The following is a 110218-nucleotide window of genomic DNA, read 5'->3' on the forward strand; positions in this document are numbered from 1 at the left end:
TCGAGCACGCCGCGGGCGATGGTTGCTTCCCCGCCCGCCCCGGCCGCGTCCGGCGGCAGCGGGAGTTCGGCGTCGAGGAACAGGGAGCGCTCCTCGCTCAGGTAATCGAACTCCCTCGGCACGTCCTTCTCGCGCCGCGCTTCGATCTGGAGACGGCCGCTCGTCACGTCGATGTCGATGGTCTCCTCGGTGACGCCGGGCATGTCGATGACGAGGAGGTACTCGTCGTCGCTCTCCAACAGGTCCGCGAACACGGCGTCCGGAAGCTCTCGCAACGCATCGCGCAGCGCTGACATGGGTGCGTGTTGGGGGGGAGGGCCGAAAAAGGGTGCGGTCCGTGTCGCGTCGACCCCCGCGTTCGAAAGCGATGCGAGCACTTTTCCCGCGCTCGGTGCTTAACCGACCCATGGCAGACGACCCGAGCTATCGCGTGCTCGCCGCCCGCGAGGCGGAGCGCCTGCGCCTGCTCGACCGGGAGACGTACGAACCGGTCGTCACCGCCGACGGCGGTCACGGCGCGCCGGTCGCCGACCTCCGACCCGGCTACCTCGTCGACGTCGACCTCGACTGGTCGACGACCGAGCCGACGGTTCGGTCGCTGTCGGTGCGCCGCCCGACGCTGTACGCCTTCGCGGACGGAATCGAACCGGTCTTCGAAGCAGCACGGGAGGCGTGGACCGACGCGCGCAGGGCGGGCGATTCCATGAACGCCCGCGTGACCCGCAACACCGACAACGAGGTCAACGGCGTCCTCTACGTCTTCGCCGAGGACGAGACGGGCGGCACGTTCGAAGCGTTCCGCGACGGCGCTCGCCCGCTCGAACCGCTGGTCGACCGGGTGAACGACCGCGAAGGGGACTCCCCCCGAGAGGTGTTCGTCCTCCGCCCCGCCGACGGGCGGTTCGTCATCGTCACCATCGCGCTCCGAAAGGGGGGTCGATTCGCCGAAACGCTCCGCGAAACCTACGACGTTCCGAAACCGTCGGAGCCCCTCGAGTAGGGCGATTCGGCACGCGGTTTCAATACGCTCCCGCTCCAAGACGAACGCATGTCGGAATCGTTCTCCGTCGAGGGGGTCGACCACGTGGAGCTCTACGTGAGCGACTGGGACGAAGCCGCGGAGTGGTACGAACGAGTACTGGGACTGTCTCCCGACGAGGAGTTCGAGCGGTGGTGGACGGCGGGCGACGGCCCGCTCGTCCTGTCGGCCGGCGGCGGAACCACGAAACTGGCCCTGTTCGAGCGCGAGACGGCCACGAGAGGGCGGTCGGTGAGTCCCCGTCGAGTCGCCTTCCGAACTGACGCCGACGGCTTCCTGTCGTTCGTCGACGAACTGGGGGCGCTCGACCTGACGAACCGCGAGGGCGAGTCGGTCACCGCCGAGGACGTGATAGACCACGACCTCTCGTACTCCGTCTACTTCACCGACGAGGACGGAAATCCCCTCGAACTGACGACCAACGACCACGAAACCGTCGCCGCCGAACTGGGATGACGGAGAGCGTCGGAGGCGGATAATCGCGGAAGTCGACGCCGCACGTCCGCGCTCCCGTGACAACTATTCCCCGCGTCCTTTTTGTCCGCGCTCCCGAATGTGCGCGTATGAGCGACCAGCAACCGGACAGGAAACGGTCCGGCTTCAAGGAGACGACGCGCGTGGCGGCGGCGCGCGACCGACTCCGAGACGCCGTCTCCGGACACGAACGAACCGAATCCATCCCGCTGAACGCGGCGGATGGTCGAGCGCTCGCGGAGGAGGTCGTCGCCCCGCGGAACGTCCCCGACTTCCCGCGGGCGGCGATGGACGGCTACGCGGTGCGAGCGCGGGACACCTTCGGGGCGAGCGGTCGGTCGCCCGAGGTTCTCCGACGGGCCGACGAGATGGCTCCCGGCGCGGCGGTTCGGGTACACACCGGGAGCGAAGTCCCCGAGGGTGCCGACGCCGTGGTGATGGTGGAGCACGCGGACGAGTTCGGCGGGGACGTCGAGGTGTTCGACGCCGTCGCGGAGGGCGAGAACGTCGCCCCGGTCGGCGAGGACGTCGATGCCGGACAGTCGCTCTACGACCCCGGCCACCGCCTGCGGCCGTCCGACCTCGGGATGCTGAAATCGGTGGGCGTCCGCGAGGTGACGGTGTACGACCGCCCGCGCGTCGCCGTGATTCCGACCGGCGAGGAACTGGTCGAGTCCGACCCGGACCCCGGGGAGGCGGTCGAGACGAACGGTTTGACCGTCTCGCGCTTCGTCGAACGCTGGGGCGGCGAGGCGACCTACCGCGACGCGGTGACCGACGACGAGGACGCGCTCCGCGAGGCGGTCGAATCGCACCTCGACCACGACGTCGTCGTCACGACCGGCGGTTCCTCGGTCGGCGAGCGGGACCTGCTCCCCGAGGTCGTCTCGGAGATGGGCGAGATTCTCGTCCACGGCGTCGCGCTGAAACCGGGCCACCCCGTCGCGCTCGGAATCGTCGACGGGACGCCCGTCGTGATGCTTCCCGGCTACCCGGTCGCCTGCATCGTCAACGCGGTGCAGTTCCTCCGTCCCGCGCTGAAGCGGGTCGGCCACCTCCCGCTCGAGGCGATGCCGACCGCGACCGCGCGACTCGGACGCAAGATTCGGAGCGAACCCGGCGTTCGCTCGTTCGTTCGGGTCGGGCTGACGGACGAGGGGGACGAGGAGCGCGTCGCGACGCCCACGCGCGCCAGCGGTTCCGGCGTCCTCTCCAGCGTCGCGCTGGCGGACGGCTGGGTCGAGGTCTCCGAGGAGCGCGAGGGGATTCCCGAAGGCGAGACCGTCGAGGTTGCGAACTGGGAGTGGTCGGCGTGACCGAACGAAAGGAGTTCCGCGACCTCGCGGAACCGGAGGAGGCGCGCGAGGCCATCGCGTCGCTCGACCTCGCCCCCGACGCGGAGCGCGTTCCGCTCTCGGACGCACGCGGTCGGGTGCTGGCCGAGCGACTGGACGCCGACCGCGACGTTCCCGGGTTCGACCGCGCGAGCATGGACGGCTACGCGGTGCGGGCGCGGGACACCTTCGGGGCGGACGAAGCGGACCCCGTCGTCCTCGACCTCGTCGGGACGGTGCACGCCGGCGAGAAACCCGGCGTCGAAGTCGGCGCGGGCGAAGCGGTCGAGATATCGACCGGCGCCGTGATGCCCCCCGGCGCGGACGCGGTGGTGATGGTGGAGCGGACGGACGAGCGCGAGTCGGGCGTCGAAATCCGCACCGGCGTCGCGCCCGGCGACCACGTCATGCTCGCGGGGGCGGACGTGGCGGCGGGCCAGCGCGCGCTCGGCCCCGGAACGCGGCTCACGCCGCGCGAAATCGGCCTGCTGTCCGCGCTCGGGGTCGAGGAGGTTCCCGTCCGCGGGAAACCTCGCGTCGGCATCGTTTCGACGGGCGACGAACTCGTCCGGCCCGGAAACCCCCTCTCCGACGGGGCGGGGCAGATTTACGACGTGAACAGCTACGCCATCGCCGCGGCGGTCGAGGAGGCGGGCGGCGAACCGGCGCTCTACCCCCACGCGGGCGACGACTACGACGAGATGGAGCGCCTGCTGTCGGAGGCCGCGGAGGAGTGCGACCTCGTGCTCTCGTCGGGTTCGACGAGCGCCAGCGCGGTGGACGTCATCTACCGCGTCATCGAATCGCGGGGGGAACTCCTGCTCCACGGCGTCGCCGTCAAACCCGGCAAACCGATGCTCGTCGGGCGGTTCCCCGAGTCGGCCTACGTCGGCCTGCCGGGCTACCCCGTCTCAGCGCTCACCATCTTTCGGACGTTCGTCGCGCCGGCCGTCCGCGACGCGGCGGGCGTGCCCGAACCGACCACGGCGACCGTCGACGCCCGGATGGCGGTCGAGGAACGCTACGGCGAGGGTCGGATGCGGCTCATGCCGACCGGGCTGGTCGAGGACGCGCAGGGGCGGACGCTGGCCTATCCGGTCGACAAGGGGAGCGGAGCCACGACCAGCCTCGTGGAAGCAGACGGCGTGGTGACCGTTCCGCCGGACACCGCCTACCTCGGCGCGGGCGAAGCGGTCGAGGTGCGGCTGTTCTCGCCCGACGTGCGCCCGCCGTCCGTCTTCGGCGTCGGCGAGGACGACCCCGCGTTCTCGCGCCTGCTCGACCGCATCGACTCGCCGCGCTATCTGGCGGTCGGCGGTCGGGAGGGGCTGCGCCGACTCCGAAACGGCGTGCCGGACTTCGCGGTCGCGACCCGCGCCGAACGACCGCCGGCGGACGAGGCGGACGAGGCGGGCGGCGGAGCGGCGGAAACCGACGCGAGCGACGCGACCGAGGGGACCGAACTCGCGTCCTACCGCCGCGAGTGGGGGCTCGTCGTCCCCGCCGGCAACCCCGAGGGAATCGAGGGGCTGGATTCCCTCGTCGACCGCGACCTGCGCTTCGTCAACCGGGGGACGGACTCCGGCCTGCGGACGACGCTGGGGAGCGCGCTCGCCGACCTCGCCGACGAGCGCGGGACGACGCGCCGGGAACTCGTCGAGTCCGTCTCCGGGTTCGAACTCGCGGCCAAGGCGCACGAGAGCCCGGCTCGGAAGGTCGCCGCGGGCGACGCCGACGCCGGACTCGGCCTGCGCTCGACCGCGGCGAAACTCGGCCTCGAATTCGTCTCGCTCGGCGAGGAGCGAGTGCGGGTGCTGGCGAATCCGGAGCGCGAGAGGAAGGAGGGCGTCGAGGAACTCGCGGACGCGCTCGATTCGGAGTTAGTCGGTGTACTCGAAGGCTTGCCCGGCGTTCGACCATAGCTCGTCGAACGTGCTCACGCGGTAGTCGCCGAGCACGCACTGGTTTCGGCGGTGAGGGTCGTGGCGTTCGACGTGGACCGCGTCGAGTCCGGCGTTCCACGCCGCGCCCACGTCGTTCGCTCCGTCGCCCGCGAGGATACCGCGGTCGTTCTTCCCGACGCCCAGTCCGGCCATCGCGTGCTCGACCGGCGCGGGGTCGGGTTTCCAGCCCAACTGCTCGTCGCAGCAGACGATCACGTCGAACCAGTCCCGGATGTCGAGCGTGTCGATGACCGGTTCGGTGAGGAACCGCTGGCAGTGGGTGACCAGTCCGACCGGACAGTCGAGGTCGGCGACGAAGGCGGCGTCGTCGTAGAGGAACGTGTTCTCGGCCCGCAGTTGCGGGTCTTCGATGGCGTGGAAGGCGCTCCAGAACGTCCGCGGGTCGATGCCCCACTCGCTCAGTTGCGCGTCTCGTCCGCCGCCTAATCCGTGCCAGATGACCTCGGCCTCGTAATCGGTGAACTCCCGGCCGAGGCGGTCGCTCACGCGGTCGAACACCGACCGAACGTACGACCGTTCGATGTCGATGAGCGTGCCGTCTAAGTCGAGGAGCCAGAAGTCGTACTCGCGGCCGACCATTAGGGTTCCTCTAGTACTGCTCCTTCGTTTATAAACCTTCGTCCGAAACGACGGTCGGAAGGACGGCGGTCAGTCCGCCGACGGTTCGAGTTCCCGCTCGGACTCCGCGTGAGGTTCCGGCTGGTCGTAGAGGTGGCACGCCGCCGGGTGCTCGCTGTCCTGTAAGACCGGCCGTTGGCGCTCGCAGACGCTCTCGAATCGGTCGCGCATCACCGCTATCGCACCTTCGCGGTCGCCGGAGACGAACCGGTCGAACGACTCCGCGACGGCGGCGCGGTTCTCGCCCGTCAACTCGCGGTCGAACAGCTCCGACCACAGCGCCTCTTTCACCGTCCCGTCGTCCAACTCGCGCGGGTCGTCGTCCGGTCCGGCGGCCATCTCGCGGATTCCGTCGAGGCTGAGTTCGTCCGCTTCGAGCCGTTCGCGGTAGTCCATCACCTCGCGGTAGGCGGGCTGGGCGATGTCCACGTCCGCCGGCGGGATGACCCTGGGACACCGCGTTCGGAAGCGACAGCCCGACGGCGGATTCCGAGGCGAGGGCACGTCGCCCGAGAGGGTGTGCACGTCCCGCTCTTGCTCGTCCGTGTCGGCGCGCGGGACGCTCTCCAGCAGGGCCCGCGTGTAGGGGTGTTTCGGCTCGTCGAATATCTCGTCCACCGGCCCGACCTCCGCGATTCCGCCGAGGTACATCACCGCGACGCGGTCGCAGATGTGGCGCACCACCGAGAGGTCGTGGGCGATGAACAGGTACGTCAGCCCGAACTCGTCCTGCAGGTCCTGCAGGAGGTTCAACACCTGCGCCTGCACGGACACGTCCAGCGCCGACACCGGTTCGTCCAGCACGATGAACTCCGGTTCGAGCGCGAGCGCCCGCGCGATGCCGATGCGCTGGCGCTGGCCGCCCGAGAACTCGTGGGGGTAGCGGTCGATTTGCCCCGCGGAGAGGCCGACGCGCTCCATGAGTTCCTGCGCGCGCTCGCGGCGTTCCGCCCGCGAGTCGACGTCGTGCACGTCCAGCGGTTCGCGGATTATCTCGCCCGCCGTCATCCGCGGGTCGAGGCTGGAGAAGGGGTCCTGGAAGACCACCTGCGCCCGCTTGCGGAACTCGGTCATGTCGTCCATCTCGTAGACGTTCCGCCCGTCGAACTCGACGCGCCCGCCGGTCGGGTCGCGGAGGCCGAGCAGGGTCTCGCCGGTCGTCGATTTTCCGCAGCCGGACTCGCCGACGAGGCCGAGCGTCTCGCCCGCCTCGATGTCGAAGCTCACGCCGTCGACCGCCTTCACGCTCTGCGGTTCGCGCCCGAGCAGGCGGTCGATCAGCGTGTCGTGTTCGAAGTAGTACTTCTCGAGGTTCGCGACCCGAACGAGCGGCTCAGTCATGTTTCACCTCCTGCTCGCGGCTCGCTTCGCTCGCCGCCCGCCCGTCGTCGGTCCGCGATTCGCCGTCGAAGTAGCCCTTCGGGAGCGAGCGCGACTCGTCGTACTCCGTCTCGGCGAGGACGCACCGAGCCTCGTGCTCGTCGCTCCCCCCGGCGTCGAACATCGGCGGGTGGTCGAGGCAGTCCTCCATCGCCTTCGGACAGCGGTCGGCGAAGTAACACCGGTCTTCCATCTCCGAATCGAGCAGGTCGGGGACGTTCCCCTCGATGGGTCGTAGTCGCGGCGCGGGGTCTTCCAGGTCGGGAATCGAACCGAGGAGTCCCCGCGTGTAGGGGTGTACCGGCGCGTCGAACACGTCTTCGAGCGTGCCGCGTTCGACCAACTCCCCGGCGTACATCACCCCGACCCGGTCGCACATCCGCGCGATGACGCCGAGGTTGTGCGTGATGAGCATCACGCTCATGCCCGTCTCCTCCTGCAGGTCGCGCAGGAGGTCGAGAATCTGTGCTTGGATGGTCACGTCGAGCGCGGTCGTCGGCTCGTCCGCGATGAGCAGATCGGGTTCGCCGGCGAGCGCCTGCGCTATCATCGCCCGCTGGAGCATCCCGCCGGAGAACTGGTGGGGGTACTCCTCGGCGCGCTCCGCCGGGTCGGGGATGCCGACCTGCTCCAGCAGTTCCACCGCCCTCGCGCGGCTCGCCTTGCTGACGTACTTCTGCGACGGCAGGACGGTGCTCGCGACGAACTTCGCCAACCCGTAGCCCTGCGTCCGCGAGCGCGTCGAGCGCGGGTTCGAACTCGCCCGGCGCTGGACTTCGACCGCTTCCGCGATCTGCTCGCCCACCGTGATGGAGGGGTTCAGGCTGCTCATCGGGTCTTGGAATATCATGCTGAACGACGGGCCGCGGAGCGCGCGGCGCTCGCGGGTCGTCAGTCGCTGGATGTCCACGAACTCGCCGTCGACCGCCTCGGGGCGGTCGTCTCTCGTCTCTTCCGCGAGCGAGGCGTTGCGGTACCAGACTTCGCCCGACGTGACCCTCCCGGGCGACTCCACGAGGTCGATGATGGAGAGCGCGGCGACGCTCTTTCCCGACCCCGACTCGCCGACCACGCCGAACACTTCCTCCTCCCGCACGTCGAAGCTGATGGACTCGCAGGCGTTGACCTGCCCTTTCTCCGTGAAAAAGCGGGTCGAGAGGTCGCGCACGCGAAGCAGGTCGCGGTCGCTCATACGCCACCTCCCTCGCCCTCGATGCCGGGGTCTAACGCGTCGCGCAGCCAGTCGCCGACGAGGTTGATGCCGATGACGGTCAGCACGATGGCGATTCCGGGAACCGTCGATATCCACCACGAGGTGGCGAGGTAGTTACGCCCCTGTGAGATGTCGAAGCCCCACGAGAGGTTCACCCCCGAGAAGCCGAGGTACGACAGCGCGCTTTCGAGCAGGATGATGGCGGCGATCTGGATGGTCGCCAGCACGATGATGGGCGTCATACTGTTCGGCAGGATGTGTTTCCGGAGGATGAACGGGTCGCTCGCGCCGACCGAACGGGACGCCTTGACGTACTCCTCGCCCCTCACGGAGAGGGCCTCGCCGCGGGCGACGCGGGCGAACCACACCCAGTTCACCAGCGCGACGACGACGACGATGGTGACGGGTATCGCCACCTTCCCCGGCATCCCGGGTTCGAACCCCATCGCCACGATGGGGTCGGGAAACCGGGTCACCTTCCGTCCGAACACGCCGACAAGCGCGATGGCCAACACGAGCGAGGGGAACGCGAGCATGATGTCCGCGCCCCGCATCAGCGTATCGTCCACCCGGTCGCCGAAGTAGCCCGCCGTCAACCCCACGGTCACGCCGATGAGCGCCGCCAGAGCCGTGCCGAAGAGTCCCACGAGCAACGAGGTGCGCGCCCCGTAAATGACCCGCGAGAGCATGTCGCGTCCGAGGTTGTCCGTCCCGAGCGGGTGCGACGGGTCGGCCCGAACGTACGTCGTCTTTTCGACCACCTTCACCGTGCCGTTGACGAGCTTCGAACTCGTCTGGGTCGTCTTCTCGCTGAAGCCCAGCGGCGGTAAGTTCGACCGGTTCAGGTTCTGCTTGTGGGGGTTGTACGGCGCCAGCACGGGCGCGAACACCGCCACGAGGACGATGGCGATGACGATGGCGACGCCGATCTTCGCCAGCAGGCTGTGACGGAACTCGCTTTTAAGGTTCCGCCACGTGCGCGGCGAGATCATTCGTACACCACCTGCGGGTTGACGTACGCGTACAGCGCGTCGACGACGATGTTCACGATGACGAACCCGGCGCCGATGACGATGAGCGACCCCTGAATGACCGGCCAGTCGCGGGCGTAAATCTTGGCGATGAGGAGCGTCCCGAGGCCGGGCCAGTTGAACACCGACTCGGTGATGACCGCACCGCCGATGAGCGTCCCCAACTGGAGGCCGAGGACGGTGATGACCGGGATGAGGGTGTTGCGGAGCGCGTGCTTGTACCGCACCAGCGTCTCCGGCAGTCCCTTCGCCCGCGAGGCGCGGATGTACGTCTTGCCGAGTTCGTCCAACATCCCGCTTCGGGTGAGCCGCGTGACGAGCGCCGTGAAGTACGTTCCCAGCGTCACCGCCGGGAGCGTTATGTGCCACAGCCAGTTCGACAGCCCGTTGAGGCTGCCGGACGCGATGAGCATCTCGAGGCCGGTGAGCAGGCTGATGGGTCGCCGACTCGTGGGGAACGGCCCGCCGACGGCGAGCACCAACACCAGCATGATGCCGAGCCAGAAGTTCGGCGTGCTGATTCCCCCCAGCGAGAACGTCGTCGCCACGTAGTCGGCCGGTTCGTGCCGACGCGTCGCGCTGATGACGCCCAGCGGAATCGAGAGGACGATGGCGACGATGGTCGCAGCGATGGCGAGTTCCAGCGTCGCCGGTAGCTTCGAGAAGACGAGCGAACTCGCCTGCGTTCCGGAGATGTACGAGTACCCCATGTCGCCGTGCAGGAGGTTCCAGATGTACTCGCCGTACTGGACGTACAGCGGCTTGTGGAGGCCGAGTTCTCGGGCTATCTGCCGTTTCAACTGCGGGCTAGCGTCGAGCGGGGCGATGACGGTTATCGGGCTGCCCGGCGTGATGAACCGGAGCAGGAAGACGACGGTCACGACGCCCCAGATGACGAATACTCCTTGGAGGCCCCGTTTCAGGAGGAATCGACCCATCGACATCTACGACGACCTCCGTGAGATCGCATGCATTGAGTTATTTCTTCGAGATGGCGTACGCCTCGATGCGTTCGTCTCTGCGCGCCTTCCACTGCAACTGGCTGTTGACGCCGTAAACGCTGTACTGCCGGTTGAGGTATATCCAGGGAGCCTGGTCGTGGAGAACCTTGTTCGCCTCCTTCAGTTTCGCGTTGCGCTTCTTACCGTCCGGCATGTTCTGGGCTTCCTTCATCAGCCTGTCAACCCGCTCGTTGCTGAAGGAGGTGAGCGCGCCGTCGGTCGTCAGGAGCGGAATGATGGTCTGGCTCGCGTCGAAGGTCGCGTTCCCCCAACCGATGAGGTAGAACTTCGGTCCGGTTTCGATTTTACCGTCGGTCAACTCCCCCGCGAGCGTGTTGAACTCGCGTTGCTTGACCGAGCAGTTGACGTTGCTCAACTCGTTTATCTGCTGGGAGACGGCCTGCGCGATTTCGAGGTCCTTCAGGTAGCGGCCGACGGGCGTGTGGAGCGTGATGTTCGCCCCGGCGTTGCCGCTCTCCTCGACCAGTCGTTCGGCTTTGCTCTTGTTCGTCGGGTACGGACCGACGTTGCCGTTGTACCCCGTGAACCCCTCGAGCGTCGGCTGTCCAGTCTGGTCGGCGAAGTTGGAGAGGACGTTGCTGATGATGCTCGGAAGGTCGATGGCGAGGTTCATCGCCTGTCTGAACTTCTGACTGTCGAACGGTTTCGCGTCGTAGCGCATCGCGTTGTAGATGATGCGCGTACTCGGCACGGCGGCCAAGCGCGACTTGTTCGACTGCTTGACCCGACCCGCGTCCTGCGGCGGGACGTTGACGATGATGTCCGTCTCGCCGTTCAGGAGCTGGTTCACTCTCGTGCTCGACTCTTGGGCCGCGTCGAAGGTGAGTTGTGAGACGGCGGCGGGGTCGCGCCAGTAGTTTTGGTTGCGCTCGAAGACGACCTGCACGCCCTCGTTGTAGTTCTTTAGCGTGAACGGACCGGTTCCGTTCATGTTCTTGGCGATGAAGTTCTTGTTGTGGTTCTGCACCCACTTCTTCTGCATGATGTCGCAGTAGGACGCGAACAGCGAGAACACGATGGGGTTGATGCCCTCCGAGTTGACGGTCACCGTCCGTCCGTCGCCGACCTCCGCGCCGGTGACGCCCGAGAGCTGGTCGCGCTGGGGACTTTCGAGGCCGCCGACGTTGGATTTCACGATGCGGTTGATGCTGAACGCCACGTCCTCGGGGGTCAGCGCGTCGCCGTTGTGGAACTTGACCCCCTCGCGGATGGTGAACCGCACCGTCCCCTTGTTGACGCGTTCGTACTTCGTCGCCAGTTTGTTGATTATCTTCCCTTCCGCGTCGCGGGCCAGCAGTCCCTCGTAGGCCTGCAGGACGACGTTGTCCGTCGTCGTCTCCCGGTGGTTGTGCGGGTCGAGCGTCGAGGGCATCTGGCCCTGCGTGATCGACACCGCGAAGTTTCCGGGCGTCTGTCCGCCACCGCCGTCGCCGCTCGTAGTCGTGCCAGTCTGGTTGTTCTGATTACCGTCACCGCCGGTACAGCCGGCGACGGTCGTCGTCGCCGCTGCTCCACCTGCGAATTTTAGAAACGTCCGCCGATTCATGCGCTCGCCGGGCATACCCTGATATGGCGGTGAGCCACATATATATCTGTGGTGGTAGTCAGCACGAATCACGTCTTAATTTATCGGGACACGCTTCGTACGGCATGTGTCACCGTGCGGTTCGGCCGCAGATTTAAGTAATCAGACACCGAACGATGAAACATGGCCGTTCACGGCCGTCATCCCTCGTTGCGGGACCTGTTCGACGAGTCGCCCACGCCGCACATCGCCCATCCGCCGCACACGCACCATCGTGATTTCTACGTCGCAACCGACGGTTCGTTCAGTCACGACACCCGCGAGGGCGGACTCGGCGTCATCATCGAGACGCGAGACGGCGAGCGCGTCGCCCGCCTCTCCGTCTCCGACGACGTTCCCGACAACAACGTCGCGGAGTACCGGGCGCTCCACCTCGGTCTCGACGTGCTGGCGGTTCGCGCCCCCGCGAACGCGCGAATCGGCGTGCTGGTGGACCACGACCAACTCGCCGCGAACGTCAACAACGCGGTGCTCGCTCACGACCGGACGGACTGGCGACCGCCGAAACCGTTCACGGTTCCCTCCGCCGGAAAGTACCACTGGCGGGGTATCCGCGCCAGAATCGCCGGGTTCGGCGAACTCCGCTCCGCCCGCATCCGGAGTGACCAGAACCCGGCCCATCCGCTGGCGAACGCCCCGGACGAGTACGCCCACGTGAACCGCGAACCCGCGCGATGTTTGCTCCCCGAGGTTCCGGGGTCGAGCGAGACGCAGATTCCGCCGCCGTCGCGGGCGGACAGACACGCCAGCGGGTAGCGGACCGCGGGTGGCGAGACGAGTCGCCCGACCGTTTCGTCCCGCAGCGACCGCTCTCCCGTCGTTATAACCACTTCTCGAAACTCCCGAACGACGCGTCGCGATTCGAAGGGAGGCGAACAACGAAACTACTACTACCCCGGCCTGTGAGCAGAGCATCCAAGGTGGCACGCGAATGGGCACGCGGATACGCGACACGCTGACGCGGTATTGGAAGCGCCGAACCGACCGACCGGATTACGTGCAGGCGTACGTCAAACTCCCCCTCGACACCGAACTCCCAGCGCTGGCGCACGAGTTCGAGGTCGTCTGCGGAGGGCGACTCGACCGCGTCCCCCGCCGAGACGCGGTGCTCGTGAACACCGATTACGTCCCCGCCGAGCGGTTCGATTCGGAGCGGTTCGAGGAGGTCGTCGGCGAACTTCGGGACGCCTGTCCCGACCGGTACGCCCTCCACGAGTCCACGAAGTGGCGACCGCACGGGGACGGCGTGGCGAAGACGCACACCCTCGTCCCCGTGCGCCCGCTGTTCTCGGCGTCCGAGTCGGAGGGGGAGGGCGACCCGGTTCGGGGGGCTCCGGTTCGAGAACGACCGCGATGAGGGCGGTTTCGGCGTCGGGCCGGACGCTCCCGCGTCGGTGAGCGGTTCGCGGTCGTACGCACCGCTCGGATGTCCTCGCGCTAACGCGCTGCGGGCACCCCTCGCGCAAAAAAAATCCGCGCCGAAAAAGGTCGCTCCCGCCGGTCGCTCGCGGCTATTCTTGCTGTGCGTCCACGACCGCCACGCCCGCCAGGTTCACGATGTCCTTGACCTCGTCGCCCCGCTGGAGGACGTGGACGGGTTTCTCCATGCCGACGAGCATCGGGCCGATGGCCTCCGCGCCGCCGAGGCGCTGGAGGAGTTTGTAGCCGATGTTGCCCGCCTCCAGGTTCGGGAAGACGAGGACGTTCGCGGGTTCCTCCAGGTCCGAGAACTCGTAGGTTCCGTTCAGAATCTCCTCCACGACCGCGGTGTCGGCCTGCATCTCGCCGTCCACCGGGAAGTCGACGGCCGAGTCCTCGCGGAGCATCTTGGCGGCGTCGCGCGGCTTTCGGGTGCCCTCGTTGTCCACGCTCCCGAAGTTGGAGTACGAGAGGAGCGCGGCCCGCGGTTCGACGTTGAACCGGCGGGCGAGTTTGGCCGTCTGCTTCGTCACCTCGGCCAGCACCTCCTCGTCGGGGGATTGGTTCACGGTCGCGTCGGCGATGAAGACGACGCGGTTCTTGAACGTGAGCAGGTAGACGCCCGCGGCGTAGTCCGCGTCCGGGGCGGTGCCGATGACCTGCAGCGGCGGGCGGAGCGCCGAGGGGTAGTGGTGGGTGAGGCCGGTGAGCATCGCGTCGGCGTCGCCCCGCTCGACCATCACGCTCCCGAAGTAGTTCGTGTCCTTCTTGATTCGCTCGCCCGCCTCGCTCCGGGTGAGACCCTTTCGCTTGCGCAGCTCGTACAGGCGGTCGGCGTACTCCTCGTAATCGCCGTTCTCGGGGTCGACGACATCGGGGTCGAAATCGAGTCCGAGGTCGTTCGCGGTCGCCTCTATCTCCTCGCGGTCGCCGATGAGCACGGGCTCCGCGATACCTTGCTCGCGGAGCTGGTAGGCCGCCCGAATCATCTTCTCGTCGGTGCCCTCCGCGAGCGCCACGCGCTTGGGGTCGTTTTTCGCCTTGTTCAACACGACGCGCATCATCTCGCGGGACTTGCCGAGGCGCGCTTCGAGCGTCTCGACGTACTCCTCGGTGTCGAGTTCGCTGCGAGCGACGCCTGTCTCCATCGCCGCCTCCGCGACCGCGGGCGCGACCTCGAACAGCACGCGGGGGTCGAGCGGTTTCGGGATGATGTACTCCGGGCCGAACTGGAGCGGTTGGTCGCCGTAGGCTTTGACCACGGCGTCCGGCACGTCCTTCTTGGCGAGGTCGGCGAGCGCACGCGCGGAGGCGACCTTCATCTCCTCGTTGATGTCGCTCGCCCGAACGTCGAGCGCCCCGCGGAAGATGAACGGGAAGCCGAGGACGTTGTTCACCATGTTCGGGTAGTCGGAGCGCCCGGTCGCCATGATGACCGTGTCGTCGCGGGCTCGCTTTGCCTCCTCGTACCCGATTTCGGGGTCGGGGTTCGCCATGGCGAAGATGATGGGGTCGGCGGCCATCGAGCGAACCATCTCCTGGCTGACGATGCCGCCCACCGAGAGACCGACGAACGCGTCAGCGCCTTCCATCGCGGTCGCGAGGTCGCCCTCCGGAATATCGCGGGCGAACTCGGTCTTGAACTCGTTCAGGTCGCCGTGCCGGGCGCGGTTCTCGGTGATGATGCCGGAGGAATCGCACATGACGATGTTCTCCTTGCGCGCCCCGAGCGAGACGTAGAACCGGGCGGTCGCGATGGCGCTCGCGCCCGCGCCGGAGAAGACGATCTTCATGTCCCCCAACTCCTTTCCGTTTATCTCGGCGGCGTTTAAGAGGGCGGCCCCGCTGATGATGGCGGTGCCGTGCTGGTCGTCGTGGAAGACGGGGATGTCCATCTCCTCGCGCAGTCGCTCCTCGATTTCGAAACACTCCGGCGCTTTGATGTCCTCGAGGTTGACGCCGCCGAAGGTCGGTTCCATCGCCCTGACGGTGCGGACGATGTCGTCCGGGTCGTGCTGGTCGAGTTCGATGTCGAAGACGTCGATGTCGGCGAATCGCTTGAACAGGACGCCCTTCCCTTCCATGACCGGCTTCGACGCCTGCGCGCCGATGTCGCCGAGACCGAGGACGGCGGTTCCGTTCGATACAACCCCGACGAGGTTCCCCTTCGCGGTGTAGGTGTAGGCTTTCCCTTGGTCCTCCGCGATGTCCTCGCACGGGGCGGCCACGCCGGGCGAGTACGCGAGGCTCAGGTCGCGCTGCGTGTTCGTCGGTTTCGTCGTGGATATCTCGATTTTCCCCGGAGGGTCGCTTCGGTGGTAATCGAGTGAATCCTCTTCGAGTCCCATACTCGATACGTTCCTGTCCTCCTGTAAAAAGGTATCCGAATACGTCGAATTTGCCTTCGACGTTCGTCGAAGTCAGCGTTCGAGTACGCCGGGGCGCGGAAGCGACCCCTCGAACCCGACCGCGCTCACCGCGTCCGTCGGCCACCGCCCGGTTTCCGTGAGCAGTTCCATCCCGTCCTCCGAGACGAGCACCGTCCCCTCGCTCTTCGCACCCCGCACCGTCGGGTTCCACGCGAACGCCATCGGAAGCCGAACGTCGTCGTCCGTCGTCGGCGTTGCGATCCACTCGCGCCCGGCGTAGCCCGCCGCGCCGCCCTGGTGGTGTCGCTGCCACTCGTCCGGGTGGCCGACCCCCTCGTAGGCGGACTGAATCTCGGCGAACACGTCCCCTCCGGTTCCGCCGTCGATGCCGACTTGCTGCGTCGCCGCCAGCGCGGTCGTTTCGACGCGCGCCGCCGCGCGGTGACGCGCTTCGAGCCACTCCGGCGGGTCGAACGCGACGGTCCGGGTGAGGCTGGCGTGGAGTCCCGCGCGCTCCGCGGTGACCGACACCAGCGCGTAGTCGCCCAGTTCGGCGTCCGTCGGCGTGTAGTGGCGGTACCGCTGCGCGCGGTCGCTCCCGCCCACGAGCGCGACCGGCGTCTCTATGCCGCGCGAATCGAGCGCGCCGCGGAGCGCCGACGCGACCTCGCGCTCCGTGTCGTCGGGCGTCAGTTCGCGGCAGATAGCTTCGACCGCGGCGGCGGTTTCGCCGCCGAGTTCGCGGTACGCCGCCGCGTCCTCGTCGGTGAGCGGTCGGCGCAGCGTCGAGGCGTCCACCGATTCGAAGCCGGGTACGTCGAAGTCCGCGGCGGCGGGCGTCGCCGCGCGCGCCGCGACGCCCTCGGCGAGCGACCCCTCGTACCACTCGTACTCGGCGACCGCGATATCGTCGGGCAGTTCCTCGTCACGGAGGCGCGGGGCTTCGATGTTGTCGGTGACGACGCGGAGCGCGTCGCCGTCGTACCCCACCGCCGCGACGCCGACGTCCCCCTCGCGGTCGACGACGTTGTTTCCGCCCGTGAGCCACGCGAAGGAGTTCGGGCGTGCGAACCAGACGGATTGGAGGTCGCGCGCGTCGAGGAGGGAGTCGAGGCGGCCCAGTTTCGTCATGGTTCGACCGTGGGCCGCGTCTCCCTTGAAGGGCGTGTTTCGGTCGATATCTGCCGACTGTCGCCCGCCGAACGACATTTCAATTCCGAAAAATTTATTATCCGATTACAAGTACTCGTAATCGTCCACTCAGCTCCGCCCGCTGGTGGTATCGCAGCGCTGCGCGGTCCCCGTTGTGCGGCTCCCCCCTGATCGTCCCTTCTCACGTCGCGGGAAAGTCGGACAGACCTAAATACGCCGCTTTCCAACCTCCGGAAAAGGGATTACCGTGACACGAAACCATGCAATCGAGGTGAGCGCCTGATGGGCGCGCGATTCCGGCGCTTCGCCGCATTCACGACCGGTCTGACGTTCGCACTCATCCTGCTCGGCGTCTACACCGCCGCGTCGGGAGCGGGGCTCTCGTGCGGTGCCGACTGGCCGTTCTGCAACGGCGGCTTCCTCTGGAAGACGGTTCCGGGGTTCATCGAGTGGTTCCACCGGCTCGTGGCGATGATAACCGGCTTTTTCATCCTCGGCACGACGGTCGGCGCGTGGAAGTACACCGACAGCACGCGAATCCGGGCCGCGGCGACCCTCGCTCTGGTCGTCCTGCCGGTCCAGATACTGCTCGGCGGCGCGACCGTCCTCATCTACGGTCCCGTCGTGCAGGTGGCCCACCACGCCGCCGCGCTGATCATCTTCGCGGCGCTGATGGCGACCACGCTGTGGCTCTACGAGGAACCCCGTCGCCCCGAGGCGGCGGCGACCGAATCGGCGAGCGGCTACCCGTCCGACGACTGACGCGAACCGACGAAAGTTTTAGCGACCCCCCGCGAGTAACCGACAGTAGCTTTCTATACGTTGATTGACCATGTAGGTAGCGGGGGAAAATCGAAATGCACAGACGAACCTTTCTCAGGGGGAGCGCCGGAGCTATCGCCGGCTTGACGGTCGCGGGAACGACGAGCGCACAGGACGGCGGGGTGGTTCGAATCGGCTCGGACATTCCGTACCGACCGTTCGAGTATCGGACGGCGACCGGGAATCTCGTCGGCTTCGACGTGGACATCGCCGAGGCCATCTTCCAGGGACAACTCGACCGCAACTACGAGTTCGTCCAGACGAGCTTCGACACTATCATCCCGAGTCTCAACAACGGGAACTTCCGCGTCATCATGAGTGCGATGACGATCACGAAAGAGCGGGCCCAACAGGTCGACTTCTCGAACCCGTACTTCACCGCCTACCAGACGGTGCTCATCCTGAAGAACAGCGGTATCAACGACCTGCAAGACCTTCGGGGGAAGACGGTCGCGGTGCAGAAGGGGACGACTGGCGAGGCCGCCGCACAGCAGTTGAAAAAGCGATTCAACGGTAACCTCACCATCGACAGCTACGACCAGATTCCCGACGCCTTCGCCGCGCTCGGCAACAATCAGGCCGCCGCGGTCATCAACGACAACACGGTCAACGCCGAGTTCGCGCAGCAGAACGACCAGGTCACCCTGCTCAAGGGACGGGGTGCGGCTGCGAGACGAGGGGACGAGAACGCCCCGCCGTACCTCACGCTCACCGTCGAGGAGTACGGTATCGCGTTCCGGAAGAACGACGACCAGTTCCGCCGGCAGGTGAACCAGGCACTGGCGACCATCCGGCAGAACGGAACGTACGACCGCATCTACTCGGAGTACTTCGGGTCGGCGGAAGGAACGACCGGGGGGACGACGACCAGTGGCTGAGTGCCACGGGGGACGCTGATGGCGGAAACGTACACCGAGCGGAGGGAGGTAGAGCGCCCGACGGAGGGCGAAGAGGGGTTCCTGACCGACCGGCGCGTCAAGTTGATCGGGATGGCGGCGGCGGGCCTCTTCACGGCCGGCGTCGTCTTCTTCCTGTTCCTCATCCTGACGCAGTTCGTCGACTACGACCTGTTGGTGACCATCATCCCGCAGTTCGTCGACGCGCTCCTCCTCGTCCTGGAGATAATCCTCATTTCGGGCGTTCTATCGCTCGTATTCGGCGTGCTCGTCGGACTGGGCCGAGTCTCCAAGACGGGATTCACGCAGTCCATCGCCACGCTGTACGTCGAGTTCTTCCGCGGGACGCCGCTCCTGTTCCAGTTGTTCGTCGTCTACATCGGAATCCCCGCGCTCTGGACGGGGGGCCAGTTCCCGATATCCAACTGGAGTTACGCGGCCGCCATCATCGGCCTGACGCTCAACCACACCGCCTACATCGGCGAGGCGGTCAAGGGGGGTATCAACTCCGTTCCGGAGGGCCAGACGGAGGCGGCGCGGTCGCTCGGGATGTCGTACATCGACTCGATGCGGTTCGTCATCCTGCCGCAGGCGTGGCGGAACGCGCTGGCGGCCATCGGGAACGACCTCGTCATCCTCGTCAAGGACACCTCCCTGTTGACGGTGCTGGCGATACCCGAACTCATCAGCGTCTTCCGCAGCGTCAACAGCGCGACGTTCGACGCGTGGACGCCCATCGTCGTGGTGTCGGTCGCGTACCTCGTCATCACCGTTCCGCTCGGCAAACTCGTCCGGACGATGGAGGAACGATCCATGTGGGGGACGGAGCGATGAACGTTCCCGAGGTCGAGTTCGACCGCGTGGACAAGTACTTCGGCGACACGCACGTCCTGAAGGAGGTCTCGTTGGCGGTCGAAGACGGCGAAGTGGTCGTCGTCGTCGGCCCGAGCGGGAGCGGGAAATCGACGCTCCTCCGGTGTACCAACCGACTCGAGGAGATACAGGGCGGCGACATCCGAATCGAGGGGGAGTCCATCGCCGACCCCGATGTAGACGTGAACCGACTTCGCCAGCGCATCGGGATGGTGTTCCAGAGCTTCAACCTCTTCCCGCACAAGACAGCCGTGGAGAACGTCGCGATCGGGCCGAAGGTCGTCAAAGGGTTCTCCGATTCGAAGGCGAAGAAGTGGGCGAGCGCGATGTTGGACCGTGTCGGACTCTCCGACCAGGCGAACAAGTATCCGAATCAGCTCTCGGGCGGCCAGCAACAGCGCGTCGCCATCGCCCGCGCGCTGGCGATGGACCCGAGCGTCATGCTGTTCGACGAGGTGACCAGCGCGCTCGACCCGGAACTCGTCGGCGAGGTGCTCGAAGTGATGCGCGACTTGGCGGACGAGGGCATGACGATGATCGTCGTCACCCACGAGATGGGGTTCGCCCGCGAGGTGGGCGACCGCGTCGTGCTGATGTCCGAGGGGCGCATCGTGGAGTCGGGGCCGCCGGCCGACTTCTTCGCCCACCCGGAGACGGAGCGTGCGAGGCAGTTCCTCGCACGAGTCCATTAACACATAAGTTTTTCATTTCAACCTGTTAGTTTCGTAACTTCCAAAATCCATTTATACATCTAGTTGGGAATCAGGGTATGGCACTCGAAGGTATCAGTGCGGGTTGGCTGTCCCTCATTCCGGCGCTGCTGGCGATCAGCCTCGCGTGGTACTCGCGCGACGCTATCATCGGTCTGTTCGTCGGCGTCGCCAGCGCGGGCGTCGTCTACGGCGCATTGAAGCCCGCCTCGGCGGGAGTACCGAAGGACATGATGGGCGGTATCTCCGGATACGTTCTCGGCGCGATATTCGGTTTGAAACACGTCCCGACCCTCATCGCAACGTCTCCCCTCTTCTCCGATTCGTGGTACGTCGAAAACGTCCTGCTCGCCATCTTCGCCATCGGCGGGATGATAGGGCTGATGATCCGCTCCGGCGCGATTCGGGGCGTGCTCGAAGCGCTCGCGGCGCGGGCCGACTCGCCCGCGGACGCGGAGAAGGCGGCCTTCCTCGCGGGAATCGCCATCCACATCGACGACTACTTCAACTGCCTCGTGGTCGGCTCGATGATGCGCCCGCTGACCGACCGGTTCGACGTCTCGCGGGCGAAACTCGCCTACTACGTGGACAGCGCCGGGAGTCCGGCGGCCCGCCTCGCGTTCTACTCGACGTGGGGCGTCGCGCTCATCGGCTTCATCGGCGGCGGTCTCGAACAGGCCGCGAAGCAGAACACGCTCCCGGCCGACATGGCCAACTACGTCAACACGGGCGGAAAGGGGGTGACGGCCGCGACCGACCAAATATGGCCGCTCTTCTTCAACAGTCTCGCGTTCGGCTTCTACTCGTGGACCGCGCTCATCATCGCGGCCCTCGTCGCGTGGCAGGTGTTCCCCAACATCTTCGGAATGGAGCGCGAGGAGACCCGTGCGCGCAACGGCGGCGGCGTCGTCGGCGACGACCACGACCCGATGATTTCCCGCGAGATGGACGAGTACGAGATGGCCGACGCCGCGAACCCCGATTGGCGCAACTTCGCAATCCCCATCGCCACGATGATTATCGTCGGCCTCGGCGCGATGTTCTGGCGCGGCAGTCCCGTCGTCTCCGCGCCGCAGATGAACACGCTGTTCTCGCTCGGCGGCTACCAGCTCGTGCTCCCGGCGGGCGGCAAGTGGTCGTTCAACATCGGCGGCATCAAACTCGGACTCGCCTCCTTCGCGGCGCTCGGCGTCGCGTTCGTGCTCTACCGCGCGAAGGGCGACATCCCGAGCAACAAGGACGCCACGGACGCGATGGTGCGCGGATTCAAGGGCATCCTCCTCGCCGCGGTCATCCTCATGTTCGCCAGTTCCATCCAGAACGCCGTGACCGTGCTCGGCATCTCGAACTTCGTCACCAACTGGTTCGACGGGATTCCGCCGTCGCTCATCCCGGTGTTACTGTTCCTCGTCACCAGCGGGGTGAGCTTCTCCGACGGCAGTTCGTGGGCGACCTACGGAATCATGTTCCCCATCGCCATCCCGGTGGCGTTCTCGACCGGCGCGAACCTCCCGCTCGTCCTCGGCGCGGTGTTCAGCGGCGGCATCTTCGGCGACCACAGTTCGCCCATCAGCGACACCACGGTGCTGGCGTCCTCGACCAGCGGGAGCGACCACCTCGTCCACGTCAGAACGCAAATTCCGTACGCGCTCATCTGCGCCACGGTCGCGGGAACGCTGTTCTTGCTCCTCGGTTTCGTCCTCCCGCAGGGCTTCCGCATCTTCCCGTACTGACCGCTTCCGACCCCTCAGTCGGAGGCTCGCCGTCGTTCCATCGGTTCGAGCGCGACGCTTCCGTCCTCTCGGACCGTGACCTCGAAGCCGCTGTACGCGAACACCACCCGACCTTCTCTTCGACCGGCGTTCGCGGTATCCTCGAAGAGGTTGTTCAGCGCCTCCGGGTCGACGGCGTCGTACAGCGGCGGCGTGATTCGCTCCGGGGACGTCCCCGTTTCCTCGGCGACCGCTTCGACAACCACTTCGCTGACAGGACGCCCGTCGTCCCAAGAATTTCCCGTGGTCTTCATCACGAACTAGTCGTCGTTCGCGACTCAAAAACGTGTCGTATAGTGTACATATACCGGATGAGTATTTAAAGGCGCGCCAAATCGTCCACGAAAACGGAATATTTCGGGCTTCGTTACGCGAATTCATCCCCGTCGTCCGCGAGCCCCGTTCCGAAGTGATCGAACGGCCGTTCGTGCTCCTCCCTCAGTAGGTCCGTTCGAACGACGGAGACGCCGCGGTCGTTCAGCGCTTCGACGCGCTCTTCGACCTCGGACTGCGTCGCCCCGACGATTTCGATGGAGACGTTCTCCTCGTCCGTCAGCACCGTGCGGATGTTCACGATGCCGGACACCTCGGCGAGTTCGTCGATTATCGAGTCGCGTCTCTCGGTCGGTACGGTCCCGACGACGATGAGGTGGCTATCGTATCCCGCCCGTTCGTAGTCGATCCTCGGCCGGTACCCGACGATGACGCCCGAACGCTCCAGCTTCTTTATGCGGCTCGCGACGGTGCTGGCGGCCACTCCCACCCTCTCGCCCATCTCTTTGGTCGTGTGATTGCGGGCGTCTCTCTGGAGCAGATAGAGGATGCCCTTATCCACCGAATCGAGTTCGCGCTTCCCCATACCCTCCCGTGGAGACGAACGGTAATAGCATCTTTTACCGGTGCGTGATAGTTGGTGTTATCGATACCTCTACTTGTTGTTTTCTAGAATTGCGCAGAATAACCGGATACGATCCGTCGTTCGCTCCGTTCGTCGCGGGCGATAGTCGGGCCTCACACGAAGTCGCCGAGGCCTGACTGGCCGTCGTTCGACCCTTCGTCCTCCGCGACCTCCGGCTCCGCCGGTTCTTCGGGCGCGGATTCTTCCGTCTCCGGCTCGTCGTCCGCGTCCTCGTCGCTCGGGTCCGACGCGAAACCGCCTTCGAAGGCTCCGCCCGAGTGCTCGACCGCGGCCTTCTCCTTCCGTTCCTCGGCGTCCTCGACGATCCGCTGGACCTTTTTCGTGTTCTTTCCGCTCCCGGTGATGAACGCGACGTGTTTTTCCTCCATGTCGTACCGCGCCGCCATCGCCACGGTCAGCTCCCGATTCTTGCAGTGATGGGTCATCTCCGCGAGGAAGGGGATGACGTCCCGACGCGCCGTGCTCATGCTGATGCCGCTCTCCTCGGCTATCTTCCGAGCGATGTAGTCGCGCGTGTTCCGTTTGCCCCGCGAACTGCCGAGTTTGCGCCAGTAGCTCGGCGGTCCGTAGCGAGTCCAACCGCCCTTCTTCTCCCGGCGGGACGCGGCGACCCCGGCTGTCATGTTGTCGCTCGCGTAGCGCCAGAAGCGGTAGTTCTGCGTGGCGCGCACCCGCCCGAGCCAGCGGTCGGCGTCCGCCATGTAGCCGTATGCGTCCGCCAGTTCGCCGCCCTCGTAGTCCTTCGGAACGTTGTCCTCGATCCAGTTGAGCAGGTTGTCCGGCGTCTCGTCCACGTCGTAGGACGCCTTCAGCGCGCCCTCCGCGTCCTCCTTCTTGATGAGGTCGTCGAGAAACTCGAAGATGCCGCTCGTCGTGTCTCGCTCGCCCGTCACCACGTCCGCCTCCGTGAGGCGGTCGTTCGACTCGGCGACCGCTTGGAGGTCGTTCACGGCGGAGCGCAGGTCGCCGCTGTCCTTCTCGGCGATGGCCTCCAGGGCGGCGGATTCGTACTCGATGCCCTCCTGTCGGCAGATATCCCGGAGGACGGGCTTGATGCTCCGAGCCGACACGTCCCGGAACTCGACGGTCTCGCAGGCGTTGCGCAGGGAGTTCGACATGTCGTAGAACTCGTTCGCGATGAGCACGAGCGGTTGGCTCGCCGACTTCACGACCTCGGTTATCGCCCGCGACCCGCCGCGGTCGGCGTTGTGCGTCAGGTTGTCCGCCTCGTCCAGGATCACGAGTCGCCTGCCCGCCGCGCCGCCGGTCAGGGTTCCGCTCTTCGCCGCCTCGCCCGCGATTCGTTTGATGACGCCCCCGGTGCGCTGGTCGCTGGCGTTCAACTCGATGGTCGGCCAGTCCATGTCGTTGGCCAGCGCGTGGGCCGCCGAGGTCTTCCCGACGCCGGGGCTCCCGTGGAGGATGACTGCGTCCCCGTGGTCGTCCCACGTCTCGGCCCACTCGAGCAGTTCGTCGCGGGCCGTGTTGTTCCCTCGCACCTCCGAGAGCGTGCTCGGACGATACTTCTCCGTCCAGTCTACCATGCGTTCGACACCCTACGTACGAGCGGCCGGAGTACTTCTGACGGCGGGAGATGCCGCGCGACGATTCCGAAGATGAGCATACGCCATCGTAGTAACCGAGGGGCAAAAAGCCCGCTGGACCGCGCACGTCGACGGAAATTCGAAGTACTAATCGACGGGTCGCGTTCCGCACCTCGGAGCTACCGCGCACGGAGACGAACATCGGTCGCCTTCCACCGCTCGGCGTCGGATCGATCAGTACGCGATTCGCCTGATAATCGCTTTAAAGAACGTCTGGCTCCGCGACTTCGGAGGATGGACGAGCAGAACGCTGCAGTCGACCTTATCGCTAATGTCCGTCGCGGGGTCGCCGAAGACCAGTTCGTGCGCTCGAGAGTGGGCAACCGTTCCGAGAATGGCCAAATCAGCCTTGGTCGTCGCTGCAACGAGCTCATCGACCGTCTCGGTCGTTTCGAGTACGGTACTCTCCGTCTCGACCGAACAGAGCCGTTCGAGTTCGTCCAGGAACTCGCGCGTCGCGTCGAGGAGTTCGTCCGACGCGTCTGCGTCGACCGCCGTCACGAACCGAATCTTCGCCCCGAACTCGGCGGCGATCGCGTTGGCGACGGCGACTTTCACCGGACCGTACGGCCCTCGTTGTGTGAGCACTGCGATGGTATCGATGTCGTCGAAGCCGCGATCGCGGAGGAACACGACGGCACACGGTGCGTGTTTCATGAACCAGTCGACGTCGCTGCCGAGCAGTTCGGCGTGCCAGTGTTCCGGGCGCCACTCGCCGAGAAGGAGTTCCGCTTCGATGTCGCGAGCGTAGTTGACGACCGCCCGCTTCGTGTCGTGACTGACGATTTCACGCGCTTCGATCGGCGCCGAAAACGACGCCGCTAACTCGCGCGTCTGCGTTTCGAACTCTCGGTCGTCCGGGCGCATGTCGGTCGCGGACGAGAGCGTCAACTGTTCGGGTACTTCCTCGAAGCGAACGGCGTGGACGGTGCCACCTCGTTGCTGCGCGACGTTCGCCGCGACCGTCAGCAGCGCGCGTTCACGCTCGGCGGACGTCTCCGCGTCCATCGCGACGAGGACGTGTCCGTCACCGCTCACACCGTCACCGTCGGCAACCGTCCGTTCCGTTTCCGCGAGCGTTTGCGAGCTGGTCGACCGTCGAACCGCGTCGAGCGCCGCACCTTCGCGTTCGGTCTTCTCCCGCCCGTAGAACCGGTACCACGCGATGCCCACGACGATGATGCCGGCGGCCCCCCCGAGCGCGATGAGACCCATCTGGGTCAGGAGAACGAGCCCGCCAGCGGCACCGAACGCCTGTACCCACGGATAGCCGGGGGCAGTGAACTCCGGCGCGTACCAGTCCAGTTCGCTCTCTCGGAACGCGATGAGCGCGCCGTTGATGAAGACGAAGACCAGGATTTGGAATGCGCTCGCCAGTTTGGCGAGATTGACGACGGGAACGAACGCGATGAGGACGAGGAGGATGGCTCCGGTAAATCCGATCGACCAGATCGGGGTTTTGAATCGCTCGCTCACCTCGCTGAACCTCGGTGGAGCGAGCGAATCTCGACTCATCGCGAGCGGATAGCGCGACGACGAGAGGATTCCCGCGTTCGCCATACTCGTCAGCGCGAACACGGCGACGACGGCGAGTCCGAGTTGTCCGGCTGACCCGGCGAACGCTCGGGCCGCCATCGCCATGGGCGTTAGGTTGTGTTTGTCTTGGAGCTCCGGTGCGGGAACGACGCCCACGATGACGAAGACGGTTAGCGTGTACACTAGCATCATCACGAGAACCGAGATGAGGATCGCGCGGGGGATGTTTCGCCCCGGATCTTCGACTTCTTCGGCGACGCTCGCGATTTTAGTGACGCCCGCGTAAGAGACGAACACGAATCCGGTCGCGGCGAGGAGGCCGCCGTTCCCGTGGGTCAAAAACGGATGGTAGTGAGACTGTTCGACGAACGTCATTCCGTCGGCGACGAAGCCGACCAACACGAGCAACACGAGGCTCACGATTCCCGCTTGGAGTCGTCCGGTCTGCTTGACGCCGACGACGTTGACGACGATGAGGAGCACACCGAGGGCCAGTCCGACGAACACGAGTAACCCTGACGGGACCTCGACGAAGATGAGGAGGTACGCGCCGAGGCCGACGAGCGCGAACGCGCTCTTAAAAACGAGCGAGAACCACGCGCCGATACCGGCGATAGTTCCCGGGAGCGGCCCCATCGCGCGGTCGATGAAGAGGTAGGTACCGCCGGCTTCGGGAATCGCGGTCGCCATCTCGGCCTTCGAAAGGGCGGCAGGAAGGACGATGAGCCCCGCCAGTAAATACGCGAGAATGACGCTCGGCCCCGTTTTTGCGGCGGCCAGTCCGGGAAGAACGAAGATGCCGCTGCCCACCATCGCGCCGATGCTGATGGTTATCGTCGCATACAAGCCGAGGTCGCGTTCGAGGTCTTTCGCCATATTGAAATCTGTTGGTACGTTTGCCGGTTACGGCCCGGTTTCGTCCCGCGGTGTCTCCTTGTGAAGACGGTGGGAACATAAGTGTATATCGACTTCGTTACGGATCCAACGGCGATGACGGTGGTGTGATCGTAGCCGAGCATCAGCGCGCGAACTCCTCACCGACCGTCGACGCGTTCGTCGCCCGTGAAGAGTTCCATGACGTCCGGAGCGAAGCCCCGCTTGGAGAACACCGTGACGAGGTCGCCCGTCCGGATTTCGGTCTCGCCGCGGGGGGTGATGACCGACTGACCACGTTGAATGGCGACGATGAGAACGTCGTCGCCTAACAGTCCCCTTTCGTCCGCCTCTCGAAGCGTCGTCCCGACGATTTCACTCCCCTTGGTGGCCGTGATCTCGAAGACTTCCGCGTTGTCACCCAAGTGCATGAAGTCTTTCACGGACGGACGCTGGACGGCGCGGTAGAGGTACTCCGCGATGAGGTGCTGCGGATTTTCGAGGACGTTCACGCCGATTTGGCGGAAGACCTGCATGTGCTCCGGATTGTGGACGACCGAGACGAGCGATGGAATGTCCAGTTCCTGGGCGAGCAACATCACCATGATGTTGATCGCGTCCTCGTCGGTGGTGCTGATAATCGCATCAGCCTGGTCACCTCCGGCTTCCTCGAGTGTCTCCATAATCGTCGCGTCCGCGTTGATGACGAGACAATCGTAGGTCGACGCCGCTCGCTCGGCGACGTTCGAATCCTTTTCGATGACGACCACGTCGTTGCTTTGTTCGGTCGCGAGTTTGATGAGTTGACTTCCGATGCTCCCAGCGCCGACGATGATGAGATACATCTCTCAGTGGTTCTCGTTGCTCATCGTATATAGGATTACTCAATCGGGTTTTTAATAGAGCGGGGCAATAATCAACTATGGGCCGCAAAAATGCGGATTCCGACATCGATGTGCCGGACCAGATTGCCGACGAATTATCCGCCCTCGACGATGGATCCCTTCGGGAAGCCATCAGCTACGCACAGACGTTGCTCGAGGAGCGAACGGAACCGACGACGCAGATCGAGGAAGGTCCCGGCGAAGAGATCATCAGCATCAAAGAACAGGACGGGTACACGCTCGTCACGAAGAAACAACCCTGTGCCGAAGGCTGCGATAACTGTCCTCACGGACCGTATCTGTACCGTGTACGAGTCGAACAATCGCCCGTCGATGGAAAACCGAAGCTCCACTGGTCGTTTCTCGGTCGCGTCGAAGCGGGAGACTAGCGGTAGCTCAGTCCCTTGTACAGGAGGTAGCCGAGGAAAAAGAGGACGTATCCGCCGGCGAGGGCGCTCGTAACTACCGTTCGCCCGACGAGGGCGATACTCACGATGAGCAGTGGCCCGACGAGTAGCATGATATCGAAGACGGCGTCTTGGCCGCCGAACCGCGTGAGTCGACGGAAGAGTGGGAAGGTACGAGGGCGGATCATTCACCGGTACACCTCCGTACCGCGAAAGAGACCGCGAAGTAGTACCAGTACGGGGATGATTTCGAGCCGACCGATCCACATATTGAAGACGAACGTCACCTTGATCACGAACGGCATCGCTGCCCCGGTAATCCCGCTCGAAAGACCGACGTTCCCTTGTGCGCTGGCGACCTCGAACACCACGTTTTGGAGGCTATACCCGTCCCCACCGACGGGAAGCGTGACGAGGAGGACGAACATTCCCAGCACCAGGAACACGACCCAGAGAAATGCGATGATGGCCGCTTCTTCGAACTCCCGGGCCGTCTCCGCGTCGGTCAAAACGCGCCCGTCTAGTTCGAACGGGCGAAGCGCAGAATCCGGATAGAACACGTTCGTAATCCGGTACCACGTTCCCTTCGTAAGCGTTGCGAACCGAATCAGTTTGATGCCGCCGACCGTCGAACCGGCGGCAGCACCGACGACCATGCCGAACGAGACGACGAGCTGCGCTTCCGCCGACCACGCGTTCCCGAGCGCGCCGGCGGTTTGAAACCCGGTGCACGACGCTGCCGAGACGAACTGAAACACACCGTATCGAAACGCTTGGAAATACGATTCGTACGTTTGATTGAAAAACAACATCCCGGTCAACGCGATCGTTCCAGCCCCGAAAAATCCGAACACCCATCTCGTCTGGAGGTCGGTGTACAGGTTCTTCAGCTCCCCTCGCAGAATCAGATAGTGAATCGGAAAGGCGATGCTGCCGAGAATCATCACGGGGATGAGCGCGAAGTCGATAGCCACGCTGTCGTACGTGCCGATGCTACTGTCGGTGATGCTGAACCCGCCCGTCGCCAGACCGGTCATCGCGTGGTTTATCGCGCCCCACATCGGCATTCCCGCGAACCAGAGGAGGAGGATCGAGAGGAACGTGAACAGCAGGAAGATCCACCAGATGGTCTGGACGGTCGAGACGATGCTCGGGTGAATCTTCTCGGAACGCGCTTCGCTCTCGTAGAGCGTGAGCGACCCGCTCCCGGGACGGGCGAGAATCGCGGTCGTGAGCACGATGACGCCGACGCCGCCCACCCATTCGATGAACGACCGCCACCACTGGAGCGTCCGGGGGAGGAGGTCCTCCCGGTTGGTCATCGTCAATCCCGTTCCGGTGAAGCCACTCATGCTCTCGAAGATGCCGTTTATCGGTCGTCTGAACGCAGCGAGCGTCTCGTATCCCTCCGGTCGCATCTGCGGAACGGCGAGAAATCCTGGGTCGAGCGCGACCGTCCACGCGATGAAGTAGAACGGCAGTGCGCCAAAGAGCGCGACTAAAAACCAACCCGACGCGGCGATCATCATCCCGTGGAGCTTCCCCGGTTCGGCGGCATCGCGGCAAAGTTTCGCCAGTCCACTGCCAACGCCGAACGTGATCAACCCGGAAAGCAGGAGTCCCGGAATCGCGTAGTACTCCCGCCACACGGTCGGGACGATCAGCGAGAGGAACAGCATCGCGGATAACGCCTGCAGCATTCGCCCGAGGTCGCGTCCGATCGTTCGTAGCCACGCCACCATCGTTGGGTGCTATCCCGAGATACCATTTATATTGATGGGTTTCAGGACGCCATTCCCGATATTCGAACTTAAATACGCTGCCGAATCCGAATCGTGGTCCGTGTGATTTCAGCTTTCGCCAGTACGTTCGGGATTTAGACGGGTAGTCGCCGACCGCTGTTCGCGAGAGAGGCGAAAAGCGGTGTAGTGCGTTCCGACCGAGCCCGCGATACCGCCTCGACGGGCTTCGGTGGCGTCGCTCCGCGGTCGTTACCGCACGAGACGGGCGACCAGTCCGTCTCGAATCGACTGCGGCTTTCGTTGACCGGCGCGAACCATCGCCACCGTCCCCGGCGCGTGTTCGCCGACGGTTTCGGGAAGCGAGCCGAAGAGCGCCCGCGAAACGGAGCCTGAGCGCGTCGCTCCGACGCAAACCGTGTCGTACGATTCGACGGCGTCGAGAATGGTCGGTTCGATGTCGTCGGTGACGATAACTCGGGGGTCGTAATCCATGAACTCGATGCCCGCCGCGCTCGCCACGGAGTCGATGATCTCTTCGCCTCGCTCCGATGGGTCTCCCTCGTTCGCTTCGGATTCGTGCTGGACGTTCAGCAGCGTTAGCCGCGCGTTCCCGCGGGTCGCGGCGACGAACTCGCCGGCACGTCGGGCGGCGACCGGGGCGTGGGGACCTTCCCCGGCGAGAACGACGATATCCTCGACGTCGTCGCGCGCGCGGTCAGTCTTCAGTTTCACCAGCGTCGCCTCGCAGGGTGCTCGCTCGATGATCGGATCGATGTTCGAGCCGAGGATGTGTTCGCGGGCGCTCCGCCGGCCTTTCCATCCGAGAAGCACGTGATCGGCGTTCTCCTCTTCGATCACGTCGAGGACGACGTCGCCGACGTTCCGCCCGACGATCGCCCGCGTTCGCAGTCCGACGTCGAGGTCGTCCGCGATATCCCGCGCTTCGTCGAGGAGTCGCTGTTGTTTACGGACGCGCTCCTCTTCGAACTCGAGGTCTTGCGAGAGCGACGTCTGTTGCGGGACTTCGATGACGTTCACCGCGACGAGTTCGGCCTGTTCGTCGTCGTGCGCGTGGGCGCTCGCAGCGGCGAGACGAAGGAGTTCGCGTTCGGTTTCCGGATTCGCGACGGGGACGACCACCCGGTACCGTCCGGTTCCGTCCGCGGAGAGCGTTGGCGACGGGGCGATCGCTTCCCCCAACAACCCTTCTCGCACCGCTCGGTCGCGCGCGTAGACGAAATACCACGCGATGCCGACGCCCACGATTCCCAGACCGAGTAACTGAACGAGGGTGCGCATCTGAACGAGCACCCAGACGCACGCGAGACAGCCGAGGACGGGCACGAGCGGAAAGAGGAAGAATCGGTCCGGGATTTCGAACGCCGGATCGTAATCGGCGGGGTCTGCTCGCCGCATGACGATGACGGCGACGTGAACGAGCGAGTAGGTGACCAGGTACGCGAAACTCGCGACCTCGGCGAGCGTCCCGATACCGATGCCGACGGTTATCAACAGCAGGATGATCGCACCCGTCGCCATAATCGCGCGGTACGGCGTTCGGAACTGGTCGTGTACTTCGTTGAGCCAGTTGGAGAGAATTTTGTCCCGGCCCATGGCGAAGTTCACCCGCGCGGCGGACAGTATCGATGCGTTCGCGCTCGATACCGTCGCGAGGACGGCCCCGACGACCATCGCGACCGCGCCGACGGTTCCGAGGACCCGCTGGGCGACGTCCGCCACCGGAATTCTCGACGTAGCGAGGGCCTCGATGCTGAGCGTTCCCGTGCTGACGAACATGACGAGTACGTACAGCAGCGTCGGCGTGACGACCGCCGCGATCATCGACAGCGGAAGGTTCCGACTCGGGTTCTTGATTTCCTCGGCGCTCGTCGCGATCACTTCGAACCCGATGAACGTCACGTACACCGTCCCGATGGTGGCGATAACCGCACCCCAACCGTTCGGATTGAATTCACCGAGCGTGTCGACGTGGAGGACGCCGAACGCGACGAACACTATGATGAGGCCGACGAGCGCGATGACGATAACGTTCTGCAGCGCACCTGTTTCTTTCACCCCGTAGTAGTTGACGCCGGTCAGAATAGCGGACATTACGAGCGCGGCGATCGCCACCCCCGTCGACCCCATGGGGAGGAAGTACGTCAGATACTGGCCGAATCCGAGCATATAAAACGCGCTCGCGAACATCAGTCCGGCCCACATTCCCCACCCGACGATGCTCCCGAAGAAGCTACCGAGCGCCCGATTGACGTAATAGTAACTCCCGCCCGCCTTCGGCATTCCGGTGGCGAGTTCGGACAGCGAGAGGGCGGCCAGCAACGACACGACACCGCCGAGGGCGAACGAAATCATACTGGCGGGACCCGCCGCCTCCGCGGCGATGCTGGGAAGCACGAAGATTCCGGCGCCGATCATCGTTCCGAGGCCGATCGTGTAGGCTTCGAGGAAGCCTAAATCCCGGGCGAGTTCCTGCTCATCCATGTGAGTCCTCCCCCGGGGGAAGCGTGATAACCGGACGGTCGGTGTCCGTCAACAGGGAGTACGCCACGTCACCGGTGAGGAGCCGCGCCCAGCGACTGCCGCCGCGGGGTGTGAAGACGATGGCCGACGCACCGTACTGACGCCCCGCTTCGATGATGGTGTCGGCGACGTCCGTCCCGTACTGCACCTCGGTTTCGAAATTCGTGAAATCGGCGTTCGTAAACCGTTCGATGACCCTGTCGAACATTTTCTCGGCTTCCTCCTGGAGTTGCTCGGGCGACGTTTTGTCGGGCGCTCCGTCCGCCTTCTCGATGACGTGGACGATTTTCGCCTCGCTCGCGTCTCGGTCGAGGTACGGTAGCAGCGCTCGACACGTCGTTTCTGCGTCAGACTCCGATGCGACCGGGATGAGTACCTTGCGGAATAACGTTTCTGGCATGGGAAGTAAATTATTTATCGATTTGCCGCGATTCGTCCTCGAAGTATCCGTCGCTCGCTGGAATCACGGCGCGATTGTCGGGTTCGCAAATTCATTATCCAACGTGTCGTATCTTCACATCCTTAATTCATTCGAGGATTTTCGTCCGGTCGGGACTGCGTTACGCGCAAATCAAGGACCTCATATTTCCGATTGCGTACTTTCACGCGCTTTCTCCGTCAGGAGAAGAAAGGGACCGAAAAAACGATCAATCCCGATAACTCGACGCGAAATTCGCCTACAGCGTTCGATATCCGCGTCCGTCGCCGAGCGAGGTCACAGCCACCGGCGAAGTCGCGAGGTGATGCCGAGGTGCCGTTTGGCCATTATCACCGTGTTCTGCGCCCGGCGGCCGATTTGTTCGGGAATCGCTCCGAAGACGAGTTGGTCCAGCAGTCCCTCCCGCGTCGCACCGACGACGATGAGATCGTACCCCGCCGACCGGTCGATAACCGTATCGACAACGTCCTGCCCTTCGAGAACCTCGCCGGATACCGTGATTCCCTCGCGGAAGCTGGCGACGGTATCGTCAACTATCGCTCGTCCCTCCGATCGATCGCTCTCATCGGTGCCTTGGTCCACCACGTAGATCACGTCCACTTCGGCGTCTTGCGTGTACGCGATGCTGTCCGCGATATCCGCGGCGAGTTCCGCGTGCGGGCCACCGGCGGTCGGGACGAGTATCCGATCGACCTCCCCGGTCGCGTCGGGGGCGACGCGCTCCACCATCACGTCGCACGGAGCCTCCTGCGCGACCTGATCGACGTTGCTTCCGAGTATGATGTCCCGCCGCTGCGATTTGTGCTGACCCTTCCACCCCATGAGCACCGCTTCGCTATCGTACTGCTCGACGGTGTTGAGGATCGCCTTCGCCACGTCGTGGCCGATTCGAATCGTGCCGCTGACCGGCACGTCGGCTTCCCGGGCGATGTCCATCGCGTCGTCGAGCATGTCCGGTTCGTCTTCCACGAACTCACGGCCCTCCGAGAGCGGCGTTTGCTGGGGCACCGTCACGACGCTCATCACGAGAATCTCCCCGTCCGGGTACGCCTCCTCGTCCTTCGCCAGATCGACGGCGGTTCGCATCAACTGCTCGGCGTTGTCGGGGTTTGAGATGGGAACGACGATCTGGTTCTCCCCGGACGAGGTCGGTTCGGGGGAGACCACGGTCGGGGTTTCTTCCTCGAGCTGTTCCGCCTCTTGCTGTTTCGAGTAGCCGTAGTAGATGCCGAGGCCGAGGAGCATCCACACCGCGGTCGTGACCAGCGCGACGAACCCGTGGGAGTTCTGTCCCGTCAAACCGGGCTGCAACCCGAGTTCGAGGAGCAAGAACGGCGTGAGCAGGAACTGGAGGACGATGCCGATGAGCGGCGGCCACGGCATGAACGGTACCGTGTACGTTCGAGGAAGGTCCGGATGGGTTTGGCGCATCCGGATGACCGTCCAGTTCACCTGCACGAACAGTAGGATGAACATGATGTCCGCGGAGGCGGCGACGCTCTCGATGGGGAGCGTGACCGCCATCGCGGCGATGAGAACCGCCGAGATGAGAATCGCCCAGTGGGGCGTTCGCTTGTCGGAGTGGATGCTGTCGAAGATACCGGGCAACGCGCGGTCGCGGCCCATCGCGAACGAGACGCGACTGGACGAGTACACGGTCGCGTTCAGCGCGCTCATCGTCGCCGCCAGTCCGGCGAACAACAGGAGCGGGACGCCGTAGGGAACGAACTGCCCCGCCGCGCTGATGATGCCGAGTTCGCCCATGTAACCGAGCGCTTCCCACGTCGGGAGCGACGGACTCGCGGTGTCCGGAATCGCGGTGGTGGTGATGAGTTGTTGGGTGACGTCGATGCCGCCGATGGCCGCGAACGCCACGAGCACGTAGATGGGGACGACGATGTACATCGAGTAGAACACCGCTTTCGGCACGTTCTTTCCGGGGTTAACGACCTCCTCTCCGGATTGAACGATGATCTCGTACCCCTCGAACGCGATGTAGGTGAACCCCATCGCGCCCACGATACCCATCCAGCCGCCGGGCGCGAAGCTCGGACTGTTGAGGAACTTCGTCGTCCAGTTCGGCTGCTGGAGGGTCGCCCAGATGCCGAAACCGACGAAGAGACCGAGGATGACGACCTTGATGGCGGTGACGACGACCCCCGCCTTCCCCGTCTCCTCCGCCCCGCGGAAGTTGATGTAGGCGAACGCCGCGATCATCAGGACGGCGAGGAGCTTCTCGAAGAATATCAAACCGAATCCGAACGCCGGGAAGTGGATGACCCCCACGTACTCGATGAGGTGGACGAAGAACGTCCCGAAGGTCACGGCGTACAGCGAACACGCGACCGCGTGGGCGAACCAACTCATCCACCCGGCGTAGAAGCCGTTCGGGTCGACGAGAGCTTCCTTCACCCAGAGGTAGCCGCCGCCCGCTTCGGGGAACGCCGCGCCGAGTTCCGCGTACGAAACCGCGGTGAACATCGCGACGAACCCGTTGAGGATGAACGCGGCGGTGAGCGCGGGACCGGCGATGCCCGCCGCGAAGCCGGTCAGCGCGAAGACGCCCGCGCCGATCATCGCGCCGACGCCGATGAACGTGATGTCGAACAGGCTCATATCCCGAGAGAGTTCCGTGTCGACGTCTCCTTCCCCGGCTGGCTCTTCTGCAACTACATCCTGTGCAGGGTCATCCGCCATACGCTCCCGTACTCACTCGCCCAGTAAAAAAGAACTGGCGCGTGCGCAAGAAACGATCTTTCGACACTAAACGAAAAAAGACGCCGAGAACGCCGGATACGGGCACTTCAATCTATTTACAGACGGCCATCTGTCTAAACATCCTTCTCTATTTTGAGCATCTCGAAAGGAAATAATCAGCCGAAATCCGTATCGAGTTCGTTCGCTACGTCGAGCCTTCGCGACCCACGACCGACGAGTCGTCGGCGACTTCGCGGACGATTTCGGGGGTCGCCCCCGCGCACCTCGAAGAACTCTGAGGACGCGTCCGTCCGGTGAATCGCCTCCTTTTCCACGAACTCACACCCCGCTCGCTCGGAAGCGGCGCGGACCGTTTAACTGTCAGAAAATTTTTGTCCCCGCGACGTGTCGTCCGTGCCATGTTCCCCGAGCGCATCGAGACGGAGCGCCTCGTACTGGAAGCGATCACGCACGAGAACGTCGATGTGTTCGACCTCTACCGGCACACGGCGCACGACGCGCCGGACATCGACGAGATAACCGAACACCTCTCGTGGGAACCGCACGCCACGCCGAAGGAGACGAAGGAGTTCGTCGACTGGGCGGCGAAGCGGCGCGACGAAGCGACGGGCGCGGAGTTCGTGATTCGTCCGAAAGACGGCGAGGACGGCGCGGGCGAAATCGCCGGAACGACCGGTCTCGGCGTCGACTGGGACCGCCGGACGGGCGCGCTCGGTCTCTGGCTCCGCAAACCGTTCTGGGGGCGGGGTTACTCCGGCGAGCGCGCCGCCGCGCTGATGGAACTGGCGTTCGACCGCCTCGACCTCGAACTGGTGGCGGTCGAGCACACCGACGGGAACGAGAAATCGCGTCGGGCCATCGAGAAGTACGTCGACGCCCACGGAGGGCAGTACGACGGTATCCTGCGCAACTGGCATCCGGACGGCGACGAGGTGCTCGACTCGCATCGCTTCACGGTGACGCGCGAGCAGTGGGAGGGAATTCGAGAGGGCGACCAGTCGTGACCGGCCTCTTCCCCGACCGCGTCGAGACCGAACGATTGGTGCTGGAGCGACTGTGCCGCGAAAACGTTTCCGTGAACGAACTCTACGACCTGTTCTCCGCCCCCGAGGCGAGCGAGGTGTTCGAACACGTCCCGCAGTCGCCGTATCGGTCGCTGCAAGGGCCCCGAGACCGCATCGAGAAGGCGGAATCCGGGTGGGAGGAAGGAACGAACGCGCAGTACGCGGTTCGTCCGACGGAGGGCGAACCGAACGTGGGCGAACTCGCCGGGATGACGCTGCTGTACCCCGAGTGGGAAAAACGGAGCGCGCGCCTCGGTCTCATCCTCGGCAGGCGGTTCTGGGACCGAGGGTATTCGGGCGAACGCGCGGCGGCCCTGCTGGAAGTCGCCTTCGACCGCCTCGATTTGGAACTCGTCGCGGTGAGCCACAACGCGGAAAACGAACGGTCGCGTCGGGCCATCGAGAAGTACGTCGAACGGTTCGGCGGTCGGCGCGACTGCCTGCTTCGCAATTGGATGCCGATGGACGACGAGGTCGCCGACGTCCACCGCTACGCCGTCTCCCGCGAGCGGTGGGCGGCGAATCGAGGGTCGGCGAGCCGCGAAGGTGTCCGGTCGTGACCGAGATGGACGTCCACGCGATTCGCCACCGCCTGAAGCTGAAGCGGGACGCCGGACACACCAGACTGTTCGAGAACCGCGATTCGGTCGCATGCCCGGCCTGCGACGAACCGTTCGCCGACCTGCTGGCGACGGAGAAGCGAGAATACAGCTTTCGCCCGACCGGATCGATGCGGCTCTGCGTCGTTCGGGAGGACGACCGACTGTTGGCGTTCACGCACGAGTGACGCCGAACCGTTTTCGTCGACGCAGAGGTCGTCGTTCACGACTCGCGGCGCGATTTGCGCCGCCACGGGCGGTTGCCGCGAACCCGGTCCTCGTAATCGCCCGTTACGACTTGTACGTCGCGATGAGCGACCAGAGACCGAATCCCATCCCGGTACCGACCGCGGAAAAGGTCAGCCCCATCGAGAGAAACGCCAGCGTCTGCACGAACAACACGACGACGGACGGAACGCTGGTTCGGAGCGGTACCTTCGCCTCCTCGTCGCGAATCGTCGGAACGAGCGAGATCATGATGACGATACTACCCGCTAGGAAGACGTACTCTTGCCACATGTTTTTCTCACCGCCGCGCCGTCGGAACCGCCGGAGAGTAATCGGCCCCGGACGGGCGTTATGAGAAGATTAACTCAGATACGAATAAACATCTCGATTTTCGTCCGTAATCCGGACGATTTATAATCAATACGGTTCGGTATCGAATACCGTGCAACTCAGGGGCACGATATTGAGCTCCTGTCGCACTCCCCTCACAGTTCTCGCGCGACCATCTCGCCCCAGTGCTCGAAGCCGTGTCGGTCGTAGAACGACCGCGCCCGGGCGTTCTCGCGGTCGACGTCCAGCACCAGCCTGCCGAGGGGGAGGGTCTGGTCGCGGGCGAAGTCGACGGCGGCGTCCATCAACTCGTCGGCGACGCCGGTTCCGCGGTGGTCGGGGCGGACGAAAATCTCGTTCAAGACGGCGGCGTCCCAGACGAACGCGAAGTCGTCGGGGAGGACGAACACGTACCCCGCGAGTTCGTCGCCCGCGTCCGCGACCGTGACGCAGCGCTCGTCGGCGCTCGCGCATCGCTCGACCCACTCCCGATACCGCTGGCGGTACTCGTCGGTCAGTTTTTCGGCGTACACCGCGGCCTTGTCGTCGCCGCCGGTTCCCTCGCCGAGGCCGAGTTCGAAACCGCGCTTTAGCTTCCAGAGTTCCTTCGCGTCATCCTCGTCGTTCGCGTCGTAGGGTCGAATCTCGACTCCGTCCGTCTCCATACTCCCAGTCGGTGCGACGGGGGCTTACTTCTTGTGCGATTCCCACACTCGGAATCCGAGGATGCCGAAGCTCATCGCACCGAGGAGGAGCTGTCGGCCGCTCTGAACGACGGGAAACACGCGCTCTTTTCGCTTCGGGTCGGGACCGCGCGCGAGGTCGAACCCGGTTCGGTAGTGCGTGGTCTCCGTCGACCCGCGGGCTTTCGTTTCGACGAACGTCTGGACGAGTCCGCGTTCGTTCGAGAAGCTGAGTTCGCCGGAGACGCTGTAGAACTGGTCGTGAAGCGGGTAGAGGGCGTTCACGCCGTTCGTGAACAGGTCGAGGCCGATGCCCGCGACGAGCAGCGAGACGAGGCTGACCCACGCGACTCGGACGCCGTAGTCCCCCCAGCGCCGACGTATCAGATTTCCCCGCGCCCGGTCGACGAGCAGAAGCGCGCCCATCCCCGCCGGTAGGAGGAGGGTGTGCAACACCGCCCTGTGCCCCCCCGGAACCCACAATCCCACCAGCGTGTCGAGGTCCGGAAGCGCGGCGGCGGCCATCACCACCAGCGCCGCGCGGGCGTCGAAGTGGTCGGCGAGCAGCGACGTGGCGAGTAAGCCGGCCACCGCGACGTGAACGACCGTCGATGGCATCAAGGGCTGGACGCTAGCTTCGAAGATATGGCTTTTCCCCTGACGAACGGCGTAAGGTCGGCGTACTTTCGAAGGGTCGCATTGACTCTGCGGACGGGGCTCGTGGGGTCGCGCTTACGGTGTTTATTCGGTCGTTGCTCGTCGACGTGGGCGGACGGAATCCGGTTCGACGAGTCGAATCGGACGACGCTCCGACGGGCGCGTCCTCGTCGCGCGGACTTCGACGTCCGTCGAAACCAAGTTTCGATACGCTTTTCCGTGCGACCATCACACGCGAAGGCATGACAGACGCGCGCCGGACGCTCGCCGAGCAAATCGCGGGCGAAATCACCCTGAGCGACGACCCCGGGGCGACCTTGCGCAAGTGGCGGACCGACTTCGACGTGTCCCAGACCGCGCTCGCCGACCACCTCGACGTCTCCTCGTCGGTCGTCTCCGACTACGAGAGCGGTCGGCGCGAGAACCCGGGCATCGGCGTCGTCCGCCGAACCGTCGAGGCCCTGCTCGACATCGACGAACGGCGCGGCGGCGGACGGATTCGCCAGTACGCGCGCGTGCTCTCGGCGGGATTCGACAGCGACATCGTCAGCGACCTGCGCGAGTACCCGACCGGCGTCCCGATATCGCGGTTCTACGACGCCATCGACGCCACCGAACTGGCGTCGGGGGCGCAGGCGCGCATCACCGGCCACACCGTCATCGACAGCATCGAAGCCATCACCCGCCTCTCCAGCGAGGAGTTCTACCGCCTCTACGGCCAGAGCACGAGCCGCGCGCTCGTCTTCACCAACGTCACGCGCGGGGAGTCCCCGCTGGTCGCCATGCGCGTCGTCAATCCCACGCCGAACGCCGTCGTCCTCCACGGACTCGGCCCGGACGACCTCTGGGAGCACGCGCCGAAACTCGCCCAACTCGACGGCTTCTCGCTGGCCGTCACCGACTGCGAGAAGGAGGCGATGTTGGAGGCGATGCGCGACCTCGCGCCGTGACTCCTCTCCGATTCGCGACACCTGCTAAAATATATTTTAGCTAACACTTTTCCGAACGGAACCCCTCTCCTCTCTCATGTCCGAGTCGATAACGAAGACCGGGACGACCACGGTCGCCCTGACGACCGACGAGAGCGTTCTGCTCGCCGCGGACCGCCGCGCCAGCGTCGGCGGCGGCCGATTCGTCACGAACAAGAACGTCCAGAAAATCCAGCGAGTCCACCCGACCGCCGCGATAACGCTCGCCGGCGGCGTCGGCGACCTCCAATCGTTCGTCCGAACGCTCAGGGCCGAAACGAGCCTCTACGAGACGCGCCGCGGCACGGACATCGACGTGGCCGCGCTCTCGACGCTCGCCGGAAACCTCCTCCGGAGCGGCCCGTACCGCGCCGCACAACCGACCCTCGGCGGCGTCGACGCGACCGGTCCGCACGTCTACGACCTCGACGCGGGCGGCGGCGTCGTGGAGGCCGACTACGTCGCGGCCGGGAGCGGGATGCAACTCGCGTACGGCGTCCTCGAACGCGAGTACGAACGGGGGCTCTCGACCGAGGCCGCACGACGCGTCGCGGCGAGGGCCGTGGAGAGCGCCGCCGAACGCGACACCGCGAGCGGAAACGGACTCACGACGGCGACCGTTTCGACCGACGGCGTCGAAATTCGGACCGGCGACGACCGGGAGGTGGCGGCATGAACGGACAGCGCCAGCAGGCCTACGACCGCGGGACGAACATCTTCTCGCCCGACGGTCGCCTCTACCAGGTCGAGTACGCCCGCGAGGCGGTTCGCCGCGGACAGGTCAGCGTGGGCGTCCGCGCCCGCGACGGCGTCGTGTTGGCCGCGAGCAAGCGCCTGCGCTCGCCCCTGCTCGAAGCCGAGGGCATCGAGAAACTCCACAAGATAGACGACCACATCGGCGTCGGCAGCGCGGGGCACGTCGCCGACGCGCGGCAACTCGTCGATTTCGGCCGCCGTCGCGCCCAGACGGACCGTCTGCGCTACGGCGAACCGATGGCGGTCGAACCGTTCACCAAGGCCGTGACCGACCACGTCCAGGAGTTCACGCAGCAGGGCGGCGCGCGTCCGTTCGGCGCGGCCCTCCTCGTGGGCGGCGTCGATTTACCGGGCGACGACTCCGCACCCCGCCCGCGCCTCTTCGAAACCGACCCGTCGGGTACGTCCTACGAGTGGCGGGCGACGGCCATCGGCGCCGACGACGACTCCGTGCGCGAGTACCTCGAAGGTAAGTACGACCCCGACTGTTCGGTCGATTCGGGCGTCGAACTCGCCCTCTCCGCGCTCGCCGAATCGCGGGGCGGCCCGCTCTCGCCCGAGGAAGTCGACGTCGCGGCTATCGACCCGACGTACCGCGAACTCGACGCGGACGCGCGGCGCTCCACGCTGGACTCGCTCGACCTGCTCGCCGACGGCGCGTCGTAACCCGCCGCGCCGTCTCACGACGCCGACGCGGAGGCGGTCGTCCGCCGTACCGTCACCACGTCGAGGTTCGCGGCGACGAACAGCGCCAGCACCTCGCCGTCGATCTTCGTCGAAACCCTCACGCACCACGGCTCTTCCGACACCACCCGCTCTCGCCACTCCTCGCCGACGTTCCACAGCGGGCGCTCTCGGACGTCGTCGCCGTGGTCGTGGTAGAACGAGATGACCGCGGGGTGTTCGAGCACCGCGAGCGTCACGGGCGAGCGGAGCCGACAACCGCACCGCTCGCAGTCGAACCGAACCTGCGGGCGACGCGTTTCGTCCGGCCCGTCGTCGGCGTCGCGATAATCGACGCGGGCCTCCGCCGGGGCGCTGCACTCGGGGCAGACGCCGTCGGCCATGAGCGAGAGGCGGTGGCGGTGGTGGCGGTCGAACGCCGTCAGCAGTCCCTCCGGGTCGTGCGCGCGGTGGCCGCCCGGCGGAAACGGGAGCGTCAGCGTCGGTCTGCCGCACGCCCCGCACTCGACGGCGACGTAGTTGTCCTCGCCGCGGGCCTCCAGTCGCTCCTCGCCGCAGAACGGGCAGGGGTCGTCCACCGCGATCGGGTCGAAGTCCACGCTGTCGGTGTAGGTTCCGGCGCGAATCGCTCGCGCTATTTCGCGCCCGGCGTACGTCAGGGCGTATCCTCCCTCGGTTTTCCGGACGAAGTGGTCGGTCAACTGGCGGAGGTGGTAGGAGAATCCGGCGGTGTCGCCGGCCGGCGTCGCCTCGAACAGGTCCGAGAACGCGAGGGAGTCGTCCCCCTCGGCCTCCGCGTCCACGAGCGCGCGGAGCGCGGCCATCCGAACTTCGTTGCCCAGCACGCCGAAGGCGTCGGCGGGGTCCGTCCGGTTTTCCTCCGGCGCGGGCGTCCACGGTCGCTCGTCTTCGGTCGATTCCGGCGGACTCTCGGTCGTCGCCTGCGGTTCGTTTCCGTCGGCCGACTGGGTCTCCGATTCGGATTCGGTCATGATGGTTCGCGTCCGCGCTCGGCGGCTTGTCGTTCGGGTACACGCAAGGGCGGTGCGCGGATAAATCGTTCGTCGAAGCGCGCGAACGCCTACTCTCCCGCCGGTTCGAGGTCGTCCCCGGAGTCGGAGCGACGCGTCGGCGAACCGAGGTGGTGGAACCCTCCTTTCGGTCGGCGATTCGAGTGCGAAAGTCGTTCGGCTGTCGGCGCTTACCGACCTCGCCCGGCGGCGAATCTGCCAACCGTCAGGGCGGTTCCGCCGACGAGAAGGAGACCGTTGACCTCCTCCGTAGCAGTCCCGAGACTTTCGGAGACGTAGCCGAGAAGCGACAACTGGATACCCAAAAGCATCCCCCTGATTCCTTCGAACGTATTCTCCACACTGATAGTACAAACATTTCTCACAAGTGGACTACGGTCCGCTACTTTTCGGGACCGTTCGCGGGAGCGCTGAATCGGTCCCCGACCGAGCGGCTCGGCGGTGTTACGTGACGAACTCGGAAAATCGGCCCGCAGGTTTACTCCACGTACTCGTAGGTTCGCTCGTCCATCTCGCCGCGGCCGGTAAAGACGAACTCGTTTTCGGGTTCGGTAAAGTCGTCGAGTTCGACGCGCTTGTCGTGGTTGTGGCGGTCGTGAACCAGTTCGTACTCCTCGTACGTCAGGTTGTGGCGGTTTCGAATCTGCTCGTCGATCGAGAGTTGGGTGATCTCCTCGTCCCAGCCGTCCTGAACGGTTTCGGCGTGGATTTCGGCCTGCGCGCCGCTTCCGTAGGATCCGACGAGGAGCTTCTTGCCGACCATCCCCATGTCGTTTTCGACGGCGTACTGGAGCGCCGAGGCGCGGGCGATGTGCACCGACCCCGTGTACCAGTTGCCGACTTCGCGCGAGATACCGAGCGTGGGTTCGATGGTGTTCGCGTACCACTCGCGGTACTGCTCGGTCGATTTGAGGTCGTCCATGTACGCGCGGATGGCCTCCTCGTAGGCCTCTCGGTCGTCGTACTCGTCCTCACGGGGTTGACGGCCGATTTTCGCGGCGAGCTCGTCTTCGATGTCCGTGTCCCGTATCGTGTGACGGAATGCGAACAGGCCCGCCTTCCGAACCATCCCCGGGAAGGGCGTGTGGTACGGGCCGAAGACGTAATCGTCGGGGTGGGTTTCACCGCCGGCGTTCTCGAAGTCCTCGAGCGCCTCGCGCATGCGGGCGAGGTACACCTGCATCGACCGTTTCCCGTCCACGCTCGGGAACTGCTGGTTCGGCTTCAGGAAGTCCGTCTCGTCGGCGCTGCCGTAGCCCTGTTCCGTCGAGAGTTCCACGATGCTCGGATCCTCGCTGATGAGCATGGCGACCGCGCCCGCGCCCTGCGTCGCCTCGCCGGGATCGCCGCGAGCGTACAGCGCGGTGTCGGTGGCGACGACGAGCGCGCTCCGCCCGCGGTTCCGTCCCGCCTTTATCCAGTTGTAGGCGTCGTCGAGGCTCTGCGTTCCGGCGATGCAGGCGAACTTGCGTTCGCCCTTGTTCGCGTGGTGGAAGTCCTCGTCGTACACCTGTTCGAGGCATCCCGCGATGTACGTAGAGACCGGCTTGGAGTTGTCGAACGCCGACTCGGTCGCCACGTCGATGCGCCCGATGTCGTCCGGCGTCAGCCCCTTGCGCTCCATCAGCCGATAGGCCGCGTTCGCGCCCATCGTCACGATGTCCTCGTGCGCGTCCGGGAAGGAACTGGCGTACAGTCCCAACCCCTTCGTGTAGTAGTCGGGGTCCTTGTCCTTTATCGGCGCGACCGTCTCCGGCAGGTCGAGTTTCAGTTTGCCGGTCCAGATTTCGACGGCGTCGATACCTACGGCTGTCATTCTTGCTCCCACATTACGTAACGTACTATAAGGGTTTGTCGATAGAGCTATCGACGAACGTCGAAATCACTCGGGCGAGACGGTGAACGTCACCGACCCGGTCGTTCCGTCTTCCAGTTCGTACTTGAGGGTCACGTCGATGGCGCTGTTCGACATCTCCGCTTGGACTCCCCCGTTCGTCCGGAACTGGTAGAGTGAGAACGTCGCGGTTCCGTCGCCGGAGAGCACCGGTTCGCCGTCGTAGTGGCCGTACCACCCGTCTCGGTCGATATCGATGGTCGCCGGAAGGTCGACGCCGTTCCCGACGTCGACGCCGCCGTTTCTTACGTCTGCGTCCACGTACACCTCGCTCTTCCACTCGCCGACGTCGGCGGTCGGGTCGCTCAATCGCTTGACGTTCTCCCGGGGGTCGATTCCGATATCCGTGATGGTGATCGACCGTTCCGCGTTTCCGGCGACGCTGAACCGAACTCCGGCCGCTTTTCCGCTGTCGTCGATGTCGACCGCCGTCCCGTCCCCTCGGTACTTCAGCTGTCCGCCGCCGCCGTCGCCCGGCGAGTCGTCCCCCCCGCCGTCGCCGCCGTTCCGACCGACCAAGGTGAGCGAGAACGCGAGGGTCTCCTTGCGTTGCACGTCGAACGCCCCCTCCGCAGGTGGCGTACCGTCGATACCGACCCGAACTTCGGCGTCGTCACCCTTCCCCTGGACGGAGTCGAGACGGTAGCTAACCGACGCTCGCCCGTCCGCGCCGGTCGTCGCCCGCACCGTCTCTCCGCCCGCCGTTCCGTTGTCGAGTTCGTGTTCCGTTTTCGACTTCGCCTCCGCGAGCGTGAAGTTCACCGTCGCGCCGGAGACGGGGTTGTTGTATCGGTCTCTGACCTCCACGACCAACCGACGGCGGCCGTTCTCGACGACGCTCGCACCGCCGCCGGAGACCTTCGTCACGTAGCGAGACTTCGCGTTCGACGCCCCCGACCCGACGCCGACCTTCGCCATCCGAAGGTCGTAGGTGACGGGGTCGCCGCTCGCGTCGGTTTCGCGCAACGTCAGTTCGAGAACGCCTCCCTCGACGCTGACGTTAGTCACGTAACCGTCCGGCGTCATCTGGTCTTCGAGCAACCGCTTCCACTCCCCCTCGCCGAGACCGGTCGGCACGCGAACCGTCACGTTCCCGGTCCCGTTCGACCGAATCGGAACCGTTCGAGTGACGGTGGTCGACGGGCTAATCGCGCGCGGGTCGAGGCTCGTCGTGCCGGACTGGGACCGCGATAGCTCACCGTCGAGCGCGACGAGCGTGATGCTCCGCCCCCGAACGAGTCCCTGCTCGGTCAGCGTCGCGCTCCCCTCGTCGGCGCGGTTGTAGACGACCGTGTTCTCGTACACCGTGTCGGGCGCGTTCCCGTACCGGTGGTAGTTCGGCGCGTACACAAGTTCCCGCGTCTCGAACGTGAGCGTGCCGCTCACGTAGTCCGCCGTCTCCGGCGCGCTCGCGGCGACGTTCTCGATACTGACGTTCCCCAGTTCGACGGTCCGGAGCGTCCCCGACGCGGGCGGCGGGTTGAGGAAGAACACGCGCTCCGGGTACCGCGTTCCGAGCGTCACCGACGTCGGCTGGTCCGTTCCGGTCGCACTCGCTCGGAGGATGGAGTTTCGAACGTCGTGCAACTGGCCCTGAACCCGTTCGCCGTGGCGGAACTCGACCTCGGCGTTCTGATTCGGAACGACGGTGGCCTGATACAGCGACATCGCGACGACGAGCGTGGCGAAGAGGAGTAGCGTCCCGACCTGCACGGTCACCCCGCGGTCGTCCGCTCGAAGCGTCATCGATGGGACAAAAACAGGTCGAGAACAAAAACCTTCGTACTCGATTACTCGTCTTCTTCCTCGACGACCTCGGGGTCGCTCATCGCGCTCTGGAGGCTATCGAGACCGTTCACCCACTCGGTGACCAGTCCGTACTCCAGTTCCTCGGTCACCGACATGTCGAGTTCGTCGCCCGCGATGATTCGCGTCCCGCCCGCCGCGACGAGGCCGAGCGCCGAATCCAGATCCTCGGCGTCCTCGGCTTTCGACGCTTCGCGAACGTACTCTTCGACGCTCGCGTCCTCCGCGGGGCCGCGGGCGACGTACTCTTCGGAGGCGTAGAACACGCAGAGGAGACTCGTCTGAACGCCGTCGATGAGCATCGCCTTCTCTTCGTCCTCGAACTCGACTTCCTCGAGAACCGTCTCGCGGATGTCGGCGAGTTCGGAGAGCGCCGACTCCTCGTCGAGGTCGCCGTCGTCGTACGCGGTGACGATTTTGGCGACGGCGATGGCCACGTCGTCCTGTAGGTTGAGGAGCAGGCGCGCCGAGTCCTCGTTCTCGGGGTCGATGTCCTCGTCCCTGATTCTGTCCAACCAGTTCTGCCAGCGTTCTTCCGAGTAGAACTCCTCTGGGGGTGCGCTCATATCTCTGTCGTGCATAGCACGATAAATAGGCCTTTCCTTCGGTCCCCGGTCATTCGGACAGCGTTTCTCGGGTATTCAGGCCGTACACTCGCTCTGGCGTCGATACGTGGGCCGTTCGAATCGCCTCGTCGTACCCCCGCTCCCGCATCCACTTGACCCGGCGCGGAACCGTCTTCGGCCCCAACACCGCCCCGGGCCGGTCGGGGTCGTCGACGAAGTCGGTCTCCATCAGAAACGGCTCGCCGCGCTCGGCGGCGACCTCCAGTCGGTCCTTCTCGCTCATCACGCTCGGCGTCACGCCCGCCAGTTCGCCGCCCGCGTAGTGTTTCACCACGCGCTCGGGCGGCAGTCCGGCGTCTTCGGCCCACTCGGCGACCTCCGTGAGGTCGTCGGTCGCCTCGGTGTGCAGTTGGACCGCGCAGTCCGCCTCGGCGCCGAGTTCGAGCGCGCGACGGAGAACGGCGTTCGAAGCGTCCCACACCTCGTCGGTCACGTCGTAGTGGGGGCGGCCAGACTTCAGGGCGACGGCGGGGCCGCCCTCCGCGCTCGGCCCCGCCGCGACGTACTCCGCGGCGACTTCGAGCCCCGCCTGCATCAAATCTCGCGCGCTCGCGGGCGAGTACCCGCGGTCGTCCACCAGTTTCGAGACGAGTCCGGGGTGGACGCCGAGGACGGGCCACGCGCGCCCCGGCAGAATCTCGTTCGCGCGCTCCACGACGTCGAGGGTCGTCTCGAACACCGGGCGGAAATCGTCGCCGGACTCGGCTTCGACGCCGAGCAACCACGAGGGTTTGTTGACGACGAGCAGGTGGGTGCCGCCGCTCCGCGCGAAGTCCTTGACCGCTTCGATTCCGCGTCCGTGCTCCGGGTCGAGGTGGAGGTGGTTGTCGAGCACCGGCGTGCCGAGATCGTCCATGTTCGACCCGTCGCGTTCCGAGGAAAAAACGCCTACTCTTCGATGACGAACGCCTCGTGGGCCGCGTTCCGGAGCGCGTCCGAACGCCCGTACTCGCCCGGCGCGATGGCGACCGTCCGGACGCCGTTCCGCGCCGCCTTCTCGAGCACGGGCTTGAAGTCCGTATCCCGGGACGAGATGGCGAGCACGTCCACGCGGTCGTCCAGCGCGAGTTCGGTGGCGTCGATGGCGAGTTTCACGTCCACGTCGCCGCTCGTCACGATCACCTCGAACCCGCGCGCCTCCGCCGCCTGGATCAGACCCGGCGTGGCGTGTTCGTCGAGGTAGAGTCGAGAGACGACCAGTTGGCCGAGCTGGACGCCCGCAGCGCGCACGTCGTCCAAATCGACGTCGAACTCGTCGCGGAGCACGTTCGGTCCGTCGACGAACAGCGCGACGGTTCGGCCGTCTTCGTCGCGGTCGCCGCCGAGCAACGACCGCAAGCCGCCGGTCATGGGGCGAACTACCCGACACCGGAACATAGCCGTGGCGATTTCTCCCGCTCCCGTCGGCCGCTCCCCTCGGTTCGGTCTCCGCCAGTTCTCCGTCGCACCTCGAATCGACCGATTGGTTCCTCGAACGTGTATATTCATTTATTTGTACCATCCTACATATTTACACCTCCGAATGAATAAAATTTATATATGTATAAGAGGTGGGTTAATCCGCTGCATGGCAGACGACAACACATCGCGGTTCGATCGACGTACATTCCTGAAAGCGACCGGCGCTGCCGGTGCTGCGGCGGCGCTCGGCGGGGTCACGGCGGCGACGCCCGGCCGGAACCCCGGCCCGAAAGAGGACGAGGTACTGGTCGGCGTCTCGGCCGGGAAAGGCGACATCGAGCGGACGGTCGCCCGGCACGTTCCCGGCAAGGCCGAGGTCGTTCACAAGAACGAGAACCTGCGCTACGTCGCGGTGAAGTTTCCCGGCAACGAGACCGCTCGCGAGAACTTCATCAGCGCTATCACGAAGAAAGACGGCATCAAGTACGCCGAGAAGAACGCCACGCACACGACGCAACTGACGCCGAACGACCCGCAGTTCGGCAGTCAGTACGCGCCCCAGCAGGTCAAGTCCGACCAGGCGTGGGACACGACGCTCGGCTCCTCGAACGTCACCATCGCCGTGGTCGACACGGGCGCGCAGTACGACCACCCCGACCTCGCGGCCAACTACAAGTCCAACCCCGGCAAGGACTTCGCGGACGACGACAGCGACCCGTATCCGGACGCGCCGCAGGACGAGTACCACGCGACGCACGTCTCCGGTTGCGCCGCGGCGGTCGTCGACAACGGCACCGGCGTCGCCGGCCAGGGCAACTCCTCGCTCATCAACGGCCGGGCGCTCGACGAGAGCGGCAGCGGTTCCACCTCCGACATCGCCGACGCGGTCCGGTGGGCGACCGACCAGGGCGCCGACATCATCAACATGTCCCTCGGCGGCGGCGGCTACACGAGCACGATGAAGAACGCCGTCTCGTACGCGCAGAACAACGGCAGCCTCGTCATCTGCGCCGCCGGTAACAACGGCAGCAGCAGCGTCTCCTACCCGGCGGCCTACAGCGAGTGCGTGGCGGTCTCCGCCGTGGACAGCAACGAGCAGCTCGCGTCGTTCTCGCAGTACGGGAGCAGCGTCGAACTCTGCGCGCCCGGCGTCGACGTGCTCTCGACCACCACCGAGATCCGCGGCTCCTACGAGAAGCTCTCGGGCACCTCGATGGCGACGCCCGTCGTCTCCGGCGTGGCCGGTCTGACCCTCGCTCAGTGGAGCAGCCTCACCAACTCCGAACTGCGGAGCCACCTCAAGAACACGGCGGAGGACATCGGTCTCTCCTCGGACAAGCAGGGGAGCGGTCAGGTCGACGCCTACGCCGCGGTCACGACGGAGCCCGGCAGCGGCGGTGGCGGCGGTGGCGGTGGCGGCGATTCCACTTCCCAGACGATTAGCGACTCGCTGTCGAGCTACGCGGACTACGACGATTACACGTGGTCGTGGGAGTACAGCAGTCCGAGCCAGATCGTCGTCGAACTCGCCGGCCCGAGCGACGCCGACTTCGACCTCTACGTCAACGAGGGCACGACGACCAACGCCTCTCCGAACAACTACGATTACGGCTCCTACAGCCCGGACAGCCAGGAATCGATAACCATCGACAGCCCCGACACCTCCACCGCGCTGCAGATCGACGTCGACTCCTACAGCGGGTCGGGTAGCTACGACCTGACCATCACGGAGTACCAGTAGTTCTCGTTCCATCGGTCCCCGTCCTCTCCCGTCCGACGCCGACGAGTGGCGACGCTTCCTTCGATTCTCGTCCCCCGAAAGTGGCCCGAACTATACGGCTTTATCCGTCGTCAGGACGAACCGTCGCCCATGGCTGCACCGACGGGAATCACGGCCGGACTCATCGACTTGCTCGCCGTCTTCATCATCGCCGGGGGAGTCGGTGTTTTCGTCGCCAAGGTGGGGCGCTTCCCGTACACCATCGCCCTCCTCCTCGCGGGGCTCGCCGTCTCCGTCCTCCACATCCACATCGACATCCAACTCTCGCACGACCTCATCCTGCTCGTGCTCCTGCCGCCGCTCCTGTTCGAGGGCGCGGCCACGACCGACTTGGAACGCTTCCGCGAGAACATCGTCCCCATCCTGGCGCTCGCCGTCCCCGGACTCATCGTCTCGATACTCATCCTCGGTTGGCTCGGCCACTACGCCTTCGGTTTCCCGCTCCTCATCGCCGCGCTCTTCGCGGCGATGATACTCCCGACCGACCCCGTCTCGGTGCTGGCGCTGTTCGAGGAACTCGGCGCACCCGACCGCCTCTCGGTGTTGGTCGAAGGGGAGAGCCTCATCAACGACGGCGTCGGCGTCGTCATCTTCTCGACGCTGTTCGCGCTGGTGATCGACTCGCAGGACACTCCGCTCTCCGAACTCATCTCGCTACAGACCGTCGCCAACGCGGGCGTCGAAATCGTCGTCGCCAGTCTGGGCGGCCTGTTCGTCGGGCTGGCCACGGGGTACGTCGTCTACCGCATCATGAGGAATCTGGACGAGCACATGACCGAAATCGTGCTCACGCTCATCCTCGCGTACGGGAGCTTCCTGCTCGCCGAACACTACCTCCACTTCAGCGGCGTCATCGCCACCGTCACCGCGGGACTGTTCATCGGCAACCGGGGCGCGGAGTACGCCATGAGCCCCCAGACGAAGATATCCGTGTTCAACACGTGGGACACCGCCGCGTTCCTCGTCAACACGCTCATCTTCGTGCTCATCGGCGCGAAGACGCCCATCGCGCAGATGCTCGCCCACTGGCAACTCATCGCCATCGCCATCGCTCTGACCCTGTTCGTCCGCGCGCTCGTCGTCTACCCCATCACGGGCATCGTCAACCGGTTCAGCAACCGAACCGTGCCGTTCTCGTACCAGCACGTGATGGTCTGGGGTGGGCTGCACGCCTCGATTCCCATCGCGCTCGTGCTCGGTCTGCCCGACGGTCCCGACGGTTTCCCGTACGTCGCGGAACTCCGCGCGATGGTGTTCGGCGTCGCCGCCTTCAGCCTCGTCGTTCAGGGGCTGACGATGGAGAACCTGCTCGACCGCCTCGGCGTCGTCACGCGCACGGAGACGGAGTCGCTCTACGAACTCCTCCTCGGGCGCGCGCGGGCGGTGGACTCCGCGCTCGACGCCGCGGAGCGACTCCACAACCGCGGTGACCTCCCGGGCGACGTGTACGACGACTTCCGCGGCGAGTACGAACGGGAGAAAAACGACCTGAACGCGGCCATCTCTCGCATTCTCCGCGAGAATCCCGACCTCCGCAGGGAGGAACTCCTCGTCGGCGAGCGCCGCGTCCTGAAACAGGAAAAGAGCGCCATCATGAGCGCGATGCGGTCGGGCGTCGTCAGCGACGACGTGGGCGAGCGACTGCTGGAGGAGGTCGACCTCAAACTCGACCGGGTGGACGCGGGCGAGAGCACCGTCCGAAGGGACCCCGGGACGGAAGGGTACGAGGAGTTCTGGCGCGCGCGCCTCGACGAGTACGGTATCGACCCCTCCGCCGGGGACGACTGACCCGAACGTTCAAGTACCGAACCGGAACCAGTCCGGGGTGACCGACGACGCGAACGCACCGGTCGGTCCGAACACCCATGACCTGCCAGAACTGCGGACACACGGATTCGTTCGTCTTGCTCCTCGACGTCGCCGCTCGGATTACGGAAACGGATATCGCGCCGCTCGACTGGTCGCTCGCCGTCCAGTGTCCCCGCTGCGAGAGCACCCACGTGGCCGCCGACCCGGGCGACCTGCTCGCCCGGATTCAGAACTCGACCACGCAGTCGTAGCTCGCGTCGTCCGCCGGCGTCGTCGCGCCCGTCCACGTCACCAGCGTCGCGTCGACCGTCCCCGCCGTTCGCGCGAGCCGAGCTTCGAGCGCGCCGACCGTGGCGGGACAGAGACAGTCGACGAGCCGCTCGTGGTGTCGAAGCCACACTCCGTCGGGCGCGTGCTCGCGGAGCATCCGCTCCGCGTGGTCGATAGCGTCGGCGAGCGCCGTGGACCCGAACCGCCGTCGCGTTCGTCCGTCCGCCGTCGGCGTCGTGACGTACAGCGGGAGGTGCCAGTAATCGCCGCGGCACACCGCGACGGTCCCCGCGTCGAACGTTACGACGTCGTCGACGGAACCGGCGGGTGCCGGCCGACCGCGAACGAGGACGCTCTCCGCGCCGCGGTCGTGTAACTCTCGTGCGAACTCCGTCGTCGAAGTAGTCATTTGTGACTATAGTGTCGAAATAGCTAAGAATCCATAACAGTACCGATTCCGATGGTGGGGGATAGATGTCTTCCGAGCAAATCCTCGGCACGACGACCGTGACCCAACGCTGGCGAATCAGCCTCATCAAAGCGGTGCGCGAAGAGTTCGCCGAAGCGGGCGACGCAGTCGAAGAGGGCGACCGACTCGTGTTCAAGAAGCGCGACGGACAGATCGTCGTCGAACCGGCCTGACCCCGCGAGAGAAAACAAAGCATTACTTCCCTCGCTTCGACGGGTCAGGTATGCCCCTTCGGAAACCGCCGTTGCGCGACCGACACGACGAGCGGGGCGCGACGTTCACCGAGTTCGGTGGGTGGGATATGCCCGTCGAGTTCGATTCGATCAAAGAAGAGCACCGGAGCGTTCGGGAGTCAGTCGGCGTCTTCGACGTGTCCCACATGGGAGAACTCGAAGTCGGCGGGCCGGACGCCGAACAGCTCATGCAACGACTGACGACGAACGACGTGACCCAACTCGAACCGGGCGACTCCCAGTACTCGATGATAACCGACGACGACGGCACCATCATCGACGACACCGTCGTCTACCGTCTCCCCGAGGACGACGAGGCGGACTACCTGTTCGTTCCGAACGCGGGTCACGACGAGCAGATGCACGACCGCTGGAAGCGGTTCCGGAACGAGTGGGAACTCGACGCGGAGATTCGAAACGCCACCGACGATTACGCCATGTACGCGGTACAGGGGCCGGACGCGGCCGACGCCGTGGCCGACGCGGCGGACGACTCCGTCGCGGACATCTCGAGGTTCGAGGCGAGGTACGTCGCCGTCTCGGGCGTTCGATGCTGGGTCGCGCGCACGGGGTACACGGGCGAGGACGGGTTCGAACTCGTCGTCCCGTGGAACGACGCGGAGACCGTCTGGGACGCCTTCGACTGCCAGCCCTGCGGGCTCGGCGCGCGCGACACGCTCCGCACCGAGATGGGTTTCCTCCTGTCCGGACAGGACTTCGACCCGGAGAACGACCCGCGAAACCCCTACGAGGCGAAGGTCGGGTTCACGGTGAAACTCGACACGGAGTTCGTCGGACGCGACGCCCTCGAACGAGTCAAGGAGGAGGGCGTCGAAGAGACGTTCGTCGGCTTCCGACTCGTCGACCGGGGCGTGCCGCGCCACGGCTACGACATCACCAACACGAACGACACCATCATCGGGACGGTCACCAGCGGGACGATGAGTCCCACGCTCGGCGAACCCATCGGGCTGGGCTACGTGCCGACCGACTACGCGGACCCCGGCACCGTCATCCGCGTGATGGTGCGCGGCCAGTCGAAGAAAGCAAAGATTGAGAGCACACCGTTTCTGAAAGACAAACAATGAGCTTCGAAGTACCCGAGAACCGGAAGTATCTTGAATCGCACGAGTGGGTCGAAGTGACCGACGGAACCGGCCGAATCGGCATCACCGACTTCGCGCAGGACGAACTGGGCGACATCGTCTTCGTCGAACTCCCCGACGAGGGCGACGAGCTAACGCAGGGCGACCAGTTCGGCGTGGTCGAGAGCATCAAAGCGGTTTCCGACCTCTACTCGCCCGTCTCCGGCACCGTCTCGGCGGTCAACGACGAACTGGAGAGCACGCCCGAACTCGTCAACGACGATCCGTTCGGCGACGGGTGGATGCTCGAAGTCGAACTGTCCGACGAGGACCTCGGAGACGACCTACTGTCCGCGGAGGAGTACCGCGACCAGATCGAATGAGCGGAGGAGACGCGAGTGCGGGAAGCCCGTACGCCCCGCACACGACGGACGAGACGCAAGCGATGCTGGACGCCGTGGGGGTCGAGAGCGTCGAAGATCTCTTCGACATCCCCGAGTCGGTTCGGTTCGACGGCGAGTTCGGCATCGAGAAGCGCTCCGAACAGGCGACCCGCCGCGAGTTACAGCGAACGCTCGGCAAGAACCGGAACCTCACCGAGTTTCTCGGACGGGGCCACTACAGCCACTACGTCCCGTCGCTGGTCGACCACATCGCGGACCGGTCGGAGTTTCTGACCTCGTACACGCAGTACCAGCCGGAGGTCACGCAGGGGTTCCTGCAGGCGTTGTTCGAGTACCAGTCGATGCTGGTCGAGTTGACCGGCCTCGAAATCGCCAACGCCTCGATGTACGACCACGCGACGGCGCTGGCGGAGGCGGCGCTGCTGGCCGCCCGCGTCCGGAAGACGAGCGGAAACCGCGTGCTCGTCCCGGACATCCTGCTGCCCGAGCGAAAGAGCGTCCTCGAAAACTACGTCGACGGCCCGGGACTCGTCGTGGAGGAGTACGCCACGGACGACGCGAACGCGGACGTGGCGGCACTCGAAGACGCGATGGACGACGACGTGGCGATGGTGTACGCCGAGAACCCGACGACGCGGGGAACCATCGAGGAGCACCTCGCCGAAATCGGCGACCTCGCGCACGACCGCGACGCGCTGTTCTGTCTCGGCTCCGACCCCGTCGCGCTCTCGCTGCTGCAGGAACCGGCGTCGGTGGGGGCCGACGTGGTCGTCGGCGACGCCGCGACGCTCGGCATGCCCGCGAGCTACGGGATGGGGCTCGGCCTGTTCGCCACGCGCGAGGAGTTCGTCCGGCAGGTGCCCGGCAGACTCGTCGGCGTCAGCGAGGAGAGCGTTGCGCCGGCGGCGCAGCGAGACGAGGGCGACGAAACCGCCGAAGCCGGCGGTAATCGAGCCTTCACCCTCACGCTCCAGACGCGTGAACAGCACATCCGTCGAGAGCGCGCGACGAGCAACATCTGCACGAATCAGGCGTGGGTCGCGCTGCGAACCGCGATACACGCCGCCTATCTCGGCTCGTCCGGGCTGGTCGAGTTGGCCGAAACCTGCGTGACGCGGGCCCGCGACCTCGCGGAGCGACTGGACGACATCAGCGGGGTGCAGGCTCCGGTTCACGACCGCCACCACTTCCGCGAGTTCGTCGCGCACACCGACCAACCCGCGCCGCCAATCGTCGCGGACCTGGAGGAACGCGGCTTCGCGGTGCACGAGGTCGGCGAGCACGAGGTGCAGATCTGCGTGACCGACGTGAACGAGCACATGACGGACGAGTTGGTCACGATGTTCGCGGAGGTGGCGCGATGATCTACACCCAAGCGAAGTGGGAGCGCGAGGACGAGAACCTGTACGAACCGCTGCTCTCGGAGAAGGACGGGAAGGAGGTCGAGGTCGACTCGTCGCTCCCCGACGAGTTGACCCGCGACTCGCTCGAACTGCCCGACCTCTCGGAACCCGAACTCGCGCGCCACTACACGCGACTCAGCCAGATGAACTACGGCATCGACAGCGGCCCCTACCCCCTCGGCTCCTGTACGATGAAGTACAACCCGAAGTTCACGGAGGACGTGGCCGCGCTCCCCAGCGCGAGCGTCCACCCCGACCGCTCCGAGGGGTCGGTGCAGGGGACGCTCGAACTCCTGCACGGCCTGCAGGACTACCTCGCCCGAATCGGCGGGATGGACGCGGTGAGCCTCCAACCCCCCGCGGGCGCGGCGGGCGAGTTCACCGGCATCCTCGTCGCCAAAGCCTTCCACGAGGCGAACGGCGAGGGCGAACGGCGAACCGAGATAATCGTCCCCGACAGCGCCCACGGCACCAACCCCGCCAGCGCGGCGCTCGGCGGGTACGACGTGGTCGAACTCCCGAGCGCGGAGGACGGGCGCGTCGAGGTCGACGCGCTCGAAGCCGCGGTCGGCGAGCGCACGGCGTTGTTCATGCTCACGAACCCGAACACGCTCGGACTGTTCGAGCGCGACATCGAGCGAATCGCCGAGATCGTCCACGATGCCGGCGGCCTGCTCTACTACGACGGCGCGAACCTGAACGCCCTGCTCGGCCGCGCCCGTCCCGGCGACATGGGCTTCGACATCATGCACTACAACGTCCACAAGACGTTCGCAACGCCCCACGGGGGCGGCGGTCCGGGCGCGGGGCCGGTCGGCGTGGCCGAGAAACTGGCCGAGTTCCTGCCCGCGCCGCGCGTGAGGAAGACGAACGGAACCTACGAGCGATTCGACCCCGAGCGAACCATCGGGAAGGTACACGGGTTCGCGGGTAACTGGTTCGTGCTGGTCAAGGCCTACGCCTACATCGCCCGCCTCGGCGACGAAGGGCTGTCGGACGCCAGCGCGAAGGCCGTGCTCAACGCGAACTACCTCGCCTCGCAGATCGAGTACGACGTACCGCACGAACCGTTCCACCACGAGTTCGTCGCCAGCGCGGGCGACCAGGACGCCGCGGACGTGGCGAAGCGGATGCTCGATTACGGCGTCCACCCGCCGACGACGAAGTGGCCCGAAATCGTCTCGGAGGCGCTGATGACCGAACCGACCGAGATAGAGAACCGCGAGACCCTCGACCACCTCGCCGAGGCATTCAACGCGGTGGCGGCCGAGGACGACGAGACGTTGGAAGCCGCGCCCGAGCGGACGACCGCCCGGCGCATCGACCAGGCGAGCGCCGCGCGGAACCTGCGGCTCTCGTGGCGGGCGCTGTCCGAGTAGTTTTTTCTCCGTCTCACCGTCGACCCGACGGTCGCCGCGGAAATCGGCCGAGACGACGATTCGGTGCTCTCAGCTCGGAACGCGAACGCGGAGGTCGATTCCGTCGGGGTCGCTCACGTCGAGCGCCCCGTCCGCCGCCGCGAACGCGACCCCTCGTTCGTCGAGTCTCCTCCCGAGCGCGTCGAGCGACTCCCGGTCCGGAACGACGAGTTCGAACCGCCGGAGTCCCCGTCCCCTCGGCGGTTCCGACCGGCCGTTCCACACGTTCAGCCCGACGTGATGGTGGTAATCGCCGGCGGCGACGAACAGCGCAGATTCGCCGTACCGCTGTCGCACGCCCATCCCGATCGCGTCGACGTAGAACGCCCGCGCGGCGGGCAGCGACGAGACCTCGAGGTGAACGTGGCCGACGGTCGTGCCGGCGGGAGCCGTCGGTTCCCCGCGGGCGATGTCGCGTATCTCGTCCACGTCGAGGGGTAGCGTCGCCATTCCCACGGTGCCGTCGTCCGCCGCGGGCCACTCCGCCCGCGGTCGGTCGCGGTACACCTCGATACCGTTGTCCTCCGGGTCGGTGAGGTAGAGGGCCTCGCTCACGAGGTGGTCGGACGCGCCGTCGAGTCGCCACCGCTCCCGGATTCGTTCGAGCGCGTCCCCCAACGCGGCGCGGGAGGGGACCCTGAACGCCGTGTGAAAGAGCCCCGTCTCGTCCCGTCCCCGTTTCGGCGCGTTCTCGTCCGCGATCAGTTCGAGCAGCGCCTCGTCGTCCGCCCCGAGGACCGCACGCTCGTGCTCGCGGTGTCGGGCGGTGAGGCCGACCACGTCTCGATAGAAGTCGACCATACGGGGAAGGTCGTTCACTCGAAGCGTGACGCGCCCGACGCGCGTCGCTGCGGGGAGCGTACCGTCGGAATCGGTCATACGAACGGTTACTCGGGCGTCGGCATAAGCGTGGTCTCGGCGGTTCCCGCGGAACCTCGTCGTTCGACGGTGCTCGGTCGAAAGTCAGAGCGGTTTCGACAGCGTTGCGGCTCGGAACCGCGGTTTCGGCGGGAGCGAGTCAGTTTTTCCGCTCGGTACCCGTCCGTCGTTCGACCGGTGTGGGAGCGTTTCGCGCCGTCGCCGCGACGGTTCGCGTCGGAAATCGTACGGTTCTCGATAACCGCTCCGTCGACGCTCGCGTTCGTCCACGTCGCGCTCCGAAGCGTCTCGTTCGCGACGGTGCCGACGGTCAGCGTCGTCGACGCGGGGTCGGCGCTGCTCTGGACGTTCGGATCCACTTCGACGGTGTACTCGCCCGCGCTCGTCGGGTTCGTCGCGTCGTCGAAGACCACGACGACGGAGTCCCCGGCGTGGAGTCCGTAGCTCCCGCCGAAGTTAAACAACAGCGTCTCGCCGACGTTCTTCGCCTCGACGCTCTCGAGGTCGTCCGCGACGCTGACTTCGATGTCGCCGTCGTCGTCGGTGTCGATGCCGACTCGTCGGACGTCGTCGACGCCGACGTCCTGGACCGAGCCGTCGTAACTCCCGTCCGCGTGGTAGTTGACTCGGACGCTACTCAGCGAATTCCCCACCTCGTCGGCGGACGCGCATACGGTAACCCGGTGGGTCGCGGTCGCCCCGGGTATCGCCGAGTCCGCTGCGACGGAGGCGTTCGCCGCGGCGACTGCCGGGCCCACGAGAACGCTGACTCCGGCCACCGCCGAGACCACGACCGCGACCGCGAACGCGGAGATGCGTAGCTTCGCGCTTAGCGCTGACATTGTTTTTTTCGATGATGGTTGGGTCGGTTAATCGAGTTGAGCTCGGTGGTAGAGAACATCGTTCTTACCAGCGATACGGCCGTAAACCGATTCGAAGTACCGTTCGCGCGCCGTCCGCCGTTCGATTTCGCGGCTCCGAACGGGTTTCGAGTCCGGCGGGCACCGAGAACGGTTTCGACCGGCCTGCGGTGACCGACTCCGACGGACGGTAGGGGACGCCCCCCTTCGCCCTCCGATACCCGGTACCGATTCGGTACAACTCGTTCTCGGACGATACGCTTCGAACGGTGTTCGGAGCGCTCCGAACCGTCGTCCGTTTCCGCATCGGGATCGAGTTCCCACAGACGCACATAGTCGGGCCCTCATTAAAAATCGTTCCTATAGTACTGAAAACAATGGTGTGCCGCGGAGGAACGTGCCGCTGACGAGGGAACGAGCGCTTCGAAGTACTCCCTTCGCACCGTGTTCCGCCGTCGAATTCGATATATCGAAATACGGTGCACGAAACTCACGCGGAATCCGACGAACGTGGTCACTGGCGGTCGAAAACCCCGAACACCGAGAAATCGCGTTTACGCCGCGGAGTCGATGTCGCCGTTGATGCGAACCAGCGCGTAGTCGCACTCGGAGCACTGCCACTTCGTTTTCAGGCCGAGGTGCAGGGTCGTGCTCGCGGTGCGCCAGAACGTCTCCGTGCCGCCACACTGGGGACAGTCGTGTTCGATTTCGAGGCTCATACTTCCACTCCGGGTCTGACGAATTTCAAGATACTGGTTTCGCCCGCGCCTACTCCCCGTCGCGTTCGAGGTGGAGCGCGTCGAAGAACCGGTGTAAGACCCGTCGGGACGCGAACTCGCCGAGTTCTTCGTCGTCCGCGTCGGCGTCGGCGAACAGTCCGAGCGGAATCTGCGCGCCGGCCATGTCGGCGTGTCCCCCCGCGCTTCCCACGTCGCTGAACGCCTCCTTGAGCAGGTTGCCCGCGTGAACCCGGGGGTCGATGGAGCGCGCGCTCATCTCCACCGAACCGTTGACGATTCCGAACACGAGCACCGTGTTCACGCCCTCGACGTTCAGGAGGTAATCGGCGGCCTGCGAGAGCGCGTCGCGCTCGCTCGTCCGACCCGCCGAGGTTGCGAGCGTGGCACCGCGCTGAACGCGGTTTCGAATCGCCTCGCCGATGGCGTCGACCGTCGCCGGGGAGAACGCGGCCCCGTACAGCTCTTCGAGCAGTTCGAGGTCGGCGTGGCGGCAGACGTACAGCGCGGCCGCGTACTCGTTGGGCGTCGGTTCGCGGATGAAGTCGATTCGCTCGCGGTGCAGGGCGAACAGCAGCGCGGAGCCGAGTTGGACGTTCACCTCGATGTCGAGTTCCCGGAGGTACTCCACGAGGATGGTCGCCGTCGCGCCGTAATCCTTCCGCAGATCGACGAACTCCCCCGTCGGCGTCTCCGTCGAGTGGTGGTCGATGACGATGTCGGGAACGACGTCGAGTTCCGTGTGGCCCGCCGGCGTCGCGTGGTCGACGAACGCCACCCGATCGAACTCGCTCGAGTCGAACGTATCCGTGTGCTCCAAGTTCAGGTGGAGGAGGTTGATGAACGCGCGATTCTGTTGGTGCGAAATCTCCCCCCCGTAGAACAGCTCCACGTGCCCCACGCCGTTCTCCCCGGCGATGACCGACAGCGCGAGCGCGCTGGCGATGCAGTCCGGGTCGGGGTTGTCGTGGCAGACGATCGCGAGCGATTCGACCCCCGCGAGGTACTCTACCAACTCCTGAGCGCGGGTCATGAAAGCTGTTCGACCCGAGGGAGTATCAACCCGCGGATGGAAATCGCCGTGCGGCGGCGATAAATAAATTCCATCCTGCTATATCGAATCCGTCCGGGCTCCACGGTCTCGATTCGCTTGGTCGGCTACTACTCGAAGGGGTAAGGAAAACCAACAGATTCGATTTGCTTCGGTGAACGGTTGGCGGAGTAAGTGACGCATCACTCGGCTAAACTTCGAACTTCGAATTTGACCAAGTCAACGCTACCTTTTAGGCTTCTCACGACGCCGATCAGACTCGATCGAACTCCCACCGCGTCGCGTCGGTCGGATAGTCGCTCCACGCGAACACCCGCTCGGGACGAACCGCGAAGAACGGCGTCCCGTGTTGGATGCCGTACTTTCCTTCGTAGGCCGCGTCGAGTCGCTCCACGAGAGTCGAGTCGACCGTCTCCGCGTCGATTCGCTCCGCGACGCCCTCGATGATGACGACCGTCTCGCCGCTTTCGCGGTGGACGGTGATCCCCGGTTCGACCGCGAGATTCCGCACCCAGCGCGTTTTCTCGCCGCCGCCGCAGTGGAAGGTGTCGTCGACCCAGACGCCCCACGTCGGTCGGGCGTGCGGGCGACCGTCGGGCCGCGTCGTCACGACCCAGTAGTTCTGCTCGTTCGCCATCTTCTCCCGCACGAACTCCCAGGAGAGCATCCCGTCCGCGCTCTCGGGGATGCCGTAGCTTCGCTCGGTCTCCGGTCGGCTTCGCCGCGCACCCTCATCGTTGTCGTCCCCCGCCATACCCGGTAGTAACACGCGACGGGACAAAAGGTGTGCTCCGGACTCCGAACGGTTCGTCGCGGACGGTGGCCGGGGGTCACCCGCGGGACGGAGCTCTCCCCCGTCGGGGACCGGGACGGTAGCTTACTTTACGCTCGCGTCCCTCTGTCCGACCATGCCTTCGATAACGCTGTACTCGCTCGACGGCTGTCCGTACTGCGAGAAAGCCCACGACGCGCTCGACGACGCGGGCGTGGAGTACGAAACCGAGTGGGTCGAAGCGCTGCACTCGAAGCGGGACGAGGTAAAGCGCGTCAGCGGTCAGCGCGCGGTTCCCGTGCTCGTGAACCGCGATTCGGGCGTCACGATGGCCGAGAGCGACAACATCGTCGAGTACGTGGAGCGGTCGCTCGCATGAAAATCTACACCGGGCGCGGCGACGCCGGGAAGACCGACCTGCGCGACATGTCGCGCGTCTCGAAGGCGAGTCCGCGCATCGAGGCGTACGGCACGGTGGACGAGTTGAACGCCCTCGTCGGGCGGTGCCGACCGACGGGTCACGACGACGTGGACGACCACCTCCGGGAGGTCCAGAACCACCTCCACGTCGTGCAGGCGGACTTCGCCAACCCGGAACCCGACGAGGACGACCCGCGGGTCGGCGCGGAACACGCCGACCTGCTCGAATCGTGGATGGATTCCTACGACGACGAACTCGACCCGCTCACCTCGTTCATCCTCCCCGGCGGGAGCGAGGCGGGCGCGAACCTCCACCACGCCCGAACCGTCTGCCGCCGGGCCGAGCGTCGGGCGGTCGCGCTGGAGAACGACGAGGACGTGAACGACGACGCCGTGACCTACCTGAATCGGCTGTCCGACGCCCTGTTCGTCTTCGCCCGCGTGGTGAACAAGCGCGACGGGGAGCGAGAAGAGAGTCCGACGTACTGAGCTTCTTTCTCGTTACAGACCCAGTTCCCGACCGATGACGAGGTGCTGAATCTCGCTCGTCCCCTCGCCGATCTCCATCAACTTCGCGTCCCGCAGGAACCGCTGCGGGGCGAAATCCTCGGTGTAGCCGTAGCCGCCGAGCACCTGCACGGCGTCCTCCGAAACCTCCCGGGCGGACTCGCTGGCGTCGAGTTTCGCCAGCGCGCTCTCGTGGGAGACGGAGTAGCCCTCGTCGTACTTGCAGGCCGCCTTGTGGGTGAGCAGGCGCGAGCGCTCTATCTTCCTGTCCATGTCCACGATCTTGTTGCGGATGGCGTCGAACTTGCAGATCGGCCGGCCGAACTGCTCGCGCTCCTTGCTGTACTCGTGGGCGGCCTCGAACGCGCCCTGCGCGATGCCGGTCGAGAGCGCGGCGATGCTGATTCGGCCCCCGTCGAGCGTCTTCTTCGTCTGCTCCCAGCCCTCGCCCTCCTCGCCGAGTAAGCGGTCTTCGGGGAGGCGCACGTCCGAGAGCTGAATCTCGCAGGTGGGCGAGGCGTTGAGCCCCATCTTGTCCCAGACGGTCGTGACCTCGAACCCGTCGTCCTCCTCGGGGTCGACGATGAACGTCGAGATGCCGCCGTAACCCGCATCGGGGTCGGTGACGGCCTTCACGAGCACGCTTCCGGCGACGTTGGCGTTCGTGATGAACTGCTTCGTTCCGTTCAGCACCCACTCGTCGCCGTCCCGTTCGGCGCGGGTGTCCATGTCGCTGGCGTCGGAACCGGAACCGGGTTCAGTGAGCGCCCACGAACCCAAGTACTCCCCCTCCGCGAGCGGGCGAAGCCAGCGTTCCTTCTGGTCGTCCGTGCCGAACAGTTCGATGGGTTTCGACGCGAGCGAGACGTGGGCCGCGTAGGAGAGACCGATGGAGCCGGAGACGCGACCTAACTCCTCGGTGACGAGGGCGTACATCAACTGGTCGCCGCCGAGACCGCCGTACTCCTCGCCGACCGGGACGCCCATCATGTCGAGGTCGGCGAGTTGGTCGAACACCTCCTCGGGGAAGCGGTGTTCGCTCTCGATCTCCTGTGCGATGGGCTCTATCTCCTCGTCGCAGAACTGCCGGACGGTGTCCCGCACCATCCTGTGCTCGTCGGGGAGGTTGAAATCCATGCGCAAAATTTGCGCGGGTTCCGCTATAAAGACAGCGAAGCCCTCTGCCGGCCGGGAACGATTTATGTGCTCTCGCCGTTTTAATACGGTGATGGGAATTCGCCGGCTGGTACGCGGCACCATCGAGTGGCCACGGCTCGAGACGGTTCTCCGCGAACTCGCAGAGCGGTACGACCGCGACGAGATTCGCGTCGAGTTCATCGACGCGGACAACTGGCTCTCGACGCCCTGCGTCGTGGACGACCGGTGGTTCGTCAAGATAACGTCGGCCCAGAACTCGCTCGTCCACGCCCTTTTCACCAGCGCGCGCAACTTGGGCGCCTTCTCCAGCGGCACGGAGGGATTTTTCGAACACTTCGCCGGACCGCGGGAGATGGCGGAGCACGAACTGGAAGCGACGCGCGAGATGCGCGAAATCGGGTTGAACGTCCCCACGCCCATCGAGGCGTTCGAGGCCGACGGTCTCGGCGTGCTGGTGTTGGAGTACCTGCCGGAGTTCGAGACGTTCGAGGAGCTACCGGAGGCGACCGTGCGCGAGCGCGCGCCGGAACTGTTCGAATCGCTCTCGCGCATGCACGACAATCACCTAGCTCACGGCGACCTGCGCGGGGAGAACGTCCTCGTCTCGGACGGTGAGATATACTTCATCGACGCGACGAGCGTCAACGAGGAGCGAATCGACGAGGCTCGGTCGTACGACCTCGCGTGCGCGCTGGCGTCGCTCGCGCCCCTCATCGGGGCCCGCGACGCGGTCATCGCCGCGCGCGAGCACTACTCCGCCGAGGAACTGCTCGGCGCACGGGAGTTCCTCGACTTCGTGAACATGCGCCCCGACCACGACTTCGACGCGGCGAGCGTGAAGGGGGAAATCGAGAAACTCGCCGACGCGGAAGAAGGGGAGACCGGTTGACGGGCGGCGGGACGAGAGGTGGGTAACGACGCGCGCCACCCGGCAAAATTGGGAGACTTTTTTAGCGTACCCGCCCGAGTTCCTATCGAAGATATGAGCCAACAAGCGAGCCAGCAGGTCTACGGTCACTACATCGGCGGCGAGTGGGTCGAGGGCGACGGCGACGACACGTTCGAGAGCGTCAACCCGGCGACGAAGGAGACGCTGGGCGAGTTCCGCCGCGGCACCCCCGCGGACGTCGACGCCGCGCTCTCGGCGGCAGAAGAAGCCGAGGACGAGTGGGCGAGCCTCTCGTACATCAACCGCGCGGAGTACCTCTGGGACATCTACCACGAACTGCGCGAGCGCACCGACGAACTCGGCGAGGTCATCACCAAAGAGTGCGGCAAGGAGATTAGCGAGGGGAAAGCCGACGTGGTCGAGGCGGCGCACATGGTCGAGTGGGCCGCGGGCAACGCCCGTCACCCCCACGGCGACGTGGTGCCGAGCGAGATTCCGAGCAAGGACGCCTACATGCGCCGGAAGCCGCGGGGCATCATCGGTTGCATCACGCCGTGGAACTTCCCGGTCGCCATCCCGTTCTGGCACATGGCCATCGCGCTCGTGGAGGGGAACACGGTCGTCTGGAAGCCCGCCGAGCAGACGCCCCACTGCGGCCAGATCATCGCGGAGATGATGGAGGACGCCGGCGTGCCGGACGGGGTGTTCAACATGGTACAGGGCTTCGGCGACGCCGGAAACGCCATCGTCGAGGACGAGCGCGTGGCGACCGTCCTCTTCACCGGTTCCTCTGAGGTCGGCCACAAAATCGCGGGCAAGGTCGGCGGCGAACCCGGTAAGCTCGCGGCCTGCGAGATGGGCGGAAAGAACGGCATCGTCATCACCGAGAACGCCGACCTCGACACCGCGGTTCACAGCGCCGTCATGTCCTCGTTCAAGACGACCGGTCAGCGCTGCGTCTCCAGCGAGCGTCTCATCGTCCACGAGGACGTGTACGACGAGTTCAAGGAGCGCTTCGTCGACCTCGCCGAGAACGTCTCGGTCGGCGACCCGCTGGACGAGAACACGTTCATGGGTCCGCTGGTCAACGAAGAGCAGGTCGAGAAGTTCGGCAAGTACAACCAACTCGCGAAGGACGAGGGCGCGACCGTGCTCGTCGACCGCGAGGAACTGGACGACGACGAGATTCCGGAGGGTCACGAGGACGGTTACTGGGTCGGCCCGTTCGTCTACGAGGTCGAGTACAGCCCCGACCTGCGCTGCATCCACGAGGAGGTCTTCGGCCCGCACGTCGCCCTGATGTCCTACTCGGGCGACATCGAGGACGCGGTCGAGATTCACAACGACACGCCCTACGGACTGGCCGGAGCCATCATCAGCGAGGACTACCGCCAGATAAACTACTTCCGCGACAACGCCGAAATCGGTCTCGCCTACGGTAACCTGCCGTGCATCGGCGCGGAGGTCCAACTCCCGTTCGGCGGCGTGAAGAAATCGGGCAACGGCTACCCGAGCGCCCGCGAAGCCATCGAGGCCGTCACGGAGCGCACGGCGTGGACGATAAACAACTCGAAGGACATCCAAATGGCGCAGGGACTCTCGGCGGACATCAAGACCGAGGACGAAAACTAAGGACGCCGAGTCCCGCGAGACGACCGTCCGTCGTCTCCGAACGACGTCGGGTGAGCGTATTTTTTTAGGAGACGGCGGCGACTACGGCCGCGAATCGGGACGATACCCTCGCGGTCGGTCTCGCACTTCTCGCGGTCAGCGGATTGCGGACGGGGGACGCCGCCTCGTTCGCGCTCGCGTTCGTCGTCTTCGGGGCACTCCTCGTCGTTACGTCGTTCGTCGGCGTGCTCTACGGGTGACGCAGTTCGTCGTGGAAGAAGACGGCGTCAAGACGAGGGGGTTGGGTGGTGGCTTCCGGAAGCCTGTGGGTTCCCGACCAAACCCACGCGACGAGGCGCACAGTCCCTATGCCGACACACGACGAGAAAAGCGTCGCACATCGGCGTTCGACCATTTTGCCTTCTCCCTGATAAAGCTGTGCAACGCGGCCAGCGTCGCGCGAAGCGCGGACGGCCTTCGCTTAAGGAGGTTGCCAATGCAACTCGTTCGTTTACTGAAATCGCGGTAGTCGTCTCGGGTGCTATGAGCGGAGATACGCTTACCGACCTGTTCCAAGAGGGGCTGAAGGAGATGTACTACGTCGAGAACCAGCTCGTCGACGTGCTCGAGGAACTCGGCGAGGAAGTCGACCACGACGGCATCGAGGACGCCTTCCGCGAGCACAAAGAGGAGACGGAAGAGCACGTGAACCGCCTCGAAGAGGTCTTCGATAAAATCGGCGAATCGCCGGAGAAAAAGCAGGTACACGCGCTGGACGGCCTCGTGCAAGACCACCACGAGTTCAGCGACGACGACCCCGAACAGAACGTGTTGAACCTGTTCGACACGGCCGCCGCCGAGAAGACCGAACACCTCGAAATCGCCGCGTACGGAAATCTGACGTTCATGGCCGACAAACTCGGCCACGACGAGGTGGCCGACCTCCTCGAAGCGAATCTGCGCGAGGAAGAGGAGGCGCTCGACAAACTCAAGTCGCTCACGGAAGAGTACGACGTGGAGTCCGTCCCCGCGTAGAACCGAGGCGATTCGCCGTCGGCGAGCTCGACGCTCTTTTTCGACGGGAACCGACGTCTTAGACGCGTTTGCTGACGTAGGGACCGTCCTGATGGTAGCCGAGTTTGTTCCGGTAGTACTCCCGCGCGCCGATGCCGGAGATGACGCTCACCTTGTCGTAGCCCGCGTCGGCGGCGATTTCTTCGGCTCTCTCCATCAGGCGTCGTCCGTAGCCGCGGTGCTGGTGTTGGCTTTCCTCGCTCGCCGCACCCACCGACACCTCGCTCCCGTAGACGTGGAGTTCGCGGACGAGCGCGGCGTTTTCGAGTTCGCGGCGCACGGGGTCGCCGGGGAACCGCAGTCGACAGAAGCCGACGAGCAGGTCGTTGTCCGGGTCTTCGAAGCTGATGAAGTGTTCCGTACCCCCGGCGGCGTCGTACGTCAGCACGTCGAGTTCGACCGATTCCGGTTCGCGGTCGTTCATACCGACCTCGCGACAGCGGATGCAGTCGCACGTCCAGCCGTGCTCGTCCATCTTCTGTCGCGCGAGTTGGCGGAGGTTCGACTTCCACACCCCGGCGTCGATGAAGTCGGCGGGGATGTCGCGCTGGACGCGCTGGAGGCGGACGTACTTCGGAATCATCGATTTCACCTCCGCGACGAGTTCGGCGGCCTCCTCGTTTCGCAGGGGTTCGTACTCGCCCTCGTACCACCAGTCGTAGGTCGCGGTGCCCCGAACCACGAGCGTCGGGTATATCTTGAGGTAGTCCGGCTTCCACTTCTCGTCCTCGAAGATGCGCCTGAAATCCTCCAGGCACATCTCCTTCGACATGCCGGGCTGGCCGGGCATCATGTGGAAACCGACCTTGAACGCCGAGTCTCGAAGGCGTTGGTTGGCTTCGATGGAGGCCTGCGCGCCGTGACCGCGGTGCATCTCCCGGTTGATCCGTTCGAAGGTGGTCTGGACGCCGACTTCGACCTTCGTCCCGCCCAAATCGAGCATCCGGTCTATCTGCTCGGGATCGCACCAGTCGGGTTTCGTCTCGAACGTCGTGCCGATGTTCCGCACGTCGCCCGTCTCGTTCTCGGCGATGACGTCCTCCAGGTAGCGGAACTCGTACTCCTCCGGGCTCTGGGCGAAACTCTCGCCCTCCGCCGGTTCCGGCTCCTTGTCCACGTCGTAGTCGTTCATCGCCTCCAGCGCGCGCTTGACGAACCACTCCTGGTAGTCGTGACTCCGGGCGGTCATCGTCCCGCCCATCAGGATGAGTTCGACCTTGTCGACGGGGTGGCCGATCTCCCGTAGCTGTTCCAGCCGAAGGGTGACCTGCCCGTAGGGGTCGTAGTCGTTCTGCACGCCCCGCGCCGCCGCCGGTTCGTGGCCCGTGTAGCTCTGCGAGGAGGAGAATTCGGAGCCCGGGCCGCCGGGGCAGTAGAGGCACTTCCCGTGCGGGCACCGGTGCGGGCTGGTCATGATGGCGACCGGCGAGACGCCCGAGGCGGTGCGAACCGGTTTGCGCCGGAGCACCGCTTCCAGCTCCTCGCGGCGCTCGCTCGGCGCGAAATCGAGAATCTCCGAGTTCTTCGGCACCTTCGGCGCCGAGTGCTCCGAACAGGCCTCGAGTTTCGCGCGCTCCACGTCGTCGCGCTCGACCTCGCCCGCCAAGATTCGGTCGACGAGCTCCTCGCAGACCTGCTCGAACGCCTCGGTCTCCGCGGCGTCCGGCGTCTCGGTGCTCATTGCTTCGTAGTCGTCGGTTCCGCCGGATAAGGGTGTCGTCTACGGATGGTTTCGGTTCCTCTCTCGGTTCGACCGACGAAACGACCGAAAATCGCGGACGACGGAAAAACGGCGAGACGAACGACCTCGTCCCCTAGTTCACGCGCTCGCTGACGGATTCGATGACCGCGTCCAGCGCGGCGTCGCGCTCGCCGCGGAGGAACTCGAGTTTCCCGTCGCGCGTGCCGACGGGGACGATTCCGGCCTCCGGGGCTCGCTCGCGTGCCGTGTCGGCGATGTCGCGGACGTTGACGCTCCCGTCGCTCCGGATGTGGAGTTCGTCGTCAGCGAGGCCGAGGGTGACGTTCGGGCCGCCCGGCCTGCCCGTGATGTCGCGGCGGTGGAGCGCGTCCAGGAGGACGTTCGTGGGCGGGAAATCGAAGCGGTGGGTGTAGGCGTCCGTGTCGAGGACGGTGAAGGTGACGCCGTTCGCGCCGCGGACCGAGAGGTTCGGCTCCGCGGTGTCGAGTTCGTCCTCGAGTTTCGTCCGGAACTGCTCGCTGATGTGCTCGGCGAGGTCGCGTTTCGCGTGCTCGAAGAGCAGGTCGGTGATGAGTTCGCGCTTGTCCTCGTAGGACTGGTAGTACGCCTCCAGCGCGACCGCCTCGCGCAGCGCCGTGACGTGTGCCTCGTCGTAGCCGGCCTCCTCGGCCAGTTCGACGTACTCCGCGGGGGCGTCCTCCCAGTAGCTGACGGCCGGGAGGTGGGCCACGTCCTCGCGCACGTCGGCGTTGACGTGGGCCGCGACGTTCGCGCCGAGGACGCCGACGGTCGCGCCCTCGTCCGAGTCGCCGAGGAAGGGGTTGACGACGACGTCCGCCGTCTCGGCGACGTCCTCGTCCGGGTAGTGCGTGTCGACGATGACGTGCGGTGCGCCGTAGATGTCGAGCAGGGAGAGACCGTCGCTCGATTCGACGGTGCTTCCGGCGTCGACGAGCACGAAGAGCGGGAGTTTCTCGTCGTGGCGCTCGCGGTTGTCGAGCATGGTGGTCGCGTCCTTCGTCGCGTCCTCCATGTCGTAGAAGCCGTCCTCGAGGGGACGGCGGTCGAAGAAGTGGTACTGCGCGTCGCTCCGGGCGTGCTCCTCGCGCACCAGCGGGAGGACGGCGCGCTCCAGCGCCGCGCCGGCCACGTAGCCCTCGGCGGTCGCGTTGTGTCGGACGATGACGGGTCGGGACTCGATGACCGCGCGGCGAATCGCGCTCGCGGCGTCCCGGATGTCGTCGTGAATCGCCTCGACCAGCGAGTCGTCGGCGAGCAGGTCGACGTCTTCGGGACGCGCCTCGTCCTCCAGCGCTTCGGCCAGTCGGTCGTGGACGGCGGCTTCCTCGTCGTCGGTGAGCGCGTCCAACTGCTCCGTCTCGACCTGCAGTTCGTTGTTTCTGAGTTCGACCTCGCCGACCAGTCGAACCACGTCGTCGGTGTCCACTTCGGGGTACGCGCGGACGCCGGCTTCCTTGAAGGCCGCGCAGTCGACGACGGCGGTTTCGTCGCGGAGTTCGAACACCGTCGGACCGCTCGTCTGGCTCGCGCCGACTATCTCGCCCTCGATTTGGACGCGCTCGCCGACGCGCTCGCCGAGCGATTCGATGGTGACGCGCTCCGGCGGCTCGTCGTGTTCGGGGAGCGTCGCGTCACCGACCGCGGTTCCGGAGCCGTCGGTCGTCGTTGGCGGCTCCGGTTGCTGTTCCGCGTTCGCCCCGTCGGCGGTCGACTGCTCGCTCTCGGTTTCCTCGTCGGGTTGGTGTGTCCCCTCGGCGTCCTGCACGAGTTTGCCGCGGAACTCGCGTTCCGCCTGGCGTATCGACCACCCGAGGTCCACGTTCCCGTTGTCGCGGACGCCGAGCACCTCGACGTACACCGTGTCGCCTTTTTCCCAGTCGAGGCTGTCGAGTCGCTGGTCCAGCTCGCTCTTGTGAAGCAGACCGGTCACGCTGTCGCCGATATCGATGAAGACGCCGAAGTCGGCGAAGCCGTCCACGCTACCGCTGTAGTATCGTCCTCGGGTGAGCTGTTCGGGGCGGTTACCTTCGAATTCGAAGAGGACGTCCTGTTCGTGACTGGCGCAAATTTCGCCGTCGACAGGCGTCCCGCAGATGACGCAGTTACCCATTTATACTGGCACAGAATAGTCCCGGCCTAAAACGGTTGTCGAAATCCCGACGCGGATATCGGTCTCGCCGAACCGCACGACCGAGCGCTAATAGTGGTAGAAGGAAAAATCGCTACCGCAGTGGCGACAGTCCACTCGTCTCCCTTTCAGCCGCGTTTCGTCGGGACGGCTCGCATCCCCGTTCGTGGTCACCATATCGACCGTCGAGGCCGTCCCGCAGTGGGGGCAACCGACGGTCATCGCCGATTGGGACATACGCCTCCCTCCGCCGAGAGAGAGCATAGTTATAGGCTCGCTAATGGAAGTCGTGCGTCGCGCGGTAACGGATAAGTAACGGCTTAGCGGCGGGTTACGCCCCCGTTCAGTGCCGGTGTCCCACCGCCAAGGCGATCACGTTCAGCGCCAAAAGCAGGACGAACGTCTGTCGTTGTCCGGTCGTTTCGAGGCCGGCCGTCAGCAGGGGGAGATAGAGGAACGGGAGGGCGATGGCCATCCAGAAACCGACGAGCCGAACCGGGGCCGAAAGCGAGAACGCGGTCGACTCGTTCTCCTCCTCGTTCGAGCGGTTTTCTCTCGTCTCGGGGTCAGTGATGGTGGACATGCTCCGCGGAATGTGCTACTACGTACCACGGTATTATTATTGGCCGCTTAACGAATCGAAAGAAGAGCGTGCGCGAGGCTCACCCGAGCGCCGAGAAAAATTCGAGTTTACTCGAAAACTGGGCTATCGTCCTCTAATCTTTCTATATCTGATGCTATTTTTCGGACCTTTTCCGGGAACAGTGCGACCTGCACTTCGTTACCCTCGTCGTCCTCGAACACCAGTTTCACGCGCTTGTCGCCGAACTCGCGTACCTCCGCCGACTCCACGTCGAACAGCTTCGCCGACCCCGTCTTGTTCGACGGGCCGACGTTTTTGATGGCACCATCCTTCAGCTCGACCATGAAATCGTCGATGCGCAAGTTGAGCATACTTTCGATACGGCGTCCCTGCCTTAATTACCACGGTACCGCTGCGGAGCGGGCGAGGATTTCCAGCGCCGCCTTACCGCCGAATCCGTAGCCGAACACGAGCGCCGCGGGGAGCGCCGCCGCGAGCGCCGCGCGAACGTAGGACGTGTGGTGGACTTCCTTGACGCCGACGACGAGCAGGAGCGCGCCGTACAGGGTGCAGACGACGCGCAGTTCGGGCGCGGGGAGGCCCGCGAACAGACAGGGTGCGACCGAGTAGCCGATGACCTGCACCGTCTCGCTGATGCCCGCCCGGTTGGGAACGAGAACCATCAGGATGACCGTCTGGAGCGCCGCCGTCAGGTGGAGAACGAGTGGCGCGACGAACAGCCCGACCAGCGCCAACGCGAGGAGTTTCGTGAGAAGCGGGCTCCCCGCGACGTCGCCGACGGTCAACTCGCCGAACGCCATCCGGGAGGCGACCGACGTCAGCGTCACGAGCACGCCGAACACCATCCCCGGCGCTTGGTCGCCGGGCGCGACCCCCGTGTTGAAGAACCGTCGAGGTCGCACCATCACTTCGACCCACGCGCGAAGCACGGCCTGCGGACCGCGGTCGCGCCCGCCCGTCGGATTCTCGACCCACTGTGTCACGGTTATCCCTACTCGGTGCGGAGGGTATGACAGTTCCGACAGCGCGCTTCGTAGGATTCCTGCGCGCCGACCAGAATCGTCGGGTCGTCGACGTGCGCCGGTTCGCCGTCGATGAGCCGCTGGTTCCGCGTCGCGGGTTCGCCGCACGTCGCGCAGATGGCCTGTAACTTCTCGACGTACTCCGACAGCGAGATGAGTTGCGGAAGCGGGTCGAACGGCTCGCCGCGGAACGTCTGGTCGGTGCCGCTGACGATGACGCGTCTTCCGTCCTCGGCGAGTCGCTCGCAGACGGCGACGAGTTCGGCGGAGAAGAAGTTCGCCTCGTCCACGGCGACGACCTGCTCGCCGTTCAGTCGTTCCCGAATCGCCCAGACCCCCTCGTCGCCGGGTTCGACCACGGTCGCCTCCCACGAGCCCCCGTCGTGCGAGCCGACCGTGTCCTCGCCGTAGCGGTCGTCGAGCGCCGGCTTGAACACGGCGACCTCCTGCCCTGCGATCTCCGCGCGACGAAGCCGACGCAGCAGTTCCTCCGTCTTCCCGGAGAACATACAGCCGGTGATGACCTCGACCCACCCGCTGTTCGTGATTTTGTGCATACCCGAACTGCGCTCAATCCGGCGTCAAAAGGGTTGCTTATTCGCGTGGCAGACTCGAATTCGGTGCGGCGCTCGGGCGACGAAAGATTACTCCACCGCGCCGACGTTCTCCTCGCTCTCGAAACTCGCCGGGCACGGTTCTATCTTCGAGTACCGCACCACCTGCCGTCCCAGCGTCACGACGCGGTCTTCCAGTTCCTCGTCCGTGAACGTCCCGTTCCGCACCGCGCCGTGCGACCGGGGTACGGCGGCCTGATACGGAAGCACCCACGCGTCGAGCGCCCGACAGACCGATCGGAGGTGGTCCATCGCCGTGACCGGAAATCGACCCCCCGACACCGCGAGCAGGCCGACTGTCTTCTGTTCGAACTCGTCGAATCCGCAGTAGTCGAGCGCCGTCTTCAGGGGGGAGGAGTACGATCCGTGGTACACCGGCGTGCCGAGGATGACCGTGTCCGCCTCGCGCACGCGGCGTTTGAGTTCCGGAGCGTCGCCCACCGCCCTGTCGTCCGCGTCGAACAGCGGCAGGTCGAACTCGCGCAGGTCGAGGAGTTCGCCGGTTCCGCCCGCCCGTTCGGCGCCCGTGAGCGCGCGCTGGAGCGCGACGCAGGTGACGCTCTCGTCTCGGAGACTGCCGCAGATGGCGACGACGTGTGGCTGGTTCACCATGGAGTGGTATGGAACCGGGAGGGCGAAATAAGGAGCGATGAAGTGTCACTCGGGGAAAGCGTTCACCGCGAGTACGCCGTCTCAGGCGCGTCGCTTCGCGTGAGTGGTGTCGGTTTCCGAACCCGCTGGTTGTACTGCCCGTCGAGTCTCGACGACGTGCGCGCGAACCGAAACACGATGACGCTCCCGCTCGACTGGCGCTCGATCCGATTCCGATCTTCGTCGGTCGGTTGCTGACGGGCGCGATGTCGCTCGTCTATAATCCGCCGGTTGCGATTCGAGGACGAAGCGACGTTTCGAGAAGCGGAGTCGGTTCTGCGCGAATTCCTCGAAAGACGCGGCGTTACCGCCTGAGCCGCGCGAACGACTCACCGCTCTCGTCGCCCTCTCCGTTCTCCAGTTCCACCAACCCGTCGTCTTCCAAATCCGAACACAACTCGTGGAGCCACTCCTCGCCGTGGTCGCCGCCGTAATCCACCCTGACGCGCGGCCCGAGTTTCGAGAGGGGAAGTTCGTCGTACTCTTTGAGCACCGAGACCACGCGCCCGCGGAACTGCCTGCGCGACCCCTCGAATTTCGGTTGCGTGGGAACGTCGGGGGCGGTGAAGTCGCCGACCTCGTAGGCGTGGCACCACTCGCGCCACGGGCACCCCGCCTCGTCGCAAGCGGGCGTCTTCTCGCAGGCGACGCCGCCGAGTTCCATGATCGCGTTGTTCCAGACGCGCGATTCGCCTTCGGGCATGAGTTCGCTCGCGACCGCCTCGAAGGCGGTGTCGTCGTCCGGTACGTCGAACGCGCGGTAGAGGACGCGCTTGACGTTGGTGTCCACGACGGCGTTCCCCTCGTTGAACGCGAAGGAGGCGACCGCGTTCGCGGTGTACGGACCGACGCCCTGCAGGTTCTCGAGTTCCTTCGGCGTCTCGGGGAACTCGCCGCCGTACTCCGCGGTGACTTGCTCTGCGGCCTCGTGGAGGTACTTCGCGCGGTTGTTGTAGCCGAGGCTGTGGCCCGTCCAGAAGCCGACCACGTCCGAGCGGTCCGCCTCCGCGAGCGCCTCGACGGTCGGCCAGCGGTCGAGGAACGCGTCCCACGCTTCGACGACGCGTCCGAGTTGCGTCTGCTGGCTCATCACCTCGGAGACGAGGATGGCGTAGGGGTCGTCCGTCTCGCGCCACGGAAACGTCCGGTGGTCGTCCTCGTACCACGAGACGAGGGCGTCGCGTACCGCGTCGGTGTCGTCCGGGAGCGACCGCGCCGTGTCGGTCATCGCCCACGCTTCGGCCCGATTCGGTTTACCGATAGCGGTTCGCGGACGACGGAAAAGCTTATCCTCGGCGGAGCGACTCCCCCGGTATGCGTCCGAAAACCCTCGCCGCCCTCGGGGTGGCCCTCGCGCTGGGGCCGTACGCCGTCTCCGCGTACTTTCGGGCGGGACCGTGGCTGTGGTTCGTCCTCGGCGCGTGCTGCCTCGGTTCCGCGTTGGTGCTGAAACTCGCCGAACGAAACGCCCCTCAATTCGAGGCCGTCGAATGACCGATTTCGACGGCCGAAATGCGCTTCGCCACCGCGTGGCATCCGGAATTCGATAACCTGAAGGCTTATTGCTCGCTCGTCGTAATCCTCCGAGGATGCACGTACGGCCCTCCACGCTGTTCCTCGTCGGCGTCGTTATCATCGTCGCCCCGGTTGCGCCCCTCGTCTTCGCGCGCAATCCCGCGGCGTGGTTCGCGCTAGGGGGTGCGTTCGTCCTCGCCGGAATCGGTATGTCGCTCCGCCGACGTCGGGGCGGCCGGTCGGCTCGCGAATCGAGTCCGGAGTCCCAGCACTTCATCGTCTGTCCGAACTGCAGCGCGCGTAACTTCGCCAGCCGAGACGTCTGTCGGTACTGCGACGAGGAGTTCTAGAGCGAAAGCGGTATGCCGTCCCCGCTCCACCACCCGTCCATGAGTCTCGACGACCTGACGGACGACGTCGAAGCCGCCTACTCCGCGCTCGACGAGGAACTCTCCGTGAGTCTCGACCGGGAGTCGCGAAACGAACTCGCCATGCTCCGCGCCGCGTTCGACCCCGACGACTCGGACGAACTCGTCCGCCGCGCTATCCACTTGCTGTTCCAGTCCGCGGTCGAGACGGGGAACCTCGACTTCCACCTCAGGGGGACGTACGACGTGACCTACGACGAGTATCTCTCCGGCATGACGTTCGAGGAGATGACGGGTGCGAACCAGTTCCCCCAGCGCGACGACGAGCGCCGGTATCAGTTCTGACGCGGTCGTTCCTAGAGTAACGCGGTGACCACGTCGTCCCGTCGATCCCACGCCACCAGTCCGCCGCCGGAAAGCTTCGGGAGGTGGACGTGGTGGAGCGCGGTTCGCGCTCGCCGCTCGTCGCGTTCGACGTCGGTCGCGACGAGGTGGTCGGCCAACTCGGCGACGGTCGCCCGCCCGTCCGTCTCGTGGAGCCGTGCGAGAACGGCCTGTCGCTGCTCGGAAGCGAGCAAGCCGTGGAGTTCCGGCGGCACGCCGAGGAGGGTCGGCAGTCCGAACGTCTCTACCGCGTCTTGAAGCGTCGATAGAGACGGATCAGACGGAGTTTCGCTGGCATCGAGCGGTGAATCGTCCCCCCTGTTGGCCATCGTTCACGAAAAACGGCGTGTCCGGATTAGTGGTGGTGCTTGTTATAACAGGCCGTTTTATGGGCGCGCCCCTACTCGTCGGCGTCGAGGAGGGCCACTTGGAGGACGTTTCCCGCGGCGCGACGAACGCGCTCCGAGAGCGCCTGCTGTGAGATGCCGATCTCTTCGGCGAGGTCGCCGAGCGTCACACCCCGAGGCACGTCGAAGTACCCGCGCTCGACGGCGAGAACCAGCGCCTCCCGCTGTTCGGCCGTCAGTCCGAACTCCCGTTGATCCACGTTCATGTCGGTCATCACTCGGTCGAGGCGGTACTCGATTCCGTGTTCGGCGCAGTAGTCGTGAAACTCGGACAGCTGGTTGTGATCGTCGAACCGGAGACGAAAGCGCCACTCGCTGTCCCCCGACGCTTCGAGGATGGTCGCGCCGACCGCCGCGATACCGTAGACGAAACTCTCCACCTCCTCGCTCCACTCGACGCGGTAGAGCGCTCGATCGTCCACTCGGTCGAGCGCGACGAGATTTTCGACGTACGGATTCGACCGGACGGCGGCTTCGAAACTCTCGAACTCGGTGCCGACGGCCCAGAAGAACGGAAGCACCTGCGGGGAGGCGGGGACGACGCGCTCCAACTCGACGTGGACGTTCGTGTCGGTGAACAGGGCCCGACCGAGCAGAAACTGTTCACCGGAGATCCTCAAGTCCGCTGTAACGCTCATACGGACTACAGGTCGCGGACGGTTATAGCGACTACGCCGTCTCCTCGATGGATTCGAGCAGGAGGTCGATGCCGATACCTATCTCGCGCTCGGTCACGTCCAGCGGCGGAAGGATGCGGAGCGTCTTGTAGCCGCAGCCGAGCGTGAGCAACCCGCGCGAGAGCGCCGCGTCGACGACGGCCTCGCGTCGGTCCTTCGTGTCGAACTCGACGGCGAGCATCAGACCCCTGCCCCGCACGTCGACGACGGTTTCGGGTGCGGCGTCCTCGATGAGTTCTCGGGCCTGCCGCCCGCGCTCGGTCGCGTTCGCGAGCAGGTCGTGTTCGCGGATGGCGTCGATGGTGAGCGCACCTTGCAGCGAGGCGATGACGTCGCCGGCACCCCACGTCGAGGAGAGTCGCCCCGTCTCCTCGGGGAAGACGTCGGCGCGCGAGATGGTCGCGCCGACGCGGAGCGCCTTCGCGCTGGTGATGACGTCGGGTTCGAGGTCCAGGTGGTCGACGGCCCACATCTCCCCCGTCCGACCCATCCCGGACTGAATCTCGTCGGCGACGACCTTCACGCCGAACCGCTCTCGAATCTCCGCGATGTCGGCGATGAACTCGTCGTTCGGGATGCGATAGCCGCCCTCGCCCTGCACGGGTTCGAGGATGAGGTAGGCGACCTCCTCGGGCGAGATGACGCCTCGGTCGGGGTCGAGGTAGTCGGCGATGGCGTTGCCGCCCGGACCGTCGGTCTTCCAACCGCAGTCGCACTCCCCTTCGCAGGCGCAGTAGGGGACGCTCACCACGCCCGGAATCTCGGGGTAGGCTTTTCGGTGTGCGACCTTCGAGCGGTTGAGCGAGAGCGCGCCGAGGGTGCGACCGTGGAACGCGCCGTCGAAGGTGAACGCGCGGTGACCGCCGCGGTTGTAGCAGATTTTGATGGCGTTCTCGACCGCTTCCGCGCCGGAGTTCGAGAGGAAGACGGTGTCCATGTCGTAGTGGCCGGTGATGTCGACGAGTCGTTCCATCAGCTGGGTCGGCCCGGGGAACTCGGGGTCCTCCGGCGGCCAGCCGCCCGACGCGTAGAAGTCCTGTCCCGCTATCTTCGTCGGGTCTGGAACGTCCAACTCGCGGAGTTTGCCCGCGATTTTGGGGTTGTTGTATCCCAGCGGGGCGGCGGCGACGTGGCTGGTGAAATCGAGGAGGACGTTCCCGTCCACGTCGGTACAGAAGGGACCGACCGAGTCCTCGGTGATGTCCCAGACGAAATCGTATACGTACGTCGTCGGCGCGGCGAACCGGTGGTGGTAGTCCGCCCATCGTCGCGCTTTCTCGCCGGGCATCTCCCGAACCCGCGGTTCGGCCGTATCTCGGTTCATGCACCCGGTTACGGAAAGCGGTGCTTTAAAAAATTCGTTGTGCGGTCTCAGATGGCGGCGACGATGGCGGTGAGGCCCGACCCCGCGAGCAACACCGTGCTCCAGATGGCGACTCGCCGGGCGAACGCCCGATTCGGGGCGGAGACGGTCAACGCCGCTTTGACGACGATGCTCGACGCGGTGGCGAGCAGGATGCCGAAGACGGCGGTCTGCTGGCTCAGATTACCGCCGCTGTAGAGCGTCACCGCGGAGGCGGTGACCCCGGCGCTCGACACCAGTCCCGACAGCAGGGCCGTGATGTAGAAGCCGGTTTGGCCGAACTGACTCTTCGCCACCGCGCCGCCGACCACGACGAGCAGGAAGATGACGCCGAATCCGAGCACGTTCCGCAGCGAGAACGGGCTTTTCAGGTCGATGTCCATCTGCTGCGACCAGTCCGCCGAGTACGCCGCGATGGCGACGCTCCCGACGATGATCGTTCCGAGGGGGATGATGGCTCCGTACAGGGTCTTGCCCGGCGTGCCGAGCGTGAACGCCAGCGCGATGACGAGGTTGCGGAGCGCCATCGCGGCGTCGGCGAGCAGGATGGCCGCCACGCCGTAGGAGGCCGCTTCCGGGCGCTGGCGGACGTGGTCGAGCATGGTGCCGACCACCGCGGTCGAGGAGGCGAGCCCGCCGAAGAAACCGGTCACCGCGATTCCTCGCCCGCCGTAGCTCTCGACGACGGCGTAGTTGGCGATGCCGATACCCGCGACGGTGACGACCATCAACCAGATGAGGCGGGGGCTGACGGTGACGCTTCCGAACGAGACCTCGCCCGGCGGTAAGAGCGGGTAGATGACGAACGCGAGGATGGCAAACTCCGTCGCCGAGCGCAGCTCCTCCCGCGACAGACCCCACGCGAAACTGTGGAGTTCCCGCTTCAACACGAGCAGCAGCGACGAGACGACGGCGACGGTGACGCCGACGAGGATGAACCCCTCCGCGACCAGCACGCCGACGCCGAACGTCACGAGCATCGAGACGGACGTGGTGAGCGACAGTCCGGTGTCCTCGTCGTCGTCCATCAGCCCCTGTATCGCGAGCAGAACGCCTTGCACGATGACGAGGAGGCCCCCAAGGGCGAGCAGCACGTCCTTGTCGATGATGGTGAACGCCGCTCCGAGGAGGCTGATGAGCGTGAACGTCCGGATACCGGCCGACTTCTGCGACCACTCGCGCTCCAGTCCGAGGAAGAGACCGAGCGCTCCGGCGATGGCGATTCTGACGACGTCGCTTTCCAACGTGGCCGCCGCGAACACCTCTTCGAATCCGGGCACTGCCCGAACTACGCGACCACTCGATTAAAAGAATTGTTGCTACCTCGACGCGGTGCGCGAAATCTTTATATCCTGCGACCAAACTTCTGCCGTATGGTCAGCGGATGGAGTATTGACAAATCACGCGCCGCCTGGTGGGTCGCGGGCGGGGTACTGGGCCTAGCGGCGTTGTTCGTCATCTACTCCTTCATCGGGACGTTCGTCTTCGGCCTCTTCCTCTACTACGCGACGCGTCCGGTGTACCGGCGGCTGCGGCGGGTCGTCCGCCCGCCGAGCCTCGCCGCCGCCATCGCGCTGCTGGCGCTCGCGCTTCCCGCTATCTTGCTCGTCACGTACACCCTCGCTATCGGCGTGCAGGAACTGACGGCCGTGGCGACGATGGCCGACATCACGACGCTTCCGCAGGTCGTACAGCAGTACGCCGACGTCTCCAGAATCGCCCAACACCCCGAGGAGTTCCTCACCGACGGGAACAACGCGAAGGTCATCCAAGACGCGCTCCGCACCACGCTCAAGTACCTCGGATTCGTCGGCACCGCGGCCCTGCACCTGTTCGTGATGATCGCCATCGCGTTCTACCTGCTCCGCGACGACCACAAGCTCTCGCGGTGGTTTCGGCGGACGTTCGGGGACAGCGAGGGCGTCCTCGAATCTTACGTCCAGCGCGTCGACACCGACTTCAACAGCATCTTCTTCGGGAACATCCTGAACGCCTTTCTGACGGGTACCATCGGCGCGATCTCCTACAACGTGCTCAACACGGTCGCACCCCCCGGACTGGCCATCCCCTATCCGACCGTCGTGGGGCTGTTGACCGGCGTCGCCAGCCTCATCCCCGTCGTGGGAATGAAACTCGTCTACTTCCCGGTGACCGCGGTCGTCGGCGTCGACGCGCTGATGGCGCGCGACCCCGGTCTGCTGTGGTTTCCGGTGACCTTCTTCCTCGTCTCGTTCGTCATCGTCGACACCATCCCGGACCTCGTCCTGCGACCGTACGTTTCGGGCCGAAATCTCCACGTCGGGATGGTGATGTTCGCGTACATCTTCGGACCGCTGTTGTTCGGCTGGTACGGTATCTTCCTCGGCCCGATGATACTCGTCCTCGTCGTCCACTTCGTGGAAGTCGTCCTGCCGGAACTCATCGCGGGCAAGCCGATCCAGCCGTGGGCCGTCGACCCCACCTACTTACAGGGTGAGGGAGGTCCCCCACAGCCACCGCGCGACCCGGCCGAGTCGGCGGCCGCGGGAGGCGCGGAGACGGACGCCGACGACGCGGGAACCGGCGTCTCGGAGACGGCGACCGAAAGACCGGCGGAGGTGACGCCGACGGAGGGCGACGACTCGGGCGATTAATCGAGGGGCGTTCCGTCGCGCGGACAGTGGGTGAACTCCGGATTTCGCGTCCGAAAGCCGCACTCGGGACAGGTTCGACTCTCGGGTCGTCGGCTCCGTCCGAAGAGAATCGGGAGGAACGGGAGGAAGACGAACACGAACGGCGTGCCGAAATACTGCCAGAGGACGACGGTGAGTACGATGCTCAACGCGAGACCGGCGAGCGCAGTCGCGGTGCGGGACCCGACCATGGTGGCCGAAGGGCGCGCTGACGGAAAGTTCGTTCGTCTCAGTCGACGAACTGCCGCTCCCACTTCCGACGCGCTTCTATCTCCCGTTCCCCGTCGTCGGTGAGCACGTAGTAGTTCGTCCGCTGGTCGCGCTCGCCTTTCTCGACCAGCCCCGCCTCGACCAGCGTGTCGAGATTCGGATACAACCGGCCGTGGTGCACGTTCGCGTCGTAGTACTCCTCCAAGTCCTCTTTGATAGCCAGTCCGTGCGGCTCGCCGTGACCAGCGATGACGTACAGAATATCGCGCTGGAATCCCGTCAACTCGTCCATCGTCGATATCGCCGATATGTGTATGAATAAAATAAATATAACGGTTCTCTCAGTTTCGCCCCGGTTCTTCGGCGATGGGACGGCCTTTATCTTCGTGCGCGTCGTTCGAAGGTGTATGCCGGAAGAAGTCCTGTTCGAAACGGAGAACACGCAGAGCCGAACCGACATCGCCGCGTACCTTCGAACCGTCGCGGACAAACTCGAAAGCGGCGAACCGATCACCCTGAGCGCGGGGAGCCAGTCCGTCACGCTCGAACCCCCGGCCCGCCCGGTGTTCGAGGTGAAAGCGGAGCGCGAAACGTCCGCGACCGACCGAACCGAGACGAGCGTCGAGTTCGAACTCGAGTGGAAGGAGGGAGAAGACGGTGACGACGGGTCGCTGGCGATAGAGTAACGGACGACGAGCGTCTCTCTCGAATTTCGTATTGTCGGCGGTCCGAGTTGTACCGTGGACGGCGAGTATCGGTCGGACCGGGTGAGCGTCACCTTCGAACGGAGCAGACGCTCGGTGAGTTTGGCGTGAGTATCGTACGTAGGCTGCTAAGCGCTATCGCTCCCGAGTTAGCTTCGAAAGGAAAGCGGAACACGCGGGGGCGAAAAGACCCCGCGAACCGCTTGCCGCCCTGAATTGGTCCCCGCTGACGCTTCGGCCCTCCAAAGCGAAGCGTCAACTGGAACAATACGGCGTAATACCTTAAAGGTAACGATTTCGATAACTGAGAGTCGTCTGTCGAAAGAAAGTCAGATGTACTCCTCCTCGAGCACCCACCCCAGCGCCCGCTTGTAGTACGTGAACATCTGCCTGACGCTTTCGTGGTTCATCTCCTCGCTGTCGAGGTGTTCTTTGAGGAACTCGTACTGCTCGCGGATTTCCTCTTCGTCTCTCATACGACGTATGTTTTCGTTTCTCCGGGAAATCAGTGTCGGCGTCGCCGAGGGGTGGTTTTTGTGCGGTCGCCAGGCAGTCCTTCCCCCGACGCTGAGTTTATCGCTCTCGGCGTCGCTCTGTAGGGTGTGACCGACCAGCGTATCGGTATTCTGGGTAGCGGAGACGTGGCGAAGGCGCTCGGACGCGGCTTCGCGAAGCACGGCCGGGAGGTCAAACTGGGAACGCGCACCCCCGAGAAACTCCGAACGTGGTCGGCGGAGACGGAGGGAACCGTGTCGGTCGGCTCGTTTTCCGACGCCGCCTCGTTCGGCGACGTCGTCGTCCTGGCCGTTCTTGGTGCCGCGGCGGAGGACGTCTTGGAACTGGCCGGGTCCGAAAACGTCGCCGGAAAACTCGTCCTCGACACCACGAATCCGCTCGACTTCTCCGGGGACGGACCGCCCGGTCTGCTGTTCGGCGGGACGGATTCCTCGGGCGAACGAGTGCAAGCCGCGCTCCCGGACGCGCACGTCGTGAAGTGTTTCAACACGGTTTCGAACGCGCAGATGGTCGACCCCGAGTTCGAGGGCGAAACCCCACCGATGATGATATGCGGCGACGACGACGACGCCAAAGCGCGGACGGAGGCTATTCTGACCGAGTTCGGGTGGCCCGGTGCGCTCGACGTGGGTCCCATCGAATCGTCCCGCTATCTGGAGGCGCTCGTCCCGCTCTGGGTTCGTATCGGTGCGAACCTCGACACCTGGAAGCACGCGTTCGCCGTGGCTCGATGATTCGTTCGCCGATTCGAATCGCGGCCGAACGGAGCATCACGCGGCGGTGGCTGTAACCCGATCGGAGCGGTACACCGAATCGTTACTAACCGCGTTCTCGACTGCTTCGAGATTCACCTCCGTGAGAAACGTGCGGTAATCGGAGCGTCGTCCGCCCCCGTTTACCGGAACTGCCGAAAGAACTCCCGGAGGTCGCCGACGAGTGGCTCGGGAACTTCCATCGCCGGGAAGTGACCGCCGCGGTCGAACTCGCTCCAATGATCGATTTCCCGGTCGGGATCCATCACTGCGCGCACGAACGGTTGGGCGGCAAACTGCGCCCATCCTTGCGGTGCCGTGCCCGGCTCCCCCCATTCGGTCGAGTGCGCGGTCTCGTAGAGGAACCGAGCCGCCGAAGCCCCGGTACGCGTGAACCAGAAGACGGAGACGTTGGTCAGCAACTGGTCGAGGTCGACGGCGTCCTCGGGGAACTCGGCCGCCGGATCGGTCCACTCCTTGAAGTTCTCGACGATCCAGGCCAGTTGACCGACCGGCGAGTCGGTGAGGGAGTAGGCGATGGTTTGGGGACGGTTCGACTGGAGTTTGAGGTACCCCGAACCCTCCTCGCTGATCGACTTCATCCGCTCGACGGCCGCGCGGTCGTCTTCGGAGAGATCGGTGAGCCGCGCCGCTCCCTCGGGCAGGTAGTCGAGCGATCCGATCACCGCGAGCGGGTCGGAGTTCGTGTGTACCGCGGCCACGCGTTCGCTGTCGAAGCCGGCGAGCATTCCGAGAATCCCCGCACCGACGTCCCCCCCTTGGACGACGTAGCGTTCGTATCCTAGGCGATTCATCAGTTCAGCGTAGGCCCGGGCGGTGCGGGCCATCTCCCACCCCGGTTCGGAAACCGGGGTGGAGAACCCGAACCCCGGAATCGACGGAGCTACGACGTGGAAGGCGTCCGCGGCGTCGCCTCCGTGGGAGACCGGATCGGTGAGCGGTCCGATGATATCCGAGAACTCCACGAACGTACTGGGATAGCCGTGGCTGACGATCAGCGGCAGGGCGTCCGGTTCGGGGGACCGGACGTGCAGGAAGTGGACGGTCTGCCCGTCGATCGTGGTCTCGAACTGGGGAAACTCGTTGAGTTTCGTCTCCCACTCTCGCCAATCGTAGTCGTTCTGCCAGCGCTGAACCAGATCTTTCAGGTACTCCAACGGGACGCCGCGGGTCCACCCGACTTCGGGCAGTTCGTCCGGCCAACGAGTGCGCTCTAGGCGTTCATTTAGGTCGTCGAGGTCCTCCTGCGGAATCTCGATGGTGAACGGTTGGATGTCAGTGCCCCCCATAGTGGTTCACCGTATGCCAGTCACCGTAATAAACAGTGAAGCGAATTCTCGCGAAGGGCCCGATCCGAGAAGTGAAGACGGCGATAAAAGTAACCGTACGATTGGTCGGGGAGTACTCCCGTGCCGGGAATACCGCGATGAGGAAGCGTACCGTGAGACCTACGCGGGTGTAGTCAACGACGGAATTCGGCTGCACGAAGTCTTCCGGATACGCGCACAGTATGCAACGACGACGCCCGAAACCCGTCGTTCGGGGATTGCAACGGGGCCGTCTCGAAGTGTACGTAAAATGTCGCCCGGAACACTAACAGCCAGCCTCATCCCGGGGCGGCGTGCCGCGTCGGCCGGCAAACCCTCGTGCCGGGCGGGTCACGCGGAGCGTGACCGAACCTTTCGCCGGCGCGAACCGGCGGAGCGAGTCGCATCAGTGGGTGCGACCGACTCCTAACTGTCGCGCACTCGGGTTCTCCGCGCGGTCATCGCTCCCGAAACGGGACTGCTCCGGCGGGGACTGAAGTGCGCGCTAGTGGGTAGGCCGGGCGCGAGGTAAGGCCTTTCGGGTCGTCTCGCGAACCGGACGGTCGCGGGCGTCGTATCGGCCGAGACGGGGCGGACGGCTCCGGCGCATCCGCGCAGACGGTCGAAAATCGTCGATCCGACCCGTGAGCCGCCCGCAGAAGACTCTTCGACCGAACCCGCCGGATTTCAGACGACGTACTCCGACTCCTTCAACTGGACGTAGCCGCCGTTCCGGTAGCCGAACTTCACCCGCTTGTACTGCGCGGCGAGTTTCGCGCCGCTCACCCCGGAGCCGACTTTCGATTTGATGAGTCCGCTTCCGTCGTCGTCGGTGATGTTGTGTATCACCGAGAAGGCGTGGTCCCAGTCGTCCGGGCCGTAGTCCGCGACGATGTCCGCGAAGGAGACGTTTCGCAGTATCTCCTCGCCGATGGCCGCTTTCCACTCGTCGTTGTACGACTCGATGGCGTCGGTGGCGGCGAGCCTTCCGGCTATCTTCCCCGACCGAACCGCGACGTGGTAGCCGCCCTCGTGGAACGCGCTGGTCGTGCCCATCGCGCCGCCCGCGACGGCGATTCCGGCCTTCGTCGGCGACTCGATGGGTCGCGTCGAGGAGATGGGGTAGGTCTCCGTCCCCTTCGATTTGCCGCGGTCTTCCGCGAGCGGGAAGTCGGCGTCCACGTCGTACTCGTCGCCGTACTCGTACTCGAGCAGCCTGCGGACGTACTCCCCGCCGCGCGGGATACCCTCGTCGTCGGGGCGCAGGAGCGCGTAGGCGTCGGGATTCTCCACGTCCGCCAAATCCATCCCGATGGGCATCGTCAGGCCGACGCGGGCGACCGTGCCGTCGTTGGGGAACACCCACGGGTACGCCGTCTCGCCGGGCATGACGCCCCACCAGAACTTGAGCGCGCTCGGTTCGAACAGTTCCTCGGGGAACTCGCGGTACTCCTGATAGGCGATGTGGTTCGCCGTCGGCGGACTGAGGTGGTCGGCGACGGAGCGACCCCCGGGCATGAACTGGTCCAAGACGCCGAGCGTCACCCGGCGCTGCGGACCGTCCGCGAGGACGAGGTACTTCGCTTCGACGTCCTCGCCGTCGGCGAGCCGGAGGGTGTGTCGGTACGCCGCGTCCAAATCGGTCTCGGCGCGCTTCACGCCGACCCCGACGCGGTACTCCGCCCCGGCGTCCTCGGCGCGCTCCCTGAGCCAGTCGTCCATCCGGGCGCGGTGGAAGGTGAAGCCCATCTTCGGGTACGACGCCTCGATGCCGGTCTTCCGGAGGGTCGCAGTCTCGTTCGGGCCGACGAAATCCACCCGGTCGAGTTCTCGGAGGACGACCTCGTCGGGGATCTCCCGGTAGTCCTCGTCCATGATGTCCACCCAATAGTCGAGCATCCCGGCGGCGTCCGTCGAGTCGGGGCCGAGGAAGTCCCGGTCGGCGCGCGGAACGCCCTGTTCCAGCACGACGGCGCTCGCGCCGTGACTCGCGGCCTGTTCCCCGGCCGACATACCGGCGGGACCCCCACCCACGATAGCAACGTCGAATCGCTCCATACGCCTACGCTACACAACATGGGGTACTAAATTCTTGACCTTCCGTTCGACGTATCGTTCTCGCTAGCCAAACGGTGACGGTACGGTTTTGACGCTCCCGTCCGCACGAACCCGTATGGCAGCGTTCGAACACCTCACCGTCGAGCGCGCGGACGACGTCGCCCGCGTGACGATGGACCGCCCGGAAACGCACAACGCGATGCACCGCGCGATGGCCGCCGAACTGCGAACCGTCACGGCGGACCTGCACGAGGACGATTCGCGGTGTATCGTCCTCACGGGTACCGACGGCGCGTTCAACACCGGCGCGGACCTCTCCGTCCTCTCGGGGGACGCGGACGACGCGCGCACCCTCCGGAAGATAGCGTCGAGCCTCCACCGCGCCATCGAGAACCTCGTCCGCGCGCCGAAACCCGTCGTGACGGGGGTCAACGGCGTCGCTGCGGGGGGCGGATTCGGCCTCGCGCTGGCGGGCGACGTCGTCCTCCTCGCGGACGACGCCCGATTTGAGTTCGCCTATCCTCGGGTCGGCCTGTCGGCCGACGGCGGTTCGACGTTCTTCCTGCCGCACCTCGTCGGTCTGCGGCGGGCGAAGGAGATAGCCTTGCTCGACGAACCCATCGCCCCGGACGACGCGGTCGAGATGGGACTGGCCACGGAGGTCGCGGACGATTTCGACGCCCGCCTCGCCGAACTCGCCGCCGAACTCGCGGACGGACCGACCCGCGCGTACGGCGCGACGAAGCGCCTCTTGAATCGGAGTTCGGGGCGGGACCTCTCGGCGCAGATGGCCGCCGAAACCGACGCCATCGCGCGGATGACCAAGACGGCGGATTACGGGCGCGGACTGGCCGGCTTCTTCGGGGAAGACGCTCCCGAGTTCGAAGGGGAGTGATCTCTTCGAGGACGCCGCCACGCCGCTTCCGAGACCGCCGTCCCCCGATTCTTGTTTCGAACCGAAACACTAATCGCTCCCTCTGTGGGACCCTGTGTCATGCGCGCGATTGTCAACGGCGAACTCCGCACCGCGTCCGACGCAGGCACCGTCGAGGGCGGGACGATTCTGTTCGAGGACGGAAAGATTTCGGCGGTCGGGGCCGACGTGGACGTCCCCGACGACGCCGCGGTCGTCGACGCCGGCGGGAAACCGGTCACGCCGGGACTCGTGGAGGCCCACAGCCACGCCGGGATGGGCGAGTGGGGGGAACCGGAGGACGGCGACGTGAACGAACTCACCGACCCGGTGACGCCGCACGTCACCGCGCTGGACGGGTTTCACCCCCGCGACGAGGAACTGCGGCACGCCTATCAGGGCGGCGTGACGACCGTCAGCGCCCGAATGGGGAGCGCGAACGTCGTCGGCGGCATCATCTGTTCGATGAAGACCTACGGCGACATCGCCGACGAGATGCTGATACAGGAAGACGGGATGAAAGCCGCGATGGGCGAGAATCCGAAGCGCGTCCACGGCGACCAGAACGGGCGCGAACCCGCGACGCGACCGGGAATCGCCGCCAAACTCCGGCAGGCGCTCATGGAGGCCGAAGATTACGTCGCCCGGCGCGCGAAAGCCCGCGAGGACGGCGAACCGTTCGACCGCGACTTGGGGATGGAGAACCTCTCGCGCGTCGTGGAGGGCGACCTCCCGCTCCGCGTCCACGCCCACCGCGCGGACGACATCGCCACGGTGTTCCGCATCGCGGACGAGTTCGGCATCGAAGACCTCTCCATCGAGCACGCGACGGAGGGCCACGTCCTCGCCGACGAGTTCGCGAAGCGCGACGTGCCCGCCGTCGTCGGCCCGTCGCTGTACTCCGGGGCGAAGTACGAACTCTCGAACATCACCTTCGAGACGGCCGGCATCCTCCACGAGGCGGGCGTGAAAGTCGCCATCCAGACCGACGCCCCGGTCCTCCCGCAGGAGCACCTCGACGTGTGCGTCGGACTGGCGATTCGGGAGGGCCTCCCCGAGGACGTCGCGCTTCGAACCGTCACGCGCAACCCCGCCGAAATCCTCGGTATCGAGGACCGCGTCGGGACGCTGGAGGAGGGGACGGACGCCGACGTCGTGATTTGGGACGGAGAGCCGTTCGACATCCGGTCCGACGCCCGGCACGTCTTCGTGGACGGAAAACACGCCTACGACTCCGAGCGCGACGACCGCGACCCGCGCGAGGAGTACGCTTGGTGAGCGGACGCTTCCGACGAACGGACGGCTTCGAGAACGAAATCGACGGCGACCCCGGGCGAGGCGACGCGCTTCGCGCCGGCGCGAAGCGCGTACCGGTCGAGTCTCTCGCGCGATTCCGACCGTGCTCCGGAGGCGGACGATTCTTGCATCTGTTTGGTGTTAGTGTATTTTAACCATAGTTTATTTAGAACGCCCGCGCAATAGGGAGCATGGCTTCGGACGAAACCTACGTCGGTTCCATCGACCAAGGCACGACCGGTACCCGGTTCATGGTGTTCGACCACGCGGGGACGGTCGTGGCGAACGCCTACGAGAAGCACGAACAGATCTACCCGGAACCGGGGTGGGTGGAACACGACCCCCTCGAAATCTGGGAGAATACGAAGTCGGTCATCCGGTCCGCGCTCGACGACGCGGGGATCGACGCCGAGCAACTGGAGGCGCTCGGCGTCACCAACCAGCGCGAGACGACCCTACTCTGGGATAGGGACACCGGTAAACCGGTGCACAACGCCATCGTCTGGCAGGACCGCCGGACGACCGACCGCGTCGAACGATTGGAAGAAGACGGCAAGACGGACGAGATTCGGTCGAAGACGGGGCTCGAACCGGACGCGTACTTCTCGGCGACGAAGGCCGAGTGGCTGCTCGACAACGCCGACCCCATCAAAACCCAGCGAGCGCGTCCCGCCGACCTGCGCGACCGGGCGGATGACGGCGAAATCCTCTTCGGCACGGTCGATTCGTGGCTCGTCTACAATCTGACCGGCGAGCACATCACGGACGTGACGAACGCCTCCCGGACGATGCTGTTCGACATCCGCGAGATGGAGTGGGACGACGACCTCTGCGCGGAATTCGATGTCCCGCAGGCGATGCTTCCGGAAGTGCGGCCGTCGAGCGACGACGAGACCTACGGTTCGACCGATTCCGACGGTTTCCTCGGCGCGGAAGTGCCCGTGGCGGGCGCGCTGGGCGACCAGCAAGCCGCCCTGTTCGGCCAAACCTGCTTCGACGCGGGCGACGCGAAAAACACCTACGGAACCGGGAGCTTCTTCCTGCTCAACACCGGCAACGAGGCGGTCGATAGCGAACACGGCTTGCTGACGACGGTGGGGTTCCAGCGCTCGGGCGAACCGGTCCAGTACGCCCTCGAGGGAGCCATCTTCGTCACGGGTGCCGCCATCGAGTGGCTCTCGGACATGGACCTCATCGAGGACGCCGGGGAGACCGAGACCCTCGCGCGGAGCGTCGATTCGACGGACGGCGTCTACGTCGTGCCCGCGTTCACGGGGCTCGGTGCGCCCCACTGGAACCAGCGCGCACGGGGCACCATCGTCGGGATGACCCGCGGCACGCGGAAGGAGCACGTCGTGCGGGCGACGCTCGAATCCATCGCCTACCAGACGCGCGACGTGGCCGAGGCGATGGAGGCCGACAGCGGCATCGAGGTCGAATCGCTCCGCGTGGACGGCGGGGCGGTGAAGAACAACTTCCTCTGCCAACTCCAAGCCGACATCCTCGGCACGGACATCGTCCGTCCCGTCGTCGACGAGACGACCGCGCTCGGGTCGGCGTACGCCGCCGGTCTGGCGGTCGGCTACTGGGAGACCGTCGACGAACTGCGGGACAACTGGCAGGTGGACCGCGAGTTCGAGACGGCGGGCGACGGCGCGCTGGACGCGAAGTACGACCGCTGGCAGGACGCGGTCGAGCGCTCCCTCGACTGGGCGCAGGAAGGGGGGGACTGAGATGGTGAACTTCTCCTCGCTCTGGGCCATCGAGATGCTCATCGCCGCCTTCGCCGGCGGGGCGTTCGGCGCGGCGGTCGGCGCGCTTCCGGCGTTCATCTTCACCGGATTCATGGTCATCGCCGGGGAGACCGCGAACGTCACGGGACGGTACCTCGCGGACGCCCTCACGGACGCCGGAGTCGGAAACGTCGCCGAACTGAGCGCGCTCGGAATCACCGGCTCCATCGCCTTCGGTCCGGTGTTCTCGCCCGCCATAAGCTTCGCCGGCGGTGCTGCGGCGGCCGCCTACGCCGCGAAGCGGGGCTACATGGAGTCCGGATTCGACTACCACAACGCGAAGGACATCGCCTTCGCATTGGGGACGAAACCGGACGTGCTCGTGGTGGGCGGCGTGTTCGGCGTCCTCGGCTACTGGTTCACCGAGCTGTCGGCCATCTTCGCCATGCCCTACGACCCCATCGCCATGGGCGTCGTGCTCTCCGCCGTCGCGCACAGGCTCGTCTTCGGCTACGACCTCATCGGCGACACCAGCGGCGGCGTCTTCAACATGAAGCCGTTCGAGGACGGCGAGCGCCGCGTCATCGGCGAAGCCGCCACGGAGGGCGGCGAGACGGCGCCCGACGAACGGGTGGCGGACGGCGGTGCGACCGCGGAGGGACGGTTCGTCGTCGAACCGTGGCTCCCCCACCAGTACGAGTGGGCGAACGTGGCGACCCTCGGCATCGTCGTCGGCATCCTCGGGGCGTACACGGCGTACATCACGGGCAGTCCGTTCCTCGCGTTCGGTATCAGCGCCGCGAGCCTCGTCTTCCTGAACTGCGGCGTCGAGAAGATTCCCGTCACGCACCACATCACCCTGCCCGCGAGCACCGCCGCGCTCGCGCTGGCACCCGCGGGGATGAACATCCTGCAGGCTTCGCCCGCCGCGATTCAGGCCGAAATCTCCGTCCTCACCGCCCTCGCGGTCGGCGCGCTGTTCGGACTGGTCTGCGCCCTGTTCGGCGAAGCGTTCCAGCGCGTCTTCTACGCGCACGCCGACACGCACATGGACCCGCCGGCCGCGGCAATCGTCTTCGGCACCTTCCTCGTCGCGGTGCTCGCCATCCTCGGCGTCTTCCCGCAGAGCGCGTGGGTGACGACGCTCGGGATGTAACGAACGCCTCGGTTCGCGATTCGATTTTTCGAAACCTACATCGGACTCGGCGAGAATCGCCACTCGATGAGCGACACCCCTCGCCCCGTCCCCCGTATCGCTTTCGTCTGCGTTCAGAACGCCGGACGGAGTCAGATGGCGACCGCGTTCGCCGAGCGAGAGCGGGACGCGCGCGATTTCGACGTGGAAATCGTGACGGGCGGAACCGACCCCGCCGACCGCGTTCACGAGGAAGTCGCGGGCGCGATGGCGGAACTGGACTTCGACCTCGCCGAACGCACGCCGCGGGAGATCACGGCCGAGGAGCTACGGAACTGCCGGTACGTCGTCACGATGGGCTGTTCGGCGGCGGACGCGTGCCCGGCGACGTGGTCCGGCGAGAACCGCGACTGGGGGCTGGACGACCCCGACGGAAGAGCGCCGGAGGAAGTGCGCCGGATTCGCGACGAAATCGCCGCGCGCGTCCGCGAACTGTTCGACGAGGTTGAGGCCGAACACCGAAACTAAGTGCCGGACGCCCGAAGTTCGAGCATGGTTCCGCCGCTCGTTCTCGACATCGACGGCACGATGACTCGCCCCGACGTCTCCATCGACCCGCGGTTCTTCGACCTGCTTCCCGACTGGGACGCGCCGGTCGTCGTCGCCACCGGGAAGGCGTTCCCCTACCCCGTCTCGCTCTGTCACTTCCTCCAGATTCCGCAACGCGTCATCGCCGAGAACGGCGGCGTCGTCCTCGTTGACGACGAGGTGACGAAAAACGGGGACGGCGAGGCCGCCCGCCGGGTCGCCGAGGAGTACGAGGCGGCGGGCTACGAGTTGGGGTGGGGGGAGACCGACCTCATCAATCGCTGGCGCGAGACGGAGATCGCCGTCCAGCGCGACCAACCGCTCGGTCCGCTGGAGGAACTCGCCAGCGAGCACGGTCAGCAGGTCGTGGACACGGGCTACGCCTACCACGTGAAATCGTCGGGGATGAGCAAGGGACAGGGGATGAAGTCGGTCGCCAAACTGCTGGGCCGCGACCCCGAGGAGTTCGTCGCCATCGGCGATTCCGAGAACGACGTTTCGACCTTCGGCGTCGTCGGCGAGAGCTACGCGCTGGCGAACGCCGACGAGAAGGCGAAACAGGCCGCGGAGACGGTCGTCGACGGGTCGTACTCCGAGGGGACGATAGCGATACTGAACGAGATCCGCGGACGGGACGACTGACCCACCCCGACTCGCCGAACCGCGCGCCGAGAGGGGACCGCGGAAACCGGCGGTAGCGTCTCGGAGCCGGCACCATCCTCTATTTGCTTCGGCGAGAAATCGGTATTCATGACCGAACAGTCCACCGACGAGGACGCGCCCACGACCGACTCGCCCACGGTTCTCGTCCTGCGCCGAGAAACCCACGGAATGCCCATCGCCGAGTACGTCGCGGAACTCCGCGAACGCCTGCCGGAGCACGAGGTTCGCCTCGCCCGCACGCCCGAGGAGGAGCGCGAGCGAATCGTCGACGCGGACGTCGTGACCGGCATGTCCATCGACGAGGCGCTGCTCGACCGCGCCGAGAACCTCCGGCTGTTCGCCTGCGCGTACGCCGGAACCGGCCACCTCCCGCTCGACGCCCTCGGATCGCGGGGCGCGGCGGTGACGAACGCCTCGGGCGTTCACGGGCCGAACGTCGGCGAACACGTCCTCGGGGCGATTCTGACGTTCACCCGCGGGTTCCTCCGCGCGCGACGCCAGCAGTCGCGCCGGGAGTGGCGGCACTTCCGGGCGGGGGAGTTGCGGGGGAGCACGGTGACGGTGATCGGGATGGGTGCCATCGGACGCGCCGTGGTCGCGCGACTGGAGGGCTTCGACGTCGAGACTCTCGGCGTGCGCCACTCGCCCGAGAAGGGCGGCCCGACCGACGAGGTGTTCGGCTTCGACGACGTTCACGACGCCCTCGCCCGGACGGACTACCTCGTGTTGGCCTGCCCGTTGACCGACGAGACGCGGGGACTGCTCGACGCCGCGGCGTTCGACACCCTCCCCCCGGACGCCGTGCTGGTGAACGTCGCCCGCGGAAAGGTCGTCGAGACGGACGCCCTCGTGTCGGCGCTCCGCGGGAACGGGATTCGGGGCGCGGCGCTGGACGTGACCGACCCGGAACCCCTGCCGGAAGACCACCCGCTCTGGAACTTCGAGAACGTGCTCGTCACGCCGCACAACGCGGGACACACGCCCGAGTACTACGCTCGGCTGGCCGACATCGTGGCCGAGAACGTTCGGCGCATCTCGGAGTCGGGCGGGGAAGCCGAACTGGCAAACCGGGTCGTCTGACGGTCGTTTAGCCGTAGTACGCGGCGACGAGAAAGACCAGTCCCATCGCCGCCAGCGGTCCGAGGAGGGCGAGTCGCGCCCACGGCGAGGCGATTACCGACCGACCGGCGACCATCAGAAACGCGCCGACCCCGAAAAACAGCAGGGAAAACGCGACGAGGACGCCTTGCACGAGTCGGTTCGGTTCGGTCGCCGACCCCTGCGCGACGGCCGTCTCGACCGTCCGCTCCACGACCGGGGCGACCGACGCGGGCACGACGACCCACTGGTTGCCGCCGGGCGCGCGGACCGCGGAGGTCAGTCGGAAGACGACGGCGGTTCCGAGCGAAACCCGTCGATAGCCGTCGAAGTCGTCGAGGTCGCACTCGAAGTTCGGCCCGGCACCCGGAAATTCGACTCGGAGCGTCCGCCGTTCGACATCGAGTTCACCGTTGGACGCGAACGCCCCGGCGGTCACCGCCATCACCGCCAGCAGCCAGAACAGGGGTACGAGCAAGCCGACTTCGACCATCGCTACGAGAACGACGACGCACGCGCCGACGACCGAGGCCGAGACGAACGGGAGGGGGCGGAGACGGTCGGCGAGGCCGAATATCGACGGGCGCTGGTCGTCGTCCGCGAGCATCGGTAGCAGATAGAGCAGGGAGACGGGGCCGCCGACGAGTCCCAACAGGACGACGAGGCCGACGACGTGGAGCCGGTTCTCCAGCGCCGCACTCGCGCCGACCCACCCGATTCCGAGGATGCCTACCAACGCCATCCCGCCGGGAACGCCGTACGTCCCGTACAGACAGGCGAGCGCGAGGCGACTATCGGTCGGATCGAGCGACCATCGCACCGTCTCCGCTTCGGACACGACCGACGGTCGGCGCGCTGTCGGCGTAAGTTTTCCCTCTCCGAAAAATCGTGTCGGATTACCAGAGCTGTGCGGCGGGCGTCTCGCAGCTATCGCAGACGACCGCTTCGTTTCCTTTGTAAGTGCCGCGTTTCAGTCGTCCGTCGCGGCACCACTGACACTCTCGTCCTTCGAGGCGTCCGATGACGCTCGACTCGGTCGTCGAACTCATATCTCGTTCTGAAAATCCCCGCCGCTCGCTATGAACTTGCTGGCCCACCTTGCAGGCAGCTTATCCTTCCTCGGACGCTAGGCGGAGGTATGACCGAACAGTCTACCACCGACCTCCCCGAGAGCGACGACGAGTGGCGCGAGCGCCTGAGCGACGAGGAGTACCGCGTCCTCCGCGAGCGGGGGACCGAACGACCCTACACCGGCGAGCACCTCGAGCGAGCGGACGACGGAACGTACGTCTGCGCCGGTTGCGGGGCGGAGCTGTTCGACTCCGACACGAAGTACGACTCCCACTGCGGCTGGCCGAGCTTCTACGACGTGCCGGAGGGGAACGTCGAGACGCGGGAGGACAGGAGCCACGGCATGGTGCGAACGGAAGTCGTCTGCGCGAACTGCGGCGGACACTTGGGCCACGTCTTCGAGGACGGTCCGGAGCCGACCGGGAAGCGCTACTGCATCAACAGCGTGGCGCTCGACTTCGACGAGGAGTAGGTCGGCAGACTCGTCTGTCGAACCGATTTCGTCTTTATCCGACAGGTGGAGGGTCCGCTATGGACGTGACGCTGCTCGGTTCGGGCGGGAACTTCCCGATTCCGATGCCGACCTGCGACTGTCGGATTTGCGTCGAAGCGCGCGAAAGAGGGCTCCCCTTCTCGCGTGAAGGTAACGCGACGTTCGTCCACGACGCGAAGGCGCTCGTGGACGCTCCCGAGGCCATCTGGCGGATGTTGAACCGCGAGCGAATCGCGGACGTGGAGTACGTCTTCGTCTCGCACCACCACAGCGACCACGTCCGCGGTCTCCGGGTCGTGCAGGCGCTCGGTCGAGAGGGGTTCCCGATGAGCGACTGGGAAAAAGAAAATCCGCCGACCATCGTCGTCAGCGAGAACACCTACCAGTTGCTTCGAAGAGCGCACGGCATCGTGGCCGACTACGAGGACTGGGGCTTCGCGGAGTTCGCCTTCCTGAACGACGGCGAGACGATGGACTGCAACGGTGTGGAGGTTACCTGCTGCGGGTGGGAGATGGAACCCGGCGGCGAGAACCTCATCTTCGGATTCCAGTTCGACGACGGGGAGTCCAAAACGCTCGTCACGCCCGACGAGACGAAGTTCCTCGACACCGACCGACTGCCGAGCGACCTCGACCTCTGGGTTCGAGAGTGCGGCCTCTTCCGGACCGGCCCGGACGGGAATCCCGTCTTCGGCGACGACCTCTGGGAAGCGGAGACGGAACTGGAGATCACGTTCGAGGAGACGGTCGAACAGGTGCGCGACGTTCGTCCGGCGCGCACCGTGCTCACCGAAATCGACGAACTGTTCCGACGAAGCTACGACGACTTCCGCGAACTGGAAGGCGAGTACGACGAGTTGAACCTTCGGTTCGGCCACGACGGAATGGAGATATCTAATCGCGTCGATGCCCTCGAGTGAGGGTCGGTTCTGGCGGTCGTGGGGAATACAGGACACGCACACGCTAGTTCCCTCACGAGCGTTCTACCCGTTTGAGTACCTGTGTCGGAGCGCTGGTCGAACGATTCAATCGATGGAGTAAACCGTCACTCGGGGGCGACGACCTCGACCTTTATTCCCTCTGGACCTTCGCAGTAGAGCGCGTAGTAGCCACCAGCAAAGGGATGGCGATCCTCGTAAAGTAGGGTTACGTTTTCGCGCTCGCGAATTCCCGCCGTGAGTTCGTCGACCTGCTCGCGAGAGGCGGCGTGGAACGCAAGGTGGTTCAGACCGGAACTCTGTCGGTCGAAAGGACGGTCCGAGTTGTCGGCCCGTACGAGTACGATATACGTTGGCCCGTTTATCCACGAGCGACCGTCGTCCCAGTCGTTTTTCAACTCGTAGCCGAGCTCGGTCAGCAGCCATCCCCAAAAGGCGGCCGATGTTTCGAGGTCGGACGCGTACAGTTCGACGTGATGGAGTTGTCCAGCGTGCTCGGGGTCGGCGTGATCGTAGCTCATAGCGCGCGGTGCACAGACCAGTCACAAAGAGTATCCGATCGCTGGCGTCGAGGCGAATCAGGATGCGGACACCGCGCGTCTGTGTCAGCGTATCTCTGCTAAACGTTCGATGCGCGCCACGTGTTCGACACCCCGCGCTCGCCACGTTCGTCCGCCGAACCACCTTCCCGCCGCACCCGTCGAACGACACGCCTTTCCCACCGCCCGAGAAATTCCGAACATGGACAGAAAGCGAGAGCTTTCGAGCATCGACCTCGCCGCCGTCGTCCGCGAACTCGGCGCTTACGAGGGCGCGAAGGTCGACAAAGCGTACCTCTACGGCGACGACCTCCTGCGGCTCAAGATGCGCGATTTCGACCGCGGCCGCGTCGAACTGCTGGTGGAGGTGGGCGAGATAAAACGCGCCCACGTCTCCGCGCCGGAGCACGTTCCGGCCGCGCCGGGTCGACCCCCGAACTTCGCCATGATGCTCCGCAACCGCCTGAACGGGGCGGACTTCGCGGGCGTCGAGCAGTACGAGTTCGACCGCATCCTCCAGTTCCACTTCAAGCGCGGGGACGGGGACACGACCATCGTCGCGGAGTTGTTCGGGCAAGGTAACGTCGCCGTGCTGGACGAGAACCGGGAGGTCGTGGACTCCCTCGACACGGTGCGGCTGAAATCCAGAACCGTCGCTCCCGGGTCGCAGTACGAGTTCCCCGACTCGCGGGTGAACCCCCTCGAAATCGGCTACGAGGAGTTCGCGGCCCGGATGGACGACTCTGACACCGACCTCGTCCGGACGCTGGCGACGCAACTCAACTTCGGCGGTCTGTACGCCGAGGAGGTCTGCACCCGCGCCGGCGTCGAGAAGGCGAAGGACATCGCCGACGCCGGCGAGGAGGAGTACGAACGACTGTACGACGCCATCGAGCGCCTGAAAGAACCGCTGGAGACGGGCTGCTTCGACCCGCGAGTCTACTACGAGGACGACGCCCGAACCGACGTGACGCCGTTCCCGCTCGAGGAGTACGAGGACCGGGATTCGGAGGCGTTCGAGACGTTCAACGCCGCGCTTGACGACTACTTCACCAACCTCGACCTGACCGAAGACGAGGGGTCGCAGGGGGGACAGGAGTCGCAGAAGCCGGACTTCGAGGCGCAGATAGAGAAGCAAAAACGCATCATCGAACAGCAAGAGGGTGCGATAGAGGGGTTCGAACGACAAGCGCAGACGGAGCGCGAGAAGGCCGAACTGCTCTACGGAAACTACGGCTTCGTCGACGAGATCCTCTCGACCGTCCGGAACGCCCGCGCCGAGGACACGCCGTGGGAGGAGATCGAAGCCCGGTTCGAGGAGGGCGCCGAGCGGGGCATCCCCGAGGCGGAGGCCGTGCGGGGAATCGACGAGCGCGAGGGAACCGTCACCGTCGAAATCGACGACACCGAGATCACCCTCGAACCGGCGGACGGCGTCGAGAAGAACGCGGACCGAATCTACACCGAAGCGAAGCGAATCGAGGAGAAAAAGGAGGGCGCGCAGGCCGCCATCGAGGACACCCGCGAGGAACTGGAGGCGGTTCGAAGACGGCGAGAGGAGTGGGAGGCCGAACCGGAACCGGCGGACGAGGAGGAGTCGGGGGATATCGACTGGTTGTCGCGGGCGTCCATCCCGGTGCGGCGGCAGGAGCAGTGGTACGAGCGGTTCCGCTGGTTCCGAACCTCGGACGGCTTTCTCGTCCTCGGCGGGCGAAACGCCGACCAGAACGAGGAACTCGTCAAGAAGTACATGGACAGGAACGACCTGTTCTTCCACTCGCAGGCCCACGGCGGCCCGATAACCGTCCTAAAAACGTCCGACCCGAGCGAGCCCTCGAAGGACGTGGACGTGCCGGAACGGAGCCAGCGGGAGGCGGCCCAGTTCGCCGTCTCCTACTCGTCGGTGTGGAAGGACGGTCGGTTCTCGGGGGACGCCTACGCGGTCTCGCCGGAGCAGGTGTCGAAGACGCCGGAGAGCGGCGAGTACCTGGAGAAAGGCGGCTTCGCCATCCGCGGCGACCGAACCTACTTCCGGGACGTGCCGGTCGGCGTCGCCGTCGGCATCGCCGTGGAGCCGAACACCCGAGTCGTCGGCGGACCGCCGTCCGCCATCGAGTCGCAGGTGGAGACGAGCATCGAGATCGAACCGGGGCAGTACGCCCAGAACGACGCCGCGAAGCGCCTCTACCGCGAATTTCGGAATCGGTTCGAAGACACGTCGTTCGTCCGGAAGGTGGCGAGCCCCGACCTGATTCAGGAGTTCCTCCCCGCCGGGGGCAGTCGGATAGTCGACTGACTCGCCGGTAACGCGATTGACACGTCCTGTTTCCGCCGAGAACGGTTAAGCTCTCGGAGGACGTCTATACTATTTGAGTCGGGGGCTCTGCTCGGTCGCAGGTCCCGAACTCGGTTGATATCATGTTCAACGATAGCATCAATTATCTGAAGGACAGTGACGACGCCGCGAGGACGATTCTCGTCGGCGGACTGCTAGGAATCCTCGGATTCCTCATCCTCCCGGCGCTCGTCGTGCAGGGCTACGTGATTCGCGTCCTCCGCCGCGTGTCGGCGGGCGACACGGAAGCCCCGACGTTCGAAAACTGGACGAAGCTGACCGTGGACGGGCTGAAGGCGTTCGTTATCGCCCTCGTCTACGCCCTGGTCCCGGCCATACTCGGCGCGGTCTTCATCGGCGGCGGGATGGCGCTCGCCAACGAAACTCCCCTCGTGGGCGGCATCGTCGCCGTCCTCGGCGGCTTGCTGACGCTCGTGGCCGCGCTCGCCGTCTGGTACGTCGTTCCCGCCGCGCTCGTCCGGTTCGCCGAGCGGAACGCGATGGGCGCGGCGTTCGACTACGACTCGCTGCTCCCCGTCCTCCGCGACCGGGAGTACGCCACCGGCTGGCTCCTCGCGCTCGGCGTCCTCGTCGTCGCCGGGGTGATCGCGAGCGTGCTCGCGGCGATTCCGCTCCTCGGATGGCTGGTGGCGGTCTTCGTCGGCTTCTACGCGCAGGTGACCGCGGCGTACATCTACGCCCGGTCGTACGCGGAAGCGGACGAACACCGACTGCGGGACAGGCCGGAAGTGGAAGACGGCAGGCCCGCGATCTGAACTTTTCTTCGAAACGAGAAGGGACCGACGCGATACGGAGAACTACGTTTCAGTCCATCGGCGTGGCGGCGGTTCCGGACGACCGCTCCCGTTGTCGAGTCGCGGCGCCGAACGCCGTGCCGAACACGTAGCTTCCCGCGAGGTAGAGCCAGAAGTAGAAGAACGGGGCCGCGAGATAGCCGAGGCCGAGCGTAACGATGGCGACGACGCTGAACGCGATACCGCCGGCGACAGCGACGAGGAACACCGAAACGACGGCGACGATGTACTCCTTGCTCGTCAACACCGGACCGAGCGTCCCGAAGTCGAAGGCACCGCCGACGGTTCCCGTTCGTCCGGCGTTCGTCAGCGCCGCCGGAAGGACGTACTGCACGACGAACAGGAGCACCGCCGAGACGAGGAGTCCGAGGACGCCGATACCGGCGAACACGCCGCCAGCATCGCCCGCGCCGCTCCCGAGCCCGGAACGACGAACGTCAGAATCGCGACGAGGAACGGGACGACGCCGTAAGCGAGACCGACGGCTACCGATTTCAGGCCGTCCTTGAACAACCCTCCACACTCCTCGTTCCGCGAGGCGGCAGCCATCGTTCGGAGCATGTATCATTTAATACCGTCTGACGCATTGAACGGGGACGGCGCGGACTCCGAATAGCAGGGCACTTACCGCCGCGAAACGCACCTCCGCCCATGCAGATTCACGACCGAACGTCCCTCGACGGGAACCGCGAGCGCATCACGCTCGTTCCCGAGAGTTTGGACGACCTCTGGCACCTCACCTACCTCCTCGAACCGGGCGATAAGGTCTCGGGCGATACGACTCGACGCATCCAGCGCGCCGACGATCAGATGCGCGACACGGGCGGCCAGCGGGAACACATGCGCGTCACGATCGACGTGGAGGACGTGGAGTTCCACCGGTTCGCCAATCGGGTTCGCGTCGGCGGCGTCATCGTCGACTGCTCACGCGAAGACCAGCTGGGCCTCCACCACACGCTCAACGTCGAGGAGCGCGAGAAGATATCCATCGAGAAGCGGTGGAAGCGCGACCAGTTGGACCGACTGGAGGACGCCGTCGAGGCGACCGAGAACCCCGACGTCGCCATCGCCACCGTCGAGGAAGGTGAAGCGCACATCCACACCGTCGCGCAGTACGGGGCCGACGAGTACACCTCGTTCACCGGGACGACGGGGAAGGGCGAGTACGCGAGCGGTCGAACCGAACTGTTCGACCAACTCGGGTCGGCGCTCAGCCACCTCGACGTGGACGCCATCATCCTCGCCGGGCCGGGGTTCACGAAGCAGGACGCCTACGACCACATCGTCGAGGAGTACCCCGAACTGACCGAACTCATCACGCAGGTGGACGTGAGCGCCGTCGGCGACAGGGGCGTCCACGAAGTGCTGAAACGCGGGGCCGTTGCGGACGTGCAGGAGGAGACGCGAATCGGCGAGGAGGCGGAGCTCATCGACGAACTCACGAAGCGAATCGCGGAGGGCGCGAAAGCCGCCTACGGAATCGAGGAAGTGGCGCGCGCCGCCGACTTCGGGGCGGTCGAACACCTCCTCGTGCTGGACGAGCGACTTCGAAAGGAGCGCGGCGCGACCGGCGAGGACGAGTCCGGCGGCGAGTGGGCCATCGACGTGAACGAGGTCATCACCGACGCCGAGCGGAAGGGCGGCGACGTGACCGTCTTCTCCCACGAGTTCGCGCCCGGCCAGCAGTTGTCGAACCTCGGCGGCATCGCCGCCCTGCTCCGCTATCGGTTGGAGTAGTCTCGCCGGAAGAGACGCCGCGAGTCCGGCGGTGCCGAGCGCTCCAACTGCGAGACCGCCGGCGAACGGATGCGGTTTCCCGCGGCGGGGTTCGCGGTCGACGTCGTCCCCGACCGTCGGCCGGAAGACGGGGGATAGAGCGCTAGCGGGGAGACCACATCGCTTCCGGCAGTGAGAGCGTCCACCCCCGTTCACCGTCGAAGCGACGGAATTTTCCGCGCTAGCAAGAACGCTTAACCTCGAAGCAAGCAAATTCCCGACACGATGTTATCGTATCTAGCGGGGAGGCTCGCCATCGTGGCGGTTTACTATCTCGTCAGGCTCCTTCCCGTCGTCGGGCTAAAACTCTCCGGTCGGTACGAACGTCGCATATTCGGCCCGCTGGTCGAGGACGTGTCGGTGAACGAGGTGCGCGCCGAGCGGTCGGGACGCTCCGTTCTCCTCGAAATCGAGTTCGACAACGACAGCAACCTCGACGCTCACGTCGCGGGCGGAAACGTCCGACTGGGTGGGAAACGGAACGGCGAGACGGTCTGCAATCTCGTCTGGTTGGACGATTTCGCCTCGACGCCGAAGAACGTCGAAGTGTCGAAAATCGAGGCCGAGGGAGCGGGAACCCTCCGACTCGAACGCCGTCTCGACGGTGAGGAGAACCTGTGGGTGGACGGCGAACTTCGGCTGCACCGTATCATCGCCATCAGGGGCCGGGAACTACCCCTCGGAACCGCCGACTTTTCGCTCCCCGAGCGGTCGGTCACCGTCGAACCGAGCGGCGAGAGACGGGGGGCCGCGACCGACGACTAGAGTTCCACCGACAGCAGGTCCTCTGCGAAGCGCACGTCGCCGTCGTACCGGTCGCCGATCGAGTTCAACATCGCCTCGTGCTTTCCGTCGGTGTGCGGATAGAGGTGCGTGAGGTAGACGCGACCGATGTCCGCGCCCGAGAGCGCCTCGCCGAGTTGGCCGGGCGTCGGGTGGTTCGACACGTCCACCTCGTCGGGGAACGAACAGTCGTGGGCGAGAACCGCACAGCCGTCCGCGAAGTTCGCCAGCCCCGAGAACGCCTCGCTGTCGCCGCTGAAGGTGAACTCGTCGCCGAGCCGGTAGGCGAGGCAGGGCATCGAGTGGCGCGTCTCGAACCCTTCCACGTCGAACCCCGCGACGGAGAACTCCCGCGCGCCGACCTCGCGCACTCGGAGGTCGACTCGTCCGTCGAGGTAGTCGTAGACGGACAGCAGGTCGTCGAGGAACGCCTTCGTCCCGGACGGGCCGACGACCTCCAAGTGCTCCTCTCCGGCGAGCCAGCGGGCTTTGAGGAGCGGGAGGAGGTCGGCGACGTGGTCGAGGTGGTGGTGGGTCAACAGGACGGTCGAGACGTTCTCGTAGCCCACACCGGACTGCTGGAGGCGCTGGAGGACGCCGCTCCCGCAGTCCACGAGGAGACGACGCCCGTCGTCTTCGACCACGATGCCGGTCTGAAATCGCTCGCCGGTCGGCATCGCGCTTCCCGTGCCGAGGAACGTGACTCGCATACTCGAACACGCGTCGGGAAGCGGGAAAAAGCTTGGTCGGAGGAACGACGGACGCCGAACGGTCGCGCCGCCGAAGGTTTATAACCGAAGGCGGAACCACTCCGGGACGCTCGATGGTCGCTACGCCGCCGGACGCTCGACGGTTTCACTTTCACTCCGCTGGCACAACCCTCTTTGCCACCCGATTCCAAGCCGAAACAAATGGATGGGAGAACGCTGCTGGCCCGCGAGGGATTCGAGTTCGACCCGGAAGCGGTCGAACTCGCCGACGAGGAGACGTTGGCCCTCCTCGAACCGGCGGTGAGGGAGTGGTGGGTCGAGCGGTTCGGGGAGTACGTCCCGCAGAACGGGGGCTTTTTCACCCCGCCGCAGCGCGAAGCGATTCCGCTCATCCACGGCCGCGAGAACGCCCTCATCGCCGCGCCGACGGGGAGCGGCAAGACCTTGGCCTCCTTCACCGCGATTCTGAACGAGTTGTTCCGCAGGGAGCGCGAAACGGGGCTCGAAAATTCGGTCTACTGCCTCTACGTCTCGCCGTTGAAGTCGCTGGCGAACGACATCCACCGGAACCTCGAAGTCCCGCTGTCGGGCATCCGCGACCGGATGGAGCGCGGCGCGTCGGAGACGGACGCCGCGGACGCGGACGACGGCGAAACGGTGAGCGAGGTCCGCCACGCCATCCGTCACGGGGATACCGACAGCGCCGCCCGACAGCGGATGCTGAAGGAGACGCCGCACATCCTCAACACGACGCCCGAGACGCTCGCCATCCTGCTCAACTCGCCCAAGTTCCGCGAGAAGCTTCGAACCGTGGAGTACGTCGTCGTGGACGAAATCCACAGCCTCGCGGACGGAAAGCGCGGCACCCACCTCTCGGTCAGCCTCGAACGCCTCGAAAACATCGCGGAGTCGCCGACGAGAATCGGCTGTTCCGCGACCGTCGAACCGCTCTCGGACATCGCGGAGTTCCTGGTCGGGAGGGAATCCCCCGGCGGCGAGAGTCGAGACCACGAAATCGTGGACACGCGGTTCGTCCGCGATTTCGACCTCGAACTCCGCTGTCCGACGGACGACCTCATCCACGCGCCGCGCGACCTCGTGCAAGACCGGTTCTATCGCCAACTGCACGACCTAGTGCAGGAACACACGAACACGTTAGTCTTCACGAACACGCGCTCCGGCGCGGAGCGCGTGCTCCAGAACCTCCGCGAGCGGTTCGAGGAGTACGACGAGGGGAACTCGGGCTGTCACCACGGCAGCCTCTCGAAGGACGCCCGCCACGGAATCGAGGAGCGGCTGAAAGCGGGCGATTTGGACGTGGTGACCACCTCAACGAGCCTCGAACTCGGTATCGACATGCCCCACGTCGACTTGGTGGTGCAGGTCGGCTCGCCGAAGAGCGTCGCCTCCCTGCTCCAGCGCGTCGGCAGGGCGGGCCACCGCGTCGGCCAGACCGTCACCGGCCGGGTCATCGCGCTCGACAGGGACGAACTGGTCGAGTGCGCGGTCATGCTCAAGAAGGCGGAAGAAGGGTTCGTCGACCGCGTGTTCGTTCCCGAGAACGCGCAGGACGTGGCGGCCCAACACGTCTACGGGATGGCGATAAACGAAGTCCGGCGGGAGACGGACGCGAGGGCCACGCTCGAGCGCGCCTACCCCTACCGGAACTACTCGGAGGCGGAGTGGGAGTCGCTGATGCGCTACCTCACCGCGAGCTACGACGGGATGGAGGACAGGAACGTCTACGCGAAGGTCTGGCGCGACGAGAACGACCCGCCGGACGGCGAGTACCACTACCCGGAGTTCCCGGTCGGCGAGACGCTAATCGGAAAGCGCGGTCGGTTGGCCCGCGTCATCTACATGACGAACATCGGGACGATACCCGATTCGTTCTCCTGCGACGTGTTCACCCGCGCGGACAACGAGTGGGTCGGGGACTTGGACGAGAACTACCTCGACACGCTCGAGAAGGGCGACGTGTTCGTCCTCGGCGGCCAGCACTTCGAGTACCGGTATCGACGCGGGTCGAAGGTCTACGCCGACCGAACCGGCGCGCGCCCGACGGTTCCCTCGTGGTTCTCGGAACGCCTCCCCCTCTCGTACGACCTCGGCCGGGAGATAACCCACTTTCAGGGGGAGTTGCTCTCGCGGCTCGCCGACCGAGGAAAACCCGCGGTTCGAGTGTGGCTTCGAGAGTTCCCGCTGGACGAGAACAGCGTCAGAGCCATCGCCCGGATGTTCGACGAGCAGGTGCGCTACGCCGGCCCGGAAAGCGTCAGCACGGACGACCGCCTCGCGGTGGAGGTCGAGATGGACAGGGACGAGTACGAGCGCCACTACTACGTCCACTCGAACTACGGTCGGAAGTTCAACGACGGCCTCTCGCGCGTCGTCGCCTACCGCTGCGCGCAGGCGGCGAACACCAACGTCTCGGTCGCCGTCGCGGACAACGGGTTCACCGTCTCGATGCCCCTGAACCGAAAGGTGGACGTCGCGAGCATCCTCCGGGACATCGACCCCGACGAGGTGCGCGACGATTTGCGCTCGGCGCTCTCGGGGACCGACCTCCTCCAGCGCTACTTCCGCATCAACGCCACGCGCTCGCTGATGATACTCAAGCGCTACAAGGGGTACGAGAAGTCCGCCAGCGAACAGCAGGTCTCCAGCGAGATGCTGCTCGGCTTCGCCGACGAGTTGGAGGAGTTCGCCGTCATCGAGGAGACGTACCGCGAAATCGTCGAAGACAAACTCGCGGTCGAAGCGGTCGAGGACGTTCTCGGGGCGGTGCGGGCCGGCGAGGTCGAGGTCGTCCAGCACAGGGTTCGCTCTCCGACGCCGCGAGCGTTCGGTCTCGCCACTCTCATGGCGAGCGACGTGGTGCTCGCGGAGGACGAGAGCGCGGTCTTACGGGAGTTCCACGACCGCGTGCTGGAGGAGATCGAGGACGACTACGACGCCTCCGCCGATTCGGGAATCTCCGCGTCGAAGTGAACCGAAAAATGCGAGGTCGCGCTCGTATCCGTCGAAACGGTCGCACACCCTCGACGGAGAACGGACGCGGTAGCTCGCGGGGTACCTGCTACCCGACGAGTGGGCGTCGAGGCCCGAACCGTTACCCTCCCTGACGTTTATGAGCAGAACCCCGCATAGCTACGCTCGATGACTGACGTGGACGGCGTCGACATCACGGAGCTTTCGCCGATGGCGTGGCGACTGCTCCGAGTCGCCGCAGGGTTCGAACAGCGCGCCATCGAACGAGAACTGACCGAACTGATGCAGGCCCACATTTCGATGCTCGAAAGCGGTACCCGCGCGCTCTCGCTGTCGCGGCGCAACGATCTATTCGACCTGTACTCCGCCGAGCTCACTCCGGAGCAGATCCACGCCATCGCCGAGAATTTTTAGACAGATCATCGGCGTGAGGATTTCTCGTACGCCTATCGAAAGTTATTAACCATCACATTAAGCTATGTTGGCGTGTATCAATGATACAGGGACTATCCTCTGCACGCGGGCGCATCGTCGCGTTCGCTCTCGCACTGCTCGGAACGGCTATCATCGCGGGCGCTCCGAATCCCGGCGGGCTATCGCTTCGCGGGCAGTACGCGCTCGCGACGATGTTCTTCGCGGGCTTCCTCTGGGTGACCGGTACGTTCCCGTTGGCCGTCACGGCCCTGTCGATACCCGTGCTGCTCACCGTCTTCGGCGTGTACGCCGATCTGGACGAGGCGCTCGTGGGGTTCGCGGACCACATCATCTTCCTGTTCATCGCGGGGTTCATGCTGGCGAACGCGCTCCAGAAGTACGATATCGACCGGCGCATCGCGCTCTGGATGATGGCCGCCATGGGGTCGTCCCCCCGCAGACTCGTTCTCGCCGTCATGCTCGCCACGGCGTTCCTCTCGATGTGGGTGTCGAACACGGCGACCGCGGCGATGATGACGCCCATCGCGCTCGGCGTCCTCACGCAGATCGTCGGCCGCGAGAACGTCCAGTCCGCCGCGGCTAGCGCCGACGACCTCGACCCCGACGTCGCCGCGGACGGCGGCGCGGTCGCGGACATGGGAGACGACGAATTCACGAACCTCCAAGTTTCGATGCTCCTCGGCACCGCCTACGCGGCGAGCGTCGGCGGCGTCGGGACGCTCATCGGCACGCCGCCGAACGCGGTGCTCGCCGCGCAGTTGAACCAGACGCTCGGCTACGAGATCGGCTTCGCCCAGTGGTTGATAATCGGCGTTCCCATCGTGGCCGTCACGCTTCCCATCGTCTGGTACCTGCTCACGTACGTCCTCTACCCCCCGCAGGTCGGGGACGTGAGCGCCGCCCGCGAGAAGGCGCGTCAGTATCTCGCCGAGGAGGGCGAGTTGAGTCCGCGCGGCAAGCGCGTCGCGGTCATCTTCACGGCGACGGCGCTGCTGTGGGTCGTCGGCGGTCTCGAAAAGTTCGTCAGCCCCTACCTACCGCCGGCGTGGGCGGTGACGCTGTACGGCGGCGAGGGGGCGAGCGTATTCGGCGTTAGAGGCCACCAAGGGATACTCTACTACGTCGTGGTCGGCCTGTTGGCCGTCCCCGCGCTCGTGCTGGCGGACACGATGGAGTGGGACGACCTGGTGGACATCGACTGGGGAACCATCCTCCTGTTCGGCGGCGGCATCGCGCTCGCCGACGCACTCGAAAAGACGGGGGCGACGAAGTGGATCGCCGACACCGTCTTCAAATCGCTCACCGGTGCGCCGATAGTACTGGTGGTGGGCGCGGTCGTCCTCCTCGTCATCTTCCTGACGGAGATGACCTCGAACACCGCGACCGCGACCATCATCATCCCCATCCTCATCAGCATCGGGGGCGTCTTCGCGGCCACGCTCGGCCTCAGCGACGTGGCCGCGGCCGTCTTCCTCTCCGTTTCGGGGGCCATCGCCGCGAGTTTCGCGTTCGCGCTCCCGGTCGCGACGCCGCCGAACGCCATCGTCTTCGGAAGCGGCTACCTCAAGCAGAGTCAGATGATGCGCGCCGGCGTGGTCCTGAACCTGCTGATGACGCTCGTGCTCACGGGGCTCATCTGGTTGCTCTTCCGGTTCGTCTGGCCGCAGGTGCTCTGGTAACTCGACCGTACTCCCTTTTCGACCGCGCCGCCCGAGCGACGCGGGGCTGTTCCGGACGTTACGAGGGCGACACGAGGAGCGTGTCCAGCGCGTTCGGAACGACGAGCACGTCGCTTCCGGGTTCGACGGCGTCCTCGACCGATTCGCGGGCGTGCATGAGACAGTCCTCGACTACCTCCGGGTGCTCGCTTCCGGCGACGTACACGTCGTGGTCGCGGAGCGCGCGCGCCACGACGAAGGCTCGCTGCGCGCCCGGTTCGTACCCGGCGCGCATCTCCTCGTAGAGGCTCGCCGGGTCGGTCGCTCCGGCGAGTCGGTCGTAGAACCGCCGCTCGCCCTTGCCCTCGCCGGCACCCTCCGGGAGTTCGGCGGGGACGACGACGCGCCCGTCGGGGCGAAGCGGATTCCGGTCGCCGAGGACGACGTACGTCGCGGCGCGGGTCGCCTGATAGAGGTTCGCGGCCTTCGCGTCCGGAACGCCGGCGACCACCGCGTCGTACTCGCGCTCGATCGGAACCGACAGCGTCTCCTTCGCGGTCGCCGCGAGGTCGGCGACCACGTCCCGGTGGTAACCCGCGCTGGCGTCGAGAATCCCCTGCGGGCCGTGCGTGACGTTCAGACAGAAGTCGAGGCCGACGGCGTCTCCGGCGCGGTCGAGCAGTTCGCGGAAGGGGTTGTCGTCGGTTCGACCCAGCCTGACGCCCTCGCGAGAGAGCAGTTCGGGCCCGTGGGTGTACCGGATGAGCGACTCGCCGCCCGCGCCGATGGCGACCGTCTTCGCCCCGCCCGAGAAACCCGCGTACTGGTGGGGTTCGACCATCCCGGTCGAGAGCACGCGGTCGGCGTCGGCGACGGTCGGGTTCAGTTCGATCGGAATCTCCTCGCCTCCCCCCGGCGGCGCGACGCGCCCGACTTCGACCGCATCGTCGGCGTCGTGGTTCTCCGCGAGGTCGGCGTGCTCGCCGAGCGCGCCCGCTATCTCCGCGTCGGTCATCGGACGGTGGAGGCCGAGTCCGAGGACGACGCGGACCCGTTCGCGACCGACGCCCACGTCCCCGAGTTCGTCCAGAAGCACGTCGAGCAGCACGTCGTCGGGCGTCGCGCGCGTCACGTCGGTCACGACGACGGCGACCGTCTCGCCCGGCGACACCAGTTCTCCGAGGCGCGGTCCGTGCGGGTTCTCGACCGCGCGCTCGGCGGCGTCTCGCGGATTTACGGGCGTCCCGCCCGGCGGTTCGAGAACGGTCGCGTCGCAGTCGGGGAGCGAGTGGTCCATGGGTCGACTTGGGGCGGCGGGAACGAAAGCGTTCAGGTCGCCCAGTCGAGCATCCGGTCGTAGAGGGGTTCGGAGCGAAGCGCGCCCTCGTCGCCGACGAGGACGAGCGACTTCTTCGCCCGGGTCAGCGCGACGTTCACCCGGCGGTAGTCGTCGAAGATGGGGCTGCTCAGGTCGCCCGTGGCGACGAACGAGACGACGACGACCTCCTTGCTCGACCCCTGGAATCGGTCCACGGTATCGACCGCCACCGACGCCGGAACCCGGCGGGATATCTCCGCGACCTGCGCCCGGAAGGGGGCGATGACGCCGATGTCCTCGTGCGCGACGCCCGCCGCCGCGAACCGGGCGACGATGTCGCCG

The 110218-nt window shown here is 65.6% G+C and carries 115 protein-coding genes and 1 pseudogene (2 of these 116 only partly in view); 54 read left to right on the forward strand and 62 right to left on the reverse strand.

The features are described from left to right. A protein-coding gene (locus tag LIX00_RS14140; protein ID WP_227353831.1) for an Hsp20/alpha crystallin family protein crosses the window boundary here: on the reverse strand, window positions 1–296 show its 5' portion. The gene continues 61 nt to the left of window position 1, outside the view; 296 of the gene's 357 nt are visible here — the first part of the coding sequence; it begins with the start codon at window positions 294–296; the stop codon falls past the left edge of the window. Between the two features lie 110 nt (window positions 297–406). On the opposite strand from LIX00_RS14140, the gene LIX00_RS14145 reads away from it, so the two are divergent. The 4 genes from LIX00_RS14145 to LIX00_RS14160 all read left to right on the forward strand — a co-directional run bounded on the left by LIX00_RS14145 (window position 407) and on the right by LIX00_RS14160 (window position 4769). Next, window positions 407–1000 carry a DUF6663 family protein gene (locus LIX00_RS14145; RefSeq protein ID WP_227353832.1) on the forward strand — a complete coding sequence of 198 codons (594 nt, stop codon included), beginning with the start codon at window positions 407–409 and terminating at the stop codon, window positions 998–1000. Between the two features lie 48 nt (window positions 1001–1048). Then, entirely contained in the window at window positions 1049–1495 is a 447-nt protein-coding gene (locus tag LIX00_RS14150) for a VOC family protein (protein ID WP_227353833.1), read from the forward strand. A gap of 107 nt (window positions 1496–1602) precedes the next feature. After that, entirely contained in the window at window positions 1603–2829 is a 1227-nt protein-coding gene (locus LIX00_RS14155; RefSeq protein WP_227353834.1) for a molybdopterin molybdotransferase MoeA, read from the forward strand. Beyond that, window positions 2826–4769 carry a molybdopterin biosynthesis protein gene (locus tag LIX00_RS14160; protein WP_227353835.1) on the forward strand — a complete coding sequence of 648 codons (1944 nt, stop codon included), beginning with the start codon at window positions 2826–2828 and terminating at the stop codon, window positions 4767–4769. The genes LIX00_RS14155 and LIX00_RS14160 overlap by 4 nt, the downstream gene beginning before the upstream one ends. Here the strand turns inward: LIX00_RS14160 and LIX00_RS14165 are convergent. From LIX00_RS14165 to LIX00_RS14185, 6 genes are all read right to left on the reverse strand, one after another. Beyond that, window positions 4728–5390, reverse strand: coding sequence for an HAD family hydrolase (locus tag LIX00_RS14165; protein WP_227353836.1), 663 nt, complete (start codon window positions 5388–5390; stop codon window positions 4728–4730). The two genes, LIX00_RS14160 and LIX00_RS14165, sit on opposite strands and share 42 nt — an antisense overlap. A 69-nt stretch (window positions 5391–5459) precedes the next feature. Then, window positions 5460–6770: an ABC transporter ATP-binding protein gene (locus LIX00_RS26125; protein WP_368410696.1), complete on the reverse strand. Its 1311-nt coding sequence runs from the start codon at window positions 6768–6770 to the stop codon at window positions 5460–5462. Next, entirely contained in the window at window positions 6763–8001 is a 1239-nt protein-coding gene (locus LIX00_RS26130) for an ABC transporter ATP-binding protein (protein WP_368410697.1), read from the reverse strand. Before LIX00_RS26130 ends, LIX00_RS26125 begins: the two co-directional genes overlap by 8 nt. After that, entirely contained in the window at window positions 7998–9014 is a 1017-nt protein-coding gene (locus LIX00_RS14175; protein WP_227353837.1) for an ABC transporter permease, read from the reverse strand. Before LIX00_RS14175 ends, LIX00_RS26130 begins: the two co-directional genes overlap by 4 nt. Further along, window positions 9011–9997 (reverse strand): ABC transporter permease, encoded by a 987-nt coding sequence (locus tag LIX00_RS14180; RefSeq protein WP_227353838.1) that lies wholly within the window; start codon window positions 9995–9997, stop codon window positions 9011–9013. The genes LIX00_RS14175 and LIX00_RS14180 overlap by 4 nt, the downstream gene beginning before the upstream one ends. Window positions 9998–10031: 34 nt before the next feature. Beyond that, the gene (locus LIX00_RS14185) at window positions 10032–11636 is read right to left on the reverse strand and encodes an ABC transporter substrate-binding protein (RefSeq protein WP_227353839.1); all 1605 of its coding nucleotides are present in this window, start codon (window positions 11634–11636) and stop codon (window positions 10032–10034) included. Window positions 11637–11783: 147 nt separating this feature from the next. On the opposite strand from LIX00_RS14185, the gene LIX00_RS14190 reads away from it, so the two are divergent. After that, entirely contained in the window at window positions 11784–12416 is a 633-nt protein-coding gene (locus LIX00_RS14190; protein WP_227353840.1) for a ribonuclease HI, read from the forward strand. Window positions 12417–12591: 175 nt separating this feature from the next. Beyond that, window positions 12592–13017 (forward strand): hypothetical protein, encoded by a 426-nt coding sequence (locus LIX00_RS14195; protein ID WP_227353841.1) that lies wholly within the window; start codon window positions 12592–12594, stop codon window positions 13015–13017. Window positions 13018–13171: 154 nt separating this feature from the next. On the opposite strand, the gene LIX00_RS14200 is transcribed toward LIX00_RS14195, so the two are convergent. Together LIX00_RS14200 and LIX00_RS14205 are read right to left on the reverse strand one after the other, a co-directional pair. Further along, on the reverse strand, window positions 13172–15427 hold the full coding sequence (locus LIX00_RS14200; protein ID WP_227353842.1) for an NADP-dependent malic enzyme: 2256 nt from the start codon (window positions 15425–15427) through the stop codon (window positions 13172–13174). A gap of 72 nt (window positions 15428–15499) precedes the next feature. Beyond that, window positions 15500–16579 carry a M24 family metallopeptidase gene (locus LIX00_RS14205; RefSeq protein WP_227353843.1) on the reverse strand — a complete coding sequence of 360 codons (1080 nt, stop codon included), beginning with the start codon at window positions 16577–16579 and terminating at the stop codon, window positions 15500–15502. A gap of 303 nt (window positions 16580–16882) precedes the next feature. Here LIX00_RS14205 and LIX00_RS14210 point away from each other — a divergent pair, with 303 nt between their 5' ends. From LIX00_RS14210 to LIX00_RS14230, 5 genes are all read left to right on the forward strand, one after another. Then, complete coding sequence (locus tag LIX00_RS14210; protein WP_227353844.1) at window positions 16883–17362, forward strand: COX15/CtaA family protein; 480 nt, start codon at window positions 16883–16885, stop codon at window positions 17360–17362. Between the two features lie 95 nt (window positions 17363–17457). Next, window positions 17458–18300, forward strand: a complete 843-nt coding sequence (locus LIX00_RS14215) for a transporter substrate-binding domain-containing protein (RefSeq protein WP_227353845.1) — start codon at window positions 17458–17460, stop codon at window positions 18298–18300. Window positions 18301–18318: 18 nt separating this feature from the next. After that, complete coding sequence (locus LIX00_RS14220) at window positions 18319–19152, forward strand: amino acid ABC transporter permease (RefSeq protein WP_227353846.1); 834 nt, start codon at window positions 18319–18321, stop codon at window positions 19150–19152. Next, the gene (locus tag LIX00_RS14225; RefSeq protein ID WP_227355707.1) at window positions 19149–19883 is read left to right on the forward strand and encodes an amino acid ABC transporter ATP-binding protein; all 735 of its coding nucleotides are present in this window, start codon (window positions 19149–19151) and stop codon (window positions 19881–19883) included. The genes LIX00_RS14220 and LIX00_RS14225 overlap by 4 nt, the downstream gene beginning before the upstream one ends. A 77-nt stretch (window positions 19884–19960) precedes the next feature. Then, window positions 19961–21634, forward strand: coding sequence for a Na+/H+ antiporter NhaC family protein (locus LIX00_RS14230; RefSeq protein ID WP_227353847.1), 1674 nt, complete (start codon window positions 19961–19963; stop codon window positions 21632–21634). Between the two features lie 14 nt (window positions 21635–21648). Here LIX00_RS14230 and ddfA read toward each other — a convergent pair whose 3' ends face one another. The 5 genes from ddfA to LIX00_RS14255 all read right to left on the reverse strand — a co-directional run bounded on the left by ddfA (window position 21649) and on the right by LIX00_RS14255 (window position 27450). Then, entirely contained in the window at window positions 21649–21927 is a 279-nt protein-coding gene (ddfA, locus tag LIX00_RS14235; RefSeq protein ID WP_227353848.1) for a DdfA family disk-determining factor, read from the reverse strand. A gap of 113 nt (window positions 21928–22040) precedes the next feature. Continuing rightward, window positions 22041–22532: an Lrp/AsnC family transcriptional regulator gene (locus tag LIX00_RS14240; protein WP_227353849.1), complete on the reverse strand. Its 492-nt coding sequence runs from the start codon at window positions 22530–22532 to the stop codon at window positions 22041–22043. A gap of 152 nt (window positions 22533–22684) precedes the next feature. Then, complete coding sequence (locus LIX00_RS14245) at window positions 22685–24136, reverse strand: replication factor C large subunit (protein WP_227353850.1); 1452 nt, start codon at window positions 24134–24136, stop codon at window positions 22685–22687. Window positions 24137–24370: 234 nt separating this feature from the next. After that, on the reverse strand, window positions 24371–26608 hold the full coding sequence (locus LIX00_RS14250) for a universal stress protein (RefSeq protein WP_227353851.1): 2238 nt from the start codon (window positions 26606–26608) through the stop codon (window positions 24371–24373). 158 nt (window positions 26609–26766) lie between these two features. After that, window positions 26767–27450 (reverse strand): potassium channel family protein, encoded by a 684-nt coding sequence (locus LIX00_RS14255; RefSeq protein WP_227353852.1) that lies wholly within the window; start codon window positions 27448–27450, stop codon window positions 26767–26769. Window positions 27451–27527: 77 nt separating this feature from the next. Here LIX00_RS14255 and LIX00_RS14260 point away from each other — a divergent pair, with 77 nt between their 5' ends. Next, window positions 27528–27878: a hypothetical protein gene (locus tag LIX00_RS14260; protein ID WP_227353853.1), complete on the forward strand. Its 351-nt coding sequence runs from the start codon at window positions 27528–27530 to the stop codon at window positions 27876–27878. Here the strand turns inward: LIX00_RS14260 and LIX00_RS14265 are convergent. From LIX00_RS14265 to LIX00_RS14285, 5 genes are all read right to left on the reverse strand, one after another. Next, window positions 27875–28084 carry a hypothetical protein gene (locus LIX00_RS14265; protein ID WP_227353854.1) on the reverse strand — a complete coding sequence of 70 codons (210 nt, stop codon included), beginning with the start codon at window positions 28082–28084 and terminating at the stop codon, window positions 27875–27877. The two genes, LIX00_RS14260 and LIX00_RS14265, sit on opposite strands and share 4 nt — an antisense overlap. Continuing rightward, window positions 28085–29638, reverse strand: coding sequence for a TrkH family potassium uptake protein (locus tag LIX00_RS14270; RefSeq protein WP_227353855.1), 1554 nt, complete (start codon window positions 29636–29638; stop codon window positions 28085–28087). It lies immediately after the preceding gene. A 249-nt stretch (window positions 29639–29887) separates the two neighbouring features. Next, window positions 29888–32140 carry an amino acid permease gene (locus LIX00_RS14275; protein WP_227353856.1) on the reverse strand — a complete coding sequence of 751 codons (2253 nt, stop codon included), beginning with the start codon at window positions 32138–32140 and terminating at the stop codon, window positions 29888–29890. Further along, window positions 32133–32579: a universal stress protein gene (locus LIX00_RS14280; RefSeq protein WP_227353857.1), complete on the reverse strand. Its 447-nt coding sequence runs from the start codon at window positions 32577–32579 to the stop codon at window positions 32133–32135. The genes LIX00_RS14275 and LIX00_RS14280 overlap by 8 nt, the downstream gene beginning before the upstream one ends. 315 nt (window positions 32580–32894) lie before the next feature. Further along, complete coding sequence (locus tag LIX00_RS14285; RefSeq protein WP_227353858.1) at window positions 32895–35315, reverse strand: amino acid permease; 2421 nt, start codon at window positions 35313–35315, stop codon at window positions 32895–32897. Between the two features lie 419 nt (window positions 35316–35734). Here LIX00_RS14285 and LIX00_RS14290 point away from each other — a divergent pair, with 419 nt between their 5' ends. Genes LIX00_RS14290 through LIX00_RS14300 form a run of 3 tightly spaced genes read left to right on the forward strand, consistent with a single transcriptional unit; the run spans window position 35735 to window position 37187 of the window. Beyond that, window positions 35735–36340: a GNAT family N-acetyltransferase gene (locus LIX00_RS14290; RefSeq protein WP_227353859.1), complete on the forward strand. Its 606-nt coding sequence runs from the start codon at window positions 35735–35737 to the stop codon at window positions 36338–36340. Further along, entirely contained in the window at window positions 36337–36960 is a 624-nt protein-coding gene (locus LIX00_RS14295; RefSeq protein WP_227353860.1) for a GNAT family N-acetyltransferase, read from the forward strand. Before LIX00_RS14290 ends, LIX00_RS14295 begins: the two co-directional genes overlap by 4 nt. Before the next feature lie 5 nt (window positions 36961–36965). Then, window positions 36966–37187 carry a DUF7385 family protein gene (locus tag LIX00_RS14300; protein ID WP_227355708.1) on the forward strand — a complete coding sequence of 74 codons (222 nt, stop codon included), beginning with the start codon at window positions 36966–36968 and terminating at the stop codon, window positions 37185–37187. A 103-nt stretch (window positions 37188–37290) separates the two neighbouring features. On the opposite strand, the gene LIX00_RS14305 is transcribed toward LIX00_RS14300, so the two are convergent. The 3 genes from LIX00_RS14305 to LIX00_RS14315 form a co-directional block, all read right to left on the reverse strand. Continuing rightward, window positions 37291–37518, reverse strand: coding sequence for a hypothetical protein (locus LIX00_RS14305; RefSeq protein WP_227353861.1), 228 nt, complete (start codon window positions 37516–37518; stop codon window positions 37291–37293). A 194-nt stretch (window positions 37519–37712) separates the two neighbouring features. After that, entirely contained in the window at window positions 37713–38222 is a 510-nt protein-coding gene (locus LIX00_RS14310; protein WP_227353862.1) for a GNAT family N-acetyltransferase, read from the reverse strand. 24 nt (window positions 38223–38246) lie between these two features. Then, on the reverse strand, window positions 38247–38858 hold the full coding sequence (locus tag LIX00_RS14315; protein ID WP_227353863.1) for a metal-dependent hydrolase: 612 nt from the start codon (window positions 38856–38858) through the stop codon (window positions 38247–38249). A gap of 281 nt (window positions 38859–39139) precedes the next feature. Here LIX00_RS14315 and LIX00_RS14320 point away from each other — a divergent pair, with 281 nt between their 5' ends. The 3 genes from LIX00_RS14320 (at window position 39140) to psmA (ending at window position 41287) form a co-directional block, all read left to right on the forward strand. Further along, entirely contained in the window at window positions 39140–39847 is a 708-nt protein-coding gene (locus LIX00_RS14320; RefSeq protein WP_227353864.1) for a helix-turn-helix domain-containing protein, read from the forward strand. A 76-nt stretch (window positions 39848–39923) separates the two neighbouring features. Continuing rightward, on the forward strand, window positions 39924–40541 hold the full coding sequence (locus tag LIX00_RS14325; RefSeq protein ID WP_227353865.1) for an Ntn hydrolase family protein: 618 nt from the start codon (window positions 39924–39926) through the stop codon (window positions 40539–40541). Beyond that, the gene (psmA, locus tag LIX00_RS14330) at window positions 40538–41287 is read left to right on the forward strand and encodes an archaeal proteasome endopeptidase complex subunit alpha (RefSeq protein ID WP_227353866.1); all 750 of its coding nucleotides are present in this window, start codon (window positions 40538–40540) and stop codon (window positions 41285–41287) included. The genes LIX00_RS14325 and psmA overlap by 4 nt, the downstream gene beginning before the upstream one ends. Before the next feature lie 14 nt (window positions 41288–41301). On the opposite strand, the gene LIX00_RS14335 is transcribed toward psmA, so the two are convergent. From LIX00_RS14335 to LIX00_RS14365, 7 genes are all read right to left on the reverse strand, one after another. Then, entirely contained in the window at window positions 41302–42297 is a 996-nt protein-coding gene (locus LIX00_RS14335) for a DUF7351 domain-containing protein (RefSeq protein WP_227353867.1), read from the reverse strand. A 209-nt stretch (window positions 42298–42506) separates the two neighbouring features. Continuing rightward, complete coding sequence (locus LIX00_RS14340; protein ID WP_227353868.1) at window positions 42507–42677, reverse strand: hypothetical protein; 171 nt, start codon at window positions 42675–42677, stop codon at window positions 42507–42509. 137 nt (window positions 42678–42814) lie between these two features. Then, complete coding sequence (gene hmgB, locus LIX00_RS14345; RefSeq protein ID WP_227353869.1) at window positions 42815–44152, reverse strand: hydroxymethylglutaryl-CoA synthase; 1338 nt, start codon at window positions 44150–44152, stop codon at window positions 42815–42817. Between the two features lie 66 nt (window positions 44153–44218). Beyond that, window positions 44219–45976, reverse strand: coding sequence for an Ig-like domain-containing protein (locus tag LIX00_RS14350; RefSeq protein WP_227353870.1), 1758 nt, complete (start codon window positions 45974–45976; stop codon window positions 44219–44221). Window positions 45977–46020: 44 nt separating this feature from the next. After that, complete coding sequence (locus tag LIX00_RS14355) at window positions 46021–46602, reverse strand: DUF2150 family protein (RefSeq protein ID WP_227353871.1); 582 nt, start codon at window positions 46600–46602, stop codon at window positions 46021–46023. Between the two features lie 49 nt (window positions 46603–46651). Next, window positions 46652–47518, reverse strand: coding sequence for a TatD family hydrolase (locus LIX00_RS14360; protein WP_227353872.1), 867 nt, complete (start codon window positions 47516–47518; stop codon window positions 46652–46654). A gap of 32 nt (window positions 47519–47550) precedes the next feature. Next, window positions 47551–48012 carry an NYN domain-containing protein gene (locus LIX00_RS14365; RefSeq protein WP_227353873.1) on the reverse strand — a complete coding sequence of 154 codons (462 nt, stop codon included), beginning with the start codon at window positions 48010–48012 and terminating at the stop codon, window positions 47551–47553. 217 nt (window positions 48013–48229) lie between these two features. On the opposite strand from LIX00_RS14365, the gene LIX00_RS14370 reads away from it, so the two are divergent. The 3 genes from LIX00_RS14370 (at window position 48230) to LIX00_RS14380 (ending at window position 51903) form a co-directional block, all read left to right on the forward strand. Next, entirely contained in the window at window positions 48230–49804 is a 1575-nt protein-coding gene (locus tag LIX00_RS14370) for a S8 family serine peptidase (RefSeq protein WP_227353874.1), read from the forward strand. Between the two features lie 129 nt (window positions 49805–49933). Then, entirely contained in the window at window positions 49934–51631 is a 1698-nt protein-coding gene (locus LIX00_RS14375; RefSeq protein ID WP_227353875.1) for a Na+/H+ antiporter, read from the forward strand. Between the two features lie 77 nt (window positions 51632–51708). Beyond that, window positions 51709–51903 carry a hypothetical protein gene (locus LIX00_RS14380; RefSeq protein WP_227353876.1) on the forward strand — a complete coding sequence of 65 codons (195 nt, stop codon included), beginning with the start codon at window positions 51709–51711 and terminating at the stop codon, window positions 51901–51903. Here the strand turns inward: LIX00_RS14380 and LIX00_RS14385 are convergent. Beyond that, window positions 51879–52331: a hypothetical protein gene (locus LIX00_RS14385; protein WP_227353877.1), complete on the reverse strand. Its 453-nt coding sequence runs from the start codon at window positions 52329–52331 to the stop codon at window positions 51879–51881. The two genes, LIX00_RS14380 and LIX00_RS14385, sit on opposite strands and share 25 nt — an antisense overlap. Window positions 52332–52396: 65 nt before the next feature. Between LIX00_RS14385 and LIX00_RS14390 the strand changes: the two genes are divergently transcribed. The 5 genes from LIX00_RS14390 to gcvPB are packed head-to-tail and all read left to right on the forward strand — an operon-like array spanning window position 52397 to window position 56895. After that, entirely contained in the window at window positions 52397–52564 is a 168-nt protein-coding gene (locus LIX00_RS14390; protein ID WP_227353878.1) for a hypothetical protein, read from the forward strand. Window positions 52565–52614: 50 nt separating this feature from the next. Beyond that, window positions 52615–53712 (forward strand): glycine cleavage system aminomethyltransferase GcvT, encoded by a 1098-nt coding sequence (gene gcvT / locus LIX00_RS14395; protein ID WP_227353879.1) that lies wholly within the window; start codon window positions 52615–52617, stop codon window positions 53710–53712. Beyond that, on the forward strand, window positions 53709–54092 hold the full coding sequence (gene gcvH / locus LIX00_RS14400; RefSeq protein ID WP_227353880.1) for a glycine cleavage system protein GcvH: 384 nt from the start codon (window positions 53709–53711) through the stop codon (window positions 54090–54092). Before gcvT ends, gcvH begins: the two co-directional genes overlap by 4 nt. After that, window positions 54089–55477, forward strand: coding sequence for an aminomethyl-transferring glycine dehydrogenase subunit GcvPA (gene gcvPA / locus LIX00_RS14405; protein WP_227353881.1), 1389 nt, complete (start codon window positions 54089–54091; stop codon window positions 55475–55477). Before gcvH ends, gcvPA begins: the two co-directional genes overlap by 4 nt. Next, on the forward strand, window positions 55474–56895 hold the full coding sequence (gcvPB, locus tag LIX00_RS14410) for an aminomethyl-transferring glycine dehydrogenase subunit GcvPB (protein WP_227353882.1): 1422 nt from the start codon (window positions 55474–55476) through the stop codon (window positions 56893–56895). Before gcvPA ends, gcvPB begins: the two co-directional genes overlap by 4 nt. Window positions 56896–56964: 69 nt before the next feature. On the opposite strand, the gene LIX00_RS14415 is transcribed toward gcvPB, so the two are convergent. The 6 genes from LIX00_RS14415 to LIX00_RS14440 all read right to left on the reverse strand — a co-directional run bounded on the left by LIX00_RS14415 (window position 56965) and on the right by LIX00_RS14440 (window position 61215). Next, window positions 56965–57813, reverse strand: coding sequence for a VOC family protein (locus LIX00_RS14415; RefSeq protein WP_227353883.1), 849 nt, complete (start codon window positions 57811–57813; stop codon window positions 56965–56967). Window positions 57814–57821: 8 nt separating this feature from the next. Continuing rightward, window positions 57822–58655 (reverse strand): hypothetical protein, encoded by an 834-nt coding sequence (locus LIX00_RS14420; RefSeq protein WP_227353884.1) that lies wholly within the window; start codon window positions 58653–58655, stop codon window positions 57822–57824. A 64-nt stretch (window positions 58656–58719) separates the two neighbouring features. Then, window positions 58720–58980 carry a hypothetical protein gene (locus LIX00_RS14425; RefSeq protein ID WP_227353885.1) on the reverse strand — a complete coding sequence of 87 codons (261 nt, stop codon included), beginning with the start codon at window positions 58978–58980 and terminating at the stop codon, window positions 58720–58722. A 247-nt stretch (window positions 58981–59227) separates the two neighbouring features. Next, window positions 59228–59392 (reverse strand): DUF7838 family putative zinc beta-ribbon protein, encoded by a 165-nt coding sequence (locus tag LIX00_RS14430; RefSeq protein WP_227353886.1) that lies wholly within the window; start codon window positions 59390–59392, stop codon window positions 59228–59230. Window positions 59393–59441: 49 nt separating this feature from the next. Beyond that, window positions 59442–60443: a DHH family phosphoesterase gene (locus tag LIX00_RS14435; RefSeq protein WP_227353887.1), complete on the reverse strand. Its 1002-nt coding sequence runs from the start codon at window positions 60441–60443 to the stop codon at window positions 59442–59444. Between the two features lie 271 nt (window positions 60444–60714). Next, window positions 60715–61215, reverse strand: coding sequence for a pyridoxamine 5'-phosphate oxidase family protein (locus tag LIX00_RS14440; RefSeq protein ID WP_227353888.1), 501 nt, complete (start codon window positions 61213–61215; stop codon window positions 60715–60717). A 154-nt stretch (window positions 61216–61369) separates the two neighbouring features. Between LIX00_RS14440 and LIX00_RS14445 the strand changes: the two genes are divergently transcribed. Further along, window positions 61370–61612, forward strand: coding sequence for a glutaredoxin family protein (locus LIX00_RS14445; protein WP_227353889.1), 243 nt, complete (start codon window positions 61370–61372; stop codon window positions 61610–61612). Then, window positions 61609–62142 carry a cob(I)yrinic acid a,c-diamide adenosyltransferase gene (locus tag LIX00_RS14450; protein WP_227353890.1) on the forward strand — a complete coding sequence of 178 codons (534 nt, stop codon included), beginning with the start codon at window positions 61609–61611 and terminating at the stop codon, window positions 62140–62142. Before LIX00_RS14445 ends, LIX00_RS14450 begins: the two co-directional genes overlap by 4 nt. Before the next feature lie 12 nt (window positions 62143–62154). Here the strand turns inward: LIX00_RS14450 and LIX00_RS14455 are convergent, their stop codons facing one another. Further along, entirely contained in the window at window positions 62155–63297 is a 1143-nt protein-coding gene (locus LIX00_RS14455; protein WP_227353891.1) for an acyl-CoA dehydrogenase family protein, read from the reverse strand. A 91-nt stretch (window positions 63298–63388) separates the two neighbouring features. Between LIX00_RS14455 and LIX00_RS14460 the strand changes: the two genes are divergently transcribed. The 3 genes from LIX00_RS14460 to LIX00_RS14470 all read left to right on the forward strand — a co-directional run bounded on the left by LIX00_RS14460 (window position 63389) and on the right by LIX00_RS14470 (window position 66853). Then, the gene (locus tag LIX00_RS14460) at window positions 63389–64207 is read left to right on the forward strand and encodes an RIO1 family regulatory kinase/ATPase domain-containing protein (protein WP_227353892.1); all 819 of its coding nucleotides are present in this window, start codon (window positions 63389–63391) and stop codon (window positions 64205–64207) included. A gap of 93 nt (window positions 64208–64300) precedes the next feature. Next, window positions 64301–65839 carry an aldehyde dehydrogenase family protein gene (locus LIX00_RS14465; RefSeq protein WP_227353893.1) on the forward strand — a complete coding sequence of 513 codons (1539 nt, stop codon included), beginning with the start codon at window positions 64301–64303 and terminating at the stop codon, window positions 65837–65839. Between the two features lie 522 nt (window positions 65840–66361). Then, window positions 66362–66853 carry a YciE/YciF ferroxidase family protein gene (locus LIX00_RS14470; protein ID WP_227353894.1) on the forward strand — a complete coding sequence of 164 codons (492 nt, stop codon included), beginning with the start codon at window positions 66362–66364 and terminating at the stop codon, window positions 66851–66853. Window positions 66854–66911: 58 nt separating this feature from the next. Here the strand turns inward: LIX00_RS14470 and LIX00_RS14475 are convergent, their stop codons facing one another. From LIX00_RS14475 to LIX00_RS14510, 8 genes are all read right to left on the reverse strand, one after another. Then, window positions 66912–68573: a tRNA uridine(34) 5-carboxymethylaminomethyl modification radical SAM/GNAT enzyme Elp3 gene (locus LIX00_RS14475; RefSeq protein ID WP_227353895.1), complete on the reverse strand. Its 1662-nt coding sequence runs from the start codon at window positions 68571–68573 to the stop codon at window positions 66912–66914. A 133-nt stretch (window positions 68574–68706) separates the two neighbouring features. Then, window positions 68707–70725: a DHH family phosphoesterase gene (locus tag LIX00_RS14480; RefSeq protein WP_227353896.1), complete on the reverse strand. Its 2019-nt coding sequence runs from the start codon at window positions 70723–70725 to the stop codon at window positions 68707–68709. Window positions 70726–70812: 87 nt separating this feature from the next. Further along, window positions 70813–70980: a hypothetical protein gene (locus LIX00_RS14485; protein ID WP_227353897.1), complete on the reverse strand. Its 168-nt coding sequence runs from the start codon at window positions 70978–70980 to the stop codon at window positions 70813–70815. 106 nt (window positions 70981–71086) lie between these two features. Beyond that, window positions 71087–71326 carry a DUF8028 family protein gene (locus tag LIX00_RS14490; RefSeq protein ID WP_227353898.1) on the reverse strand — a complete coding sequence of 80 codons (240 nt, stop codon included), beginning with the start codon at window positions 71324–71326 and terminating at the stop codon, window positions 71087–71089. A gap of 107 nt (window positions 71327–71433) precedes the next feature. Then, a complete protein-coding gene (locus LIX00_RS14495; RefSeq protein ID WP_227353899.1) occupies window positions 71434–71697 on the reverse strand; it encodes a hypothetical protein in 264 nt (87 codons plus the stop codon). Window positions 71698–71724: 27 nt separating this feature from the next. Next, window positions 71725–72330: a YIP1 family protein gene (locus LIX00_RS14500; RefSeq protein ID WP_227353900.1), complete on the reverse strand. Its 606-nt coding sequence runs from the start codon at window positions 72328–72330 to the stop codon at window positions 71725–71727. 8 nt (window positions 72331–72338) lie between these two features. Next, window positions 72339–72926 carry a thymidine kinase gene (locus LIX00_RS14505; protein ID WP_227353901.1) on the reverse strand — a complete coding sequence of 196 codons (588 nt, stop codon included), beginning with the start codon at window positions 72924–72926 and terminating at the stop codon, window positions 72339–72341. Window positions 72927–73013: 87 nt separating this feature from the next. After that, on the reverse strand, window positions 73014–73595 hold the full coding sequence (locus LIX00_RS14510) for an NADPH-dependent FMN reductase (protein WP_227353902.1): 582 nt from the start codon (window positions 73593–73595) through the stop codon (window positions 73014–73016). Between the two features lie 42 nt (window positions 73596–73637). On the opposite strand from LIX00_RS14510, the gene LIX00_RS14515 reads away from it, so the two are divergent. Further along, complete coding sequence (locus LIX00_RS14515) at window positions 73638–73832, forward strand: hypothetical protein (protein ID WP_227353903.1); 195 nt, start codon at window positions 73638–73640, stop codon at window positions 73830–73832. Window positions 73833–73938: 106 nt separating this feature from the next. Here the strand turns inward: LIX00_RS14515 and LIX00_RS14520 are convergent, their stop codons facing one another. Continuing rightward, window positions 73939–74862 (reverse strand): HhH-GPD family protein, encoded by a 924-nt coding sequence (locus tag LIX00_RS14520; RefSeq protein ID WP_227353904.1) that lies wholly within the window; start codon window positions 74860–74862, stop codon window positions 73939–73941. Window positions 74863–74948: 86 nt separating this feature from the next. On the opposite strand from LIX00_RS14520, the gene LIX00_RS14525 reads away from it, so the two are divergent. The 3 genes from LIX00_RS14525 to LIX00_RS14535 all read left to right on the forward strand — a co-directional run bounded on the left by LIX00_RS14525 (window position 74949) and on the right by LIX00_RS14535 (window position 75862). Next, window positions 74949–75128 carry a hypothetical protein gene (locus LIX00_RS14525; RefSeq protein WP_227353905.1) on the forward strand — a complete coding sequence of 60 codons (180 nt, stop codon included), beginning with the start codon at window positions 74949–74951 and terminating at the stop codon, window positions 75126–75128. Window positions 75129–75223: 95 nt separating this feature from the next. Beyond that, the gene (locus LIX00_RS14530) at window positions 75224–75499 is read left to right on the forward strand and encodes a hypothetical protein (protein WP_227353906.1); all 276 of its coding nucleotides are present in this window, start codon (window positions 75224–75226) and stop codon (window positions 75497–75499) included. Between the two features lie 39 nt (window positions 75500–75538). Further along, complete coding sequence (locus LIX00_RS14535; protein WP_227353907.1) at window positions 75539–75862, forward strand: ribbon-helix-helix protein; 324 nt, start codon at window positions 75539–75541, stop codon at window positions 75860–75862. A gap of 11 nt (window positions 75863–75873) precedes the next feature. On the opposite strand, the gene LIX00_RS14540 is transcribed toward LIX00_RS14535, so the two are convergent. The 4 genes from LIX00_RS14540 to LIX00_RS14555 form a co-directional block, all read right to left on the reverse strand. Further along, window positions 75874–76230, reverse strand: a complete 357-nt coding sequence (locus LIX00_RS14540) for a DUF7344 domain-containing protein (RefSeq protein ID WP_227353908.1) — start codon at window positions 76228–76230, stop codon at window positions 75874–75876. A gap of 71 nt (window positions 76231–76301) precedes the next feature. Next, window positions 76302–76946 (reverse strand): helix-turn-helix domain-containing protein, encoded by a 645-nt coding sequence (locus LIX00_RS14545; protein ID WP_227353909.1) that lies wholly within the window; start codon window positions 76944–76946, stop codon window positions 76302–76304. 31 nt (window positions 76947–76977) lie between these two features. Next, the gene (locus LIX00_RS14550; protein WP_227353910.1) at window positions 76978–78309 is read right to left on the reverse strand and encodes an aminotransferase class III-fold pyridoxal phosphate-dependent enzyme; all 1332 of its coding nucleotides are present in this window, start codon (window positions 78307–78309) and stop codon (window positions 76978–76980) included. A gap of 47 nt (window positions 78310–78356) precedes the next feature. Continuing rightward, complete coding sequence (locus LIX00_RS14555) at window positions 78357–79628, reverse strand: MgtC/SapB family protein (RefSeq protein WP_227353911.1); 1272 nt, start codon at window positions 79626–79628, stop codon at window positions 78357–78359. Between the two features lie 93 nt (window positions 79629–79721). Here LIX00_RS14555 and LIX00_RS14560 point away from each other — a divergent pair, with 93 nt between their 5' ends. After that, window positions 79722–80981, forward strand: a complete 1260-nt coding sequence (locus tag LIX00_RS14560) for an AI-2E family transporter (RefSeq protein ID WP_227353912.1) — start codon at window positions 79722–79724, stop codon at window positions 80979–80981. On the opposite strand, the gene LIX00_RS14565 is transcribed toward LIX00_RS14560, so the two are convergent. Continuing rightward, entirely contained in the window at window positions 80978–81211 is a 234-nt protein-coding gene (locus tag LIX00_RS14565) for a hypothetical protein (RefSeq protein WP_227353913.1), read from the reverse strand. The two genes, LIX00_RS14560 and LIX00_RS14565, sit on opposite strands and share 4 nt — an antisense overlap. Window positions 81212–81249: 38 nt before the next feature. Continuing rightward, window positions 81250–81522: a PadR family transcriptional regulator gene (locus LIX00_RS14570; RefSeq protein ID WP_227353914.1), complete on the reverse strand. Its 273-nt coding sequence runs from the start codon at window positions 81520–81522 to the stop codon at window positions 81250–81252. A 115-nt stretch (window positions 81523–81637) separates the two neighbouring features. Here LIX00_RS14570 and LIX00_RS14575 point away from each other — a divergent pair, with 115 nt between their 5' ends. Next, complete coding sequence (locus LIX00_RS14575; protein WP_227353915.1) at window positions 81638–81916, forward strand: amphi-Trp domain-containing protein; 279 nt, start codon at window positions 81638–81640, stop codon at window positions 81914–81916. A gap of 347 nt (window positions 81917–82263) precedes the next feature. Here LIX00_RS14575 and LIX00_RS14580 read toward each other — a convergent pair whose 3' ends face one another. Further along, window positions 82264–82410: a DUF8555 family protein gene (locus LIX00_RS14580; RefSeq protein ID WP_227353916.1), complete on the reverse strand. Its 147-nt coding sequence runs from the start codon at window positions 82408–82410 to the stop codon at window positions 82264–82266. 126 nt (window positions 82411–82536) lie between these two features. On the opposite strand from LIX00_RS14580, the gene LIX00_RS14585 reads away from it, so the two are divergent. Continuing rightward, a complete protein-coding gene (locus LIX00_RS14585) occupies window positions 82537–83184 on the forward strand; it encodes an NADPH-dependent F420 reductase (protein WP_227353917.1) in 648 nt (215 codons plus the stop codon). A gap of 161 nt (window positions 83185–83345) precedes the next feature. On the opposite strand, the gene LIX00_RS14590 is transcribed toward LIX00_RS14585, so the two are convergent. Both LIX00_RS14590 and LIX00_RS14595 read right to left on the reverse strand, forming a co-directional pair. Beyond that, window positions 83346–84512 (reverse strand): epoxide hydrolase family protein, encoded by a 1167-nt coding sequence (locus tag LIX00_RS14590; protein ID WP_227353918.1) that lies wholly within the window; start codon window positions 84510–84512, stop codon window positions 83346–83348. 705 nt (window positions 84513–85217) lie between these two features. After that, a complete protein-coding gene (locus tag LIX00_RS14595; protein WP_227353919.1) occupies window positions 85218–86588 on the reverse strand; it encodes an NAD(P)/FAD-dependent oxidoreductase in 1371 nt (456 codons plus the stop codon). A gap of 115 nt (window positions 86589–86703) precedes the next feature. Between LIX00_RS14595 and LIX00_RS14600 the strand changes: the two genes are divergently transcribed. The 7 genes from LIX00_RS14600 (at window position 86704) to LIX00_RS14630 (ending at window position 93996) form a co-directional block, all read left to right on the forward strand. Beyond that, a complete protein-coding gene (locus LIX00_RS14600) occupies window positions 86704–87483 on the forward strand; it encodes an enoyl-CoA hydratase/isomerase family protein (RefSeq protein ID WP_227353920.1) in 780 nt (259 codons plus the stop codon). A gap of 99 nt (window positions 87484–87582) precedes the next feature. Then, entirely contained in the window at window positions 87583–88779 is a 1197-nt protein-coding gene (locus tag LIX00_RS14605) for an amidohydrolase (protein WP_227353921.1), read from the forward strand. A 209-nt stretch (window positions 88780–88988) separates the two neighbouring features. Further along, complete coding sequence (gene glpK / locus LIX00_RS14610; RefSeq protein ID WP_227353922.1) at window positions 88989–90530, forward strand: glycerol kinase GlpK; 1542 nt, start codon at window positions 88989–88991, stop codon at window positions 90528–90530. Window position 90531: 1 nt separating this feature from the next. Beyond that, a complete protein-coding gene (locus tag LIX00_RS14615) occupies window positions 90532–91686 on the forward strand; it encodes a DUF7973 family transport facilitator (RefSeq protein WP_227353923.1) in 1155 nt (384 codons plus the stop codon). 66 nt (window positions 91687–91752) lie between these two features. Further along, complete coding sequence (locus LIX00_RS14620; RefSeq protein WP_227353924.1) at window positions 91753–92193, forward strand: arsenate-mycothiol transferase ArsC; 441 nt, start codon at window positions 91753–91755, stop codon at window positions 92191–92193. Window positions 92194–92217: 24 nt separating this feature from the next. After that, on the forward strand, window positions 92218–92895 hold the full coding sequence (locus tag LIX00_RS14625; RefSeq protein WP_227353925.1) for an HAD hydrolase family protein: 678 nt from the start codon (window positions 92218–92220) through the stop codon (window positions 92893–92895). Window positions 92896–93003: 108 nt separating this feature from the next. Continuing rightward, complete coding sequence (locus LIX00_RS14630) at window positions 93004–93996, forward strand: D-2-hydroxyacid dehydrogenase (RefSeq protein ID WP_227353926.1); 993 nt, start codon at window positions 93004–93006, stop codon at window positions 93994–93996. A gap of 7 nt (window positions 93997–94003) precedes the next feature. On the opposite strand, the gene LIX00_RS14635 is transcribed toward LIX00_RS14630, so the two are convergent. Both LIX00_RS14635 and LIX00_RS14640 read right to left on the reverse strand, forming a co-directional pair. Next, window positions 94004–94852 (reverse strand): hypothetical protein, encoded by an 849-nt coding sequence (locus LIX00_RS14635; RefSeq protein ID WP_227353927.1) that lies wholly within the window; start codon window positions 94850–94852, stop codon window positions 94004–94006. 58 nt (window positions 94853–94910) lie between these two features. Further along, window positions 94911–95063 carry an HVO_A0556 family zinc finger protein gene (locus LIX00_RS14640; RefSeq protein WP_227353928.1) on the reverse strand — a complete coding sequence of 51 codons (153 nt, stop codon included), beginning with the start codon at window positions 95061–95063 and terminating at the stop codon, window positions 94911–94913. Between the two features lie 89 nt (window positions 95064–95152). Here LIX00_RS14640 and msrB point away from each other — a divergent pair, with 89 nt between their 5' ends. Together msrB and LIX00_RS14650 are read left to right on the forward strand one after the other, a co-directional pair. After that, window positions 95153–95557, forward strand: a complete 405-nt coding sequence (gene msrB / locus LIX00_RS14645) for a peptide-methionine (R)-S-oxide reductase MsrB (RefSeq protein WP_227353929.1) — start codon at window positions 95153–95155, stop codon at window positions 95555–95557. 59 nt (window positions 95558–95616) lie between these two features. After that, window positions 95617–96498 carry an MBL fold metallo-hydrolase gene (locus LIX00_RS14650; protein WP_227353930.1) on the forward strand — a complete coding sequence of 294 codons (882 nt, stop codon included), beginning with the start codon at window positions 95617–95619 and terminating at the stop codon, window positions 96496–96498. Window positions 96499–96623: 125 nt separating this feature from the next. Here LIX00_RS14650 and LIX00_RS14655 read toward each other — a convergent pair whose 3' ends face one another. Beyond that, the gene (locus LIX00_RS14655) at window positions 96624–97037 is read right to left on the reverse strand and encodes a VOC family protein (protein ID WP_227353931.1); all 414 of its coding nucleotides are present in this window, start codon (window positions 97035–97037) and stop codon (window positions 96624–96626) included. 220 nt (window positions 97038–97257) lie between these two features. Between LIX00_RS14655 and rqcH the strand changes: the two genes are divergently transcribed. After that, a complete protein-coding gene (gene rqcH / locus LIX00_RS14660; protein WP_227353932.1) occupies window positions 97258–99351 on the forward strand; it encodes a ribosome rescue protein RqcH in 2094 nt (697 codons plus the stop codon). A 122-nt stretch (window positions 99352–99473) separates the two neighbouring features. Beyond that, window positions 99474–100166: a DUF4013 domain-containing protein gene (locus LIX00_RS14665; RefSeq protein WP_227353933.1), complete on the forward strand. Its 693-nt coding sequence runs from the start codon at window positions 99474–99476 to the stop codon at window positions 100164–100166. Window positions 100167–100215: 49 nt separating this feature from the next. Here the strand turns inward: LIX00_RS14665 and LIX00_RS14670 are convergent. Continuing rightward, window positions 100216–100766, reverse strand: a pseudogene (locus LIX00_RS14670) (DUF4013 domain-containing protein). 90 nt (window positions 100767–100856) lie between these two features. Here LIX00_RS14670 and LIX00_RS14680 point away from each other — a divergent pair. Further along, window positions 100857–101942, forward strand: coding sequence for an mRNA surveillance protein pelota (locus tag LIX00_RS14680; protein WP_227353936.1), 1086 nt, complete (start codon window positions 100857–100859; stop codon window positions 101940–101942). 264 nt (window positions 101943–102206) lie between these two features. Next, window positions 102207–102746: a hypothetical protein gene (locus LIX00_RS14685; RefSeq protein WP_227353937.1), complete on the forward strand. Its 540-nt coding sequence runs from the start codon at window positions 102207–102209 to the stop codon at window positions 102744–102746. Here LIX00_RS14685 and LIX00_RS14690 read toward each other — a convergent pair. Beyond that, window positions 102743–103474 (reverse strand): MBL fold metallo-hydrolase, encoded by a 732-nt coding sequence (locus LIX00_RS14690; RefSeq protein WP_227353938.1) that lies wholly within the window; start codon window positions 103472–103474, stop codon window positions 102743–102745. The genes LIX00_RS14685 and LIX00_RS14690 overlap by 4 nt on opposite strands. 201 nt (window positions 103475–103675) lie before the next feature. Here LIX00_RS14690 and LIX00_RS14695 point away from each other — a divergent pair, with 201 nt between their 5' ends. The 3 genes from LIX00_RS14695 (at window position 103676) to LIX00_RS14705 (ending at window position 108579) form a co-directional block, all read left to right on the forward strand. Further along, the gene (locus LIX00_RS14695; protein WP_227353939.1) at window positions 103676–106465 is read left to right on the forward strand and encodes an ATP-dependent helicase; all 2790 of its coding nucleotides are present in this window, start codon (window positions 103676–103678) and stop codon (window positions 106463–106465) included. 168 nt (window positions 106466–106633) lie between these two features. After that, complete coding sequence (locus tag LIX00_RS14700; protein WP_227353940.1) at window positions 106634–106879, forward strand: DUF8599 family protein; 246 nt, start codon at window positions 106634–106636, stop codon at window positions 106877–106879. 80 nt (window positions 106880–106959) lie between these two features. Continuing rightward, on the forward strand, window positions 106960–108579 hold the full coding sequence (locus tag LIX00_RS14705; RefSeq protein ID WP_227353941.1) for an SLC13 family permease: 1620 nt from the start codon (window positions 106960–106962) through the stop codon (window positions 108577–108579). A 58-nt stretch (window positions 108580–108637) separates the two neighbouring features. Here LIX00_RS14705 and LIX00_RS14710 read toward each other — a convergent pair whose 3' ends face one another. Next, window positions 108638–109855: a lactate racemase domain-containing protein gene (locus LIX00_RS14710; protein ID WP_227353942.1), complete on the reverse strand. Its 1218-nt coding sequence runs from the start codon at window positions 109853–109855 to the stop codon at window positions 108638–108640. A 32-nt stretch (window positions 109856–109887) separates the two neighbouring features. Continuing rightward, on the reverse strand, window positions 109888–110218 hold the final stretch of the coding sequence (locus LIX00_RS14715) for an AAA domain-containing protein (protein ID WP_227353943.1). It continues 2318 nt past the right edge of the window; only the last 331 of its 2649 coding nucleotides appear in the window; its start codon lies off the right edge, out of view; the stop codon is at window positions 109888–109890.

The sequence above is a fragment of the Haladaptatus salinisoli genome, from assembly GCF_020614375.1.
In the GTDB taxonomy this organism is placed as follows: domain Archaea; phylum Halobacteriota; class Halobacteria; order Halobacteriales; family Haladaptataceae; genus Haladaptatus; species Haladaptatus salinisoli.

Coding starts and splice junctions, on each gene's coding strand:
- LIX00_RS14460 (WP_227353892.1), top strand. CDS start 63,389: ATGGGAATTCGCCGGCTGGTACGCGGCACCATCGAGTGGCCACGGCTC.
- LIX00_RS14200 (WP_227353842.1), bottom strand. CDS start 15,427: ATGGGACTCGAAGAGGATTCACTCGATTACCACCGAAGCGACCCTCCG.
- LIX00_RS14290 (WP_227353859.1), top strand. CDS start 35,735: ATGTTCCCCGAGCGCATCGAGACGGAGCGCCTCGTACTGGAAGCGATC.
- LIX00_RS14300 (WP_227355708.1), top strand. CDS start 36,966: ATGGACGTCCACGCGATTCGCCACCGCCTGAAGCTGAAGCGGGACGCC.
- LIX00_RS14530 (WP_227353906.1), top strand. CDS start 75,224: ATGCACGTACGGCCCTCCACGCTGTTCCTCGTCGGCGTCGTTATCATC.
- LIX00_RS14165 (WP_227353836.1), bottom strand. CDS start 5,390: ATGGTCGGCCGCGAGTACGACTTCTGGCTCCTCGACTTAGACGGCACG.
- LIX00_RS14335 (WP_227353867.1), bottom strand. CDS start 42,297: ATGACCGAATCCGAATCGGAGACCCAGTCGGCCGACGGAAACGAACCG.
- LIX00_RS14355 (WP_227353871.1), bottom strand. CDS start 46,602: ATGAGCGCACCCCCAGAGGAGTTCTACTCGGAAGAACGCTGGCAGAAC.
- LIX00_RS14425 (WP_227353885.1), bottom strand. CDS start 58,980: ATGCGGAAACGGACGACGGTTCGGAGCGCTCCGAACACCGTTCGAAGC.
- LIX00_RS14455 (WP_227353891.1), bottom strand. CDS start 63,297: ATGGATTTCAACCTCCCCGACGAGCACAGGATGGTGCGGGACACCGTC.
- LIX00_RS14255 (WP_227353852.1), bottom strand. CDS start 27,450: ATGTATCTCATCATCGTCGGCGCTGGGAGCATCGGAAGTCAACTCATC.
- LIX00_RS14260 (WP_227353853.1), top strand. CDS start 27,528: ATGGGCCGCAAAAATGCGGATTCCGACATCGATGTGCCGGACCAGATT.
- LIX00_RS14210 (WP_227353844.1), top strand. CDS start 16,883: ATGGGCGCGCGATTCCGGCGCTTCGCCGCATTCACGACCGGTCTGACG.
- LIX00_RS14150 (WP_227353833.1), top strand. CDS start 1,049: ATGTCGGAATCGTTCTCCGTCGAGGGGGTCGACCACGTGGAGCTCTAC.
- LIX00_RS14440 (WP_227353888.1), bottom strand. CDS start 61,215: ATGGCGGGGGACGACAACGATGAGGGTGCGCGGCGAAGCCGACCGGAG.
- LIX00_RS14490 (WP_227353898.1), bottom strand. CDS start 71,326: ATGTCCACCATCACTGACCCCGAGACGAGAGAAAACCGCTCGAACGAG.
- LIX00_RS14640 (WP_227353928.1), bottom strand. CDS start 95,063: ATGAGTTCGACGACCGAGTCGAGCGTCATCGGACGCCTCGAAGGACGA.
- LIX00_RS14680 (WP_227353936.1), top strand. CDS start 100,857: ATGCAGATTCACGACCGAACGTCCCTCGACGGGAACCGCGAGCGCATC.
- LIX00_RS14350 (WP_227353870.1), bottom strand. CDS start 45,976: ATGACGCTTCGAGCGGACGACCGCGGGGTGACCGTGCAGGTCGGGACG.
- LIX00_RS14700 (WP_227353940.1), top strand. CDS start 106,634: ATGACTGACGTGGACGGCGTCGACATCACGGAGCTTTCGCCGATGGCG.
- LIX00_RS14370 (WP_227353874.1), top strand. CDS start 48,230: ATGGCAGACGACAACACATCGCGGTTCGATCGACGTACATTCCTGAAA.
- gcvT (WP_227353879.1), top strand. CDS start 52,615: ATGCCCCTTCGGAAACCGCCGTTGCGCGACCGACACGACGAGCGGGGC.
- LIX00_RS14505 (WP_227353901.1), bottom strand. CDS start 72,926: ATGCACAAAATCACGAACAGCGGGTGGGTCGAGGTCATCACCGGCTGT.
- LIX00_RS14540 (WP_227353908.1), bottom strand. CDS start 76,230: ATGGCCAACAGGGGGGACGATTCACCGCTCGATGCCAGCGAAACTCCG.
- LIX00_RS14695 (WP_227353939.1), top strand. CDS start 103,676: ATGGATGGGAGAACGCTGCTGGCCCGCGAGGGATTCGAGTTCGACCCG.
- LIX00_RS14535 (WP_227353907.1), top strand. CDS start 75,539: ATGAGTCTCGACGACCTGACGGACGACGTCGAAGCCGCCTACTCCGCG.
- LIX00_RS14375 (WP_227353875.1), top strand. CDS start 49,934: ATGGCTGCACCGACGGGAATCACGGCCGGACTCATCGACTTGCTCGCC.
- glpK (WP_227353922.1), top strand. CDS start 88,989: ATGGCTTCGGACGAAACCTACGTCGGTTCCATCGACCAAGGCACGACC.
- LIX00_RS14190 (WP_227353840.1), top strand. CDS start 11,784: ATGGCCGTTCACGGCCGTCATCCCTCGTTGCGGGACCTGTTCGACGAG.
- rqcH (WP_227353932.1), top strand. CDS start 97,258: ATGGACAGAAAGCGAGAGCTTTCGAGCATCGACCTCGCCGCCGTCGTC.
- gcvPA (WP_227353881.1), top strand. CDS start 54,089: ATGAGCGGAGGAGACGCGAGTGCGGGAAGCCCGTACGCCCCGCACACG.
- LIX00_RS14390 (WP_227353878.1), top strand. CDS start 52,397: ATGTCTTCCGAGCAAATCCTCGGCACGACGACCGTGACCCAACGCTGG.
- psmA (WP_227353866.1), top strand. CDS start 40,538: ATGAACGGACAGCGCCAGCAGGCCTACGACCGCGGGACGAACATCTTC.
- LIX00_RS14650 (WP_227353930.1), top strand. CDS start 95,617: ATGGACGTGACGCTGCTCGGTTCGGGCGGGAACTTCCCGATTCCGATG.
- LIX00_RS14420 (WP_227353884.1), bottom strand. CDS start 58,655: ATGTCAGCGCTAAGCGCGAAGCTACGCATCTCCGCGTTCGCGGTCGCG.
- LIX00_RS14625 (WP_227353925.1), top strand. CDS start 92,218: ATGGTTCCGCCGCTCGTTCTCGACATCGACGGCACGATGACTCGCCCC.
- LIX00_RS14445 (WP_227353889.1), top strand. CDS start 61,370: ATGCCTTCGATAACGCTGTACTCGCTCGACGGCTGTCCGTACTGCGAG.
- LIX00_RS14480 (WP_227353896.1), bottom strand. CDS start 70,725: ATGGGTAACTGCGTCATCTGCGGGACGCCTGTCGACGGCGAAATTTGC.
- LIX00_RS14520 (WP_227353904.1), bottom strand. CDS start 74,862: ATGACCGACACGGCGCGGTCGCTCCCGGACGACACCGACGCGGTACGC.
- LIX00_RS14665 (WP_227353933.1), top strand. CDS start 99,474: ATGTTCAACGATAGCATCAATTATCTGAAGGACAGTGACGACGCCGCG.
- LIX00_RS26125 (WP_368410696.1), bottom strand. CDS start 6,770: ATGACTGAGCCGCTCGTTCGGGTCGCGAACCTCGAGAAGTACTACTTC.
- LIX00_RS14280 (WP_227353857.1), bottom strand. CDS start 32,579: ATGCCAGAAACGTTATTCCGCAAGGTACTCATCCCGGTCGCATCGGAG.
- LIX00_RS14385 (WP_227353877.1), bottom strand. CDS start 52,331: ATGACTACTTCGACGACGGAGTTCGCACGAGAGTTACACGACCGCGGC.
- LIX00_RS14620 (WP_227353924.1), top strand. CDS start 91,753: ATGAGCGACACCCCTCGCCCCGTCCCCCGTATCGCTTTCGTCTGCGTT.
- LIX00_RS14550 (WP_227353910.1), bottom strand. CDS start 78,309: ATGAACCGAGATACGGCCGAACCGCGGGTTCGGGAGATGCCCGGCGAG.
- LIX00_RS14475 (WP_227353895.1), bottom strand. CDS start 68,573: ATGAGCACCGAGACGCCGGACGCCGCGGAGACCGAGGCGTTCGAGCAG.
- LIX00_RS14320 (WP_227353864.1), top strand. CDS start 39,140: ATGACAGACGCGCGCCGGACGCTCGCCGAGCAAATCGCGGGCGAAATC.
- LIX00_RS14315 (WP_227353863.1), bottom strand. CDS start 38,858: ATGCCATCGACGGTCGTTCACGTCGCGGTGGCCGGCTTACTCGCCACG.
- LIX00_RS14225 (WP_227355707.1), top strand. CDS start 19,149: ATGAACGTTCCCGAGGTCGAGTTCGACCGCGTGGACAAGTACTTCGGC.
- LIX00_RS14250 (WP_227353851.1), bottom strand. CDS start 26,608: ATGGCGAAAGACCTCGAACGCGACCTCGGCTTGTATGCGACGATAACC.
- LIX00_RS14710 (WP_227353942.1), bottom strand. CDS start 109,855: ATGGACCACTCGCTCCCCGACTGCGACGCGACCGTTCTCGAACCGCCG.
- LIX00_RS14305 (WP_227353861.1), bottom strand. CDS start 37,518: ATGTGGCAAGAGTACGTCTTCCTAGCGGGTAGTATCGTCATCATGATC.
- LIX00_RS14145 (WP_227353832.1), top strand. CDS start 407: ATGGCAGACGACCCGAGCTATCGCGTGCTCGCCGCCCGCGAGGCGGAG.
- LIX00_RS14275 (WP_227353856.1), bottom strand. CDS start 32,140: ATGGATGAGCAGGAACTCGCCCGGGATTTAGGCTTCCTCGAAGCCTAC.
- LIX00_RS14230 (WP_227353847.1), top strand. CDS start 19,961: ATGGCACTCGAAGGTATCAGTGCGGGTTGGCTGTCCCTCATTCCGGCG.
- LIX00_RS14565 (WP_227353913.1), bottom strand. CDS start 81,211: ATGGTCGGGTCCCGCACCGCGACTGCGCTCGCCGGTCTCGCGTTGAGC.
- LIX00_RS14270 (WP_227353855.1), bottom strand. CDS start 29,638: ATGGTGGCGTGGCTACGAACGATCGGACGCGACCTCGGGCGAATGCTG.
- gcvPB (WP_227353882.1), top strand. CDS start 55,474: ATGATCTACACCCAAGCGAAGTGGGAGCGCGAGGACGAGAACCTGTAC.
- LIX00_RS14185 (WP_227353839.1), bottom strand. CDS start 11,636: ATGCCCGGCGAGCGCATGAATCGGCGGACGTTTCTAAAATTCGCAGGT.
- LIX00_RS14175 (WP_227353837.1), bottom strand. CDS start 9,014: ATGATCTCGCCGCGCACGTGGCGGAACCTTAAAAGCGAGTTCCGTCAC.
- LIX00_RS14245 (WP_227353850.1), bottom strand. CDS start 24,136: ATGGTAGACTGGACGGAGAAGTATCGTCCGAGCACGCTCTCGGAGGTG.
- LIX00_RS14415 (WP_227353883.1), bottom strand. CDS start 57,813: ATGACCGATTCCGACGGTACGCTCCCCGCAGCGACGCGCGTCGGGCGC.
- LIX00_RS14180 (WP_227353838.1), bottom strand. CDS start 9,997: ATGTCGATGGGTCGATTCCTCCTGAAACGGGGCCTCCAAGGAGTATTC.
- LIX00_RS14570 (WP_227353914.1), bottom strand. CDS start 81,522: ATGGACGAGTTGACGGGATTCCAGCGCGATATTCTGTACGTCATCGCT.
- LIX00_RS14360 (WP_227353872.1), bottom strand. CDS start 47,518: ATGGACGATCTCGGCACGCCGGTGCTCGACAACCACCTCCACCTCGAC.
- LIX00_RS14220 (WP_227353846.1), top strand. CDS start 18,319: ATGGCGGAAACGTACACCGAGCGGAGGGAGGTAGAGCGCCCGACGGAG.
- LIX00_RS14435 (WP_227353887.1), bottom strand. CDS start 60,443: ATGACCCGCGCTCAGGAGTTGGTAGAGTACCTCGCGGGGGTCGAATCG.
- LIX00_RS14560 (WP_227353912.1), top strand. CDS start 79,722: ATGGTCAGCGGATGGAGTATTGACAAATCACGCGCCGCCTGGTGGGTC.
- LIX00_RS14685 (WP_227353937.1), top strand. CDS start 102,207: ATGTTATCGTATCTAGCGGGGAGGCTCGCCATCGTGGCGGTTTACTAT.
- LIX00_RS14690 (WP_227353938.1), bottom strand. CDS start 103,474: ATGCGAGTCACGTTCCTCGGCACGGGAAGCGCGATGCCGACCGGCGAG.
- LIX00_RS14430 (WP_227353886.1), bottom strand. CDS start 59,392: ATGAGCCTCGAAATCGAACACGACTGTCCCCAGTGTGGCGGCACGGAG.
- LIX00_RS14705 (WP_227353941.1), top strand. CDS start 106,960: ATGATACAGGGACTATCCTCTGCACGCGGGCGCATCGTCGCGTTCGCT.
- LIX00_RS14195 (WP_227353841.1), top strand. CDS start 12,592: ATGGGCACGCGGATACGCGACACGCTGACGCGGTATTGGAAGCGCCGA.
- LIX00_RS14325 (WP_227353865.1), top strand. CDS start 39,924: ATGTCCGAGTCGATAACGAAGACCGGGACGACCACGGTCGCCCTGACG.
- LIX00_RS26130 (WP_368410697.1), bottom strand. CDS start 8,001: ATGAGCGACCGCGACCTGCTTCGCGTGCGCGACCTCTCGACCCGCTTT.
- LIX00_RS14575 (WP_227353915.1), top strand. CDS start 81,638: ATGCCGGAAGAAGTCCTGTTCGAAACGGAGAACACGCAGAGCCGAACC.
- LIX00_RS14365 (WP_227353873.1), bottom strand. CDS start 48,012: ATGACCGGCGGCTTGCGGTCGTTGCTCGGCGGCGACCGCGACGAAGAC.
- LIX00_RS14215 (WP_227353845.1), top strand. CDS start 17,458: ATGCACAGACGAACCTTTCTCAGGGGGAGCGCCGGAGCTATCGCCGGC.
- LIX00_RS14240 (WP_227353849.1), bottom strand. CDS start 22,532: ATGGGGAAGCGCGAACTCGATTCGGTGGATAAGGGCATCCTCTATCTG.
- LIX00_RS14595 (WP_227353919.1), bottom strand. CDS start 86,588: ATGGAGCGATTCGACGTTGCTATCGTGGGTGGGGGTCCCGCCGGTATG.
- hmgB (WP_227353869.1), bottom strand. CDS start 44,152: ATGACAGCCGTAGGTATCGACGCCGTCGAAATCTGGACCGGCAAACTG.
- LIX00_RS14450 (WP_227353890.1), top strand. CDS start 61,609: ATGAAAATCTACACCGGGCGCGGCGACGCCGGGAAGACCGACCTGCGC.
- LIX00_RS14615 (WP_227353923.1), top strand. CDS start 90,532: ATGGTGAACTTCTCCTCGCTCTGGGCCATCGAGATGCTCATCGCCGCC.
- LIX00_RS14630 (WP_227353926.1), top strand. CDS start 93,004: ATGACCGAACAGTCCACCGACGAGGACGCGCCCACGACCGACTCGCCC.
- LIX00_RS14495 (WP_227353899.1), bottom strand. CDS start 71,697: ATGCTCAACTTGCGCATCGACGATTTCATGGTCGAGCTGAAGGATGGT.
- LIX00_RS14605 (WP_227353921.1), top strand. CDS start 87,583: ATGCGCGCGATTGTCAACGGCGAACTCCGCACCGCGTCCGACGCAGGC.
- LIX00_RS14265 (WP_227353854.1), bottom strand. CDS start 28,084: ATGATCCGCCCTCGTACCTTCCCACTCTTCCGTCGACTCACGCGGTTC.
- ddfA (WP_227353848.1), bottom strand. CDS start 21,927: ATGAAGACCACGGGAAATTCTTGGGACGACGGGCGTCCTGTCAGCGAA.
- LIX00_RS14485 (WP_227353897.1), bottom strand. CDS start 70,980: ATGTCCCAATCGGCGATGACCGTCGGTTGCCCCCACTGCGGGACGGCC.
- LIX00_RS14510 (WP_227353902.1), bottom strand. CDS start 73,595: ATGGTGAACCAGCCACACGTCGTCGCCATCTGCGGCAGTCTCCGAGAC.
- LIX00_RS14465 (WP_227353893.1), top strand. CDS start 64,301: ATGAGCCAACAAGCGAGCCAGCAGGTCTACGGTCACTACATCGGCGGC.
- LIX00_RS14310 (WP_227353862.1), bottom strand. CDS start 38,222: ATGGAGACGGACGGAGTCGAGATTCGACCCTACGACGCGAACGACGAG.
- LIX00_RS14205 (WP_227353843.1), bottom strand. CDS start 16,579: ATGACGAAACTGGGCCGCCTCGACTCCCTCCTCGACGCGCGCGACCTC.
- LIX00_RS14155 (WP_227353834.1), top strand. CDS start 1,603: ATGAGCGACCAGCAACCGGACAGGAAACGGTCCGGCTTCAAGGAGACG.
- LIX00_RS14545 (WP_227353909.1), bottom strand. CDS start 76,946: ATGAGCGTTACAGCGGACTTGAGGATCTCCGGTGAACAGTTTCTGCTC.
- LIX00_RS14580 (WP_227353916.1), bottom strand. CDS start 82,410: ATGAGAGACGAAGAGGAAATCCGCGAGCAGTACGAGTTCCTCAAAGAA.
- LIX00_RS14655 (WP_227353931.1), bottom strand. CDS start 97,037: ATGAGCTACGATCACGCCGACCCCGAGCACGCTGGACAACTCCATCAC.
- LIX00_RS14380 (WP_227353876.1), top strand. CDS start 51,709: ATGACCTGCCAGAACTGCGGACACACGGATTCGTTCGTCTTGCTCCTC.
- LIX00_RS14285 (WP_227353858.1), bottom strand. CDS start 35,315: ATGGCGGATGACCCTGCACAGGATGTAGTTGCAGAAGAGCCAGCCGGG.
- msrB (WP_227353929.1), top strand. CDS start 95,153: ATGACCGAACAGTCTACCACCGACCTCCCCGAGAGCGACGACGAGTGG.
- LIX00_RS14525 (WP_227353905.1), top strand. CDS start 74,949: ATGCGTCCGAAAACCCTCGCCGCCCTCGGGGTGGCCCTCGCGCTGGGG.
- LIX00_RS14600 (WP_227353920.1), top strand. CDS start 86,704: ATGGCAGCGTTCGAACACCTCACCGTCGAGCGCGCGGACGACGTCGCC.
- LIX00_RS14590 (WP_227353918.1), bottom strand. CDS start 84,512: ATGGGGGGCACTGACATCCAACCGTTCACCATCGAGATTCCGCAGGAG.
- LIX00_RS14470 (WP_227353894.1), top strand. CDS start 66,362: ATGAGCGGAGATACGCTTACCGACCTGTTCCAAGAGGGGCTGAAGGAG.
- gcvH (WP_227353880.1), top strand. CDS start 53,709: ATGAGCTTCGAAGTACCCGAGAACCGGAAGTATCTTGAATCGCACGAG.